The 114,088-nt window shown below is 74.4% G+C and carries 102 protein-coding genes, 5 pseudogenes and 2 riboswitches (1 of these 109 cut by a window edge); of the genes and pseudogenes, 71 read left to right on the top strand and 36 right to left on the bottom strand.

Annotated features, from left to right (window positions below; genetic code table 11):
* The 5 genes in view from ACQP1S_RS17620 to ACQP1S_RS17600 are tightly spaced (each overlapping or abutting the next) and all read left to right on the top strand, a layout consistent with a single transcriptional unit that may run on beyond the window.
* On the top strand, positions 1-234 hold the 3' portion of the coding sequence (locus ACQP1S_RS17620; protein ID WP_432896520.1) for a carbohydrate ABC transporter permease. It extends 648 nt beyond the left edge of the window; the window shows 234 of its 882 coding nt (coding positions 649-882); its start codon lies off the left edge, out of view; the stop codon is at positions 232-234.
* Positions 231-863, top strand: coding sequence for a hypothetical protein (locus ACQP1S_RS17615; protein ID WP_432896518.1), 633 nt, complete (start codon positions 231-233; stop codon positions 861-863). Before ACQP1S_RS17620 ends, ACQP1S_RS17615 begins: the two co-directional genes overlap by 4 nt.
* On the top strand, positions 860-1,837 hold the full coding sequence (locus ACQP1S_RS17610; RefSeq protein ID WP_432896515.1) for a PmoA family protein: 978 nt from the start codon (positions 860-862) through the stop codon (positions 1,835-1,837). Before ACQP1S_RS17615 ends, ACQP1S_RS17610 begins: the two co-directional genes overlap by 4 nt.
* Positions 1,834-2,886 (top strand): sugar kinase, encoded by a 1,053-nt coding sequence (locus ACQP1S_RS17605; protein WP_432896512.1) that lies wholly within the window; start codon positions 1,834-1,836, stop codon positions 2,884-2,886. The genes ACQP1S_RS17610 and ACQP1S_RS17605 overlap by 4 nt, the downstream gene beginning before the upstream one ends.
* Positions 2,883-3,491, top strand: a complete 609-nt coding sequence (locus ACQP1S_RS17600) for a bifunctional 4-hydroxy-2-oxoglutarate aldolase/2-dehydro-3-deoxy-phosphogluconate aldolase (RefSeq protein WP_091251136.1) — start codon at positions 2,883-2,885, stop codon at positions 3,489-3,491. Before ACQP1S_RS17605 ends, ACQP1S_RS17600 begins: the two co-directional genes overlap by 4 nt.
* Before the next feature lie 112 nt (positions 3,492-3,603).
* On the opposite strand, the gene ACQP1S_RS17595 is transcribed toward ACQP1S_RS17600, so the two are convergent.
* Complete coding sequence (locus tag ACQP1S_RS17595) at positions 3,604-4,620, bottom strand: LacI family DNA-binding transcriptional regulator (protein WP_432908112.1); 1,017 nt, start codon at positions 4,618-4,620, stop codon at positions 3,604-3,606.
* Between the two features lie 154 nt (positions 4,621-4,774).
* On the opposite strand from ACQP1S_RS17595, the gene ACQP1S_RS17590 reads away from it, so the two are divergent.
* The 3 genes from ACQP1S_RS17590 (at position 4,775) to ACQP1S_RS17580 (ending at position 7,976) form a co-directional block, all read left to right on the top strand.
* A complete protein-coding gene (locus ACQP1S_RS17590) occupies positions 4,775-5,926 on the top strand; it encodes a Gfo/Idh/MocA family protein (RefSeq protein WP_357775344.1) in 1,152 nt (383 codons plus the stop codon).
* Positions 5,923-7,074: a dihydrodipicolinate synthase family protein gene (locus ACQP1S_RS17585; protein ID WP_432896507.1), complete on the top strand. Its 1,152-nt coding sequence runs from the start codon at positions 5,923-5,925 to the stop codon at positions 7,072-7,074. Before ACQP1S_RS17590 ends, ACQP1S_RS17585 begins: the two co-directional genes overlap by 4 nt.
* Before the next feature lie 104 nt (positions 7,075-7,178).
* A complete protein-coding gene (locus ACQP1S_RS17580; protein ID WP_363668546.1) occupies positions 7,179-7,976 on the top strand; it encodes a sugar phosphate isomerase/epimerase family protein in 798 nt (265 codons plus the stop codon).
* A gap of 646 nt (positions 7,977-8,622) precedes the next feature.
* Here the strand turns inward: ACQP1S_RS17580 and ACQP1S_RS17575 are convergent.
* The 16 genes from ACQP1S_RS17575 to ACQP1S_RS17500 form a co-directional block, all read right to left on the bottom strand.
* Complete coding sequence (locus tag ACQP1S_RS17575) at positions 8,623-9,372, bottom strand: hypothetical protein (protein WP_432896504.1); 750 nt, start codon at positions 9,370-9,372, stop codon at positions 8,623-8,625.
* 206 nt (positions 9,373-9,578) lie between these two features.
* Positions 9,579-10,034 carry a hypothetical protein gene (locus ACQP1S_RS17570; protein ID WP_432896501.1) on the bottom strand — a complete coding sequence of 152 codons (456 nt, stop codon included), beginning with the start codon at positions 10,032-10,034 and terminating at the stop codon, positions 9,579-9,581.
* Positions 10,031-10,960, bottom strand: a complete 930-nt coding sequence (locus tag ACQP1S_RS17565; RefSeq protein WP_432896498.1) for a hypothetical protein — start codon at positions 10,958-10,960, stop codon at positions 10,031-10,033. The genes ACQP1S_RS17570 and ACQP1S_RS17565 overlap by 4 nt, the downstream gene beginning before the upstream one ends.
* Complete coding sequence (locus ACQP1S_RS17560; protein WP_432896495.1) at positions 10,957-11,562, bottom strand: phage tail protein; 606 nt, start codon at positions 11,560-11,562, stop codon at positions 10,957-10,959. Before ACQP1S_RS17560 ends, ACQP1S_RS17565 begins: the two co-directional genes overlap by 4 nt.
* A complete protein-coding gene (locus ACQP1S_RS17555; protein ID WP_432896492.1) occupies positions 11,543-14,332 on the bottom strand; it encodes a putative baseplate assembly protein in 2,790 nt (929 codons plus the stop codon). The genes ACQP1S_RS17560 and ACQP1S_RS17555 overlap by 20 nt, the downstream gene beginning before the upstream one ends.
* Complete coding sequence (locus tag ACQP1S_RS17550) at positions 14,329-14,835, bottom strand: GPW/gp25 family protein (RefSeq protein ID WP_432896489.1); 507 nt, start codon at positions 14,833-14,835, stop codon at positions 14,329-14,331. Before ACQP1S_RS17550 ends, ACQP1S_RS17555 begins: the two co-directional genes overlap by 4 nt.
* Entirely contained in the window at positions 14,832-15,170 is a 339-nt protein-coding gene (locus ACQP1S_RS17545) for a hypothetical protein (protein WP_357775326.1), read from the bottom strand. The genes ACQP1S_RS17550 and ACQP1S_RS17545 overlap by 4 nt, the downstream gene beginning before the upstream one ends.
* Positions 15,170-16,756, bottom strand: coding sequence for a phage baseplate assembly protein V (locus ACQP1S_RS17540; protein WP_432896486.1), 1,587 nt, complete (start codon positions 16,754-16,756; stop codon positions 15,170-15,172). The genes ACQP1S_RS17545 and ACQP1S_RS17540 overlap by 1 nt, the downstream gene beginning before the upstream one ends.
* Complete coding sequence (locus ACQP1S_RS17535; RefSeq protein ID WP_432896483.1) at positions 16,753-17,628, bottom strand: hypothetical protein; 876 nt, start codon at positions 17,626-17,628, stop codon at positions 16,753-16,755. Before ACQP1S_RS17535 ends, ACQP1S_RS17540 begins: the two co-directional genes overlap by 4 nt.
* Complete coding sequence (locus ACQP1S_RS17530) at positions 17,628-18,200, bottom strand: hypothetical protein (protein ID WP_432896480.1); 573 nt, start codon at positions 18,198-18,200, stop codon at positions 17,628-17,630. Before ACQP1S_RS17530 ends, ACQP1S_RS17535 begins: the two co-directional genes overlap by 1 nt.
* A gap of 1,189 nt (positions 18,201-19,389) precedes the next feature.
* Positions 19,390-19,872 (bottom strand): phage tail protein, encoded by a 483-nt coding sequence (locus ACQP1S_RS17525; RefSeq protein WP_357775315.1) that lies wholly within the window; start codon positions 19,870-19,872, stop codon positions 19,390-19,392.
* 1 nt (position 19,873) lies between these two features.
* Entirely contained in the window at positions 19,874-21,127 is a 1,254-nt protein-coding gene (locus tag ACQP1S_RS17520; protein ID WP_432896476.1) for a phage tail sheath family protein, read from the bottom strand.
* Positions 21,128-21,155: 28 nt separating this feature from the next.
* Positions 21,156-21,848 (bottom strand): carboxypeptidase-like regulatory domain-containing protein, encoded by a 693-nt coding sequence (locus ACQP1S_RS17515; RefSeq protein WP_432896473.1) that lies wholly within the window; start codon positions 21,846-21,848, stop codon positions 21,156-21,158.
* Entirely contained in the window at positions 21,845-22,453 is a 609-nt protein-coding gene (locus ACQP1S_RS17510; protein ID WP_432896470.1) for a glycine zipper family protein, read from the bottom strand. Before ACQP1S_RS17510 ends, ACQP1S_RS17515 begins: the two co-directional genes overlap by 4 nt.
* 13 nt (positions 22,454-22,466) lie before the next feature.
* Positions 22,467-22,811, bottom strand: coding sequence for a hypothetical protein (locus tag ACQP1S_RS17505; RefSeq protein ID WP_432896467.1), 345 nt, complete (start codon positions 22,809-22,811; stop codon positions 22,467-22,469).
* A gap of 116 nt (positions 22,812-22,927) precedes the next feature.
* Complete coding sequence (locus ACQP1S_RS17500) at positions 22,928-23,734, bottom strand: LppM family (lipo)protein (RefSeq protein ID WP_432896464.1); 807 nt, start codon at positions 23,732-23,734, stop codon at positions 22,928-22,930.
* Between the two features lie 533 nt (positions 23,735-24,267).
* Between ACQP1S_RS17500 and ACQP1S_RS17495 the strand changes: the two genes are divergently transcribed.
* The 17 genes and pseudogenes from ACQP1S_RS17495 to ACQP1S_RS17415 all read left to right on the top strand — a co-directional run.
* Positions 24,268-25,494, top strand: a complete 1,227-nt coding sequence (locus ACQP1S_RS17495; RefSeq protein ID WP_432896461.1) for an MFS transporter — start codon at positions 24,268-24,270, stop codon at positions 25,492-25,494.
* A 73-nt stretch (positions 25,495-25,567) separates the two neighbouring features.
* A complete protein-coding gene (locus ACQP1S_RS17490) occupies positions 25,568-26,467 on the top strand; it encodes an aldo/keto reductase (RefSeq protein ID WP_432896458.1) in 900 nt (299 codons plus the stop codon).
* 91 nt (positions 26,468-26,558) lie between these two features.
* Positions 26,559-26,894, top strand: a complete 336-nt coding sequence (locus tag ACQP1S_RS17485; RefSeq protein WP_432896455.1) for a hypothetical protein — start codon at positions 26,559-26,561, stop codon at positions 26,892-26,894.
* Positions 26,895-26,999: 105 nt separating this feature from the next.
* A riboswitch (cobalamin riboswitch) is annotated at positions 27,000-27,176 on the top strand.
* A 23-nt stretch (positions 27,177-27,199) separates the two neighbouring features.
* Positions 27,200-27,328 carry a hypothetical protein gene (locus ACQP1S_RS17480; protein WP_432896452.1) on the top strand — a complete coding sequence of 43 codons (129 nt, stop codon included), beginning with the start codon at positions 27,200-27,202 and terminating at the stop codon, positions 27,326-27,328.
* Between the two features lie 130 nt (positions 27,329-27,458).
* A complete protein-coding gene (gene cobN, locus ACQP1S_RS17475) occupies positions 27,459-31,154 on the top strand; it encodes a cobaltochelatase subunit CobN (protein WP_432896449.1) in 3,696 nt (1,231 codons plus the stop codon).
* Between the two features lie 114 nt (positions 31,155-31,268).
* Positions 31,269-33,577: pseudogene (locus ACQP1S_RS17470) on the top strand (VWA domain-containing protein).
* Positions 33,577-34,188, top strand: a complete 612-nt coding sequence (gene cobO / locus ACQP1S_RS17465; protein ID WP_091251151.1) for a cob(I)yrinic acid a,c-diamide adenosyltransferase — start codon at positions 33,577-33,579, stop codon at positions 34,186-34,188. Before ACQP1S_RS17470 ends, cobO begins: the two are co-directional and overlap by 1 nt.
* A gap of 128 nt (positions 34,189-34,316) precedes the next feature.
* Positions 34,317-35,654 carry a cobyrinate a,c-diamide synthase gene (locus tag ACQP1S_RS17460; protein ID WP_432908109.1) on the top strand — a complete coding sequence of 446 codons (1,338 nt, stop codon included), beginning with the start codon at positions 34,317-34,319 and terminating at the stop codon, positions 35,652-35,654.
* A 98-nt stretch (positions 35,655-35,752) separates the two neighbouring features.
* Entirely contained in the window at positions 35,753-36,490 is a 738-nt protein-coding gene (gene cobI / locus ACQP1S_RS17455; RefSeq protein WP_091251363.1) for a precorrin-2 C(20)-methyltransferase, read from the top strand.
* Entirely contained in the window at positions 36,487-37,317 is an 831-nt protein-coding gene (gene cobM / locus ACQP1S_RS17450; protein ID WP_091251153.1) for a precorrin-4 C(11)-methyltransferase, read from the top strand. The genes cobI and cobM overlap by 4 nt, the downstream gene beginning before the upstream one ends.
* On the top strand, positions 37,314-38,465 hold the full coding sequence (locus ACQP1S_RS17445; protein WP_432896444.1) for a cobalt-precorrin-5B (C(1))-methyltransferase: 1,152 nt from the start codon (positions 37,314-37,316) through the stop codon (positions 38,463-38,465). The genes cobM and ACQP1S_RS17445 overlap by 4 nt, the downstream gene beginning before the upstream one ends.
* Positions 38,462-39,697 (top strand): precorrin-6y C5,15-methyltransferase (decarboxylating) subunit CbiE, encoded by a 1,236-nt coding sequence (cbiE, locus tag ACQP1S_RS17440; RefSeq protein WP_432896441.1) that lies wholly within the window; start codon positions 38,462-38,464, stop codon positions 39,695-39,697. Before ACQP1S_RS17445 ends, cbiE begins: the two co-directional genes overlap by 4 nt.
* Positions 39,691-39,906, top strand: coding sequence for a hypothetical protein (locus ACQP1S_RS17435; protein WP_432896438.1), 216 nt, complete (start codon positions 39,691-39,693; stop codon positions 39,904-39,906). The genes cbiE and ACQP1S_RS17435 overlap by 7 nt, the downstream gene beginning before the upstream one ends.
* Entirely contained in the window at positions 39,903-41,696 is a 1,794-nt protein-coding gene (gene cobJ, locus ACQP1S_RS17430) for a precorrin-3B C(17)-methyltransferase (protein WP_432896435.1), read from the top strand. Before ACQP1S_RS17435 ends, cobJ begins: the two co-directional genes overlap by 4 nt.
* A 35-nt stretch (positions 41,697-41,731) precedes the next feature.
* Complete coding sequence (locus ACQP1S_RS17425; RefSeq protein ID WP_432908107.1) at positions 41,732-41,959, top strand: DUF362 domain-containing protein; 228 nt, start codon at positions 41,732-41,734, stop codon at positions 41,957-41,959.
* A 46-nt stretch (positions 41,960-42,005) separates the two neighbouring features.
* Positions 42,006-42,599, top strand: coding sequence for a precorrin-8X methylmutase (locus ACQP1S_RS17420; RefSeq protein WP_432896432.1), 594 nt, complete (start codon positions 42,006-42,008; stop codon positions 42,597-42,599).
* Positions 42,596-43,477: pseudogene (locus ACQP1S_RS17415) on the top strand (sirohydrochlorin chelatase); the annotation flags it as partial. The gene ACQP1S_RS17420 and the pseudogene ACQP1S_RS17415, both read left to right, overlap by 4 nt.
* 143 nt (positions 43,478-43,620) lie before the next feature.
* Here ACQP1S_RS17415 and crcB read toward each other — a convergent pair.
* Positions 43,621-43,983 carry a fluoride efflux transporter CrcB gene (crcB, locus tag ACQP1S_RS17410; protein WP_432896429.1) on the bottom strand — a complete coding sequence of 121 codons (363 nt, stop codon included), beginning with the start codon at positions 43,981-43,983 and terminating at the stop codon, positions 43,621-43,623.
* 143 nt (positions 43,984-44,126) lie between these two features.
* Positions 44,127-44,609 (bottom strand): annotated as a pseudogene (locus ACQP1S_RS17405) (FluC/FEX family fluoride channel); the annotation flags it as partial.
* Between the two features lie 423 nt (positions 44,610-45,032).
* Between ACQP1S_RS17405 and paaI the strand changes: the two are divergent.
* The 6 genes and pseudogenes from paaI (at position 45,033) to ACQP1S_RS17375 (ending at position 51,285) form a co-directional block, all read left to right on the top strand.
* The gene (paaI, locus tag ACQP1S_RS17400; protein WP_432908104.1) at positions 45,033-45,434 is read left to right on the top strand and encodes a hydroxyphenylacetyl-CoA thioesterase PaaI; all 402 of its coding nucleotides are present in this window, start codon (positions 45,033-45,035) and stop codon (positions 45,432-45,434) included.
* A 235-nt stretch (positions 45,435-45,669) separates the two neighbouring features.
* On the top strand, positions 45,670-47,205 hold the full coding sequence (locus ACQP1S_RS17395; RefSeq protein WP_432896426.1) for an ABC transporter substrate-binding protein: 1,536 nt from the start codon (positions 45,670-45,672) through the stop codon (positions 47,203-47,205).
* 9 nt (positions 47,206-47,214) lie between these two features.
* Positions 47,215-48,159 carry an ABC transporter permease gene (locus tag ACQP1S_RS17390; RefSeq protein WP_432896423.1) on the top strand — a complete coding sequence of 315 codons (945 nt, stop codon included), beginning with the start codon at positions 47,215-47,217 and terminating at the stop codon, positions 48,157-48,159.
* Entirely contained in the window at positions 48,156-49,169 is a 1,014-nt protein-coding gene (locus tag ACQP1S_RS17385; RefSeq protein ID WP_432896420.1) for an ABC transporter permease, read from the top strand. Before ACQP1S_RS17390 ends, ACQP1S_RS17385 begins: the two co-directional genes overlap by 4 nt.
* A pseudogene (locus ACQP1S_RS17380) lies at positions 49,166-50,188 on the top strand (ABC transporter ATP-binding protein); the annotation flags it as partial. The gene ACQP1S_RS17385 and the pseudogene ACQP1S_RS17380, both read left to right, overlap by 4 nt.
* A gap of 77 nt (positions 50,189-50,265) precedes the next feature.
* Positions 50,266-51,285 carry an ABC transporter ATP-binding protein gene (locus tag ACQP1S_RS17375; protein ID WP_432896417.1) on the top strand — a complete coding sequence of 340 codons (1,020 nt, stop codon included), beginning with the start codon at positions 50,266-50,268 and terminating at the stop codon, positions 51,283-51,285.
* 99 nt (positions 51,286-51,384) lie between these two features.
* Here ACQP1S_RS17375 and ACQP1S_RS17370 read toward each other — a convergent pair whose 3' ends face one another.
* The gene (locus ACQP1S_RS17370) at positions 51,385-53,796 is read right to left on the bottom strand and encodes an AAA family ATPase (RefSeq protein ID WP_432896414.1); all 2,412 of its coding nucleotides are present in this window, start codon (positions 53,794-53,796) and stop codon (positions 51,385-51,387) included.
* A 185-nt stretch (positions 53,797-53,981) separates the two neighbouring features.
* Between ACQP1S_RS17370 and ACQP1S_RS17365 the strand changes: the two genes are divergently transcribed.
* The 5 genes from ACQP1S_RS17365 (at position 53,982) to ACQP1S_RS17345 (ending at position 61,692) form a co-directional block, all read left to right on the top strand.
* Positions 53,982-56,960, top strand: coding sequence for a helix-turn-helix transcriptional regulator (locus tag ACQP1S_RS17365; RefSeq protein WP_432896411.1), 2,979 nt, complete (start codon positions 53,982-53,984; stop codon positions 56,958-56,960).
* 116 nt (positions 56,961-57,076) lie between these two features.
* The gene (locus ACQP1S_RS17360) at positions 57,077-57,847 is read left to right on the top strand and encodes a DUF5995 family protein (protein ID WP_091251217.1); all 771 of its coding nucleotides are present in this window, start codon (positions 57,077-57,079) and stop codon (positions 57,845-57,847) included.
* Positions 57,848-57,921: 74 nt separating this feature from the next.
* The gene (locus ACQP1S_RS17355) at positions 57,922-58,671 is read left to right on the top strand and encodes a phosphotransferase (RefSeq protein ID WP_432896407.1); all 750 of its coding nucleotides are present in this window, start codon (positions 57,922-57,924) and stop codon (positions 58,669-58,671) included.
* A gap of 256 nt (positions 58,672-58,927) precedes the next feature.
* Positions 58,928-59,338 carry a hypothetical protein gene (locus ACQP1S_RS17350; RefSeq protein WP_432896404.1) on the top strand — a complete coding sequence of 137 codons (411 nt, stop codon included), beginning with the start codon at positions 58,928-58,930 and terminating at the stop codon, positions 59,336-59,338.
* A gap of 245 nt (positions 59,339-59,583) precedes the next feature.
* Positions 59,584-61,692 (top strand): amino acid transporter, encoded by a 2,109-nt coding sequence (locus tag ACQP1S_RS17345; protein ID WP_432896401.1) that lies wholly within the window; start codon positions 59,584-59,586, stop codon positions 61,690-61,692.
* Between the two features lie 321 nt (positions 61,693-62,013).
* Here the strand turns inward: ACQP1S_RS17345 and ACQP1S_RS17340 are convergent, their stop codons facing one another.
* The 4 genes from ACQP1S_RS17340 to ACQP1S_RS17325 all read right to left on the bottom strand — a co-directional run bounded on the left by ACQP1S_RS17340 (position 62,014) and on the right by ACQP1S_RS17325 (position 65,326).
* Positions 62,014-62,220, bottom strand: a complete 207-nt coding sequence (locus ACQP1S_RS17340; protein WP_357901155.1) for a hypothetical protein — start codon at positions 62,218-62,220, stop codon at positions 62,014-62,016.
* A 345-nt stretch (positions 62,221-62,565) separates the two neighbouring features.
* Positions 62,566-63,831 (bottom strand): helix-hairpin-helix domain-containing protein, encoded by a 1,266-nt coding sequence (locus ACQP1S_RS17335; protein ID WP_432896398.1) that lies wholly within the window; start codon positions 63,829-63,831, stop codon positions 62,566-62,568.
* A 266-nt stretch (positions 63,832-64,097) separates the two neighbouring features.
* Positions 64,098-64,445 (bottom strand): TcmI family type II polyketide cyclase, encoded by a 348-nt coding sequence (locus ACQP1S_RS17330; protein WP_091251221.1) that lies wholly within the window; start codon positions 64,443-64,445, stop codon positions 64,098-64,100.
* The gene (locus ACQP1S_RS17325; RefSeq protein ID WP_091251222.1) at positions 64,442-65,326 is read right to left on the bottom strand and encodes an AfsR/SARP family transcriptional regulator; all 885 of its coding nucleotides are present in this window, start codon (positions 65,324-65,326) and stop codon (positions 64,442-64,444) included. Before ACQP1S_RS17325 ends, ACQP1S_RS17330 begins: the two co-directional genes overlap by 4 nt.
* A gap of 372 nt (positions 65,327-65,698) precedes the next feature.
* Here ACQP1S_RS17325 and ACQP1S_RS17320 point away from each other — a divergent pair, with 372 nt between their 5' ends.
* From ACQP1S_RS17320 to ACQP1S_RS17240, 17 genes are all read left to right on the top strand, one after another.
* Positions 65,699-66,406, top strand: a complete 708-nt coding sequence (locus tag ACQP1S_RS17320) for an SRPBCC family protein (RefSeq protein ID WP_091251223.1) — start codon at positions 65,699-65,701, stop codon at positions 66,404-66,406.
* Entirely contained in the window at positions 66,399-66,803 is a 405-nt protein-coding gene (locus ACQP1S_RS17315) for a cupin domain-containing protein (protein WP_091251224.1), read from the top strand. Before ACQP1S_RS17320 ends, ACQP1S_RS17315 begins: the two co-directional genes overlap by 8 nt.
* Positions 66,800-68,068 carry a beta-ketoacyl-[acyl-carrier-protein] synthase family protein gene (locus ACQP1S_RS17310; RefSeq protein ID WP_432896392.1) on the top strand — a complete coding sequence of 423 codons (1,269 nt, stop codon included), beginning with the start codon at positions 66,800-66,802 and terminating at the stop codon, positions 68,066-68,068. Before ACQP1S_RS17315 ends, ACQP1S_RS17310 begins: the two co-directional genes overlap by 4 nt.
* Entirely contained in the window at positions 68,065-69,354 is a 1,290-nt protein-coding gene (locus tag ACQP1S_RS17305; protein ID WP_432896389.1) for a beta-ketoacyl synthase N-terminal-like domain-containing protein, read from the top strand. Before ACQP1S_RS17310 ends, ACQP1S_RS17305 begins: the two co-directional genes overlap by 4 nt.
* A gap of 987 nt (positions 69,355-70,341) precedes the next feature.
* A complete protein-coding gene (locus tag ACQP1S_RS17300) occupies positions 70,342-71,733 on the top strand; it encodes a class I adenylate-forming enzyme family protein (RefSeq protein WP_432908102.1) in 1,392 nt (463 codons plus the stop codon).
* A 161-nt stretch (positions 71,734-71,894) separates the two neighbouring features.
* A complete protein-coding gene (locus tag ACQP1S_RS17295) occupies positions 71,895-72,161 on the top strand; it encodes an acyl carrier protein (protein ID WP_145919799.1) in 267 nt (88 codons plus the stop codon).
* Complete coding sequence (locus tag ACQP1S_RS17290; protein ID WP_432896385.1) at positions 72,161-72,406, top strand: acyl carrier protein; 246 nt, start codon at positions 72,161-72,163, stop codon at positions 72,404-72,406. Before ACQP1S_RS17295 ends, ACQP1S_RS17290 begins: the two co-directional genes overlap by 1 nt.
* The gene (locus ACQP1S_RS17285; RefSeq protein WP_432896382.1) at positions 72,399-73,595 is read left to right on the top strand and encodes a beta-ketoacyl-[acyl-carrier-protein] synthase family protein; all 1,197 of its coding nucleotides are present in this window, start codon (positions 72,399-72,401) and stop codon (positions 73,593-73,595) included. Before ACQP1S_RS17290 ends, ACQP1S_RS17285 begins: the two co-directional genes overlap by 8 nt.
* 64 nt (positions 73,596-73,659) lie before the next feature.
* The gene (locus ACQP1S_RS17280) at positions 73,660-74,145 is read left to right on the top strand and encodes a beta-ketoacyl synthase chain length factor (RefSeq protein ID WP_432896379.1); all 486 of its coding nucleotides are present in this window, start codon (positions 73,660-73,662) and stop codon (positions 74,143-74,145) included.
* Positions 74,142-75,758, top strand: a complete 1,617-nt coding sequence (locus ACQP1S_RS17275; protein ID WP_432896376.1) for a class I adenylate-forming enzyme family protein — start codon at positions 74,142-74,144, stop codon at positions 75,756-75,758. Before ACQP1S_RS17280 ends, ACQP1S_RS17275 begins: the two co-directional genes overlap by 4 nt.
* Positions 75,755-77,014, top strand: a complete 1,260-nt coding sequence (locus ACQP1S_RS17270; protein ID WP_432896374.1) for a beta-ketoacyl-[acyl-carrier-protein] synthase family protein — start codon at positions 75,755-75,757, stop codon at positions 77,012-77,014. Before ACQP1S_RS17275 ends, ACQP1S_RS17270 begins: the two co-directional genes overlap by 4 nt.
* Before the next feature lie 71 nt (positions 77,015-77,085).
* Complete coding sequence (hppD, locus tag ACQP1S_RS17265) at positions 77,086-78,195, top strand: 4-hydroxyphenylpyruvate dioxygenase (protein WP_091251231.1); 1,110 nt, start codon at positions 77,086-77,088, stop codon at positions 78,193-78,195.
* Positions 78,192-79,115, top strand: coding sequence for a phytanoyl-CoA dioxygenase family protein (locus tag ACQP1S_RS17260; RefSeq protein WP_091251232.1), 924 nt, complete (start codon positions 78,192-78,194; stop codon positions 79,113-79,115). Before hppD ends, ACQP1S_RS17260 begins: the two co-directional genes overlap by 4 nt.
* 2 nt (positions 79,116-79,117) lie before the next feature.
* Complete coding sequence (locus tag ACQP1S_RS17255) at positions 79,118-79,915, top strand: DUF3050 domain-containing protein (protein WP_432896369.1); 798 nt, start codon at positions 79,118-79,120, stop codon at positions 79,913-79,915.
* The gene (locus tag ACQP1S_RS17250; protein ID WP_432896366.1) at positions 79,912-80,880 is read left to right on the top strand and encodes a thiamine pyrophosphate-dependent dehydrogenase E1 component subunit alpha; all 969 of its coding nucleotides are present in this window, start codon (positions 79,912-79,914) and stop codon (positions 80,878-80,880) included. The genes ACQP1S_RS17255 and ACQP1S_RS17250 overlap by 4 nt, the downstream gene beginning before the upstream one ends.
* Positions 80,880-81,854, top strand: coding sequence for an alpha-ketoacid dehydrogenase subunit beta (locus ACQP1S_RS17245; RefSeq protein ID WP_432896363.1), 975 nt, complete (start codon positions 80,880-80,882; stop codon positions 81,852-81,854). Before ACQP1S_RS17250 ends, ACQP1S_RS17245 begins: the two co-directional genes overlap by 1 nt.
* A complete protein-coding gene (locus ACQP1S_RS17240) occupies positions 81,851-83,209 on the top strand; it encodes a hypothetical protein (RefSeq protein WP_432896360.1) in 1,359 nt (452 codons plus the stop codon). Before ACQP1S_RS17245 ends, ACQP1S_RS17240 begins: the two co-directional genes overlap by 4 nt.
* 150 nt (positions 83,210-83,359) lie before the next feature.
* On the opposite strand, the gene ACQP1S_RS17235 is transcribed toward ACQP1S_RS17240, so the two are convergent.
* The 3 genes from ACQP1S_RS17235 to ACQP1S_RS17225 form a co-directional block, all read right to left on the bottom strand.
* Positions 83,360-84,043, bottom strand: a complete 684-nt coding sequence (locus ACQP1S_RS17235) for an SGNH/GDSL hydrolase family protein (RefSeq protein WP_432896357.1) — start codon at positions 84,041-84,043, stop codon at positions 83,360-83,362.
* 147 nt (positions 84,044-84,190) lie between these two features.
* Positions 84,191-85,498, bottom strand: a complete 1,308-nt coding sequence (locus ACQP1S_RS17230; RefSeq protein WP_432896354.1) for an MFS transporter — start codon at positions 85,496-85,498, stop codon at positions 84,191-84,193.
* A complete protein-coding gene (locus ACQP1S_RS17225) occupies positions 85,495-87,081 on the bottom strand; it encodes a class I adenylate-forming enzyme family protein (RefSeq protein ID WP_432896351.1) in 1,587 nt (528 codons plus the stop codon). Before ACQP1S_RS17225 ends, ACQP1S_RS17230 begins: the two co-directional genes overlap by 4 nt.
* 357 nt (positions 87,082-87,438) lie before the next feature.
* Between ACQP1S_RS17225 and ACQP1S_RS17220 the strand changes: the two genes are divergently transcribed.
* The 6 genes from ACQP1S_RS17220 (at position 87,439) to ACQP1S_RS17195 (ending at position 94,069) form a co-directional block, all read left to right on the top strand.
* Positions 87,439-88,725, top strand: a complete 1,287-nt coding sequence (locus tag ACQP1S_RS17220; RefSeq protein WP_176739131.1) for an SGNH/GDSL hydrolase family protein — start codon at positions 87,439-87,441, stop codon at positions 88,723-88,725.
* Positions 88,726-88,789: 64 nt separating this feature from the next.
* Complete coding sequence (locus ACQP1S_RS17215) at positions 88,790-90,007, top strand: cytochrome P450 (RefSeq protein WP_432896348.1); 1,218 nt, start codon at positions 88,790-88,792, stop codon at positions 90,005-90,007.
* 10 nt (positions 90,008-90,017) lie between these two features.
* On the top strand, positions 90,018-91,097 hold the full coding sequence (locus tag ACQP1S_RS17210) for an alpha/beta hydrolase (protein ID WP_432896345.1): 1,080 nt from the start codon (positions 90,018-90,020) through the stop codon (positions 91,095-91,097).
* A 131-nt stretch (positions 91,098-91,228) separates the two neighbouring features.
* Positions 91,229-92,296 (top strand): alpha-hydroxy acid oxidase, encoded by a 1,068-nt coding sequence (locus ACQP1S_RS17205; protein WP_432908099.1) that lies wholly within the window; start codon positions 91,229-91,231, stop codon positions 92,294-92,296.
* A 4-nt stretch (positions 92,297-92,300) separates the two neighbouring features.
* Positions 92,301-93,620, top strand: coding sequence for a PLP-dependent aminotransferase family protein (locus tag ACQP1S_RS17200; RefSeq protein ID WP_432896342.1), 1,320 nt, complete (start codon positions 92,301-92,303; stop codon positions 93,618-93,620).
* 197 nt (positions 93,621-93,817) lie between these two features.
* A complete protein-coding gene (locus ACQP1S_RS17195) occupies positions 93,818-94,069 on the top strand; it encodes a hypothetical protein (RefSeq protein ID WP_091251241.1) in 252 nt (83 codons plus the stop codon).
* Between the two features lie 303 nt (positions 94,070-94,372).
* On the opposite strand, the gene ACQP1S_RS17190 is transcribed toward ACQP1S_RS17195, so the two are convergent.
* The gene (locus ACQP1S_RS17190) at positions 94,373-95,809 is read right to left on the bottom strand and encodes a glycine hydroxymethyltransferase (protein WP_363668316.1); all 1,437 of its coding nucleotides are present in this window, start codon (positions 95,807-95,809) and stop codon (positions 94,373-94,375) included.
* 18 nt (positions 95,810-95,827) lie between these two features.
* A riboswitch (ZMP/ZTP riboswitch) is annotated at positions 95,828-95,917 on the bottom strand.
* Between the two features lie 145 nt (positions 95,918-96,062).
* Between ACQP1S_RS17190 and ACQP1S_RS17185 the strand changes: the two genes are divergently transcribed.
* Together ACQP1S_RS17185 and ACQP1S_RS17180 are read left to right on the top strand one after the other, a co-directional pair.
* Entirely contained in the window at positions 96,063-96,869 is an 807-nt protein-coding gene (locus ACQP1S_RS17185; RefSeq protein WP_432896337.1) for an SDR family NAD(P)-dependent oxidoreductase, read from the top strand.
* 61 nt (positions 96,870-96,930) lie between these two features.
* Complete coding sequence (locus ACQP1S_RS17180; protein ID WP_432896334.1) at positions 96,931-97,800, top strand: metallophosphoesterase family protein; 870 nt, start codon at positions 96,931-96,933, stop codon at positions 97,798-97,800.
* 9 nt (positions 97,801-97,809) lie between these two features.
* On the opposite strand, the gene ACQP1S_RS17175 is transcribed toward ACQP1S_RS17180, so the two are convergent.
* From ACQP1S_RS17175 to ACQP1S_RS17160, 4 genes are all read right to left on the bottom strand, one after another.
* Positions 97,810-97,956, bottom strand: coding sequence for a hypothetical protein (locus tag ACQP1S_RS17175; RefSeq protein ID WP_432896331.1), 147 nt, complete (start codon positions 97,954-97,956; stop codon positions 97,810-97,812).
* A 312-nt stretch (positions 97,957-98,268) separates the two neighbouring features.
* Positions 98,269-98,769 carry a hemerythrin domain-containing protein gene (locus ACQP1S_RS17170; protein WP_432896328.1) on the bottom strand — a complete coding sequence of 167 codons (501 nt, stop codon included), beginning with the start codon at positions 98,767-98,769 and terminating at the stop codon, positions 98,269-98,271.
* Between the two features lie 90 nt (positions 98,770-98,859).
* A complete protein-coding gene (locus tag ACQP1S_RS17165; RefSeq protein ID WP_363668324.1) occupies positions 98,860-99,729 on the bottom strand; it encodes an NAD(P)H-hydrate dehydratase in 870 nt (289 codons plus the stop codon).
* Positions 99,713-100,444, bottom strand: coding sequence for a histidine phosphatase family protein (locus tag ACQP1S_RS17160; RefSeq protein WP_432896325.1), 732 nt, complete (start codon positions 100,442-100,444; stop codon positions 99,713-99,715). Before ACQP1S_RS17160 ends, ACQP1S_RS17165 begins: the two co-directional genes overlap by 17 nt.
* Positions 100,445-100,771: 327 nt before the next feature.
* Between ACQP1S_RS17160 and ACQP1S_RS17155 the strand changes: the two genes are divergently transcribed.
* A complete protein-coding gene (locus ACQP1S_RS17155) occupies positions 100,772-101,338 on the top strand; it encodes a hypothetical protein (RefSeq protein WP_432896322.1) in 567 nt (188 codons plus the stop codon).
* Between the two features lie 126 nt (positions 101,339-101,464).
* Here ACQP1S_RS17155 and ACQP1S_RS17150 read toward each other — a convergent pair whose 3' ends face one another.
* Complete coding sequence (locus ACQP1S_RS17150) at positions 101,465-102,085, bottom strand: L-threonylcarbamoyladenylate synthase (protein WP_363668330.1); 621 nt, start codon at positions 102,083-102,085, stop codon at positions 101,465-101,467.
* A gap of 114 nt (positions 102,086-102,199) precedes the next feature.
* On the opposite strand from ACQP1S_RS17150, the gene ACQP1S_RS17145 reads away from it, so the two are divergent.
* On the top strand, positions 102,200-102,433 hold the full coding sequence (locus ACQP1S_RS17145) for a GntR family transcriptional regulator (protein WP_432896318.1): 234 nt from the start codon (positions 102,200-102,202) through the stop codon (positions 102,431-102,433).
* A 69-nt stretch (positions 102,434-102,502) separates the two neighbouring features.
* Complete coding sequence (locus ACQP1S_RS17140) at positions 102,503-103,474, top strand: DNA polymerase domain-containing protein (protein WP_432896315.1); 972 nt, start codon at positions 102,503-102,505, stop codon at positions 103,472-103,474.
* A 204-nt stretch (positions 103,475-103,678) separates the two neighbouring features.
* Here the strand turns inward: ACQP1S_RS17140 and ACQP1S_RS17135 are convergent, their stop codons facing one another.
* Positions 103,679-104,185: an Lrp/AsnC family transcriptional regulator gene (locus ACQP1S_RS17135; protein ID WP_363668338.1), complete on the bottom strand. Its 507-nt coding sequence runs from the start codon at positions 104,183-104,185 to the stop codon at positions 103,679-103,681.
* 72 nt (positions 104,186-104,257) lie between these two features.
* On the opposite strand from ACQP1S_RS17135, the gene pdhA reads away from it, so the two are divergent.
* From pdhA to ACQP1S_RS17105, 6 genes and pseudogenes are all read left to right on the top strand, one after another.
* Positions 104,258-105,457 carry a pyruvate dehydrogenase (acetyl-transferring) E1 component subunit alpha gene (gene pdhA / locus ACQP1S_RS17130; protein WP_432908096.1) on the top strand — a complete coding sequence of 400 codons (1,200 nt, stop codon included), beginning with the start codon at positions 104,258-104,260 and terminating at the stop codon, positions 105,455-105,457.
* On the top strand, positions 105,457-106,473 hold the full coding sequence (locus tag ACQP1S_RS17125) for an alpha-ketoacid dehydrogenase subunit beta (RefSeq protein ID WP_432896311.1): 1,017 nt from the start codon (positions 105,457-105,459) through the stop codon (positions 106,471-106,473). Before pdhA ends, ACQP1S_RS17125 begins: the two co-directional genes overlap by 1 nt.
* Positions 106,470-107,997: pseudogene (locus ACQP1S_RS17120) on the top strand (dihydrolipoamide acetyltransferase family protein). Before ACQP1S_RS17125 ends, ACQP1S_RS17120 begins: the two are co-directional and overlap by 4 nt.
* A gap of 174 nt (positions 107,998-108,171) precedes the next feature.
* On the top strand, positions 108,172-109,851 hold the full coding sequence (locus ACQP1S_RS17115; protein WP_432896308.1) for a right-handed parallel beta-helix repeat-containing protein: 1,680 nt from the start codon (positions 108,172-108,174) through the stop codon (positions 109,849-109,851).
* A gap of 176 nt (positions 109,852-110,027) precedes the next feature.
* Positions 110,028-111,296 (top strand): Ig-like domain-containing protein, encoded by a 1,269-nt coding sequence (locus ACQP1S_RS17110; protein WP_432896305.1) that lies wholly within the window; start codon positions 110,028-110,030, stop codon positions 111,294-111,296.
* A 170-nt stretch (positions 111,297-111,466) separates the two neighbouring features.
* The gene (locus ACQP1S_RS17105; protein ID WP_091251263.1) at positions 111,467-111,835 is read left to right on the top strand and encodes an STAS domain-containing protein; all 369 of its coding nucleotides are present in this window, start codon (positions 111,467-111,469) and stop codon (positions 111,833-111,835) included.
* Positions 111,836-111,945: 110 nt separating this feature from the next.
* On the opposite strand, the gene ACQP1S_RS17100 is transcribed toward ACQP1S_RS17105, so the two are convergent.
* Both ACQP1S_RS17100 and ACQP1S_RS17095 read right to left on the bottom strand, forming a co-directional pair.
* On the bottom strand, positions 111,946-112,329 hold the full coding sequence (locus tag ACQP1S_RS17100) for an FKBP-type peptidyl-prolyl cis-trans isomerase (protein ID WP_091251265.1): 384 nt from the start codon (positions 112,327-112,329) through the stop codon (positions 111,946-111,948).
* 170 nt (positions 112,330-112,499) lie between these two features.
* The gene (locus ACQP1S_RS17095) at positions 112,500-113,066 is read right to left on the bottom strand and encodes a hypothetical protein (RefSeq protein ID WP_432896302.1); all 567 of its coding nucleotides are present in this window, start codon (positions 113,064-113,066) and stop codon (positions 112,500-112,502) included.
* A gap of 222 nt (positions 113,067-113,288) precedes the next feature.
* On the opposite strand from ACQP1S_RS17095, the gene ACQP1S_RS17090 reads away from it, so the two are divergent.
* Positions 113,289-113,987, top strand: a complete 699-nt coding sequence (locus ACQP1S_RS17090) for a CBS domain-containing protein (protein ID WP_432896299.1) — start codon at positions 113,289-113,291, stop codon at positions 113,985-113,987.
* Positions 113,988-114,088 lie beyond the last annotated feature (101 nt).

The following is a 114,088-nucleotide window of genomic DNA, read 5'->3' as shown; positions in this document are numbered from 1 at the left end:
TTCTCGTTCATCTGGACCTGGAACGACTTCTTCCGGCAACTGGTCTTCCTGTCCAGCCTGGACGACTACACCGTGCCGGTGGCACTGACCCTGTTCATCGACTCCACCAGCCAGAGCGCGGTCGGCCCGATGTTCGCCATGTCGGTGCTGTCGCTGCTGCCGGTCTTCCTGTTCTTCCTGGCCTTCCAGCGGATGCTCGTCGAGGGCATCAACACCAGCGGGTTGAAGGGATGACCGCCGTCCCGCTGGCCCAGGAGGACGCCGAGCCGGCCCGTCGGGACTGGCGGGACACCCTGCGTGACGCCACCGACCTGGCGCTGCTCGGGTTCGCGCTGAGCCTGGCCGCGCTGCCGGTGCTCACCCTCGCGCCGGCCCTGGCCACCGCCAGCGCCGCCGTGCACGACCGGCTGACCCTCGGCGGTTGGCCGGACCTGCGCACCACGCTCGCCCGGTTCGGCCGGGCGGTGCCGGCCGGCCTGGCGGCCAGTGCCGTCGGGGTGGCCGTCGCCGTCGCGCTCGGCGTCGACCTGGTCGCGCTGGCCACCGGCCGGGTGCCCGGCGGCGGGATCGCGTTGGCCGGCACCGCCGTGGTCACCGCCGCCCTGGCCGGGTACGCCGGGCTGACCGTGGTGGCGATCGGTCGTACCGGCGGGCGGGGCTGGCGGGGCGCGGCCCGGGTCGCCGCCCGGACCGGCCTGGCCCGGCCGGGGACCTGGGCGGCGGCCGGCGGGGTCTGCGCGGTGGCCGCTCTGTTGGGGATACTGGTCACCCCGGTGGCGGTGCCGATCCTGGCCGGCTACGCGTTGGCCGCCCTGCACGCCGTCGCCGCCCGCAGGCCTTCCACCCGGACGGAGGCACCGTGACCGGTCACCCCCACCCTGCTCCCACGCGGTTCGACCCGCAGCCGCACCACCCCGGCCCGGACCCGGTCGGGGCGGTCACCCACCCGGGTCCGGCCGACCCGGGTGCGTCCGACGCGGGCGGGCCGGACGACGACGATCCGGCGCTGCACATCGGTGACGTCGAGGTGGCCCGGTACGTGGTGCGGCCCGACCTGGCCCCCCGCCACGGTCCCCGGCCCTACCTGCACCCGGTGCGGACGCTGGCCGGCACCCCGGTCACCGACGCGCTGCCCGCCGACCACGTGTGGCACCTCGGGGCGTCGCTGGCCGTGCAGGACGTCGACGGCACCAACCTGTGGGGCGGCCGGACGTACGTCCGGGACACCGGCTACACCTGGCGCGACGACCACGGCGTGATCGCCCACACCCAGTGGCGGGAACGGGCCCCGGACCGGCTGGCGCACGCGTTGCAGTGGCGCGACCGCGACGGCGGTGTGCTGCTCACCGAGCACCGCCGGCTCGCCGCGACCCCGGTGGCCCCCGACGCCTGGGCCCTCGACATCGACTACACCCTCACCGCCCCCACGGACCGGGACGTCCACCTGGGCAGCCCGGCCACCAACGGGCGACCCGACGGGGCCGGCTACGGCGGCTTCTTCTGGCGGGCGGTCGCCGACGGCGAGCCGGTCACGTTCACCGCCGACACCGACGGGGAGAAGGCGGCCAACGGCAGCGCCGCCCGCTGGGTCGCGCTGACCGGCGTCGCGCCGGGCGGTGGGGCGTACACCCTGGTCTTCACCGGGCTCGGGCTGGGCGACCGGTGGTTCGTGCGGACGGCGATGTATCCGGGCGTCTGTGTGGCCTTCGCCTTCGACCGGCCGGCCGTGGTGCCCGCCGGTGGTCGACGGACCGGCCGGCACCGGGTGCTGGTCGCCGACGGGGTACGCGACCGGGCCGGCGTGGCCGCCCTGCTCGCCGCCGCGGAGCCGGCGTGACCGCCGACGGACCGACCGCCGTGGCGGGGCGCCCCGAGCCGTCGGCCGGACCTGAGGTGGTCACCGTCGGCGAGTCGATGGTGGTGCTCAGCCCGGACCCCACGGGCCCGCTGGCGCGGGCCGACCGGCTGGGCGTCTCGGTCGGCGGCGCGGAGTCCAACGTGGCGTCCGCGCTCGCCGCGCTCGGCCACCGGACCGCCTGGGTGAGCCGGGTCGGCGACGATCCGTTCGGCCGGCGGGTGCTACGACACGTCGCCGACACCGGGGTGGACACCGGCCTGGTCGCCGTCGACCCGACCGCGCCGACCGGCGTCTACCTCAAGGACCCGACGCCCGACGGCACCGCCGTGCACTACTACCGGTCCGGGTCGGCGGCCTCCCGCCTGCACCCCGGGGTGCTGGACGACCCGGCGCTGGCCGGGGCCCGGCTGCTGCACCTGTCCGGGATCACCGCCGCCCTCTCGCCGTCCTGCGCGGCCCTGGTGCGCCGGGCGGTCACCGACCGGCCGCTGCCCGCCGCCCGGGTCACCTTCGACGTCAACCACCGGGCCCGGCTCTGGCCGGCCGGGACTGCCGCGCCGGTGCTGCGCGGGCTCGCCGACGCCGCCGACGTGGTCCTCGTCGGGTTGGACGAGGCACACACGCTGTGGGGCGTCACCGACCCGGACGCCGTGCGGGACCTGTTGCCCGGCCCGGACCTGGTGGTGGTCAAGGACGCCGACGTCGGCGTCACCGCGCTGCCCCGCACCGGCCCGGCCGTCTTCGTCCCCGCGCTGCGGGTGCCGGTGCACGAGCCGGTCGGCGCCGGCGACGCCTTCGCCGCCGGCTGCCTGTCCGGGCTGCTGCGCGGCCTCGACCTGCACCACTGCCTGCGGCTCGGGCACCTCTGCGCGGTCCCCGCCCTGACCGTGGCCGGCGACACCGCTCCGCCACCGGGGCGGGCGCTGGCCGATCGGCTCCTCGCCCTGCCGGCACGGGACTGGGCGAGCCTGGACCTGGTCGACGCCGGCCTGCTCCCCACCCCCGCCACCGGAAGGAACGGTCGATGACCGCGCACGACTTCGCACCCCTGTTCGGCACCGCACGGGTGATGGTGATCCTGCGCGACCTGCCCCCGATGGAGACCGTGCGGCTCGCCCAACGGGCCTGGGATCTGGGCATCGACGTGGTCGAGGTGCCGATCCGCACCCCCGACGCCACGCTCGCCCTGCGGGCGGCGGTGGAGGCCGGCAAGGACCGGGGCCGACGGGTCGGTGCCGGCACGGTGCGCACCCCCGCCCAGGTCCGGCAGGCCGCCAGCGCCGGGGCGGCGTTCACCGTCGCCCCCGGGTTGGACCTGGCGGTGGCCGACGCGGCGGTCAGCTACGGCATCCCGCACCTGCCCGGGGTGGCCACCCCCACCGAGGCGCAGCTCGCGCTCGACCACGGGCTGATCTGGCTCAAGGCGTTCCCGGCGGTCAGCCTCGGCCCACAGTGGTTCAAGGCGGTCGCCGGCCCACTGCCGGAGCTGCGGTTCGTGGCGACCGGGGGGATCGACGCGGGCAACGCCGCCGACTTCCTCGCCGCCGGGGTGCGGGTGGTGGCGGTGGGTTCGGCGCTGTCCGACCCCCGGCAGATCGACCGGCTCGCCGAGCTGGCGACGACCCCGGCCTGAGCCGGTGCCGACCCCGCCCGCCGGGCTGCCGGGCCGGCCGGTGTCGACCGCCGGCCTGCCGCGCGGGCGTGCGGCGGCCAGGGCACCGATCCGGCGGACCGGTGCGGGCGGGTCAGTCCGGGGCGGGGCCGAGACTGTCCCGGACGACCAGGGTGGCCGGCAGCACCTCGACCCGGGACCGGTCGGCGGCCGGGCCCAGGGCCAGGGTCATCGCCCGTGCGCCCAGCTCCACCAGCGGCAGCCGGACGGTGGTCAGCGCGGGGGTGACGTCGGCGGCGACCGGCATGTCGTCGAAGCCCACCACCGAGACCTGCCCGGGGACCGGGATGTCGCGGGCGCGCAGCAGGGTCAGCGCGCCGACGGCCATCGAGTCGTTCAGCGCCACCAGGGCGGTCAGCCCGGGGACGGCGTCGAGCAGCTCACCGGCGGCGCGGGCGCCGCCGTCGCGGTCGAAGTCGGCGTAGCGGATCCGCTCCTCGGACAGCGGGTGGCCGCCCTCGGCGAGCGCGGCACGCAGCCCGTCGAGCCGGTCGGTGATCGTGGTCAGCACCTGCGGCCCGGCGACCACCCCGATCCGGCGGTGTCCCTGGCGCAGCAGTTCCGCGCCGAGCAGTCGGCCGCCGTCGGCGTTCGCCGGCATCACCGCGTCGCCCGGGTGCTCGTGCCGGCCGACCACCGCCACCCGGCCGCCGGTCGCCTCGTAGGCGGCCAGCTTCTCGGCGAGCCGGGCGGTGAAGGTGACGTCGTGGTAGCCGGAGCCGGCCAGCACGATCGCGGCGACCTGCTGGGCCCGCAGCATCTCCACGTACTCCAGCTCGCGTTCCGGGTCGCGGTAGCTGTTGCAGATGATGACCAGCCGGCCGTGGTCGGTGGCGACCCGTTGCAGTCCCCGGGTCAGCTCGGCGAAGTACGGGTCGGAGACGTCGTGCACCACCACGCCGACCACGCTGCGCTGCGGCCGGGCCAGCAACTGGGCGTGCGCGTTCGGCACGTAGCGCAGGTCGGCGACGGCCCGCAGCACCCGTTCGCGCAGGTTGTCGGCGACGGGCTTGCTGCTGCCGTTGATCACCCGGGAGGCGGTGGCGGGGGAGACCCCGGCGCGGCGGGCGACATCGGCCAGCGTCGCCATGGGCACCCCCGAAAGTGTCCGGCCCCGATCCGGGCCGCGCGGTAGCGGACAGGTTACCGCAACGGCCGGGGCGGGCCCTTGCCCGTGGTCGGGCCGCCGCCTAGGCTGCTAGGAAAGCGCTTACCTATGTGATGTGCAAAGGGGAAGGACGACCATGACCCGAAGGTCGATCGGCATCATCGTCAACGGCGTCACCGGTCGGATGGGCTACCGCCAGCACCTCGTCCGCTCCCTGCTCGCGATTCGTGAGCAGGGCGGGCTGCCGCTGGGTGACGGCACCCGGATCTGGCCCGAGCCGATCCTGGTCGGCCGGGACGAGACCCGGCTGCGGGCGGTCGCGGAACGGCACGGCCTCACCGACTGGACCACCGACCTGGCCGCCGCCCTGGCCCGCGACGACGCGGAGATCTACTTCGACGCCCAGGTGACCCAGCAACGGGAGAAGGCGATCCGCCAGGCTATCGAGGCCGGCAAGCACATCTACACCGAGAAGCCGCTCGCCGAGTCCAGTGCCGCCGCGCTGGAGCTGGTCCGGGCCGCCGACGCCGCGGGCATCCGCACCGGCGTCGTACAGGACAAACTCTTCCTCCCCGGGCTGCGCAAGCTCCGCCGGCTCATCGATGGCGGCTTCTTCGGACGCATCCTGTCCGTCCGCGGCGAGTTCGGCTACTGGGTGTTCGAGGGCGACTGGCAGCCCGCCCAGCGACCCTCCTGGAACTACCGCACCGAGGACGGCGGCGGCATCGTGATGGACATGTTCCCGCACTGGCAGTACGTGCTGGAGGAGCTGTTCGCCCCGGTCCGCGCGGTCACCTGCCTCGCCGCCACCCACATCCCCGAGCGCGTCGACGAGGCCGGCCGCCCCTACCCCGCCACCGCCGACGACGCCGCGTACGGGATCTTCGAACTCGACGGCGGGATCGTCGCCGCGCTCAACTCGTCCTGGGCCACCCGGGTGCACCGCGACGAACTGGTCGAGTTCCACGTCGACGGCACCGAGGGCAGCGCCGTCGCCGGGCTGCGCCGGTGCCGGGTCCAACACCGGGCGGTCACCCCCAAGCCGGTCTGGAATCCGGACCTGCCCGCCACCGAGGACTTCCGGGCCCAGTGGACCGAGGTGCCCGACAACGAGGAGTTCGACAACGGGTTCAAGGTGCAGTGGGAGGCGTTCCTGCGGCACGTCGTCACCGGATCCCCGTTCGCCTGGGACTTCCTGGCCGGCGCGCGCGGCGTGCAACTGGCCGAGCTGGGGCTGCGCTCCGCGCGGGAGGGCCGCCGCGTCGAGGTGCCGGAGCTGTCCCGGTGACCGGCACCGTCCGGCTGCCCGACGGCAGCACCCACCGGCTGCGCGGCAGCGCCGGTCACGACCGTCCCACCGGTCCGTCCACCAGCCGGGTGGCGTACGCCGCCGCGCACGTCGTCGCCGACCCGGGCGCGGAGAACGTCCCGGGCGCCCCGGCCGCCGTCGACTGGGAACGTACGCTCGCCTTCCGCCACCACCTCTGGTCGTACGGGCTGGGGGTGGCCGAGGCGATGGACACCGCCCAGCGCGGCGCGGGCCTGGACCACCCGGCCACCCGGGAGCTGATCCGGCGCAGCGCCGCCGAGGCCCGCGCGGTCGGCGGCCGGATCGTGGCCGGGGTCGCCACCGACCAGCTGCCACCCGGCCCGGCCACGGTGCCCCAGGTGACCCGGGCATACGCCGAACAGCTCGCCGACGTCAGCGCCGCCGGGGCCCGCCCGGTGCTGATGTGCAGCCGCCACCTGGCCGCCGTCGCCACCGGCCCCGACGACTACCTTCGGGTGTACGCCGAGCTGCTCGCCGCCGCCGACCAGCCGGTGGTGCTGCACTGGCTCGGCGACATGTTCGACCCGGCGCTCGCCGGTTACTGGGGCTCGGCCGACCTGGACGAGGCCACCGAGACGGTGCTGGACCTGGTCAAGGAGCACCAGGGGAAGATCGACGGGATCAAGGTGTCCCTGCTCGACGCCGGTCGGGAGGTGGCGCTGCGTCGCCGCCTGCCCGCCGGGGTACGCCTCTACACCGGCGACGACTTCCACTACCCGGAGCTGATCCGGGGTGACGCGCAGGGCCACTCCGACGCGCTGCTCGGCGTCTTCGCCGCCATCGCGCCGGCAGCCGCCACCGCGCTCGCCGCGCTCGACGCCGGTGACCTGGACCGGTACGACGCGGCGTTCGCCCCGACCCTGCCGCTGGCCCGGCACCTGTTCGCCGCGCCGACCTGGTTCTACAAGACCGGCATCGTGTTCCTGGCCTGGTTGGCCGGGCACCAGGAGCACTTCACCATGCTGGCCGGGCAGCAGTCCGGCCGGTCCCCGGCCCACCTGGCCCGGCTGCTCGTCCTCGCCGACGCCGCCGGGCTGCTGCCCGACGCGGAGCTGGCCGCCGCGCGGGCGCGGGCGTACTTCACCGTGGCCGGGGTGACCCAGTGACCGGGATGACGCCCGGCGATGGCGCGGTGGCCGGCGATGGCGCGGTGGTTGGCCGTGGCACGGTGGCTGGCGGTGATGCGGTGCTTGGTGGTGCGGTGGCCGGGTTGGCACGGTTCTCGTTCAACCAGGCCACCGCCCAGCACTGGCCGCTGGCTGCGGCGGTCGCCGGCTGCGCGGCGGCCGGAGTGCCCGGCATCGGCCTGTGGCGGGAACCCGTCCAGGAGTTCGGGGTCGAGCGGGCGGCCCGGCTGGTCCGTGCCGCCGGGCTGACCGTCACCTCGCTCTGCCGGGGCGGGTTCTTCACCGCCCCGGACTGGTGGGACGAGAACCGGCGGGCCATCGAGGAGGCGGCCACCCTCGGCACCCGGGAACTGGTGCTGGTGTCCGGTGGGCTGCCGCCCGGCAGCCGGGACGTCGACGGAGCCCGCCGGCAGGTCGCCGACGCCGTCGCCGCCCTCGCCGACGAGGCGGCAGCGGCCGGGGTACGGCTGGCCATCGAGCCGCTGCACCCGATGTTCAGCGCCGACCGGTGTGTGATCGCCACCCTCGGCCAGGCGCTCGACATCGCCGAGAGGTTCGATCCGGCGGTGGTCGGGGTGGTGGTCGACACCTACCACGTGTGGTGGGACGACACGGTGTACGCGCAGATCGCCCGGGCCGGGGACCGGATCGCCGCGTTCCAGGCGGCGGACTGGGTGACCCCGCTGCCGGAGGGCGTGCTGCTCGGTCGGGCGCTGCCCGGGGAGGGCTGTGTGGAGTTGCGCCGGCTGCGCGAGGCGGTCGACGCCGCCGGATACGCCGGGCCGGTCGAGGTCGAGGTGTTCCAGACCGCACTTTGGTCCCGGCCCGGCCCCGACATCCTCGCCGCCACCATCGATGCCTACCTGGCCCACGTGTCCTGACCGGATCGACGGGCCCGGTGGGCTGCGGGCTGCCACGACGGCGGGCGATGCTGGCCGTCGGGTCCGTCGGGTCCGTCGGGTCCGTCGGGTCCTTAGGGTCCGTCGGGTCCTTAGGGTCCGTCGGTTCTTCGGGTTCTTCGGTCGGTCGGCTGCCGGACCGTGCGATCCGTCGAGTCCATTGGGTCCGTCGGCTGGCAGGGCCCGTCGGGGTCGTTGGGGTTGTCGGGGTCGTCGGCCATGGGGTCTTTCTGGGCCGTCGGGTCTGCCTGGGACGCGGGGTCCGTGAGCTTCGTCCGCGCCGGGGAGTCAATTTCACACTGAGTAGTGGAGAACAGGCGGTTTCCTGAGGGAGCGGTATGCCTCTGTGGCATGAATATGACGGAGAGGCATACCGCTCCGTGGCCTGTCATGCCTCTCCTGTCTCACCACCGCCGGCCACCTCACCCCACTGACCCGCCCACGCGCCAAGCGACCACCGTCGGACCACCGACCGTTGGATCACCGACCGTTGGATCACCGACCGTCGGACCACCGAACGTTGGACCACCACCGGACCGATCACCGATGGACCGGCCGACGGCCGATCACTGCCGGACCGACCGACGGCCGATGACCGACCAGACCTGCCGGCCAGACGGCCGGGGGGTCATCGGACGGTGGCAGTGACGCGGACGGCCTTGACGATGGCGGGGATGGAGCCGATCAGCAGCACCAGGCCCCAGACGATGGCCACGATCGCGAACACCAGAGCGCCGACGTCGTCGAGGATGCTGACCAGGATCACCGGCACCAGCCGGTGTAGGAACTCCAGCACGACCGTGCAGACCAGGGTGGTCAGGACCAGCAGGACCAGCCCCTTGTTCTGCAGGAAGCGGGGCTGGGCGAGCAGTAGCAGCACACCCCAGACCAGCTTCAACAGCAGCACCAGCGCGAGCAGCAGGCTGGCCTTGCCGACCGGAAAGAACCCCCACAGCGCCAGGTAGGCCAGGGTGCCGAAGGGTACGGCCAGGAAGAGCGACACCATCACCGTCAACTCGACGAAGGCGATCACCAGCAGCACCAGCGAGGCCAGGATCAGCAGGATCGAGAAGATCAGCGTGGCCACCCCCTGCACCCGGCCCTGCACCCGGTCGGAGAGCAGCAGACTGAGGCTGAACAGCCCGGTGGTCCACAGCGCCACCACGTCGATCAGTGCCAGGTAGCCGGTGCCCCGCCCGGAGGGCTCGCTGATCCGGCCCACGTCGCCGACATCCACGCCCAGGTCCTGGGCGCTGGTCAGCAGCGCCCCGCCCGCCTCGCCGCCGCCGGTGAGCAGCGACGACCCCAGTTCCAGCCCCACCACCAGCGCTACCGCCAGCAGCGCCAACAGCAGGAACGGCTTGCGCAACTCACCCACACCCGGCCTCCCTCCGCTTCGATGCCGCCCCCGCCCCACCTATCCCGGCCGGACCCATCCGGCCCGATCCACCCCACCCCTGCCCCATCCCGGTCCGCCCTGCCCCATTCCGCCCCGCCGCGGCCTGGCCTGCCCCGGCGCGGCGCGGATCGGCCCGCCCCGGCCCGCCCCGGCCCGATCCGCGCCGTGCGCCGACGGGTGCTGGGTCACGAGGTGGCGATGATGACCGTGCACGAGACACCTCCCGGGCAGCCCAGGCCGACCTCGGTGGCCCGGTCGACAGCGATCTTCACGACGGCCTCGCCCCCGTCGGCGGGGGTGACGTCGTCACGTACGGTCAGGTTGGCGTCACCCGGGGCGGGGGCGGCGACTGTGAAGGCCGCCGTGCTGCGCAGGACCAGGGTGCGCAGCGCGCCCGGGTCGGCCACCCGCAGCACGCAACCGCCGACGAAGGTCAGCACGTCACCGGTACGGTCGCAGTCGGCGCGGACCGTCGCGGGATCCAACGCGGTGCTGCCGCTGCCGAGGCGACCCAGCCAGCCCAGCGCCCCGGCGTCGGCCGGGTCACCCCGGTCGGCGCGGCCCACCCCGATCGCGATGACGAAGCCGGCCACCAGCAGCACGGTCACCGCCACCAGCAGCAGTTTCTGTCGACCGCTCACGGCGTGCCCGGTGCGGGCAGTTCGGTGAACCGGATCCGGTCCACCCCGGCGAAGTAGCGTTCGGTGCCCTGGGTCCTGCCGACGGCGATCAGGGTGAGGGTGTGCGGGCCCCGGGCGAGCCGGACCGTGCCGACGTCTTCGAGGTCCCGCAGCGCCGGCTGCTTGGCGAAGCCGAAGAAGGTGCCGCCCAGCTGCACCCCGTCGACCTGCCAGATGGTGTTGGCGTAGTCGGAGGAGACGGTCCGGGAGGCGGCGAACGACCAGGTGGCGTCGGCCGGCAGGGTGACGGTGAGACGCACCCGGTCACCCACCGCCAGCCCTTGGAAGAAGAGTTGCGCACCACCGGACCAGGCGACCCCGCAGCAGTCGGGCTGCGTCACCACCTTCACCGCGGCACCCGCCGGTGACTCCAGCTTCGCCCCGGCGAGCAGGATCTCCGCCTCCACCGCGACCACCAACGGTGCGCGCGGCGGTGGGGCGTCGTCCGGGCGGGTGAGCAGGTAACCGACCACCCCGCCGACCAGCACCACCAACGCCACCGCCGCCGCGATCCACGGCCACGGCGTCCGCTTCGGCGGGGCGACCGCCCTGACCTCGTACGTCACCCGGCCGCTGGACCGGGAACTCTCCTCCGGCGCGGTGTTCGCCGAGTACGCGAAGCCGGTCATGTCGTACCGCCGGGGTGCGGTGCCGGCCGGCACCGTCAGGCGGACCAGGAACAACACCGAGTTCTGCCCCGGCACCACCCGTTGCGGCTCGGCCACCGTGAACCAGGCCCGTTGGCTGCCGTCGCCCGGTGCGACGTCGAAGACCACGGTGTCCGGCGCGACGCCGGGATTGGAGACGGTGAAGGTCAGCTCACCCCGGTTGGCCGGGTCGAGGGTGAACTGTTCGGCGGCGGCGACGACGGCCCATTCGGTGGTCATGACGGCTCCTCAGGCGACGGTTCGGGCGAGGGGAGGGAACCCGGGGTGGGAACGTGGGCGCGGCCGATCGCCGGTTCGTACGGCACCGGGGGTGGGGGGTCGGCGAGGACGACCTCGGCGGTCACCGCGGCCGGCTTCTCCGCCTCGACGATCCGGGTGACCACGGTCAGCAGCCCGGCCGCCTCCGGTGGCACCCGGACCACCAGGTGGAACGGCCGGTCGACCGGTTCGTCGAGGACGAAACCGGTGACCCCGGTCGCCAGCTCCAACGCGGTCCGCATCCCGTACGGGGTGCCCCGCCAGCGGGCCAGCATCGCACCGTGCGCGACCAGGTCGCGCAGCCGCCCCACCGGCAATGCCGGCGGGGCGTCCGGCCGGGGTGGACCGAGCACGTGGTCCATCGCCACCCAGCGGGTCAGGTAACCGGCGAACCCGTCCGGCGTGCGGTACGGGGCGAACAGCGCGTCCACCTCGGCGAGCAGCGCCTCGTCCGGGGCGTGCAGCGCCTCCATCACGTCCAGCAGGGCGGCCAGCACACTGCCCGGTCCGGCGGCCCGCTGGTAGGCGGCCGGCAGCAGCCGCTCAATCGCCGCTCGGCGCATCGTGGCCCACCACTTCGATGTCGTGCTCGCCGGAGCAGAGCAGCCAGGTGTCGGGGACGGTCACCACGTCGGCGGTGGCCTGGTTCGCGCTGGCCGTCCAGTCGGCGGCGTCGGCGCTGCGGTACACCCCGCGCTCGCCTCCGGCGAGGATCAGCCGTTCGGTGCCGCCCGGCCCGGCGATGCTGCCGGCGATCGCTTCCACCGGCACGAACCGGGTCCGGTCCCGCAGCGGCAGACCACAGTTGACCATCACCGGTTGCCACTGCGCCTGCGCGGCCAGGGTGTCCAGCCGGACCACCCCGCCGCTCTGCGTGGCGGCCACCGCCAGGGTGCCGACGAAGGTGAGGTCCCGGCAGGTGCCGCCGACCCAACCGGCCTGCACCTGCTGCCACTTCACGTCGGATTCGAACAGCCGGGTGCGGTGGCAGCCCTGACCCGGCTTCTTCGGGTCCGGCTCACCCGCGCCGGCCCACAGCAGGGTGGCCGGGCCGTCGTACTGCACGGCGAGGACCCGGTTGTCCACATTGGCCAGCCCGACGTGGGTGAAGCTGCCGGGGCGGCCACCGGCGGTGGACAGGTAGACCCCGAAACTGGCCTGGGCGGCGACCGCCACCCCCGGCGCGCCCCGCTCGGAGACGAAGGACCGGACGGCGTAGAAACCCCGGTCGGCGTCGGCCGGGTCGACCAGGATCTGCAACGGCACCGCCCCGGGCAGCAGCGAAACCTCGTACAGGCCGGTGTCGGTGGCCAGCAGCAGCGCGCCCGCGCCGTCCCGGTCGATCCAGGCCAGGTCGGTGAGCCGCGAGTCCAGACCGGTCAGCGGGGACCAGGTCTCGCCGAGATCGGTGCTCAGGTGCACCCGGGAGCCGCCCGCCGCCCGGGTGGTCACCACCGCCACCGCGCCGGGTCGGGCCACCACGCCGGGGCGTACCGGGGCCGGGGCGGGGGCGACCCGGACGACCGTCTCGTCGTCGTCGAACCGCCCGGCCGGCTCCCAGCCCACCCCGGCGTTGGACGAGCGGAACAGCACCGGGCCCCGGCCGGCGTACCAGGTGCGGGCCTGGTACTGGTCGACGGCGAGGGCGCGGACCTGCGCGTCGGGGGCCTCGTCCACCACGAACCGGACCGACTCGACGTACCGCACGCCCGGTTCGGCGTGCTCCAACATCCGGTACACGTTGGAGGCGCGCAGTGGTTCGCCGAACGCCCAACCGGTCGGGTTCAGCCCGGTGGGCAGCGGGCTGAGCGTCCGGTGCAGCCGGTCGTGGATGCGCCGACGGACCGCCTCGACGTCCTCCTCCCGGCGGACCACCACCCGGGCCCGGATCGACACCGCCTTGTAGCGGGCCCAGCCGGCCCGGCAACTGGTGCCCAACGCCCGCCGCCGGTCCAGGTCCGCCTCCACCCGACGGCGGGACTCCTCCACCTCGTGCGCGCGCAGCACCGACACCGGCAGCCGGCCACCCGGTCGGGCCTCGTCCGGCACGTACGGCACCAGCACCACCTCGACCTCGCCGGGGCGGGCGAAGCTGTACACCGCCGACCGGGTGAACGCCCGGGCCCGGGACACCCCGCCGGAGCCGGCGGCGAGGATCTCGAAGTCCCGGGCGGTGACCGCGCGTTGCTGGGCGAAGAACTCGTACGGGCCCCGGACCAGCGCGGAGTCGAGCGTCTCCAGGTCCCGCCCGCCGCTGGCCGGTTCCGGGTTCTCCGCGCGTACCCCCGGCAGGGGGTCCCGCAGGTTGGTCAGGGTGCCGGCGGCGACGTTGCCGGCCCGGCCGCCGCCGGCCCGGTACCAGAGCCGGATCCGGGCGCCGGCCGGCGGCACCGCCGCGACCGTCACCGGCCCGTCGGCCGACCCGCCGCCGATCCTGCCGCCACCCGGGCCGGCGGCGGGGCTGCCGGAGGCCGCAGCCGGACTGCCGGCGGGCGGGGCCGGACTGCCGGCGGGCGGGGCCGGACTGCCGGCGGGCGGGGCCGGGTCGCCGGCGGGCGGGGCCGGGCTGCCGAAGGTCGGGGCCGGGTCGCCGGCGGGCGGGTCGGCGGGGGCCGGGCGCAGGTCCAGCGCCGGGGCGAAGGTGACCACGCCGGAGCACCGGTCCACCAGGTAGACCCTGGCCTGCGGACCGACCCCGGCGAAGCTGTCCACCGGCCGCCACACCTCGTAGGTGGTGCCCTCGTGCTCCCGGGCCACCGCGCCCAACTCCACCGTGCCGGCCACCGCCTCCACCCCGAGCAGCAGGTCCCACGCCTCGGCGGTCCGCGCCATCGGCGCCCGGGCGGCCCGCAGCACCTGCCCCGGCTGGCCGGTGCCGACGCCGAGCAGTTCCGCGACGACGAGGTCGCAGTGGTGGGTGCGCACGGTCACCTCGGCGGCCCCCTCCGGCAGCAGCGCCGGCTCGGTGGTGATGAAGACGACCGGCTTCGGGTCCGCGCCCCGGGCCGCCGCGATCCGGGTGCCCGCCGGGATCCGCACCGCCGCCCGGTCGGTGCCGGTACGCACGAGGCGGACATCCGCCCAGGCCGCCGTCGGGACGTGCCGGGTCACCCCGAGCAGGTTCAGGAACTGCACGTACGCCTTCTCCGGCAACCGGTTCAGCCGGAAGATCATCACCTCGGTGAGGTGCGCGAACGCCTCCACCAGTGCGATGCCCGGATCGTGCGCGGACAGGTCGGTCCAGCCGGGGCAGGACCGCCGGATCCGCTCCCTGGCCTCGGTGACCAGATCGAGGAAGGTGCGGTCGTCGAGGTGCGGCACGGGCAGCGTCATGACGGGTTCCCCTCGGCGGCGTGGCGGTCGGTGCCGGACGCCGGACGCCGGGCGGCCCGGTCCCCGGCGGCGGTCGGGCCACCGGCCGGGTCGGTGTCGTCGGGGAGCAGGTCGACGGAGAAGACCAGCTGGCCGGGGGAGAGGCTGGCCCGGACCCGGTAGTCCAGCCGGATCACCAGTCGCCACGGGTCGTCCGGATCGGGGCCGGCATCCACGTCGATCACCTCGATCCGGGGCTCCCACCGGCGGATCGCCTGCCGGACGTAGTGGATGGCCAGCCCGGCAGTGGTGTCGTCGTTGGGGGCGAAGACCAACCGGTGCAGCCGGGAGCCGTACCCGGGGCGCATCAGCCGCTCGCCCGGCGTGGTGGACAGCAGCAGGTACAACGCCTGGCGTACCGTCTCGTCGCCGTCGGTCACGGCGAGCCCGCCGGTCGCGGTCAACGCCAGGCCACCGGTGCGGCCGGCGTCGAAGCCGGCCCCGACGAACCGCAATGCCCTCATCGGTCGGCCTCCACCAGACGCTGCCGGGGATCGTGGACCGTGTGGTGGACCAGGCCCGGCGGGGTGCCGTCGGTGAAGCCGTCCAGGTGCGACAGCACGATCCGGTGCCCGTCCACCCGCAGCCAGTCGCTGTAGCCGACCCGCACCGCGAGGGTCTTCGCGCAGGGTTTGATCGTCGGCCCGTAGTTGGGGCAGGCCACGATGTCACGCCCCTCGGGGTCGGCGTCGACGAGCACCGGGACGCCGGCGACGGTCAGCCAGTGCTGCGACGCCCGGTTGGTGACCCGGCCGTCGTGGTCGCAGGCGATCAGCGAGTTCAGGTGGATCCAACGCATCAGCCACCTCCGGAGTGGGCGCGGGCCAGCGCGCCGGCCTGTTGCCGGGCGGTCGCCGCGTCCTCGGTCGTGTCGGCGTGCAGGAAGTCGACGCTGCGGGCCCGCACCACCATCGCCCGGCCCGGCGCGGAGAGCACCAGGTCGGTCGCGGCGTGCAGGGTGGTCAGCTCGGGGGTCAGCTCCAGGAAGCTGCCGGCGTCGGTGGCCAGCCGCACCGTCCGCGCGGCGTCGTCGACCACGATGGTCTGACCGCTGCTGGTCCGCACCGACCAGCGGCTCGCGCGCCCCTCGGCGACCCCCGTGTCGTACGGCGCGACGAGGCCGAAGAGTGAGCCCAGCACGACTCCGGAGACCGGTTCGCCGCCGGGCAACGCCAGCAGCACGGTGTCGTCCGGGTCGGGCAGCGCCACGATGCCCTTGTCCCGTCCCGCCCCCGGACAGAGCACCGCCAGCCAGCCGGCGTCCAGATCCCCGTAGCCGGGCAGCCGCACCCGTACCCGACCGCGCTGGTCCGGGTCGTCGACGGAGGTGACGACGCCGAGGGTGACCACCGCCCCGCCGGCCGGTACGCGCGTCGGGGAGGGCGGCGGGGCGGTGGAGAACCGGGTGAGGTGGCCGCTGCCGTCGACGGTGTGCACCACCTCGGTGAGCACGTACGCCCCGGACAGCTCCTCGGCCACCCCGGTCAGCGTGATCCGCCGGCCGGGTCGCAACGCCGGGTCCCCCTCGGCCACCCCCTCGGCGGTGACCAGCGCGGCGACCCGGGAGTCCAGCCCGGCCTGGGCGAGCGCGGCCAACTCGTCGTCGCTGCGGCCCGGCTGGTCCACCAGGGTCCGTACGCCGTCCGCACCGACCGCCGCCGGGTCGGGGCGCAGCGGCACCCGGCGGCCGGTCCGCGCGGTGTCGACCTGCTGACCGAGCGGCTCGGCCCGCTGCGGGTGCCAGCCCAGGGCGGCGCTGCCTCCGGCGGCCCGGTCCAGGTTGGTGGCCAACCGCACCGAGTGCAGCGTCCGGCCCAGCGCCAACGGCAGCGGCTCACCGTGCCCGTCCAGGGTGACCAGGCGCACCCGGTCGCCGTCGGCGGCGAGGTGCAGGCCGGCCCGGCCGGCCACCTCCAACAGCAGGTCCAGGTCGCTGTGCCGGTGTTGGAGCAGCCGTTCCAGGCGTGGCCCGTCGGCGTCGGCATCGACGTCGAGCCCCACCTCGGCACACAGCTCGCGGGCCAGGTCGGCGGCGGTGACCGCCTCGAAGACCCGCAGCTGCTGCCGCTTGCGCAGCCGGTGCAGCAGGTCGTAGCCGCGCAACCGGAACAGGGCGGCGCCGTCGGCGGCGTACTCCACCTCGACGCAGGTGACCTCGCCGGTGAACAGCCGTTCCTCGGCGAGCCGGACGTCCAGGGTGGCACCGGTCGGCACCACCGGGCCGGTGCCGGGACCCCGCGCGGCCGGGCCGGGGTCGGCGGCGTACACCACCTCGCACTGGGTGGGCTGGTCGAGACGGGCGGCCACCCGTACCGACCGGATGCGGCGGGCCGGTGTCCCGTCCAGCGGCACCCCGTCGAGGAACACCGACGGCCGGGTGCTCACCGGGCACCCCTATCGACGCCGGCCGGACCCGGGCCGGCGAACAGGTCCCCGCCGGTCCACGGCCCCGTGCCGGTCAGCAGGCCCGTGCCGGTCAGCATGCCCAGGGCGGCCACCGAGCCGGTGACGGCGGTGGAGTTGGTGACGGCGGTGGGGTCGGTTCCGGTCGGCGGGGGCACCGCGAGGGCGGTGCCGGCCGGCACGGTGAACGGGTCGGTGATCCGGTTGTGTTCGGCGAGCAGCCGCCAGCGCAGCGGCGAGCCGAGCGCGTCGTGGGCGAGCAGGTCGAAGCGGACGCCGGAGTAGCCGGGCGCGGCCGAGCCGTCCCCGGTGGCCACCACCGCCTGCCCCACCCCGATGCCGGGGGTCGACGCGGCGGCCAGCTCCTCGGCGAAGCCCTGCTGCGCCTCGTCGGCCGACTCGGCCACCCGCAGCAGCTTCAACCGCAGCCAGGAACGGCGCGGTGAGCCCGTCCGGGTGAACACGTCGAACCGCTCGGCGACGGCCACCACCACCCCGGGCACGTTCCACGTCTTGCCCCAGACCAGCCGGACCAGCGGTGGACGCTGCCAGCCGTGCGCCACGGCGGAGTTCTCGGCCAGCATCCACAGTGGCCGGGTGAGCGTCCGGACGTCCTCGGGCGGGGTCGGGCCCTCCACCAGGTCGGTGTCGAAGAGCAGGTCCAGCACGAGTTCGGTGCGTCCGCCGCCGGTGAAGACCAGCGGGTCGTCGGCCAGCCCGACGCCGGTGAGCTGCCCGTCGGCGCTGCCCCGGGGGCGTACCCCGGCGACCCGGGTGACCTGCACGGTCTGCGGGTTGAGCAGGCAGTCGATCCGGATACCGGACTCGTCGACCAGGAACGCCACCCGTTCCATCAGACCCCCCGCTGTTCGGCGTCGAGCCGGCCGTGCCGGGCGTCGTCCCACCCGGTCACCCTCGGTGCCCGCCACCCGCTGTCGTCGGGCAGCGCCGGCCACGGATCGGCCACCGCCCCCGCCGGTCCGCCCGCCCCGCCCGCCATCGCCGTCCCGCCCCGCAGCCAGGTGTCCCGCGTGCCGGCCGGGTGGACCGTGCCGGTCGTGGCGGTGGGCTCACCGGGCAGCGCCGGCCACGGGTCACCGGGCGGGTTCGGCTCGTCGGCCGGCCACCGGGTCGCGGCACCCCGCCGGACGACGGAGGCGTGCCGGGACGGCGGGCCGTGGTCGATGACGTCGACGTCCTGGTCGGTCGGTCGTGCCCCACCGCCGCGCCACCCGTCGTCCGCACCAGGGGCAGCCGGGCCGGTCGGCTCCCCGCCGAACATCCGTCCGGGCGGGCTGCCGCAGAGGTGGGCCGGTGCGTCGGGCGTGATCCGGAGAACCGGACGGGTCGGATCGGCTCGCTGCCGGGTCGCCGGACCGGCCGTGTGGTCGCCCGCCGGATAGGGGCCGGCGGCAGGATCCCCCACCGGAACGGTGGGGTCGAGTCCGCCGAGCCGTGCGCTGGTTGCGGTGGCCGCATACCCGTCGGCCCGGGCGCCGCTCCCGGTGGCCGCATTCCCGTCGGGGCCGCCGGGCGTCCATCGGCCCGTGTCGCCGTCCACCGGGCTGCCCGGGTCCGCCGGCCGTCCCGGTCGACCGGTGGGTGGCCCGGGGCGGTCCGACCACCCTGGCCGGCCACCACCTGTCCCCGGTGCTGTGGCGGTACCCGGCCAGGACGCTGCGCCGGGGTCGACCCCGCGGATCGCGTCGGGGCCTGTCCCCGGGGGGTCCGTCGACCGGGTCGTGTCGGGGTATGCCTGCGGTGTGCCGGCGGGTGGCGGCGCGAAGTCGTCACCGGCCGGGACTGCCGGCAGGTCCGCTCCGGCCGGACGCCCGACGGGCCCCGAACCCGGGTGCTGCCCGGACCGCGCCGATCCGGGGGGCTGCCCGGACCCTTCCCACCCCGGCGGACCGGACGATCCCGGCACGCCGGGTCCGGTCGACTGGTGCGCGTCGGACCCCGCCGCTCCGCGCAGCCTGGACCAGAGCGCTCTCGCGCGGCCGGGCCGGGCCGTTGCCGCTGGCACGTCCCGGTGCGGAGCCGTCGGGCCCGGCCAGTGCGCCGGGTAACGGGGAGTGCGCAGAACCGACCGGTCACCGGCCGACCGGTCACCCGCAGTCCAGTCGAGGGCCGCCGGGTCGGTGGTTCCGGTCGGGTCACCCGGCCTGGTGGTTCCGGTCGGATCGGCCGACCGGGGCGGATGGCCGGGGTGCCGGTGGGTCGACGGGGTGCCGGGTCGGGGCGAATGCGCCGGGTGCCCGGCCGACGCCGGGGCGAACCGGCCGGGTACCCCCGGGAGGTCTGCCTGCCCGGGGTCGGCGGTCGGCGGCGGACCCGGCGGGACGTCGTCGGCCGGCCCGACCAGGTCGTGCAGCAGGCCGGGGGCGTGCGCGGCGACCACCCGGAGCCAGTGCTCCGGCGGCTGCCCCGGCCGGCGCGGTGCGGATGCCGCCGGGTCAGCCGGCTCGGGCCGCCGTGCGGGCGGGGCGAGCGTCGGGCCGGCGAACGGCGTGGTCGGTGCCGCGAACCGGCCGGCCTGGTCCGCGACCGGCGCGGTCGGGCCGGCGGCGGGGTCCACCGCCTCGGCGGCGGCCCGCAGTCGGGCGGCCAGCCAGTTACGCGGTCGTGGGCGCTGTGGCACCGCCGGCCTCCAGCTCCAGCCCCTCGTACGCGAGGGTCAGCGCCACGATGGCGATCTCCTGGGACAGGGTGTGCAGGTGTGCTCCGCGCCACCGCATCGGCCACGCGTTGATCAGGTTCCAGCGCAGCACCTCGGCGGTGCCGGCGGCGTCCAGCAGCACCACCGACACGTTGCGGCGGCTCACCGTTCCGGTCGCCGCGCTGTGCACCCAGTCCCACAGCTCGCGGGACGGGGTCAGTCCGAAGTGCAGGGTCACCGGCGCGTAGTCGACCTGCCCCGGGACGGACCGGATCCGGTCGTTGCCGGCCTCCCGGTACGCCAGCCGGCCGATCGTCAGGTCCAGGCCACTGACCTCGGTGAAGTGCCCGTTCGTGACGCCGTTGATGAGCAGCTTGAAGTTGTACGCCCGGTACGGGTCGACCGGGGCGCCCGGCTGTGGCGTGGCCGTGGTCGGCATCTCAGCCTCCGATCGTCTCGGTCTCGGTGCCGCCGGCCCACTGGCTCAGCTTGAACACCACGAACTCCGCCGGCTTGACCACGGCGATGCCGATGTGCGCGACCACCATTCCGGCGTCGCGGACGTCGGCCGGGTTGGTCTCCTCGTCGCACTTGACGAAGAACGCCTCCTCGGGGGTACGCCCCAGCAGCGCCCCGTCGCGCCACACCCGGGTCAGGAAGGCGCCGACGTCGCGGCGGATCGACCGCCACAGGGAGTAGTCATTGGGCTCGAACACCATCCACCGGGTGCCGTTGGCGATGGCCTGCTCGATGGAGATGGACAGCCGCCGCACGTTGAGGTAGCGCCACTCGCTGGCCTCGGCGGCCAGGGTGCGGGCCCCCCAGACCCGGATGCCCTCGCCGGCGAAGTACCGGATGACGTTGACCCCCTTGGGGTTGAGCACGTCGTGTTCGGAGCGGGTGACCAGGTACTCCAGGTCGACGGCACCGCGTACCGGCTCGTTGGCGGGGGCCTTGTGGACGCCGCGCAACCCGTCGGTGCGGGCCCAGATGCCCGCCATGTGCCCGCTCGGCGGGGTGAGCACCAGCTCGCCGGTGAGCGGGTCACGCACCCGCAGCCAGGGGAAGTAGAACGCGCCGTAGTCCGACTGCCGGGCCCGGTGGGCGGTGCCGGCCGGCTCGTCGCCCGACGCCGCCGCCGGATCGCCGGGCTTGCCGTCGGTGGGTTTGCCGTCGCCGGGCTTGCCGGTGGTGGGGCGGGGGGCGGGGGTGGCCACCCGGGTCAGCGTCGAGATGTCCTCGACGCCGGGCGGCGGGTCGCAGATCGCCACCATGGTGCGCAGCCGCTCGGCCATGCTCAGCAGCGCGTCGTGCGACACCGGGTCGTGGAAGCCGGGCGCGGCGAGGATGGCCACCTCGTCGATCGCCTCCACCAGTTGCAGCCCGGTGCGGCGTTGCCCGGTGCCGGTGAGCTGACCGCCCGCACCGACGTTGACCACCCAGCAGCGGCTGCCGCCGTTGTCGAGGAAGCCGAAGACCGCCCGGGCCAGCGGGGTGCTCTCCAGGTCGTCGCCGTCGGCGTACAGGCGCAGGAACTCCGACCAGCTGTTGACCGCGAGCGCCCGGTCGACGTGGGCGGTCCGGTCCGGCGCGACCCCGACGAACGCGGCGGTGGCCATGCCGACCGGCCCGATCGGCCGGGCGCCGCTGGGCACCTCCTCGACATAGATGCCGGGGGAGAAGTATTGGGGCATCGGTCCTCCTGTACGCGGCCGGTCCGGGTCAGCGGGCCGGGGGTTCGCAGACGATGACGAGGTCCGCGTCGGCCGGGTCGACCTCGGCGGTGAGGGTGCGGCCCCGGCCGACCAGGCGCAGCCGGACCGGCTGCCCGGGGTGCTCCGGGTCGTGCGGGACCCCGGCGATCCGGAACCGGCCGCCCGCGTCGGTATGGGTGGCGTACGGGGTGCCGACCAGTTCCACCCGCAGCGCCGCCAGCGGCTGCTGCTGCGGACCGACCACCCGGCCGACCAGGTCCCGCAGGGCCAGCCGGTGCAGCCGCAGCGGGTGCAGCACCGGGGGTGCGACCGGCGACGCGGGCGTCACCTGGGCCGGCACGTCGACCAGCAGCGCCGGGCGTGGGGTGGCCCCCAGGGTCACCCACAGCGCCGGGTCGCCGGCCTCCAGCACCAGTTCCGGTTCGCCCGCCTCGGCGGCGGCGGCCAGGACCCGGTCCAACCCGGCCAGCGCCGTCGGACCGGCGGCGCTGACCAGGTAGCGGATCGTGAACCGGTACGGCTCCCGGGTGCCGGTGCCCCGGGTCTGCCGGGCCGGCCGCAGGGCCAGCGGCCACAGGGTCAGCCCGGTGTCGCCGTCGGTGGGCGGGCCGACCGGGACGTCCTCGCCGGCCGCCCCGGCCAGCCAGGCCGCCAGCGCGGCGGTGGCCGTCTCGATCGGTCCCCGCCCGTCGTCGGTCATCGCGGCGGCGTCCCCTGGACCCGGTACGCGATGGCCTCGTTCCACACGTGCGGGTAGACGCCGATCTCGAAGTACCGGGTGAACCGGTTGATCGGGGCGTTGGCGTGGTCGTGCCAGAGCAGCCACACCGGGGCGATGGTGAACAGGAGGTAGTTTCCGACGACCAGCGGCAGGTAGAGCGGTCCGAGCAGCCGGGCCTGGAAGATGTGCACGTCCTCGTGCCGTTGGATGCCGGGGCCGGACCCGGCGCAGACCGTGCCGATGGTGGTGGCGTAGCGCGGGGAGACCCCCTCGACCAGGTTGACCCGGCAGCTGTGCTGCGAGGTGGGCCGGTCCAGCGAGTGGCCGAAGACCAGGTGCAGGGCGAGGTAGAGCGCCCCGACGGCGGTGTTCGGCAGGCTCCAGGTGTGGTCGACGACGAAGAGCAGCACGCCCCGGGCGTCCGGGCCGTACACCCGGGCGGCGGTGACCGACCAGCCGAACGGGACGCCGACCAGCAGGCCGACGACCGCGCCGACCAGCAGGCCGACCGGCCCGCCGGCGATGACCCCGAGCGCCGCCCCGCCCAGCACGTGTACGGCGGCGCTGATGATTCCGAAGATCATGACGCGTCTCCGCTCAGACCCAGGAGCGGACGAAGCGGGGCTCGCGCCCCTGGGCGAGTCGGCCGGCCGACGCCTGGGTCGGCTGCCGGTTGGCGGGCGGCAGTTGGTTGACGCCCAGCGCGGCGGAGAAGATGACCAGGCCGTTGAAGAACGCGATGAGCCACTTCTCGCCGCCTGCTTCGGTGGCGAACGCCGCGGTGGCGTACGACAGGGTCAGCGCCACGCCCAGGGCGATCCACTTGCGGGCCTTGTCGCTGTTCGGGCCGAGTAGTCCGCCGACGACGTTGGCGGTGAGCAGGGTGGCGGCGCTGGCGCCGGCCACGCTGCCGAGGGCGGTCCAGGTGAAGAGATCGTTCACGGCGATCTCCCTTCGAATGGTGCGGGGAGGGCAGGTGCGACTGGTGAGGTGCGACGGCCGGCGGGGCGGGGAACCGCCGGGTCGGGCCGCCCGGGTGCCGTGGTGGTGCGCCGGGGTCAGACCGGCCCCGGACGATCGGTCGGCGAGGGTGCGCCGGTGGTGCCGGTCGGGCCCGGCGGGGTGGACGTGGTGGCGGCGGTGCGGCCCCGGCGGCGCAGCAGCACGGTGACGACCCCGCCGGCCAGCAGCAGGACCAGGACCGTGCCGCCGACCAGCAGCCAGGGGAAGGAACCCGGGTCGTCGTCGCCGGTGGTGGCGGCCGGGGTGGCCGACGGGGTCGGCCGGGGCGGGGCCTCGGCGATCGCCCGCAGCTCGGCCGGCTTGGGCTGGTTGGCCACGACCTTCCAGCTGACCGAGCGCCCGCTGACCGTGCCGTTGGTGTCGATCACCCGGCCGGGAAAGGTCACGGAGATCTCGAACGACATCAACTGCATGAACGCCTGTTGGTTCTGGGGATTCTGCTCGGCCACTTTCCCGCCGTATTTATTGGGGTCGAGTGGCAGGCTGAACCGGTAGAGATCACCGTCGCGGACAAGATTCACACTCGCGCTGGTGAAATCCTTCAACGGGGTACGCCGATAGGTGATCTGCGCGCCGTAGTAACGCCCGTCCTCGTAGACGGTCTCCTCGCCGGCGGGCAGGCTGGGGATGTTCTCCCGCAGCTCGGCGTAGGCCACCGCGATGTTCTTGTTCCGGCTGGTGAGCACGGACTTCTCCGCGGTCAGCAGGAGCTGCCCGTCGATGGTGTCGTCGGCGTTGACGGTGAGGCCGAGGTGGAGCTGCATGCAGCCGGCGAGCAGCGTCACCAGGGCGAGGCATGCCGCGAGCCGTACTGCCCTGCCGCGCCCGGGTCCGGTTCTCATGGGCACATTGTGTGTGATCCACTTCACAGTCGGCAGTCATTGATCGGTCACCTGGCTGTCCCCGATCTTACCGTTCCGCTCAGCTATTCGGACAGTACGGAAATGGTGGGCGACGGATATTCTGGACGGTTGTCCGCCCATTGTCGACATTGCTCGGACCGGTTTTCGCACGCCGCCGGATCTGCGTTGAATCTTGCCGGCGAACGGGCCGCCTTCCTCCGCCGCCTGGCGACCCCAGCCGGCTGAACCCGCCGCCCCCTGCCGCTTCGGCCCGTACCCCGCTTGGTGATCAAGAGGGGTGCGTCATCCGCCGAGGGTTTTCTGACGCAAACCTCTTGATCACCGGGGAAATCCGGCTGCCGGGGCGTTGGCGCGCGGTGACAGGTCGGCGGCGGGCCAGCCGTCGTCGGAGCGGCGAGCTGCCGGTAAGGGGCACATCGCGCTTGTGGCCGTGACGAAACCGGTGTGAGATCTCCGGTGAGGACGTCGTGCCCGCACGGGGACGGGCCACCCCCGGAAGGGACCACACCGCCGTGAACGCCGCCACCGAGACCCGTACCGTCGCGCCCCGGGCGGTGCGGGCCGCCCGTACCGGTGTCGCGGTGGTCTTCGCCCTCAACGGTCTCGCCGTGGCCACCTGGTTCTCCCGGGTCCCGGCGGTACGCGAGGCGCTCGGTCTCAGCGCCGGCCGGCTCGGCCTGCTGCTGCTGGCCATGTCCGGCGGCGCGGTGCTGGCGCTGACCAGCGCCGGCCTGGTGACCCAGCGGCTCGGCCCGGCCCGCACCGTCGTCGTCTCCACGATGCTGGTGGCGGTCGGGCTGGCCGGGGTGGGCGTCGCCGCCGGCCCGATCGGTTCGCTGCCCGGGGTGGCGGCCGGCCTGTTCGCCCTCGGCTACGGCTCCGGCACCTGCGACGTGGCGATGAACGTCGAGGGCGCGGCGGTGGAGAAACGGCTGGGCCGCACCATCCTGCCCCGGTTCCACGCCGCCTGGAGCCTCGGGTCGGTGGCCGGCGCGGGACTCGGCGCCGGCGCGGCCCGGTTCGGCGTGCCGATCACCGCCCACCTGACGGTGCTGGCGGCGCTGGTGCTCGGCGGCACCGTGCTCGGGGCGCGTCACTTCCTGCCCGCCCCGGCCGCCGACGGGGCCGCGTCCACCCGCCGCGGCGGCCTGCTCGCGGCCTGGCGCGAGCCGCGCACCCTGCTCATCGGCGCGTTGGTGCTGGTGATGGCGTTCACCGAGGGCAGCGCGAACGACTGGTTGGCGGTCGCCTTCGTCGACGGCTACGGGGTCAGCGAGGCCGCCGGCGCGGCCGTGTTCGGGGTCTTCGTCGTCGGCATGACCATCGGCCGGACCGCCGGCACCGTGGCCATCGACCGCTGGGGTCGGGTGCCGGTGCTGATCGGCACGATCCTGCTGGCCGCCGCCGGCTCGCTGCTGGCCGTGCTGGCCGGCTCCGGACCGCTCGCCGTCGTCGGGGTGGTCCTCTGGGGGCTCGGCGCGTCACTCGGTTTTCCGGTCGGGATGAGCGCCGCCGCCGACGACGAGGACCGGGCACCCGCCCGGGTCAGCGTCGTCGCGGTGATCGGCTACACGTCGTTCCTGGCCAGCCCGCCGCTGCTCGGCCTGCTCGGCGACCACGTGGGCACCCTGCAGGCGCTGCTGGTGGTGCCGGTGCTGCTGATCCCGACGCTGGCCCTGGTGCCGGCCACCCGCCCGCCGGCCGGCCCGACGCCCACCGCCCCGATACAAGAAAGTTAGCAGTCGCCGGCCGTCGTCGGTATCGGGTGCGCGGCCGATCACCCGGGCCGCCGCTACTGGCTACGGTCGCCGAATGCCAATCGAGATCACCGCTGCGGCGGCGGGCCGCTGGACCCTGGGCGACCGCCCCGTGCACCGGATGGGGTTCGGCTCGATGCGGATCACCGCCCACCCCGACCGGGACCGGGCGTTGCGCGTCCTGCGCCGGGCCGTCGAGCTGGGGGTCGACCACATCGACACCGCCGCCTTCTACGTCTCGCCGGGCGGCACCCTGAAGGTCGGCACCGGCCCCGCCCGGTACGCCACCGAGCTGATCCGCGCCGCGCTCGCCCCGTACCCGGAGCACCTGGTCATCGCCACCAAGGTCGGGTTCCGGTCCGACCCGGCCACCGGCACACACGAGGAGGCCGGCCCGGCGCAGCTGCGCGCCCAGGTGGAGGAGAACCTGCGCCGGCTCGGCCGCGACCACCTCGACCTGGTCAACCTGCGGATCGTCAAGCGCCCGACGCCGGACTCCGTGGCGGAACGCTTCGGTGCGCTGGCCGAGTTGCGCGACGCCGGCCTGATCCGGCACCTGGGCCTGTCCAACGTCCGCCTCGACCACCTCGACGAGGCACAGACCATCGCCCCGGTGGCCTGCGTGCAGAACAACTACGCCCTGGACAACCGCGGTGACCAGGACGCCCTGATCCGTGAGTGCGGTGCCCGGGGCATCGCCTACGTGCCGTTCTTCGCCCTGGCCGGCGGGAACCGGGAGGGCGGGGCGCGCACCGACCACAGCGCGGCGGTCCGCGCCGTCGCCCGTGCCCACGACGCCACCGGCGCGCAGGTGCGGCTCGCGTGGACCCTGCACCAGGGCCCGCACGTGCTGGCCATCCCCGGCACCGGGGACCCGGCCCACCTCGCCGAGAACGTCGCCGCCGCCGCGCTGCGGCTCACCCCCGACGAACTGGCCGCCCTCGACCAGCAGTGAGCGGGGCGTTCAGCGGGCTGTCACGGGGTTCGCAGCGCCCTACCAGGTGGCGGTGCTGCACTGGGGAGGCACGCGAGGAGAGGAGCGGACGATGGGCTGGTTCAGCCGGCGGCCCCGGGCCGTCGAGGGCATCCCGACCACGCTCGACCGGGAGGCCACCCGGGAGGACCTGACCGCGTTGGAGGACTTCGTGGCGGCCCACCGTGGGGTGGAGTTCTATCTCGAACCGGAGACCACCGCCACCGACACCACCGTCGTGGCGATCGCCCACGACGGGGAGTGGATCCGTCGCCGCACCGGCTCACCGCGGACGGCGGCGAAGCTGGCCCGCCGGCACGCGGTGCCCCTCTACGAGGCGGCGAAGACCGGCTACCCGGAGCGGATGCGGGTCTGGAACCGGGCCCACCCGGAACGTCGCCTGCGCTGAACGCCGGCCCCCGCAGACCCCGGTCGCACCGGGTCCGCGGGGGCGGGGTCGATGGACGCCGTCCGGGCCCGGTGCCTGCCGTTGACCTCGGGGTGAGGAGTGTGGCAGCATTCGCGGCCTGACGGCAGTGAAGGAAGTCGGTGCGATTCCGACGCGGTCCCGCCACTGTCACCGGGGAGTGATCCCCCCTCGTGAGTCACGGCCGTGTGTGTGCGGTTGGAAGACCGGGGGTGAGCGTCGATCCGGAAGCCAGGATACTTCGGCCGTCGGAGAACCCCAGGGCGTGGACACCCGAGGAGGACCCGATGACGCACCGCGTCCCCACCGGCCCGACGACGGCCGGTGATCTCCGCATCGCGGCCGAACCCGTGCCGCTGCGCGTACGTGTCGCCGCCGGCCTGTGCCGGGTCGGCTGGCCCGCCACCCACCACTGACGACCGGTTCCGGGTGCCCCGCCCCGCGGCGCGGGTGAGCCGGTACCTCCGTCACCGCTGACCGGCGTCCATCCCACCCCGTCCGACCCGGCACCGTGGTCGAGTCGGGTGTCACTCTCCGGAGCCGCACGTGCGCATCCTGCTGCTGTCCACCGCCGACACCGATCTGCTCGCCGCCCGCGCCAGCGCCGCCGACTACCGGCTCGCCAACCCCACCCGGGTCGACGTGGACGCCGTACCGGCCCTGCTCGACGGCGTCGATCTGGCTGTCGTACGGCTGCTCGGTGGTCGGCAGGCGTGGCCGGACGGCCTCGCGGCGGTGCTCGGCTCCGGCGTGCCCACGATCGTGCTCGGCGGCGAGGCGGTGCCCGACGCGGAGCTGATGGCGATCTCCACGGTGGCCTCCGGGGTGGTCACCGAGGCGCTGTCCTACCTGGTCGAGGGGGGTGCGGACAACCTGGCCCAGCTGGCCCGCTTCCTGTCCGACACGGTCCTGCTCACCGGCGAGGGCTTCGACCCGCCCACCCCCACCCCGCCGTACGGCGTCCTCGACCGCCAGCGGGCGGCCGGACCGGCCGGGCCGCAGGTGGACGGCGACGGACGTCCGACGGTGGGGATCGTGTTCTACCGGGCGCACGCGCTGGCCGGCAACACCGAATTCGTGCAGATCCTGGCCGACGCGGTCGACGCGGCCGGCGGGAACCCGCTGCCCATCTTCTGCGGCTCGCTGCGCGGGCTCAGCCCCGGCGACGGGCCGCTGGAACTCTTCGCCCGCTGCGACGCCCTCGTCGTCACCGTCCTCGCCGCCGGTGGGACGGTCGCCGCCGACGCCTCCGGCGGAGGCGACGAGGACGCCTGGGACGTCGGCGCGCTCGCCGCCCTGGACGTCCCGGTGATCCAGGCGCTCTGCCTCACCAGCACCCGCGAGCAGTGGGCCGGGAGCGACGCCGGGATCTCCCCGCTGGACGCGGCGATGCAGGTGGCCATCCCCGAGTTCGACGGCCGGATCGTCACCGTGCCGTTCTCGTTCAAACAGATCGACGCCGACGGGCTGTCGGTCTACGCCGCCGACGCCGAGCGGGCCGCCCGGGTCGCCGGGATCGCCGTTCGGCAGGCCCGGCTGCGACACCTGCCCGCCGCCGACAAGCGGCTGGCGATCGTGCTCAGCTCCTACCCGACGAAGCACTCCCGGGTCGGCAACGCCGTCGGCCTGGACACCCCCGCCTCGGCGGTACGGCTGCTCGCCGCCCTCGCCGCCGCCGGATACCACCTCGGCGACGCGCCACCGCCCACCGACGGGGACGCGCTGATCCACGCGTTGATCGCCGCCGGGGGTCACGACGTCGAGTGGCTCACCCCGGAACAGTTGTCCGCCGCCGAGGCCCGGGTGCCGGGGGAGACCTACCGGCGCTGGTTCGACCAGGTGCCGGTCGACCTGCGGGACCGGATGCGGGAACACTGGGGTGAGCCACCCGGCCAGCTCTACACCGACGACGGCGACATCGTCCTGGCCGGGCTGCGGTTCGGCAACGTCACCCTGCTGATCCAGCCGCCGCGGGGCTTCGGCGAGAACCCGATCGCCATCTACCACGACCCCGACCTGCCGCCCAGCCACCACTACCTGGCCGCCTACCGGTGGCTGGCCGCGCCGGTCGCCGACGGCGGCTTCGGCGCGGACGCGGTGGTGCACCTCGGCAAGCACGGCACCCTGGAGTGGCTGCCCGGCAAGGGCCTCGGCCTGGCCGCCGACTGCGCCCCCGATGCCGTCCTCGGTGACCTGCCGCTGGTCTACCCGTTCATCGTCAACGACCCCGGCGAGGGCACCCAGGCCAAGCGGCGGGCGCACGCCGTGGTGGTCGACCACCTGGTGCCACCGATGGCCCGCGCCGAGACCTACGGCGACCTGGCGAAGCTCGAACAGCTCCTGGACGAGTACGCCACCGTGCAGGCCCTCGACCCGGCGAAGGTGCCAGTGGTCCGGGGGCAGATCTGGGAGCTGGTGCGCGCCGCCGAACTGCACCACGACCTGCACACCGAGGCGATGCCCGCCGCCGACGACTTCGACGACTTCGTGCTGCACCTCGACGGGTACCTGTGCGAGGTCAAGGACGTGCAGATCCGCGACGGGCTGCACATCCTGGCCGAGGTGCCCACCGGCGAGCCCCGGGTGAACCTGGTCCTCGCCGTGCTGCGCGCCCCCCAGGTGTGGGGCGGCGCCCACGTCCTGCCCGGCCTGCGCCAGGCCCTCGCCGCCGGTTACGGCCTGGACGAGCAGGCGCTGCTCGCCGAGCCCGGGGCGCGGGTGGTGGTGCCGGCGACGCTGACCGACATCGTCGACGGGCCGGCGGTCACCGCCGCCGACGCCGTGGACCTGATCGAGGGGCTGGCCCGGCGGCTCGTCCTCGGCATGGAGACCCTCGGCTGGGACCCCGCCCGGGTCGACGAGGTGGTCGCGGAGGTGACCGGCCGGGCCGGCCCCGACGTCGCGGCGGTGCTGCGCTTCGCCGCCCGGGAGGTGGTGCCCCGGCTGGACCGCACCACCGACGAGATCACCCACACCCTCGGCGCGCTCGACGGCCGGTTCGTGCCGCCCGGACCGTCCGGCTCGCCCACCCGGGGCCTGGTCAACGTGCTCCCCACCGGCCGCAACTTCTACTCCGTCGACCCGAAGGCGATCCCCAGCCGCAACGCCTGGGACGTCGGGGTGGCGCTGGCCGACTCGCTGCTCGCCCGCTACCTCGCCGACACCGGGGAGTACCCCCGCTCGGTCGGGTTGACCGTCTGGGGCACCAGCGCCATGCGTACCCAGGGTGACGACATCGCCGAGGTGCTGGCCCTGCTCGGCTGCCGGCCGGTGTGGGACGACCGGTCGCGGCGGGTCACCGGCGTCGAGGTGGTGCCGCCGGCGGAGCTGGGCCGGCCCCGGGTCGACGTCACGGTCCGCATCTCCGGCTTCTTCCGGGACGCGTTCCCGCACGTCGTCGCCCTCCTCGACGACGCGGTACGGCTGGTCGCCGCCCTCGACGAGCCGGCCGAGGACAACTACCTGCGGGCCCACGTCGCCGCCGACGTCGCCACGCACGGCGACGAGCGGCGGGCCACCGCCCGGATCTTCGGCTCCAAACCCGGGGCGTACGGGGCGGGGCTGCTGCCGCTGATCGACGCCCGCAACTGGCGCACCGACGCCGACCTGGCCGAGGTGTACGCCGTCTGGGGTGGTTACGCCTACGGCCGGGGGCTGGACGGGCGGGAGGCGCGGGTCGACATGGAACGCTCCTTCGCCCGGATCGCGGTGGCGGCGAAGAACCAGGACACCCGGGAGCACGACATCGTCGACTCCGACGACTACTTCCAGTACCACGGCGGGATGGTGGCGATGGTCCGGCACCTCACCGGGGCCGCCCCGGCCGCCTACGTGGGCGACTCGGCGATGCCGCACGACGTGCGTACCCGCACCCTCGGCGAGGAGACCCGTCGGGTGTTCCGGGCCCGGGTGGTGAACCCGAGGTGGATCGCCGCGATGCGCCGGCACGGCTACAAGGGGGCGTTCGAGCTGGCCGCCACCGTGGACTACCTGTTCGGCTACGACGCCACCGCCGGTGTCGTCGACGACTGGATGTACGAGCAGCTGGCCGAGGCGTACCTGTTCGACGGGGAAACCCGGGAGTTCCTGGAGCGGTCCAACCCGTGGGCGCTGCGCGGCATCACCGAACGGCTGCTGGAGGCCGCCGACCGGGGACTGTGGGCCGCGCCGGAGCCCGCCACCCTGGACCGGCTCCGCGAGACGTACCTGGCCACCGAGGGCGACCTGGAGGATCGACAGTGAGTGCGAGGAGTGAGCCGGTCTTGCGAGCCCCGCAGTCGCGATCAGAGGGGGCGCTGTGAGTGCGAGGAGTGAGCCGGGTTTGCGAGCCCCGCAGTCGCGAACCGAGGGGGCGCTGTGAGCGCGAGGAGTGAGCCGGGTTTGCGAGCCCCGCAGTCGCGAACGAAGGCAGCCCAGTGAGCGGCTATCCCTTCTCGGCCGTGCTCGGGATGGACGACATGCGGTTGGCGCTGCTGCTCAACGCGGTCAGCCCGGCGATCGGCGGGGTGCTCGTCCGGGGCGAGAAGGGCACCGCCAAGTCCACCGCCGTGCGGGCCCTGGCCGCCCTGCTCCCGCCGGTGGACCGGGTCGCCGGGTGCCGGTTCGGCTGCGACCCGGCCGCCCCCGACCCGACCTGCCCGGACGGCCCGCATCCGGGCGGCGTGGAGCACGCCGGGGCGGTCGAGCGCCGTCCGGCCCGGCTGGTGGAGTTGCCGGTCGGGGCCGCCGAGGACCGGGTGGTCGGCTCGTTGGACCTGGAGAAGGCGCTCGCCGAGGGGGTCCGCGCCTTCGAGCCCGGCCTGCTCGCCGCCGCCCACCGGGGGGTGCTCTATGTCGACGAGGTGAACCTGCTGCACGACCACCTGGTCGACCTGCTTTTGGACGCCGCCGCGATGGGTCGCTGCCACGTCGAGCGGGAGGGCGTCTCGGTCAGCCACGCCGCCCGGTTCCTGCTGGTCGGCACGATGAACCCGGAGGAGGGGGAGTTGCGCCCGCAGTTGCTCGACCGGTTCGGGCTCACCGTCGAGGTGGCCGCCAGCCGCGACCCGGCCGTCCGGGTGGAGGTGGTGCGTCGCCGGCTCGCCGCCGACGCCGACCCGGCCGGGTTCGCCGCCCGCTGGGCCGCCGCCGACGCCGAGGTTGCCGCCCGGGTGGTGGCCGCCCGGGACCGGCTCGACCGGGTGCTGCTGCCCGACGCCGCGCTGCGGCAGATCGCCGAGGTCTGTGCCGCGTTCGACGTCGACGGGATGCGCGCCGACATCGTCACGGCCCGTACCGCCGTCGCGCACGCCGCCTGGCAGGGCCGGGACCGGGTCACCGCCGACGACGTCCGGGTCGCCGCCCGGCTGGCCCTGCCGCACCGCCGCCGCCGCGACCCGTTCGACACCCCGGGGCTGGACGAGAAGCGCCTCGACGAGGCGTTGCAGCGGGCCCGCGACGAGCACCCCGACGACGACCCGCCGGACACCGGCCCGGGTGACCCCTCCGGGGGGCCGGACGGTTCCGGCCCCGGTGGGCCGGGCGGCCCGTCGGCGGGCGGCCCGGGCGACGGTGGGGCGGGTCCGCAGGACCCCGACGCCGCAGGCGGGCCGCAGGGCGACACCGGGTCGCCGGACCGTGACGACCACGGTGCCGCCCGGACCGGTCCGACCTCCCCGCACTCGGCGGACGGCCGTTGGCCGGACCGTGCCGACAACGGCGGGCCGGACGGCGACGACCGCGCCGACGGTCGGTCGGGACGCCCCGACGACGGGTCGGCCGACCGCGCCGAGGCCCGTCCCGGGCGACCCGGCCAGGGCGGCACCCCGGACCCGGGCGACCCGGGGACCGGTACGTCGTCGGTGGCCGTACCTCAGCGGGGGTTGACGGCCCGGTTGTTCACCGCCCCGGGGGTGGGCGACGGGGTGCCCGGTCGGCGGTCGCGGGCCCGGACCGGGCGGGGCCGGACCACCGGCGCGCGGGTGCCCGCGGGCCGGCCGGCCGCAGTGCACCTGCCGGCCACCCTGCGCGCCGCCGCCCCGCACCAGGCAGGCCGGGGCCGGTGCGGCGGTCGGTTGCTGCTGCGCCCCGGCGATCTGCGGGAGGCGGTCCGGGAGGGCCGTGAGGGCAACCTGGTGCTGTTCGTGGTCGACGCCAGCGGATCGATGGGCGCGCGGCAGCGGATGTCGGCGGTGAAGGGGGCGGTGCTGGCCCTGCTCACCGACGCCTACCAGCGCCGGGACACGGTGGCGGTGGTCGCCTTCCGGGGCGCGGGCGCGCAGGTGGTGCTGCCGGCCACCTCGTCGGTGCTGGCCGCGTCGGCGCGGCTGACCGAGCTGCCCACCGGCGGGCGTACCCCGTTGGCGGAGGGGTTGCTGGCCGCCGTCGACCTGCTGCGGGTGCAGCGGCTGCGGGACCCACGACGGCGTCCGCTGGTGCTGGTCGTCACCGACGGCCGGGCCACCGCCGGCACCCGGCCGCTGGAGCGGTCGGCGCGCGCGGCGGCCGTCCTCGCCGCCACCGGTGCGCCGTGCGTGGTCGTCGACTGCGAGGCCGGCCCGGTCCGGCTGCACCTGGCCCGCCGGCTGGCCGACCAGCTCGGCGCGGCCCACCACCACCTCGACACGGTGGCCGCCGACCCGCTGGCCGGCCTCGCCACCGTCGGAGCGAATCGGAGCGTGCGCTGATGCCGCAGGGAAAGCCGGAGCACGTGCCCGCCGACGGGCTGACCACCCGGCAGCGGCGGCACCGCCCGCTGACCATCGTGCACACCGGGCAGATGAAGGGGAAGTCCACCGCCGCGTTCGGCCTGGCGCTGCGGGCCTGGACCGCCGGGCTGCCGATCGGGGTGTTCCAGTTCGTCAAGAGCGCCAAGTGGCGGGTGGGCGAGGAGAACGCCTTCCGCGCCCTGGGCCAGGTGCACGCCGACACCGGGCAGGGTGCCCCGGTCGCCTGGCACAAGATGGGCGAGGGCTGGTCCTGGCTCCAGCGCGGCGGCGACGCCGACCACGCCGCCGACGCCCTGGAGGGGTGGCGGCAGATCCAGCGCGACCTGGCCGCGGAGCGCTACGGTCTGTACGTCCTGGACGAGTTCACCTATCCCATGAAATGGGGTTGGGTGGACGTCGACGAGGTGGTCGACACCCTCACCCACCGGCCCGGCTTCCAGCACGTGGTGATCACCGGCCGGGACGCCGACCCGCGCCTGGTCGAGGCGGCCGACCTGGTCGCCGAGCTGACCAAGGTCAAGCACCCGATGGACGCCGGCCAGAAGGGCCAGAAGGGCATCGAGTGGTGACCGGACCGACCCGCCGCACCGACCAGCGTCGCCCGCACGGCAACGCGCCGGCCGGCCACCCGCACGGCACCGCGCCGGGCGGGCCGGAGCCGTCGGCCGGGCGCGCCGCGTCGGCCGGAGCCTGGGCGCTGCCCCGGCTGGTGGTCGCCGCCCCGGCCAGCGGACACGGCAAGACCACCGTGACCACCGGCCTGCTCGCCGCCCTGCGCCGGCGGGGCCTGCGGGTCAGCCCGCACAAGGTCGGCCCCGACTACATCGACCCCGGCTACCACGCGCTCGCCGCTGGCCGGCCCGGCCGCAACCTCGACCCGTGGCTGGTCGGGGAGGAGTTGATCGCCCCGCTGCTGCGGCACGGCGCGAGCGTCCCCACCCCCGCCGACGTCGCGGTGGTCGAGGGGGTGATGGGGCTGCACGACGGCGCGGTCGGCCGGGCCGGATACGCCTCCACCGCCCACGTCGCCACGCTGATCGATGCGCCGGTGCTGCTGGTCCTGGACACCACCGCGCAGGGCCGCTCGGCCGCCGCGCTGGTGCTCGGCATGCGCGCCTTCGACCCGGCCGTGCGGATCGGTGGGGTGATCCTCAACCGGGTCGGCTCACCCCGGCACGAGACCCTGCTCCGCGACGCGCTCGCCGAGGTGGGCGTACCGGTGCTGGGGGCGGTCACCCGGGCCGTCGAGGTGGCCGCGCCGGCCCGGCACCTGGGGCTGGTGCCGGTCGCCGAACGGGCACCGGAGTCGCTGGCCGTCGTCGAGGCGCTCGCCGGGCTGGTCGAGTCCACCGTCGACCTCGACGCGGTGCTCGCCCTGGCCCGCAGCGCGCCACCGTTGACCGTGGACGCCTGGAACCCGGCGACGGCCGTCGGCGGCCCGGCCGGCGGGGACCGTCCCGTCGTCGCGGTCGCCGCCGGAGCCGCCTTCACCTTCTCGTACGCCGAGACCACCGAACTGCTCACCGCCGCCGGGGCGACCGTGGCCCCGTTCGACCCGCTGCGGGACCCGGCCCTGCCCGCCGGCACCCGGGCGGTGGTCATCGGCGGCGGCTTCCCCGAGGTGCACGTGGAGGCGTTGAGCGCCAACACCGGGCTCCGCGCCGAGCTGGCCGGCTTCGCCGGGCCGGTGGTCGCCGAGTGCGCCGGGCTGCTCTATCTCGGCCGCTCGCTGGACGGGGTGCCGATGTGCGGTCGGCTCGACCACCACGCCCGGATGACCGGCCGGCTCACCCTCGGCTACCGCGACGCGGTCGCCGCCACCGACTCCCCGGTCCACCCCGCCGGTGAGCCGGTACGCGGCCACGAGTTCCACCGCACCGTCACCGACCCCGGGCACGGCGACCGACCCGCCTGGCGCTGGGACGACACCGCCCACGGTTTCGTCACCGGGCAGGTGCACGCCTCCTACCTGCACACCCACTGGGCGGGTCGACCGCAGGCCGCCCGTCGCCTGGTCGAGGCGGCGAGCCGGTGACCGCCGCCGGGACGGGTCGCCCGCCGACGACCGGGGCCGGCCGTCCGCGTGCCGTCGGAGCCGACGCGGATCGGGCCGCGCCGACGGACCCCGCCACGCTGACCGGGGTGGGGGTCGGGCCGGGGGACCCGGAACTGCTCACCCTCAAGGCGGTCCGGGTGCTGGCCGAGGCCGACCTGGTGGTCGTACCGGTGCTGGACCGGCTGGCGGCGGACCCGGCGACGCCCCCCGGCCGGGCCGAGACGACGGTCCGCGCCCACGTGCCGGCGGACCGGTTGCGCCGGTTGCCGTTCGCCCTCGACGACCGGGGCGGGGTGACCGCCCGGCGGGAAGCCGCCTGGGACGCCGCCGCCCGTGCCGTGGTCGACGCGATCGACGCCGGTGCCCGGTCGATCGCCTTCGCCACCATCGGCGACCCGAACGTCTACTCCACCTTCGCCTACCTGGCCCACGGCGTCCGCGCGCTGCGCCCGGCGGTGCGGGTGCGGACGGTGCCCGGCGTCACCGCCATGCAGGAGTTGGCCGCGCGCAGCGGCGTCCCGCTCTGCCAGGGGCGGGAGCCGCTGACCCTGCTGCCGGCCACCGCCGGCCCGGCGCTGGTCGCCGACGCCCTCGCCGGGCCCGGCACCGTCGTGGTCTACAAGGGCTGGCGTCGGCACCGGGAACTCGTCGACGAACTGCGCCGGCACGACCGGCTCGACGACGCGGTGCTCGGCCGGGGCCTCGGCCTGCCCGACGAGTCGATCGGGCCGGTCGGACCCGCCGACGACGACCTGCCGTACCTGTCGACGCTGCTGGTCCCGGCGCGCCGGGACGGGCGGGGAGGAAAACTGTGACGTCCACCGGCAAGGTGTGGTTCGTGGGGGCCGGGCCCGGCGCGGCCGACCTGCTCACCCTGCGCGCCGCCCGGGTGATCGCCGACGCCGACGTGGTGATCTGGGCGGCCAGCCTGGTGCACGCCGACGTGCTGGCCCACGCCCGCCCCGACGCCGAGATCGTCGACTCGTCGCAGCTGCCCATCGAGGGGGTGCTGCCGCTCTATCGACGGGCCGCCGCCGAGCGGCTCACCGTGGCCCGGATCCACTCCGGCGACCCGGCGCTCTGGGGCGCCGTGCAGGAGCAGCTCGACCTGTGCCGGGCCCTCGACCTGGCCGTGGAGATCGTCCCCGGGGTCTCCTCGTTCACCGCCGTCGCCGCGATCGTCGGCCGGGAACTGACCATCCCCGAGGTGGCCCAGTCGGTGATCCTCACCCGGCTGGAGGGCGGCAAGACGCCGATGCCGGCGGGGGAGCGGGTCCGCGACTTCGCCCGGCACGGCACCACCATGGCGCTGTTCCTCTCCGCCGCCCGCGCCGGGCAGGCGCAGACGGAGCTGCTCGCCGGGGGCTACCCGGTCGACACCCCGGTCGTGGTGGCCTACCAGGCGACCTGGCCGGACGAGCTGGTGGTGCGGTGCGCGCTCGGCGACCTGGCGGCCACCGTCAAGGAACACCGGCTGTGGAAGCACACCCTGTTCCTGGTCGGGCCGGCGCTCGCCGCCAGCGGCACCCGTTCGCACCTCTACCACCCCGGGCACTTCCACACCTTCCGCCGGGCCGAGCCGACCGCCCGCGCCGAGCTGCGCCGGTCCCGCGCCACCACAGCGGAGGACGCGACACCGTGACGTACGCCGAGCCGCCGTTGCGCGAGCCGGACCTGCCGCGTACCGCGAAGGTCCGGCCGGTGGCGCTGCGGACCGGCTGGACCACCGGCGCGTGCGCGACGGCGGCGGCGAAGGCGGCGGTGACCGCGCTGGTCACCGGCGTGCCCCAGCGGGAGGTGGAGATCGGGCTGCCCGCCGGGCGGCGGGTGGCCTTCCCGGTCGCCCGGTGCGAGCTGACGCCGTCGCCCGATCCGCAGGCGGAGGCGGTGGTGGTCAAGGACGCCGGGGACGACCCGGACGTCACCCACGGCGCGCACCTCACCGCCACCGTCGGCTGGCGGCCCCGGCCCGGCCTGGACCTCGCCGGCGGTTCGGGCGTCGGCACCGTCACCCGACCCGGGCTCGGCCTCACCGTCGGCGGGCCGGCCATCAACGACACCCCCCGGCGGATGATCGGGCAGGCCGTGGCCGAGGTGGTCGACCTGACCGAGGTGGGCGTCCGGGTGGTGATCAGCGTGCCGGGCGGTGAGGTGATGGCCCGCAAGACCACCAACCGGCGGCTCGGCATCGTCGGCGGCATCTCGATCCTCGGCACCACCGGCATCGTCCGGCCGTTCTCCACCGCCTCCTGGCGGGCCAGCGTGGTGCAGGCGGTGCACGTGATGGCCGCCCAGGGGGAGCGGACCGTGGTGCTGTGCACCGGCGGGCGGACCGAGCGGGCCGCCCGCGCGCTGCTGCCGGAGCTGCCCGAGGTGTGTTTCGTCGAGGTCGGCGACTTCACCGGCGCGGCCGTCACCGCCGCCGTGGGCGACGCGATGACCGGGGTGGTCTTCGTCGGGATGGCCGGCAAACTGGCGAAACTCGCCGCCGGGATCCTGATGACCCACTACACCCGCTCGAAGGTGGACCTGTCCCTGCTCGGCACGGTCACCGCCGAGGCCGGCGGCGACGCCGACCTGGTGGCGGCGGTGGTGGCGGCCAACACCGGCCGGCACGCGTACGAGCTGTGGGAGGCCGCCGGGCTGCTGCGTCCCGCCGGTGACGTGCTCTGCGACCGGGTCCGGCAGGTGCTGCGCCGCTTCGCCGGGCCGGCGCTCACCGTCGACGTGGCGATGGTCGACTTCACCGGCGACCACCTGGTCGCCTCCTCCGGCCGGTGGCCGGCATGACGCGGTCGGTGCCGGGGTCCGGATCGGAGCCGGTGGCCGGCGGGTCCGGATCGGTGCCGCCGGTGCTGCGGCCGGAGCCGGTCGTGGTGGTGGGGATGGACGCGGTCGGCCGGCCGTTGTCCCCGTCGGCGGTGGCCGCCCTGGCCGGGGCCCGGCTGGTCGTCGGGGCGGCCCGGCACCTGGCCGCCGTGCCGGTGCCGTCCGGCGTCGACACCGTCGTGCTCGGCCCGCTCGCCCCCGCGCTGGACCGGCTCGCCGCCGCCCACGCCGCCGGGCAGCCAGCTGTCGTGCTGGCCAGCGGCGACCCCGGGTTCTTCGGTGTGGTACGCCGGCTGCGCGCCGCCGGCCTGCCGGTGCGGGTGCTGCCGGCGGTGTCCAGCGTGGCCGCCGCGTTCGCCCGCGCCGGGCTCGACTGGGACGGTGCCGTGGTGGTCACCGCCCACGGTCGGGAGCTGGGTCCCGCGCTCAACGCCTGCCGGGCGCTACCCGCCGTGGCCGTGCTCACCGCGCCGGGCGCCGGGGCCGCCGAGATCGGTGCCGGGCTGACCGGCTGGGCCCGGTGTCTGGTGGTCGCCGAACACCTCGGCACGCCCGCCGAGCGGGTCACCTGGACCACCCCGGAGCAGGCCGTCACCCGCGCCTGGGCCGACCCGCACGTCCTGCTCAGCCTGGCCGCGCCCGCCGGTGCCGCCGACGGTGACCCCGGGGCGCAGCCCGCTGTGCCTACCGGTGCCGCTGACCGGGACGGGGCGGTCGGACCGGGTGACGCCGGCCGGTCGGGTGACGCCGGCCCGGTGGGCGATGGCGGTCTGGCCGGCGATGGTGCTCCGGCCGGCGATGGCGGTCCGGCCGGGGTCGGGCCGGTGCGGGCGGACAACCAGCCGGCCGCCGCGCCCGTCGGCGGCTGGGCGCTGCCCGAGTCCGCGTACCGGCACCGGGACTCGATGATCACGAAGGCCGAGGTACGGGCCCTGGCCGTCGCCCGGCTACGCCCCCGGCTCGGGCGACTGGTCTGGGACGTCGGGGCGGGCAGCGGATCGGTCGGCATCGAGTGCGCGCTGCTCGGCGCGGCGGTGATCGCCGTGGAGCGGGACCCGGCGGCGCCGGTCGCCGAGAACGCCGCCCGGCACGGCGTCGCCGTCCGGGTGGTGACCGGCGACGCGCCAGCCGTGCTGGGCGGGCTGCCCGACCCGGACGCCGTCTTCGTCGGCGGCGGGGGACCGACGTGCTGACCGCCGTCGCCGACCGCCGCCCCGCCCGGGTGGTGGTCGCCCTCGCCGCCCTGGACCGGGTCGCCCCGGCGGTGCACCTGCTGCGCGCCGCCGGCTACGCGGTGACGGGCAGCCAGCTCACCGCCGCCCGCCTCGCCGATCTGCCCGGCGGATCCATCCGACTCGCGGCCACCAACCCGGTGGTCGTCCTCACCGGGGAGCGCCCGTGACCGCCACCGCACCACACCGGCACCGGGCCGGGACCGGCACCGGCCCGCCCCGGGTCGGACTCGTCGCGGCCACCGCCGCCGGCCGCCGGCACGCCCGCACCCTGGCCGCCGCCTGGCCGCACGCCCGGCTGGTCGAGGCCGACGGGGTCGCCGACGCGCTGCGGATGGCCTGGGCGGGGTACGACGCGGTGGTGGCGTTCCTGGCCACCGGGGCGGTGGTGCGGATCCTGGCGCCGCTGCTCGGTGACAAGCGGACCGACCCGGCGGTGGTGGTGGTCGACGAGGCCGCCCGGCACGCCGTCGCCCTGCTCGGCGGCCACGCCGGGGGCGCGAACACGCTCGCCGCCGAGGTGGCCGTGCTGCTCGACGCCCGGCCGGTGGTCACCACGGCCACCGACGCGGTCGACCTGCCGGGCCTGGACACCCTCGGCTGGCCGGTCGAGGGGGCGGTGGCCGCGGTGTCCCGGGCGATCCTCGACGGCGAACCGGTCCAACTGGTCGCCGACGCGGTGTGGCCGCTGCCGGCCCTGCCGCCCAACGTCCATCTCGTTGCACCGGCCGCCGCACCGTCTCCCGCCGCGCCACACCCGCCCGTCCGACCGGGGCCGGCCGCCGATCCGGCGGGCGGGTACCGGGTGCTGGTCACCGACCGGGTGGTGCCGGTCGACGACCGCACCGCCGTGTTGCGACCGCCGTCCCTGGTCGCCGGGGTGGGGTCCAGCCGGGGGGTGGCCGCCGCCGAGGTCGACGCGCTGCTGTGTCGGGTGCTCGCCGACGCCGGGTTGAGCCCGGCCAGCCTGCGCTGCCTGGCCAGCGTCGACGTGAAAGCCGACGAGGAGGGCATCCGGGCCACCGCCGACGCGCGCGGCGTACCCCTGCGGACCTGGCCGGCGGCGGACCTGGCGACGGTCGACGTGCCGCACCCCAGCGAGGTGGTCCGGGCCGCCGTCGGCACGCCCAGCGTCGCGGAGGCGGCGGCGTTGCGCGACGGCGGCACCCTGCTGGCGCCGAAGACCGCCTCGGCGATGGCCACCGTCGCGGTCGCCCGGCAGGCCCCGCGCGGCCGGCTGGCGATCGTCGGCCTGGGCCCGGGCGCGGCCGACCTGCGCACCCCGCGCGCCGCCGCCGAGCTGCGCCGGGCCGCCGTGGTCGTCGGCCTCGACCAGTACGTCGACCAGGTCCGCCACCTGCTCCGGCCGGGTACCCGGGTGCTCGCCAGCGGGCTCGGCGCGGAGGAGGAACGGGCCCGCAGCGCCGTCGCCGAGGCCACCGCCGGGCACGCCGTCGCGCTGATCGGCTCCGGCGACGCCGGGGTGTACGCGATGGCCAGCCCCGCCCTGGAGTACGCCGACGAGCGGATCGACGTGGTCGGTGTGCCCGGGGTGACCGCCGCGTTGGCCGCGTCCGCGCTGCTCGGCGCGCCGATCGGACACGACCACGTCTATCTGAGCCTGTCCGACCTGCACACCCCGTGGGCGGTGATCGAGCGGCGGGTCGCCGCCGCCGCCGAGGCGGACCTGGTCGCGCTGCTCTACAACCCGCGCAGCCGGGCCCGGGACTGGCAGCTCGGCGCGGTGCTGGCGACGTTCGCCGCGCACCGCCCGCCGCAGACCCCCGTCGGGGTGGTGCGCAACGCCAGCCGGCCCGACGAACAGGTCCACCTGGCCACCCTCGCCACCTTCGACCCGACCGTGGTCGACATGTACGGCCTGGTGGTGGTGGGCAGCTCGCAGACCCGGCTGGTCGGCGGCCGGATGGTCACCCCCCGGGGCTACCGGTGGCGCGGGTGATCCCCGCCCGGCCGGTGCCCGACCCGCTCGCGGTGCTGCCACCGGCTGACCCGTCGGCGGGGGTCCCGGCCTTCCCGCCGGTGGTGATCGACGCCTGCCAGGGCTGCGGGGCCTGCCTGCTCACCTGTCCCACCCACGCGATCCGCCCGGTGCCCGGCGGCCTGACCGTCCGGGCCGACCGCTGCACCGGCTGCCTGGAGTGTGTGGAGATCTGCCCGGTGGACGCGATCCGGACCGTCACCGACCGACGAGGAGCACCATGACCAGCATCCGCCTGGCCCGCTACCGGCCCGCCTCGGGAGGGGGGCGGTGAGCCGGGTCGTCCACCCGATCGAACAGGAATCGTACCGGATCCTGCGGGACCGGGTCGACCTGCGGCAGCTGCCCCCGCTGACCCGGGCGGTCGTCGAGCGGGTGGTGCACGCCAGCGCCGACCTCGACTACGTCACCGACCTGGTCTGCGACGAGGCGGCGCTGGCCGGCGGGCTGGCCGCGCTGCGGGCCGGGGCGTCGATCGTCACCGACGTGGCGATGGTGGCCGCCGGGATCACCCGCGCGGGGCGGGAGATCGTCTGCCCGGTCGCCGAACCGGCCACCGCCGTCCTGGCCGGGGAGACCGGGCTGACCCGGTCGGCGGCGGCCGTGCGGATCGCCCTGGACCGGGTCGGCCCGGGGGCGGTCTGGGTAGTCGGCTGCGCGCCGACCGCGTTGTTCGAGCTGATCGCCGTCGACGCCGCCCCGGCGCTGGTGGTCGGGCTGCCGGTCGGTTTCGTCGGGGCCGCCGAGTCCAAGGCGGCGCTGCGGGCCAGTGGCCTGCCCGCCGTGTCCAACACCGGCGAGAAGGGTGGCTCGGCGGTCGCCGCCGCCGCCCTCAACGCCCTGCTCTACCAGGAGGAAACATGACCGCACTGGTCATCGTCGGGCACGGTACGCGCAGCGCGGCCGGGGTCGCGCAGTTCGCCGCGCTCGTCGACCGGGTCCGGGACCGGGCCGGCACCGCCGTCGGCGACGTCGAGGGCGGTTTCATCGAGCTGTCCCGGCCGCCGCTGACCGACGCGGTGAGCGCCCTGGTCGGGCGGGGGCACCGGGCACTGGTCGCGTTGCCGCTGGTGCTCACCGGCGCCGGTCACGGCAAGGGCGACATCCCGGCGGCGATGGCGCGTGAGCAGGACCGCCACGCCGGCCTGACCTACCGTTACGGTCGGCCGCTCGGTCCGCACCCGCTGCTGCACACCGTCCTGGAGCAGCGGATCGACACGGCGCTGGCCGGGGCGGACCGGGCCGGCACCTGGGTGGCGCTGATCGGGCGCGGCGCCACCGACCCGGACGCCAACGCCGAGGTGGCGAAGGTGGCCCGGCTGCTCTGGGAGGGGCGCGGCTACGCCGGGGTCGAACCGGGGTTCATCTCGCTGGCCGAGCCCTCCGTGCCGGCGGTGCTCGACCGGTTGCGCCGGCTCGGTGCCCGCCGGATCGTGGTCGCGCCGTACTTCCTGTTCGCCGGGGTGCTGCCGGACCGGATCGTGGCCCAGTCGCAGGCGTACGCGGCCGGGCACCCCGACCTCGACATCCGGGTCGCCGACCTGATCGGTGACTGCGACGCCCTGGCCGACCTGGTCCTGGAGCGGCATTCCGAGGCGTTGCGCGGGGACATCCGGATGAACTGCGACACCTGCGCATACCGGGTGCTGATGCCCGGCTTCGCCGACAAGGTGGGTCGCCCGCAGACCCCCCACGACCACCCCGACGACCCGGTCGACGGTCACGGCCACCACCATCACCACGAGGGCGGTCACCACCATCACGAGGGCGGTCACCACCACGACAGCGGTCACCACCACGACAGCGGTCACCACCAGGACGGCGGCCGGCATGCGGTGCGGGACGTGACCCCGGTGCGTTGAGGCCCGGTTCGCCGGTTGGCCGGTCAGCCGGTCAGCGTCCGGGCCAGGGCGAAGCCGAGCGTCGCCGCGCCCAGCCCGGCGACCACGCTGACCAGGGCGTTGGCCAGCGCGTACCGCCGGTCACCGGCGCGGGCCAGCCGTACGGTCTCGTAGCCGAAGGTGGACCAGGTGGTCAGCGCGCCACAGAAGCCGGTGCCGACCAGCGCGGTCACCGCCGGTCCGGCGGGCACCCCGACCACCGCGCCGAGCAGCAGCGAACCGGCGACGTTGACGGTCAGCGTCCCCCACGGGAACCGGGAGTGGTGGCGGGCCTGCACGGCGCGGTCGGTGAGGTAGCGCAGCGGCGCACCCAGCGCCGCGCCGAGCGCGATCAGCAGCACGGTCACCGGGGGCCCTCCCGGTCCATCCGGCCCGTCCCCGGCGACTGGTCGTCTCGGCTCGTGCCTGGCGACTGGTCGTCTCGGCTCGTGCCTGGCGGCTGGTCGTCTCGGCCCGCCTTCGGCGACCGGCGGCGCCGACCAGAGCCTGGCGGTCGTCCGCCCCGGCCGGCCCCCCGGTCCAGCAGCCGGGTGGCCAGGGCATCGCCGGCGACGACCGCCAGCAGTCCGCCGACCAGGGTGGTGGCCAGGTAGCCCCCCGCGATCCCGGCCGCCCCGGCGGCCAGTGCCCGGTGCACGTCGACGACGTACGCGGAGAAGGTGGTGAAACCGCCGAGCACGCCGACCCCGAGGAACGGCCGGACCAGCGGGCCCACCCGACGCCGGCCGAGCACCGCCATCAGCGCCCCGATCAGCAGGCAACCGGTGACGTTCACGGCAAAGGTGGACCAGGGGAAGCCGGTCGGGGTGTGCGGCAGGGCGGCCTGGACCCCGGCCCGGGCGAGGGCCCCGAGCACCCCACCGGCGGCGATCGCGCCCAGCACGGTGGCCGGGTGCGCGGTCAGCTCGCTCCGGTCGGTCGGGACGCGCAGGTCGACGTCGGGATCGACGCGACGCGGTGCCCCCTGGGTCATCGGGACCTCCCCACCAGTATGCGGACCACTGGCAGGGACCGTTGGCGCCTCCGGCGCGGTTCTCCCGGTCGGGCCGGGACGGCGGGCCCCACCGCCGACACGTCCGTGAGCATAGCCCGACCGGCCGCCCCCCACCGCGAAAGGAGGCGGCACCGGCGGCCGACCCGGGCCGGTGTGTCCGGGCGGTGCGGCAGGTCGGATGCCCGCCACGGCCCGGACCGGGTGGATACCGCCCCGGCCGCGTACGGTCGGCAGCGGCGGCCGGCACGGGTCCCGGTCGTCGCGCCGTGACCATCAGGAGGAACCGTGCCGGACCGCAGCCCGCCCCCCAGCGCGCCCGACCCTGCCGAGGAAACCGGCGGCGGCCGGGTCGAGCGGGTGCCGCGCGGCGGAGCCGGGACCGGTCGGACGGCCGCCCACGACATGTTCGACGCCGACGTGGCCTCCCGGGGCCTCGGCATCGAGCTGGTCTCGGCCGGGGGCGGCGCGGCGGTGGCCCGGATGCGGGTGACCGCCGGGATGCTCAACGGCCACCGGATCGGTCACGGTGGTGTCGTCTTCCTGCTCGCCGACACCGCCTTCGCGCTGGCCTGCAACACCCACGGCCCGGCCACCGTCGCGGCCGGCGGTGAGATCAGCTTTCTCCGTCCGGTGCGCGAGGACGACCTGTTGACCGCGTACGCCACCGAACGTGTCCGGTACGGCCGCAGTGGCATCTACGACGTCACCGTCACCCGCGGGGACGAGGTGGTCGCCGAGTTCCGGGGACGCAGTCGCACCCTCGACCGGTCCTCCGGCGACCGACCGGCACCGCGGGAGGTTTGACCGTCGCGCGGTGGGAAACAGGGTGTACGCGCCCGTCCGCCGTACACGCTCCACACGCGACGGCGCGCGGCGGTCGGCGGTTGGCGCGCGCCGATCAGCTCCGCCGGTGACCCCGTGAGGTGCGGGGGTCGTCCGGGGACAGTCGGGGAATTGCGGTGGTTTCATTGACATCGCCCCGGTTGGCGGAGAAGACTCGCCCTTTGATCTGCCAGGCGACGGAGGGTGACCGAGTCCCATGACCAGACCGAGGATCGTCGCAGTGGCGCTCGCCGTCGCCCTGACCGGGCTGGCCGGATGCAGCGCCGGAGACAGCGTCGACGTCGACGGTGACGCCACCGCCGGCGGATCGGCCGGGGGCACGCTCACCGCCGCGATCGGCGGCGAACCGGACCAGCTCGACCCGCACAGGACGTCGGCCTACTACAGCTTCGAGGTGCTGGAGAACGTCTACGACACCCTCGTCGAGCCGGACGCCGACCTCAAGATGGGGCCCGCGCTGGCCACCAGGTGGACCACCAGCAGCGACCAGCTCACCTGGACGTTCACCCTCCGCGAGGGCGTGACGTTCTCCGACGGTTCCCCGCTGACCTCGGAGGACGTCGTCTACTCGTACCAGCGGATCATCAGGGAGAAGCTGAACGCGGCGTACAAGTTCGCCACCGTCAAGTCGGTCACCGCGCCCGACCCGGCCACGGTGGTGGTCACGCTGACCGCGCCCACGCCCAACCTGCTGGCCAACCTCGGCGGCTTCAAGGGCGTCGCGATCGTCGAGAAGTCCAACGTGGAGTCCGGCGCGATCAAGACCAGGCCGGTGGGCAGCGGCCCTTTCACGGTGGCCTCCTACACCTCCGGCGACACCATCAAGCTGACCCGCAACGACGCCTACTGGGGGCAGAAGCCCAAGCTCGACGGGGTCACCTTCACCTTCGTCAAGGACCCGACGGTGGCGTTGCAGAATCTGCGCGGCGGTGAGGTGCAGTGGACCGACAACCTGCCCCCGCAGCAGGTGCCGGCGTTGAAGGAGGCCGGCGAGGTGGCCGTCACCACCACCCCCTCGACCGACTACTGGTACCTCGCCCTCAACGAGGGGCGCGCGCCGTACGACGACGTGAACGTCCGCCGGGCCGTCGCGTTCGCCCTGGACCGGGAGGCGATCACCAAGGCCGCCAAGTTCGGGCAGGCCACCGCCAACCAGACCGCCATCCCCCAGGGCAGCTCCTGGTACTACGACTACTCGCCCTACCGGCACGACCCGGACCAGGCCCGGCAGTTGCTCGGCCAGGCCGGCGTCAGGGGCCTCACCCTGGACCTCATGGTGACCAGTGAGTACCCGGAGACGGTCAGCGCCGCCCAGGTGATCGCCGCCCAGCTCAAGGAGGTCGGGATCACCGTGAAGATCCGTACCCTGGACTTCGCCCAGTGGCTCGACGAGCAGGGCAAGGGAAACTTCGGCGGGTTCCTGCTCGGCTGGCTGGGCAACATCGACCCGGACGAGTTCTACTACGCCCAGCACCGCACCGGCGGCACGTTCAACTTCCACAAGTACAGCAACCCCACCGTCGACACCCTGCTCGACCAGGCCCGCACCCAGACCGACGAGGGCGTACGCAAGCAGACCTACGAGCGGGCGGCGAAGCAGATCGTCGACGACGCCAGCTACATCTACCTCTACAACCCGGACGTGGTGCAGGGCTGGTCCAAGAAGGTCACCGGCTACCAGGTGCGCACCGACCGGGCGATCCGGTTCCGCGACGTCGCCCTGGCTCGCTGAGGCGGCGGCGTGGGACGCTTCGTCCTGCGGCGGCTGCTCCAGTCGGCCGTCGTCCTGCTCGGGGTGACCCTGGTGGTCTTCCTGCTGCTGCAACTGGTCCCCGGCGACCCGGTCCGGGTCGCCCTCGGCACCCGCTTCGACCAGCAGACCTACGACGCGCTGCGAGAACGCTCCGGGCTGGACCGGCCGCTGGTGGTGCAGTACCTCAGCTATGTCGGCCACGCCCTCACCGGCGACCTGGGGGTCAGCTTCCGCAGCGGCCAGCCGGTCACCTCGATCGTGCTGGAACGACTCCCCGCCACGCTGTCCCTGGCGGTGACCGCCGTGCTGTTCGCGCTGCTGGTCGCCTTCCCGCTCGGCGTGCTCTCCGCGGTGCGCAGCGGCTCGTTCGTCGACCACGCCGCCCGGGTGTTCAGCCAGTTCGGGGTCTCCGTCCCGGACTTCTGGATGGGCATCATGGGCATCCTGCTCTTCGCCGGGGTGCTCGGCTGGCTGCCACCGTCGGGCTACGTGGCGCTCACCGACGACCCGGCGGGCTGGGCGTCCCACGTGGCCCTGCCCGCCGCCGCCGTCGGCCTGGTCACCGCCTCCATCCTCACCCGGTTCATCCGCTCCTCGGTGCTCGAGGTGCTCGCCGAGGACTACGTGCGCACCGCCGAGGCCAAGGGGCTGCGCCGCCGGGTGGTGATCGTCCGGCACGTGCTGCGCAACGCGCTGATCCCGGTGGTCACCGTGGTGGCGGTGCAGTTGGCCAGCCTGGTCGGTGGGGTGATCGTGATCGAGGTGCTCTTCGCCTGGCCCGGCGTCGGCCGGCTCACCTACGACGCCGTCCAGGCCCGGGACTATCCGGTGCTCCAGGGCGCGGTGCTCTTCGTGGCCACCCTCTTCCTGTTGATGAACCTGCTGGTGGACGTCCTCTACGCCCGCCTCGACCCGAGGATCACGCTGCGATGAGCGCGGCCGGGGACCGGGCGTCGACGGACGCCGGCACGCCGGGCGGCGCGGCCGACCCGTCCACCGCGCCGCACCCGCCGACGCGCGCCGACCTGACGTCGCCGCGTCCGGTGGACGACCACCCGCCGACGCGGGCCGCCGAGGCGGGCACCCTGCGGCGTACGCTGACCGCGCTGCGGCACGACCCGCCCGCCGTCGCCGGCACGGTGGTGCTGCTGGCCCTGCTGGTCGTCGGGCTGGCCGGGCAGTGGCTCGCGCCGGCCGGGATCAACGACGTGGACGTCGACCAGATGCTCCGTCCGCCCAGTGGCGCACACCCGTTCGGCACCGACGAGTTGGGCCGTGACGTGCTCAGCCGGGTGCTGGTGGCGGCCCGGGTGTCGTTGCAGGTGGGCCTGGTCAGCGTCGGCATCGCCCTGGCCGTCGGGGTGACCGTCGGCCTGCTCGCCGGCTGGTACGGCGGCTGGGCGGACAACCTCCTGATGCGCGGCATGGACGTGCTGTTCGCGTTTCCGGTGCTGCTGCTCGCCGTGGCGATCGTCGCGGTGCTCGGCCCGGGGCTGGTCACCGCGATGGTCGCCATCGGCGTGGTCTACACCCCGATCTTCGCCCGGGTGACCCGGGCCAGCGTGCTCGCCGTCCGGGAGCAGGTCTTCGTCCGGGCGGCCGTCTCCATCGGCACCTCCGACCTGCGCATCCTGCGCCGGCACGTGCTGCCGAACATCGCCGCCCCGCTGATCGTCCAGACCTCGCTGTCGCTGGCCTTCGCGATCCTGTCCGAAGCGGCGCTGTCCTTCCTCGGGCTCGGCGTCCAGCCACCCGCGCCGGCCTGGGGCCGGATGCTCTACGACGGGCGCGGGTTCATCACCGACGCCTGGTGGCTGGGGTTCTTCCCCGGCGCGGCGATCTTTGTGACCGTACTCGCCTTCAACCTGGTCGGTGACGCGCTGCGGGACGTGCTCGACCCGCGTCAGCTCACCGTCAGCGAGGCCCGCAGGAGCACCCGATGAGCGCGCCCGTCGTACCGTCGCCCCGGGCCGCCGGGGAACCGCCCGGTGGCGAGCCGGTGCTGGCCATCGACGACCTGACGGTCACCCTCGGCACCCGCAACGGTCCCGCCCGGGCGGTCGCCGGCGTCGACTGGTCGGTGGCCCCCGGTCGGACCCTCGCCCTGGTCGGCGAGTCCGGCAGCGGCAAGAGCATGACCGTGCTCGCCGCCACCGGCCTGGCGCCACGCTCCGCCACGGTCACCGGCCGGGTCCGGCTGCTCGGCCGGGAGTTGACCACGATGTCCGAGACGGACCGTCGCCGGTGGCGCGGCCGACACGTCGGTTTCGTCTTCCAGGACCCGATGACCACCCTCAACCCGGTGCTGACCGTCGGCCGCCAGGTCACCGAGGCGTGCGAGGAACACCTCGGGATGAGCCGGCGGCAGGCCCGGTCCCGCGCCGTCGAGTTGCTCGACCTGGTCGGCATCCCGGCACCCGAACGTCGGGTGGACGCGCACCCGCACCAGTTCTCCGGCGGGATGCGCCAACGGGTCGTCATCGCGATGGCGCTGGCCTGCGAACCGGAGTTGCTCATCGCCGACGAACCGACCACCGCGTTGGACGTCACCACCCAGGCGCAGATCGTCGAACTCGTCGCCGACCTGCGCCGCCGGCTCGGCACCGCCGTCGTCTGGATCACCCACGACCTCGGGGTGGTGGCCGGGATCGCCGACACCGTCGCGGTGATGTACGGGGGGCGGATCGTCGAGCAGGGGCCGGTCGACGCGGTGTTCGCCGCGCCGGGGCACCCGTACACCCGGGCCCTGCTGGCCGCCCGGCCCCGGCCCGGCGCGGCGGGGGAGGAGCTGGCCGCGATCCCCGGCGCGCCTCCCAGCCCGCTCGACCTGCCGGCCGGTTGCGCGTTCTGGCCCCGCTGCCCGGTGCGGGGCGACGCCCGCTGCGCACACGAACTGCCACCGCTGGTCCCGATCGCCCCCGGGCACCGGGTCCGCACCTTCTATCCCACCCCCGCCGACGGCGGCGCCACCGTCGACCCCACCACCGGCGACGGCGGCGCCACCGCCGAGGACCGCCATCAGCTCCGCCCGGAGGATCGATGAGCACCGCAGCCGTCGCCGAACTCGACGATCTCACGGTCTGGTTTCCCGGCCCCGGTGGCCCGCCGGTGCGCGCGGTGGACGGGGTGTCGCTGACCGTGCGGGCCGGCGAGACCCTCGGCCTGGTGGGGGAGTCCGGCAGCGGCAAGTCGACCACCGGCCTGGCGCTGCTGCGGCTGGTCGACCCGACCACCGGGCGGATCAGGGTCGGTGGCGAGGACGTCACCGGTTGGTCGCGTCGCCAGCTGCGCGGGCTGCGCCGCCGGGTGGCGATGGTGTTCCAGGACCCACAGGCGTCGCTGGACCCGCGCCGGACCGTCGGCGCCAGCATCGCCGAACCGCTGGTCGTGCACCGGCTGGCGGGTTCCGCCGACGCCCGCCGACGCCGGGTCGCCGAGCTGCTCGACCTGGTCGGGCTGCGACCGGAGACGGCCGGTCGGCACCCGCACGAACTCTCCGGCGGCCAGCGCCAACGGGTCGGGATCGCCCGCGCGCTGGCCGGTGAACCCGACCTGATCGTCCTCGACGAACCGATCGCGTCGCTCGACCTGAGCGTCCAGGCGCAGATCATGAACCTGCTGCGCCGGCTGCAACGGGACCTCGGGTTGACCTACCTGTTCATCGCGCACGACCTGGCCGCGGTGGAACACCTCAGTGACCGGATCGCGGTGATGTACCTGGGGCGGATCGTCGAGACGGGCACCCCGACGCAGCTCTGGCGGGAGCCGGCCCACCCGTACACGGCGGCGTTGCTGTCGGCGATCCCGGTGGCCGACCCCCGGGTAGAGCGCAACCGCCGACGGATCATCCTCAGCGGTGAGCTGCCCAGCCCGACCGACCCGCCGAGCGGCTGCCGGTTCCGGACCCGCTGCCCGCAGGCCCGTCCGGAGTGCGCTGAGACCGATCCGCCCGCGGTCGAGGTGGCCCCCGGTCACCGTGCCGCGTGCCTCTACGCCGGGGAGGCGGTCCGCGCCATGCGGGCCGATCCGCCCGCGCCGGTCACCGGGGGACCCCGCTGACCCCCCGGCGGGCGGACGCCGGCCTGCGGAACGGGGACCGGCAGGGCGGGCGCACCCGGTGCGCGTGACGTGGTGGGACGACGACCAGCGGGCGGCGGGTCAGGCGGCCCGCGCCGGTAACGGTACGGCGGGACGTGGCACCCCCTCCCCACGTCGTCGCCGGCCACCGGCCATCGGCCCGTGACCGGTCGGTACACCGGCCCGGCGGGCGGGAAGCGGCACGACGACGCCGCCCGGGCGCGGCAACCCGGGGTCGACGGGCCGGGGACGGTGTCCGCCGGGCACCCCCGCCCGCCGGTCGCCCGGTATCGACCCGGCGCGGGTTCCCCCGGCGGCTGCGCCCGGAACCGGACCGGTCGGCTGGAGACCTGTCGGGCCCGCTGCGGGCGGGATGCCCCCACGTTCTGCGGAAACGACGAACCCCGGGCGGGGACCGTCGGCCCCGGCGAGGGCGAACACCGGACATGGACCGTCGGTGGCGGAGACCGCGAACGTCGGGCGGGGACCGCCGGCCCCGGTCGCGGAACAATGTGGATCTTGGTGGCGGGCGGCCCCCCTGAGGGCCATTTGCCACCAAGATCTCCGGCCGTTCGGCGAGCTGGCCGTGACCGGGCCCGGCCGAGGGCTGATGCGTGGTCGGATGGTCGTGGTCGACCGATCGGTCCCGGTGCGGTGGGTGGACGCGGCCCGCCGGGTGAACTCGGCCCGCCGGGTGAATTCGGCGCGCTGGGTGAATTCGGCGCGCAGCGTCCGTGGCAGCCGGTCGTACGCGCAACGGCGCAGGGCGGGATCGACGATGACGTGGCCGCCCCGGGAACCGGACCGGACCAGTCCGGCGTCGATGAGCCGGCGCAGCGCCTGCGCCGCCCGGCCCGCCGCCCAGCCGAGCAGCACGTCGACGGTCGACGCGGCGAACTCGACGTCGAGCGTCGCGGCGGCCATCAGGACCGCCCGGTGCGGGCCGTCGCACCGGTCCAGCAGGGCGGCGACGCGACGGCGGAGCGGCTCGGGCAGTGGCGGCTCGACCGGCCGGCCGGTGAGCGGGCCCGGCGTGACCCGCGCCCCGGTGTCGGCCACACCGCCCACCGCGCTCGGGCCGGTCGGGCGCACCGACGCGTGGACGTAGGCGGCGGCGTAACCGGGACGGCCGGTGACCAGCGGCGCCAGCCGGGTGGCGGACGCGACCGACTGGCCGGCGCGGGTGAGTAGCCGGCGCAGCAACCGGCCGGTGTGGAGGGTGCTCAACGGGGTCAACTCCACCCGGTGGTACCGGTCCGTCGGTGTGGGGTGCGGGTCCGCCCGATCCGGCCGGTGGGTGGCCAGCACCGCCAGCGGTAACCCCCGGGCGGTCGCGGCGGCGAACAGCGAGTGCAGGAAGTGACCCAGTTCGGGGGCCGCCCGGTCCAGGTCGTCCACGCCGACCACCACCGGTCGACGGGCGGCCAGGGCGAGCAGCACCCGGCGTACCGCCGCCGCCCCGGCGACCGCCGACCGGTCCGGCGCGTCCAGCAGCGCGGCGAGCGCGGCCACCGTCGCCGCGACCTGACCCGGCGGGACCAGGCCGTCGACCAGTGCGGCCAGCCGGGCCCGGACGGTGTCCGTCCCCTCGGTGGCGGACAGCCCCAGCAGGTCCCGCAGCAACTCCGCGACCGGCCCGAACACCCGCTCCGGGTACGGCGGGCAGTGCACCACCGCCCAGCGCACCGGCGTGCCGTCGACCTCCGGTAGCCGGTGACGCAGCTCGGTCAGCAGACGGCTGCGGCCGATGCCGTCCGGGCCGACCAGGGCCACCCACCGTGGACGGTGTTCCCGGGCCACCCGGGTGAGCTGTTCCACGGCGGTCGCGACCTCAGAGCGGCGGCCGATCAGCGGGCCGTGGTGTCGGGCCGGGCGCGGGTGTGTCGGGCCGGTGACCCGCCAGACGTCGACCGGCCGCGCCTTGCCGGTGAGGGCGGCCGGGGCGAGGGCGTGCTGGTCGATCAGGCCGGCGGTGGCCCGGTGGGTGGCCGCGCAGACGACCACGCCACCCGGCGGGGCGTACTCCTGGATGCGGGCGGCGGTGGTGAGGACCGCGCCGGAGGCCATCCCGTGGCCGCCGTCGCGGACGGCGGCCAGGTCGACCACCGCCTCGCCGGTGGCGACACCGACCCGGACCCGCAGCGTCACCCCGCCGGGCAACTTCCGCCGGTCCAGCGCACCCTGGATCTCCAGGGCGGCCCGCGCCGCCCGGTAGCCGTCCAGCCCGTCGGAGGTACGCGCCCCGAACAACGCCATCACCGCGTCGCCGACGTACTTCTCCACCGTGCCCTGCCAGCGGCGCAGCACACCGGCGACGGTGTCGAAGTAGGCGAACTGCACCGCCCGGACGTCCTCCGGGTCGAGCCGTTCGGTCAACGCGGTCGAGCCGACGATGTCGGCGAAGAGCACGGTCAGCGTGCGTCGTTCCTGCGGGACCGGCCAGGGCGTCGTGGTGACGTCTTCCCGACCGGTACCGACCGTGGACAGTGGCATCCCACCCACCCTTCCTCCGCAGTGGTCTGATGACTTCGGAGACTGTCACCACCGGTCTGACGGGGGATCTGCCGAACGACGTATGTCGGCGGGCGAGGTCCTTTAGTCGCAAACTCGACGCGAGAGGTACCAGAGACGGATCTAGCCCGTAGAACGGTGCGGGGACCTGTGACTAGGCTGCGGACATGGCCAGCGATGTGGACAGCGCGCCGCTCGTCGGCCGTGCCGACCAGCTGGCGGCGCTGCGCGCCGCGCTCCACGACGACATCGGCCCCGGGCAGACCGCCGCCGTCTTCGTCACCGGTGAGAGCGGGGTGGGTAAGACCCGGCTGCTGACCGAGGCGGCGGCGCGGTTGCGGGACGCGGGAGCGGTGGTGCTCACCGGTTCCTGCCTGGACATCGGCGACGCCTCCCCGCTGCACCCGGTGCTCCAGGCGCTGCGCCGTTTCGACGCCGACCTCGCCGCCGGCCAGGCCCGCACCTCCTCGGCGGTACGCGGACTGCTGCGGACCTTCGCCGAGGAGAGCGGCGGCGCGGACAGCGCCGGGGCGCTGCTGGAACGGGTCTCCGCAGGGCTGAGCCTGATCGCCGAGGGGCGTCCGCTGGTGCTCGTCCTCGACGACCTCCAGTGGGTGGACCGGACCACCCGGCAGCTGCTGCTCTATCTGCTCGCCGGCCTGGGAGGGCTGCAACTGTCGGTGCTGGCGGCGGTCCGGGCCGAGTCGTTGCAGGGGGCCCATCCGCTGCGCCGGGTGCTCACCGAGCTGCGCCGGCTACGGTCGGTGCGGGTGCTCGACCTGGCCCCGCTCGACCGGGCCGACACCGACCGGTTGGCGGGCGAGATCGTCGGCACACCCCTGGCCCCGGAAGCCGCCGACCAGGTCTGGCAGCGCAGCGGCGGCAACCCGTTCGTGGTCGAGGAGTTGGCCCGTGACCTGCGCGACGGCCACGACGGGCTGTCCGACACGCTGCGGGAGATCTTCCTGTCCCGGGTGGACGTGCTGCCCCGACAGGCGCACGCGGCGGTGCACGCGGTGGCCGCCGGTGTCGAGCCGGTCGAGCACTGGCTGCTGGCCGAGGTGCTCGGGCTGCCCGAGCCGGAGCTGATCGGGGCACTCCGGGAGGCGGTCGCCCACCGGCTGCTCGTCGGCGCGGACGACGGCTACCGGCTGCGGCACCGGCTGGTCGCCGAGGTGCTCGCCCACGAACTGCTCCCGGCGGAGCGCGCCGGCCTGCACCGCCGCTACGCCGAGGCGCTGACCCAGGCCCCGGCGGAGCTGCACCAGGCCCGGCTGGCGCATCACTGGCGGCTGGCCGGCGAGCCCGGACGGGCGCTGCCGGCGGCGATGGCCGCGGCCCGGGAGGCGCAACGGCTGCACGGTTTCGCCGAGGCGCACCGGCACTGGTCGGCGGCGTTGCAACTGGCGGCGACCCCGACCAGCGGTCGGTCGGGCGCACCGCCCGAGGTGGACCGGGCGGTGCTGCTCGAGCAGGCGGCCGAGACGGCCCACCAGAGCGGCGAGCACGCCCGTGCGCTGTCCCTGCTGGCCGAGTTGACCGGGGGTGAACCGCTCGCTCCGTCCTGCGGCTTGCGCATCCGACGGGCCCGCTACCTGGCCGCCGCCGGCCGGTCCGCTCCCGCCGAGGCGGAGTACCGGGGGGTGCTGGAGTCCGTCGACTGCACGGCCCGGGACCGGGCCGCCGCAGCCGCCCGATTGGCCGAGCTGCTGCTGCACCTGGGCCGGTACGCCGACGCCGGGCAGCGTGCCCGGGAGGCCCTCGAACTGGCCGCGACGGTCGACGGCAGCACCACCGAGGTGGTGCTGGCCAGCTCCGCGCTGGGCTTCAGCGAGGCGTTCCTGGAGGACCCGGACGCGGGTCTGGCCGTGGTCCGCCGGGCCCTGGAGACCGCCGAACGTTCCGGCGGCCCGGAGGACGTGGCCTGCGCGTACCTGCATCTGGCGGAGTTGCTGACCGGACCGCTGAACATCCTGGAGGAGGGGGTGGTGGTGGCCCGCCGGGGTGCCGAGCGGGTCGCCGAGCTGGGCCTGGGCCGCACCTACGAGACGCGGCTGCTGGCCATCGCCACCAACGGGCTGTTCCGGGTCGGCCAGTGGGCGGAGGCGGAGAAGGTGGTCGCGGCGGCGCTGCGGCACCGCCCCTCCGGGGCCGACGCGGTGGAGCTGCTGCTGGCCCGCTGCCGGCTCTCCGTCGGCTACGGCGACGTCGAGGCGTCCGACCGGGACCTGGAGGCGGTGGCGACCATGCTCGCCGGTGGTGGTGCGCCCCGGCACGTGCTGCCGATGCTGATCCTGCGGGCCGGCCTGGCGATGTGGCAGGGCCGGCACGACGTGGCCCGGCAGGCGGTGCAGCGTGGGCTGACCGAGAGCCGCTCCGACGACGTGGTGCTGCTGGGCGCGCTGGCCTGGCACGGGCTACGGGCGGAGGCGGAGGCGCATGCCAGCCGTACCGTGGCGGTGGACCCCACGGCGGTCCGCCGGCTGCGCGACGCGGTCGACCGGGTGGCCGCCAAGAGCGTGACGGCGGCCGGCCCGGTCCGGCTCAACGCCGACGGGTTCCTGGCGCTGTGCACGGCCGAGCTGACCCGGCTCGACGGCCGGGGCGACCCGGACGCCTGGGCCCGCTCGGCGGCCGAGTGGGACAAGCGGCACCACCCCTATCCGGCGGCCTATTCGCGGCTGCGGCAGGCCGAGGCGTTGCTGGCCCGACGCAGTCGCAGCAGCACCGCCAGCAAGCTGCTGCGCCAGGCCCACGAGATGGCGTTGAGCCTGGGGGCGGTGCCGCTGACCAGCGAGATCAGGACGCTGGCCGGCCGGGCCCGGGTGGAGTTGACCGAGCGTGCCCAGCCCACCGGCCGCCGTCCGGGTCGTACCCGGTCGACCGGGGTGGGCCGTCAGTCCGCCGGGGCCGCTCCGGCCACCGCCACCGTCGAGCCGGTCGCCGACGAGCTGATCACGCTGACCGCGCGGGAACGCGAGGTGCTCACCGCGGTGGCCGAGGGGCTGACCAACAGGGAGATCGGCCAGCGGCTGTTCATCAGCGAACGGACCATCGGCGTACACGTGTCGCACATCTTCGACAAGCTCCAGGTGCGGACCCGGGTGCAGGCCAGCGCCATTCACCTGCGTAACCGGGGCGAGTGAGCGTACGTACGGCGCGGTCGAATACGTCGTTCTACTGATCCCGTGCGCGGTCGACGCTGACAGGCTGTCCCTCGGAAACGACGGCGCGGCGCTGCCCCGACCACTGTGGAGGAGACATGACGGAACCGGTCTGGGGCCCCGTCCACGCGGACATCGTCGATCTGCTCGCCGATCATCCGGAGGACGTGCCGGCGGTGGTCGACCACCTCACCAAACTCCAGGATCTGCTGGTCCGGCTGCCGCCGTTGGAGCGCAGCTGCCCGCTGGCCGACTTCAACCGGCTCTACCTGACCATCACCAGCCGGGTGTTGGAGGGGCTCTACGACGACTACTTCGCCGACCCGGTGTTCCTGTCCCGGCTGGACGTGGAGTTCGCCGCCCGCTACTTCGACGCGATGCGGTTGTGGACCGAGTCGAGCCCGACCACGCCGCGCGCCTGGTCCTGCCTGTTCAAGCGGATGAAGGGCCCGGACGCCCGGCCGTTGCCGTCGGCGGCGGCGGGGGTGAACGCGCACATCAACTTCGACCTGCCGTTCGCCCTGGTGACCACGTTCGACCACCTGGAGTCCGAGCCGGTGGACGGCACCGAGCAGCACCGCGACTACCTCAAGATCAACGACATCTTCGCCGACAAGATCCCGTCGCTGCGGCGGGGCTACCTGGAGCGGTGGCAACTGCTCCTGGACATGCTCAACGGCGACATCGACGACTGGTACCAGGGCGAACTGGTCGAGTACACCCGGGACGTGGCCTGGCGCAACGCGCAGAAGATCTGGCGCTGCCGGCACGACCCGCAGGCCCGCGACGGCGAGCGCACCCGGCTGGACGACAACGCCGCGGCGCTCGGCCGGCTGCTGCTCTCACCGCTGGGGGCGTTCCTGCAGTAGCAGCCGGGACGGGGGGTCCCCGCGCGCCGGGAAACCGGCGCGCGGGGACGCGTCCGTTCGGCCAGGATGGCGGGGTGAGCCCCGACGAACAGCCACTGCCCGGCAACGTCACCACCGGTGTGGTCCGGGTCGGCGACACCGTCCGCCGGCCGGTCGGCCCGTGGACCGACGCCGTCGACGCGCTGCTGACCCACCTGCACGCGGTCGGCTTCGACGGTGCGCCCCGGCCGCTGGGCCGCGACGACCAGGGCCGCCAGGTGCTGGAGTACGTGCCGGGGGAGTGCGGCCACCCCTCGGGTCTGTACCCGACGGCGGAACTGGCCTCGATCGGCCGGCTGCTGGCCGACCTGCACCGCGCCGTCGCGGACTTCGTGCCCCCGGCGGCGGCCCGCTGGCAGGTGCCGATCCGACCCGACGGCACGGATCTGCTCTGCCACCACGACGCGGCGCCGTGGAACCTGGTCCGCGCGCCACGCGGCTGGGTGCTGATCGACTGGGACGGCGCCGGCCCCGGCACCCGCCGCTGGGAGTTGGCGTACGCCGCCCAGGCGATGGCCGGGATGCGCCCCGACCGGCCGGTCGGGGAGTCGGCCCACCGGCTGCGCACCCTCGTCGACGGGTACGACCTACCGGCGGCGGAGCGTCCCGCGCTCGCCGCGACCCTCGGCCCCCGGGCCCGGTCGATGTACGACCTGCTGTGCGCCGGGGCCCGGGACGGCGTGCAACCCTGGGCCAGGATCCACGCCGAGGACGGCCCCTACTGGCGGTCCGTCGCCGACCATCTGACCGCACACGTCGACGACTGGACCCGTGCCCTGACCTGACCCGGCGGGCCGGCCCGCTCGGCTGTCGGGCGGTGGGCTCGGGCCGGCCCGGTCGGGTGGCGGGCGGTGGGCTCGGGCCGGCCCGGTCGGGTGGCGGGCGGTGGGCTCGGGCCGGCCCGGTCGGGTGGCGGGCGGTGCGCTCGGCGCAGTCCGGTCCGGGGTGGCGGGCGGTGCACTCGGGCCGGCCGGGCTTCGGCGGTCCGCTCGGCGCAGTCCGGTCGGGTGTCGGGCGGCGCGCTCGGGGTACCCGTCGGTCATGCCCGTACAACGGTTCGCGTTCCGGTTCGACCCGACCTTCCGGGTCCCGTTGGCGCTGCTCGGCATCCGCCCGCAGACCTGCGTCGTGCTGCTCGACGACGAGGAACTGGTGATCCGGTTCGGCCGCTGGGGGCTGCGTACCGCGCGGGCGAACGTGGTCGGGGCCCAGCAGGGTGGGCCGTACCGCTGGTGGCGGGCGGTCGGGCCGCACCTGTCCCTGGCCGATCGGGGGGTGACCTTCGGCACCGGCACCACGGCCGGGGTGTGTCTGCGGTTCGGTACGCCGGTGCCGGGGCTGGCCCCCGGCCGGTGGCTGCGCCATCCGGCGGCCACCGTGACGGTGACCGACCCGGCGGCCCTGCTGGCGGCCCTGTACCCGGCGCCGGCCGGCCACACCCGTCCCGCCTGACGACCCCCCGCCGCCGGACCCGTCGTCCCACCTGCACTGCGCCGTCCTGCCCGCGCCGCCCACCCCGACGTCGTTCCGCCTTCGCCGTCCGCCGGGGTCGGTCCCGCCCGGGGTCGGTCCCTCCGGGGTCGGTCCCAGGCGGGTCGGTCCCGCCCGGGCTGCTCCGTCCGGCTTCCCCTGTTCCGGCCGGTGGGGCCGGGTTCAGCGCCTACCGTCGGGACAGGGGCTACGAGGGCGGTCGGGGGATGGCGGACGGGCGGGACGGGGGTCGGGAACGGCGGACCCGGGAACGACGGGGGAGCACGCCGCCGCCGGGGCACGGGCGGGCGCTGCGGGAGGCCCGGGACGCCGGACAGGGTGAGCGCACCCGGCCGGGGCCGGTGGGGTTGCCGGAGTGCGTGGAGAGCCACGCCCGGCCGGCGCGGCCCGGGGGTGCGCTGCGCCGATGGCTCTTCGCATACCGGGTGCAGCCGGTCGGGCCGGAGGCCGAGGAGGGCAGCCAGCGGCGGCACCCCTGGTGGCAGGTGATGTGCCTGACCGGCGTCGACTACTTTTCGACGCTGTCCTACCTGCCGGGCATCGCGGCATTGGCCGCCGGGGCGCTCTCCCCGCTGGCCACCCTGCTGATCGTGGCGCTCACCCTGCTCGGGATGCTGCCGATGTACCGGCGGGTGGCCCGGGAGAGCCCGCACGGACAGGGTTCGGTGGCGATGCTGGAGCGGCTGCTGCCGTTCTGGCGGGGCAAACTCTTCGTGCTGGTGCTGCTCGGTTTCGTCGCCACCTCGTGGATCATCACGATCACGCTCTCCGCCGCCGACGCGACGGTGCACCTGCTGGAGAACCCCTACCTGCCGTCGTCGGCACCGCACAGCGCCGGGGTCGCCGTGCTGGTGACGGTGGCGCTGCTGCTCGTCCTCGGCGGGGTCTTCCTGCTCGGGTTCAGCGAGGCGGTGCTGGTGGCCGTACCGCTGGTCGTGGTCTTTCTCGGTCTCAACGCGGTGGTCGTGGCCGCCGGTCTGGCCGAGATCGCCGCGGACCCGGGCACGGTGCGGGAGTGGACGGCTGCCCTGACCGCCGGGGGCGCCGGCGTCGGCGACCTGCTCGGTCCGGCGGTGCTGGCCTTCCCGCTGCTGGTCCTGGGCCTGTCCGGTTTCGAGACCGGGGTGAGCATGATGCCGCTGGTACGCGGGGCGGGCGCGGACCGCGAGCAGCGGCTGGCCGCCCGGATCCGCAACACCCGTCGGCTGCTCACCGCCGCCGCGCTGATTATGTCGGTGTACCTGCTGGCCACCGCGTTCGTCACCACCCTGCTGATCCCGCCGCAGGAGTTCCAACCGGGCGGCGCGGCGAACGGCCGGGCCCTGGCCTGGCTGGCCCATGCCCACCTCGGTGAGGGGTTCGGCACGGTCTACGACATCAGCAGCGTGCTGATCCTCTGGTTCGCCGGTGCGTCGGCGATGGCCGGCCTGATCAACATCGTGCCGCGCTACCTGCCGTCGTACGGGATGGCGCCGGAGTGGGGTCGGGCGGTCCGGCCGGTGGTGCTGGTCTACACCCTGATCAGCATCGTCATCACCGTCGCCTTCCGGGCCGACGTCAACGCCCAGGCCGGGGCGTACGCCACCGGCATCCTGGCGATGATGGTCTCCGGGGCGTTGGCGGTGACCATCGCGACCCTCCGGGCCCGGCACCGGTTCGCCGCGCTCGGCTTCGCCGTGCTGACCGCGGTGCTGCTCTATGCGCTGATCGAGAACGTCATCGAGAAGCCGGACGGGATCGCCATCTCCGGGCTGTTCATCGCCGGCATTGTCACGGTCTCGCTGGTCTCCCGGATCACCCGCACCACCGAACTGCGGGCCGAGCGGATCGAGTTCGACGAGCCGGCCCGGCGGTTCGTCGCCGAATCACTGGCCCATGACGGTCGGCTGCACCTGATCGCCAACAAGCGGGACGGCGGCGCGCTCAAGGAGTACCGGGTCAAGGAGCGGGCCCAGCGGGGCATGAACCCGGTGCCGGGCGCCTCCGACGTGCTCTTCCTGGAGATCGACGTGGTGGATCCGTCGGAGTTCAGCCAGGTGCTGTGGGTGCACGGGGTCGAGGTGGGCGGATTCCGGGTGCTGCGGGCCAGCAGCCCGGCGGTGCCGAACGCGATCGCCGCCATCCTGCTGGCCCTGCGCGACGGCACCGGGGTGCGGCCACACGCCCACTTCGAGTGGTCCGAGGGCAACCCCATCGCCCACCTGCTCCGCTATCTGATCCTCGGCCGGGGCGACACCCCACCGGTGGTCCGCGAGATCATCCGCAAGAGCGAACCCGACCCCTCCCGCCGCCCCGGCATCCACGTAGGCGGCTGACCCCTCCCTCCCCTCCCTCCCCCCGTTCCCGGTGATCAAGAGCTTTGCGTCAGGTGATCAAGAGGTTTACGTCAGAAAACCCCTCGGGGGTGACGTAAACCTCTTGATCACCGACCAGGGGCGACCAGGGGCGACCAGGGGCGACCAGGGGGCGGGGCCCTCTGGGGGAGGTGGGTGCGGCGGAGGGGGAGCGGGGTGGTCTCCTAGGATGGTTTAGGGGTGGTGTGGGGGGTCACGGGGGTTGGGGTGGGTGGGGTGATCTGGAGCGGACATGAGGTGGCCCGCGCCCCGAGGGGTGGGCGCGGGCCGGGGTGAGGCGGTTTACTTCGACGGCTCGGGGAGCTTGCAGTCGATCTTCGGGTTGGCGCCGATGTAGTTGAGCGGCCCGGCCACGATGGTCACCAGGATGGTGCCGGCCTCGGCACAGTTGGTGTCATCGTTTCCGTAATACCCGCGCTGACCGGCGGCGACGGCGCCGATGACCAGCCAGATGACGACGATGACTCCGAGGATCGACGTACCGCGCATGGGGGTGCCTCCCGGCTTGTGGTGTATTCGAGGTGACGCCCATGTACCCAGGGGCCGGGACCGGGTAAACGGTATTCCGGAACGGTCAGTGCGCCGATGCCGGATTCTCCGGTGGTCCACCCCGACGCGCCGGCGGCCGGTGACCCCCACCGAACCGCCCCTGAGGGCGACCCGGCACCTGGGACGCCCCGTTCGGCCGGGCACTGTGGAAGGCCACCGAGGCTCCTCGCGGTGCCGGGCCGGGTGCGATTGCGTAACCGCAGGCGTGGGGTTCCGGCCGAGAATGCGAAAGGGCCGGTGGGTGCGCGTGGCGCGCGCCCACCGGCCCTGACCGGGGTCAGCTGATCAGTCCTGGGTGTCGCCGCCGGTCGGCGTGGGCAGCACCCGCTCGGCCTCGGCACCCGCGCCGGCCAGCACCTTCGCCTGCTGCGGCCAGGTGGCCAGGCTCGCGGTGGCGCGCAGCCCGGCGGCCCGGATCGTCTCCCGCAGGCCCGACTCGTCCAACGCGGCGAGCTGCCGGTAGGTCTGAATGCCGGCGGCCTGGAGGGCGGCGGCCATCTTCGGGCCGACACCCTGGATGCGGCGGAAGTCGTCCGCCGGCCCGTCCTGGGCGGGGGAGGCGTCCGAAAGCGGGGCGGCCGCCGGGACCGCAGCGTCTGCGGCGGGGATGGTGTCCTCGACGGAGGTGCGCTGCGCCGGGACCACCGGCGCGACAGCGACGGGAGCGGTGTCCACCTCGTCCGCGACCGGCAGGTCCGGGTCCGGCAGGGTCTCCGGCGTCGTCGACTCCAGGTCCGGCACGGTGGAGACCTGCGTGGTCGACTCAGCGGTGACCGGCTCGGCGGCAGGCTCAGCGGTGACCGGCTCGGCGGTGACCGGCTCGACGGCAGCAGGCTCGCTGGTGACCGGCTCGGTGTCGGGCTCGGCGGCGACCGGCTCGCTGGTGGCCGGCTCGGCGGGCTGCGTGGTCTCGGCGCTCGGAGCCGCGAGCGGGTCGGTCCCGGTCTCCGTGCCGCTCGCGGCCGGACCGGCGTCGGTGGCGACGGGCTCCGGGTCGACCGTGGTCGGTTCCGGCAGCCCGGTCTCCGTACCCGGGATGTCAGGGGTGTCCTCGACGGTCGCCCGCGGCGCGGGGACGGGCGCGGTGCTCTCGCCGGCGTCGGTGCTCGCGGGCGTCTCGTCCGAGCCGGTACGACCGGTCAGGTCGGCGGTGGTCGGCTCGTCGTCGCTGCCGGTCAGCGGGGTGGGCAGCTCGGCGGCGAGCGTGGTGGGCGTGCCGTCGACGGCGGTGGCGTGCGCCGCGGCGGAGCTGTCGTCGGCGGTCGAGGCGGCAGTCGGGGTGGTGTGGTCGGCGTCCGGCGCGGCGTGCGGGGTGGGTTCGTCCACGACGGCGGCGGGGGCCGGGGAGTTGTCGACCGTGGCCACCGGGCGCGGGGCGTCGATCGTGGCGGCGGCGGCCTTCTCCTGGGCGGAGAGCCCGACGACCGGGTCACCCTCCACGATGGGTGCCCCGGTGGTCGGCTTCTGCCGTCCCCACAGCGCCCAGCCTCCAGCCAGGCCCACCAGCAGGGCCAGGATCACGATCAGCCATTGCCCGAAAGTCGACGGCACGGCTACCTCCCTATTGCGTATGTCGTTGAAGTCGCGAGAAAACGCGAAGACCCGCCGCAGCCTTGCATACGCGAATGTCGGACGACAGGGAGGATCGCCCCTCGTTGCGCAGGTGAAATGCCCGGCGTCGGGCGGTGGCGGCACCGCAACGGGTTGTCATCGTCGCCGTACTCTCGGGTGGTGGTGGCCACTCCCCGTGGTGGCGCTCGGCGCCGCGCTTTCAGGCCCGGCGCCGCGCTTCCAGGCTCAGCGCAGGGCCTCCGGGCTCAGCGCAGGGCCTCCGGGCTGGGCGCGTCGGAGACGTCCCAGCTGTAGAAACAGCCGGCCGGCGCGTCCCTGGGGGAGCGCCAGGTCGGCAGGTACGCCGAGGTGTGTGCCGACAGCCGCTCGTTGGTCCGCTGATAGAGCGGGTGGTTGTGCGCGGTGACCAGGGTGTCGAGATCCACCTCGGTGGTCTCCATCAGATGTACGCACAGGTCGTGCAGGCGGTACAGGGAGCGGTGACGTAGCCCGGTGAGACCGGGCAGTTCGGTGGCATCGGATTCGGCGAAGATCTGGGCGACCCGCCCCTCCGCGCCGGGAATGATTCTGCTGACGATCACCAGGCGGCTCATCGGACCCCTCTCGCCGGTGGTGCGCCCCGATCGGTCCAGGGCTCTCGGTGGGTCCACCCTGGCGCAGGAGCTGTCACCTGCTCGTCACGCCGCTCGTGCGGATCGTGACGGCGGGCTGCCGGGGTGCGGCGGGTGGCCTGCCGGATCGGGGCGAGGGTCTCGTCGACCAGGGCACACATCGCGGGTGAGGGCTCCAGCCGCAGTTCCCGCATGAGCAGGTCCCGGTAGACGTAGAAGGCGTGCACCGCCTCGAACGCGTTGCCCTCGGCGAGGTGGATGCGTACCACCAGGCGGTGCGGGGTCTCCCGGAGGGGCTCGGCGGCCATCGCCGCCAGGGCGGCCTGCAACGCCTCGCCGTGCCGGCCCGCGTCGAGGTGGTCGACGGCGAGCTGTTCCAGCATGTGCAGGCGGAGCTGGCGGAGCCGTTCCCGGTCCAGCAGCACCCAGTCGTCGTACCAGCCGGGGAGCAGGTCACGGCTGCCGGCGGTGAGCGCTACGGCGGTGGCGCGCGGGTCACCCCCGTCGCGGACCCGGGCCGCGGTGGCGACGAGGTCGTCCACGTCGAGGCGGACCGTCGGGTCGAGGCGGACGGTGTCACCGCTGGACAGCAGCGGGCAGTAGGGGTCCTGGCGCAGCCGCCACAGCGCGGTGCGCAGCGACGACAACGCCCGCTCCTCGGGCACCTCCGGCCAGAGCAGGCCGGCCAGGTTGCTGCGGGTGGCGCCGGGACGCAGCCCGATCACGGCGAGCACCCGTTGCAGCCCCCGGGGCACCACCACGGGGTTGTCGCCGTGCAGCAGTCGGAAACCGCCGAGCAGGTGCAGGCGCACCGGCGGGCCGTCCGGAACGTCACTGGTCGGCGTGCTGGCATGACCGGTCACGGGCGCACCCCCTGCACGCAAACCTGGGTCCAGATCGTCCGGTGTCCCGACGCGGTCGGCCGTGACGCGGTGGCCGGGTCGCTCCGCTGTGGTGCCGGACCCGCCGTTCCCGCCGGACCGGCCGGCACGAACACTACCAATGCGATTACTCTCAGTCAACGAGGCTGTAGGTATCGTGACTGGACGATATTGCCTCTGAACTGCGAACTGCCATCACGATGGACAGCCGGCACATAGCTGATACACAGTCAGCGTCAACGCAACGTCACCACCATGAGGGGTATGGCGGGCCGCCGGGTGACGTCCGGGAGACGGGCCCGGCCGGAAGGTGACGGCTACCGGGGTGAGTCGCCCGGTGGAGGAGGACCCGAGATGACCGTCACCCATGGCACGCCGCTCACCAGTGAGATCACCGAGATCCTGGTGACCCGGTGCGGCCTCGACGCCGACGCCGCCGCCCGCGCGCCCGCCGCCAGTCTGGAAGAGCTGGGCATGGACTCGCTGGCCCTGCTGGAACTGTCCGCCGTGGTGGCCGACCGCTGGCGGGTCCACATCCCCGAGCAGGCCGGGCAGCTCAGCATCGGCGGTGTCGCCGACCTGGTGGCCGCCGCCGGGCCGGCCGGGCACACCGAGAACAGCATCGTCATCGCCGCCCCGCTGCCGCTGGTCTGGGAGATCACCAACGACGTGGCGCGCTGGACCGACCTGTTCACCGAGTACGCCGTGGTGGAGATCTTGCACCGCGACGGGGACACGGTGCGGTTCCGGCTCACCATGCGCCCCGACGAGAACGGCGTGGCGTGGAGCTGGGTCAGCGAACGCACGGCCGACCCGGCGACGTGGCAGGTGCGGGCCCGCCGGGTGGAGACCGGTCCGTTCGAGTACATGCGGATCCACTGGCACTACGACACCGAACCGGAGGGCACCCGGATGACCTGGGTGCAGGACTTCGCGATGAAGCCGACCGCCCCGGTGGACGACGCGGCGATGACCGCGCGGATCAACACCAACAGCCGGGTGCAACTGGCCGTGATCAAGGAGCGGATCGAGCGGGCGTACGCGGGAGGCGGCGATGAGTGACGTCACCACCGGACTGGTCGCCGCCCGGGACGTAACGGCCGACCGGCGGCGCGGCGGGGAACTGCGGGTGCTGCTCGGCCCGCGTACCGTCGGCAGCACCTCGGGGTTCATGGGGGTGGTGACGGTGGCCCCCGGCGACCGGGTGGCCGAGCACTACCACCCGTACAGCGAGGAGTTCCTCTATCTCGTCCGGGGCGCGATCACCGTCGACCTGGACGACGTGCCGGTGCCGTTGGCCGCCGGGGAGGCGCTGTTCGTGCCCCGCAACGTCCGGCACCGGTTGCGCAACACCGGCGACACCGCCGCCGAGGTGGTCTTCCACCTCGGCCCGCTCGCCCCCCGCCCGGAACTCGGCCATGTCGACACCGAGCTGGTCGAACAGCGGGGCCCGTCGTGACCGGCCGCCGCGCGGTGGTGACCGGGATCGGGGTGGTCGCCCCGGGTGGCGTCACCCGGGACCGGTTCTGGAAGACCCTCACGGAGGGGCGCACGGCCACCCGGCGGATCAGCTTCTTCGACCCGTCGCCGTACCGGTCGCAGATCGCCGCCGAGTGCGACTTCGACCCGGACGCCGCCGGGCTCACCCCCGCCGAGCGGCAACGCTCCGACCGGTACGTGCAGTTCGCGCTGGCCTGTGCCGCCGAGGCGCTGGCCGACAGCGGGCTCGACCTGACCGACGCCGACCGGGACGTCACCGGGGTGGTGCTGGGCACCGCCGTCGGCGGCACCACCGCCCTGGAAAAAGAGTACGTCCGGGTCAGCGACTCGGGTCGACACTGGCTGGTCGACCACGCTCTCGGCGGGCCGTACCTCTATCAGGCGCTGGTGCCGAGCAGCCTCGCCGCCGACGTGGCCTGCCGGCACGGACTGCGCGGCCCGGCGCAGGTGGTCTCCACCGGCTGCACCTCCGGCATCGACGCCATCGGGTACGCCCACCAACTCGTCGTCGACGGGGAGGCGGACATCGTGCTGGCCGGCGCCGCCGACTCGCCGATCTCCCCGGTCACCGTCGCCTCGTTCGACGCGATCCGGGCCACCAGCCCGGACAACGACGACCCGGCGCACGCCAGCCGGCCCTTCGACGCCCACCGGCAGGGCTTCGTGCTCGCCGAGGGGGCGGCGGTGCTGGTGCTGGAGGAGTGGGAGCACGCCCGGCGGCGCGGCGCGCACGTCTACTGCGAGGTCGCCGGTTACGGCAGCCGCAGCAACGGCTTCCACATGACCGGGCTGCGACCCGACGGCGTGGAGATGGGGTTGGCCATCGCGGCGGCGTTGCGGCAGGCCCGGCTCGACCCGTCGGAGGTCTCCTACGTCAGCGCGCACGGGTCCGGGACCCGGCAGAACGACCGGCACGAGACGGCGGCGTTCAAGCGGGCGCTCGGCCCGACGGCGTACCGGGTGCCGGTCAGCTCGATCAAGTCGATGGTCGGGCACTCGCTGGGCGCGATCGGCGCCATCGAGATGGCCGCCTGCGCCCTGGCCATCGAGTACGGGGTGGTGCCGCCGACGGCCAACTGGACCACCCGGGACCCGGAGTGCGACCTGGACTACGTGCCGAACGTGGCCCGGGAGACCCCGGTGGACGTGGCGTTGTCGGTGGGCAGCGGGTTCGGTGGCTTCCAGTCGGCGATGCTCTTCCGCCGACTGGCGGTGACGCCGTGACGGCCTCGGAGGCGCTGACCGCCGACCCGGACGGGGATCGGGTACGGGCGGTGGTGACCGGGATCGGGGTGGTCGCGCCCAGCGGCATCGGCGTCGATGCGCACTGGCGGACGGTGACCGGGGGCATCCGGCGGACCGGCCCCATCACGCTGTTCGATCCGACCGGCTACCCCACCCGGGTCGGCGGCGAGGTCCCCGGCTTCCACCCGGCCGCGTACGTCGACACCCGACAACTCGTGCAGACCGACCGGTGGACCCAGCTCGGCTTCGCCGCGACCGCGTTGGCGCTCGCCGACGCCGGGCTCCCCGACCGTGCCCCCGACCCGTACGCCTGGGCGGTCATCCTGGCCAGTTCGTCCGGGGGGAACCTGTTCGGGCAGCGGGAGCTGCAACGGCTCTGGGGCGGGCCGAGCCGCACCGTCGGGGCGTACCAGTCGATCGCCTGGTTCTATGCGGCGAGCGTCGGGCAGCTCTCCATCCACCACCAGTTCAAGGGGCCGTCGGGGGTGCTGGCCGCCGAGGCCGCCGGAGGGCTGGACAGCCTGGCGCACGCGGTGCGGACCATCCGGCGGGGCACGTCGGTGGTGATCGCCGGGGCGACCGAGTGCCCGCTGAGCCCGTACGCGCTGGCCTGCCAGCTCCGCTCCGGGCTGCTCAGCGACATCGACGAGCCGGCGGCGGCGTACCGGCCGTTCGACCGGGCGGCCGGCGGATACGTGCCTGCCGAGGGGGGCGCGGTCTTCGTGGTGGAGGAGCGGGAGCATGCCCTGGCCCGGGGTGCCCGGATCTACGGGGAGGTGACCGGCTGGGCGGCCACCCACGACGCCGTGCACACCGGCCCGGGCACCGCCGGCGACCCGGCGACGTACGCCCGGGCGATGCGGCTGGCGCTGGAGCGCTCGGGGAACACCGCCGACGAGGTGGACATGGTCGTCCCCGACGCGCTCGGGGTGCCCCGCTACGACCGCAGTGAGGCGACGGCGCTGCGGGCGGTCTTCGGCGACCGGCCGCCGCCGGTGAGCACCCACAAGTCGTTGACCGGCCGGGCCCACCAGGGCGGGTCGGCGTTGGACGCGGCGACCGCCCTGCTCGCCCTCCACCACGACACGCTGCCCGCCTCGGCCGGGCCGACCGACCCGGCTCCCGGCTGCGAGCTGGACTTCCTGCGTGCCCCCCGGCAACCCCGCCACCGGGTGGCGCTGGTCTGTGCGCGCGGCTTCGACGGGTTCAACAGCGCGGTGGTCCTGCGCGGGGCGCCCCCGGCACCCCGGAGCGCCCCGGACTGACCATCCACCCACCCCGTCCGATCCCCCCTTCCCCATCCGGCTTCTGCCCGGTGCGATGGTGCCTGGCGCACTCCTTGCCCGACCCCTCGTGCCTGCTGCCTTCCCGCCCGACCCTTTCTTGCCCGATCCCCCTTTTCGCGTACCCTCCTTGCCTGGCGCTTCCCGGTCCTTCGCCGTCCTGTCCTGCCTCGGGTAGCCCGCCTCGGCCCCGGCCGACTGCTCGTGTGCCTTGGCCGGGTCGCAGGTCGTCGCTGGCGTGGCTGGGCCACCCGATCGGATCGTGCCGGCCTGGCGTCCCGGGGATCGGCCGGGCTGCCGGTGGCCGGCATGTCGCAGGGTCGGTGTGTGTTCGGCGGGAGGTGTATGCCGAGCTGGCATCTTCATGCCAGCTCGGCATATCCGTCTGGGGACATCGGGTGGGTGGTGCCGCCGACCATCCGAGGCCGGGCGAGCCGGGGCCGGGCCAGCCGCGTTGCCGCGCTGATGCGCGCGGGGCCGACCTCGACCCCGCCGCGTTGCCGCGCGCGGCCGACGTCGAACCGACAGCACTGGCACGACAGGGGTCACTGAGCGTGCGCGCGCGACCCCGCTGGGGTGGGTGCCCGGGCCGATGGCCCATGCCGGGGCCGGACGCGTCGGCCCACGGGGCGGCACCGGCCGGGCGATGCGTCGCCGGGGGTGTCCCCGGTGGTCGGTGGGGGGTGCCGACCAGGGGCGGGACGCCTCCGACCCGCCCGACGGTCGGTCGGTTCCACACGGGAGCGCCGGGCACGGCAGAGCCGCCGGTGGTGTCGCGGGCCGGCGTACGCGCCCGATCCTGCCCGGCCGATCGAGCGGCGGCAATCCGGCCGGCCGCCTTTTATGATCTAGCCATTCGCATCTAGTAATGGTCTTCCGGGCTGTCGTAGGGTGCCGTGAGCACGCCAAGAGACATCATCTTTGGGCGCTTTTGCCCGATCTTATGCTGGACGGTGGCCGGCGGTGACCATGTATCGCCAAACGAAAGATCCTACGGCGCAAGACCCCGGTTGGGTGGACGACGTGTTGTTCGCCGGCCGTCCGACCGATGTTTGTCTCCGGCTACCCGAGCCGGTGGACCGGGCCACCCTGCACCGCCTGGTCACCGAGGCGCAGGCCCGGTTGGTGGCCGCCGGACTACGCCCCGGCGGGGCTGCCGCGCTGCGTCTGCCCCCCTCACTGTCCTATGTGGTCAACCTGCTGGCGACCTGGCGCAGCGGGGGCCAGGCCGTGCTGCTCGACCACCGGCTCACCGACCACGAGGTCGACCGGGCGCTGCGTCGGCTCACCCCGCAGGTGGTCGTGGCCCCGGTCCGCACCGGCGGCGGCGCGCTGAAGGTCTTCGTCGACGTCACCGAGAGCGTCACCGGCTACGCGGACCGTCCGGCGGTCAGCGGCCACGCGGTGATCCAGCTCAGCTCCGGCTCCACCGGACCGTCCAAGGTGATCGGACGTACCGCCGCCGACCTGGTCGCCGAGGTGGAGCGTTACACCCGGATCGACGGGGTGGCGCTGCCCGGCGAGCGGATCATCCTGTTGCCGTCCATGGTGCACGTGCTCGGCCTCGTCGGTGGGCTGCTCTATGGTCTGCACGCCCGGGTCGAGCTGATCCCGCCGGAGCGGCTCGGTGGCGACGCCGTGCTGGCCGCCATCGCCGCCCAGGACACCCCGGCCACCGTGCTCGGCGTGCCCTTCCACATCGGTCTGCTCGCCTCCACCCGCCCCGACCGGCCGCTGCCGCAGTTCACCCGGATGACCACCGGCGGGGAGCTGGTCCCACCGGCCGTCGTGCAGGCGTTCACCGACCGGCACGGCGTACCCCTGGGCAACATGTACGGGATGACCGAGGTCGGTGTCATCGGCACCGACCTGCACGGCAGCCACCGGCCGGCCATCGCGCCCGCCCCCGGCATCGAGGTCCGCGAGTCCGACGGTGAACTGCTGATCAGCTGCCCCGCCTCGCCGTACGTCGGGCTCAGCGACCCCGACCGCTGGGCCGACGGCTGGCTGCGTACCCGCGACGCCGGCACCGTCGACCCGGTCACCGGCCTGGTCACCGTCCGGGGCCGGCTCGACTCGCAGGTCTCCGTGGGGGGCCTGAAGGTCGACCTGACCGAGGTCGAGGCCACCCTCACCGGGCTGCCCGGGGTGGCCGCCGCCGTGGTCACCTACGACGACGGGATCACCGCCTACGTGCAGCCCGACGGGCCACTGTCCGAGGATGCGCTGGACAGGCTGCTCGCCGAACGGCTGGCCGGCTACAAGCGTCCCCGCACCCTGCACCTGGTGGCGCAACTGCCACGTACCACCACCGGCAAACTGGTCCGCTCGCTGGACGTGCTGCGAACGGCGGCCCCGTGACCGGTCCGCTCCACCCCGCCCACCGGCCGGTCCCCGAGGGCCGCCGCCGGGGCGTCACCACCGCGTCACCACCGGCCGACCGTCGGCGGTACGCCCGAACCATCCCCGCACGGTGCCCCGACCGGACGCCGGCAACTCGCCCATCGAGAGAGGTTACCGTCATGCGAGACGAGGTCCGTACCTTCGTCATCGACCAGCTCCAGGACATGAACTACGACGTCGACGGGATCGACGACGACACCACCCTCGGCCCCTCCGGGGTGGACCTGGAGTCCCTCGCCCTGTCCGACCTGTCCGTCCGGGTGGAGGACCGGTACGGGCTGCGGTTCGCCGACGACGAGTCGGAGAAGCTGGCCCTGATGACGGTGGGGGAGTTCACCACCATGGTCGCCGACCGGGTCGCCGGGGCGACCACCGACAACCGCTGATGTCCGGTCAGCCCGGCCTGGGGCGAGCTGACCTGGTGAGCATGCTCGCCGAACTGACCGGCAAACCCGTCGAGCAGGTCCCGCACCGGGTCGGCTCGATGGAGCTGGCCTGGCTGGTGCACCTCGTCGAACAGCGCTACGGCACCCAGATGGACCTCACCGACGACCAGCTCGCCGGCATCCGTACCGTCGACGACGCGCTGACCGTGTTCCACACCTGCCTGCCCGCCTCCGCTGATGGTTGAGCGGGCACCCGTCACGATCTCCGGCACGTACGCGGTCAGCGCCTTCGGCAGGGGCGTGGACGCCCTGCTGGCCGGGGTCCTGTCCGGCGTACCGGCGTTCCGGCCGGTCCGTCGCTTCGCCACCACCGGTCGCCGGGTGACCGTCGCGGCCACCCGGTCCGACGTGGCGACCCTGCCGCAGGAGCTTGCCGACGCCTGCGACGCGGCCTGCGACGCGGCCGGGCTCGACCCGGCGCAGCGGGCCGGGTCGGCGCTGTTCCTGGCCACCCACGGCGGCCCGGCCACCCTGCCCGGCCCGTACGTCGACGACCTGCCGGTCGCGGACACCGACGACCCGTGGTGGGCCGACGGCGAGCAGTCCGACGGCGGTCCGGCCTGGCCGGAGCTGCCGACGCTGGCCGGCCGGCTGGCTCGGCGGTGCGGGCTCGGCGGCCCGACCCGGGTCTACACCACCGCCTGCGTCTCGGCGAGCAGCGCGGTGGCCGACGCCGCCGCGATGATCCGCCGGGGGGACACCGAGCGGGTCGTGGTGGTCGCCGGCTACCTGGTGGAGCCGGACCAGTTCGCGCTCTTCGACGCCGGCCGGGCACTCGCCGCCGACGGGGCGGTCCGCCCGTTCAGCGCCGGGCGGCAGGGGTTGCTGCTCGGCGACGGGGTGGCCGCGGTGGTGCTGGAGTCCACCGCCGCGCTGCGCGCCCGGGGTGGCAGCCCGGTGGCGACGCTGGTCGGATGGGGGCGGGCCGGCGACGCCCACCACCCCTGCCAGCCCGACCCGCAGGGCGGGGGACTGGCCCGGGCGGTCGGCGCGGCGCTGCACCGCGCCGGGTTGCCCGCCGGGGCGGTCGGCTACGTCAACGCGAACGCCACCGGCACCGGCTTCAGTGACGCCTCCGAGGCGGCGGCGCTGCGGCTGGCCCTGGGTGAGCGGGCCGGCCAGGTGCCGGTCAGCTCCACCAAGGCGCTGCACGGGCACGCCCTGGAGGCGTCCGGCCTGCTCGAACTGGTGGTCACCGTGGCGGCGCTGGGGCACGGGAAGCTACCGGTCAACGCCGGCTGGCTCGGCCCGGACCCGGCCTGCCCGCTGGACGTGGTCACCGCCGCGCCCCGCCCGGTGACCAGCCGGTACGCGCTCAGCCTCAACGCCGCCTTCGGCGGCGCGAACACCGCACTGCTGGTGGGTGCGCCGTGACCGGCACGCGCGGCCCGGGGCACGGGATCGTCCCGGGCCGTCCGGCCGGCCACGGCGCACCCGGGTGCTGGCGCAGGCGCGCTGGCCGGAGCCGGGCGACGGGCCACCACCGCCGCTGCCCGGGTTCGTGCACTCGGCGTTCGCGCCGCTGGTCGCGGCGGCGGCCGGGCGCTGCCTGGAACGTCGTCCGAGCCCGGCTCCGGCCGGGGCACGGTGCGCGGTGGTGCTGGTCAGTGCCGCCGGGGACCGGCCCAGTGCCACGCACGTCCGGTCGACCGTCGCCGCCGGGGGGCGGGTCGGTCCACTGTTCTTCTTCCAGTCGGTGCCCAACAGCGTGGCCGGGCAGGTCGCCGCCCGTTGGGGACTGACCGGTCCGGTGGTGTGCCTGAGCCCGACCGGCGACCCACGGGCCGACGCCATCGCCGAGGGGGAACTGCTGCTGTACGACGGCGACGCCGACGAGGCGTTGCTGGTCCTGATCGAAGAGGCACCCGACGCGACGCCCACCGGTGCGGTCGCGGTGCTGCTGGGGGGAGGAGACAGTCAATGAGGACGAAGGGACTGCGGGGTGCGCTCGCCGCCGATCCGCAACTCGGTGCCGGGAACGTGCTGGCCCGGGTGCTGGCCCACGGCGCGGACCCGCAGGGGCCGGGCCTGACCTTCGACACCCCGGTCGACGGGCACCCCGCCGGGCAGCCGCTCACCCTGGGCCAGCTCGACGAGCGGGTCGCCGCGCGGGCGGCCTGGCTGCACGACCGGGGGGTGCGGCCCCGCGACCCGGTCGCCGTCTGGGCCACCGCCGCCGCCGACATGGTGCTGAGTTTCCTGGCGTTGACCCGACTCGGCGCGATCCCGGCGTTGATGAACGGCAAGCTGCGCCCGGAGATCGCCGCCGAGTACATCCGCCGGCTGCGCGGTGCCGGGGTGCTCGCCGATGCCGCGCACACCGAACTGCTGGCCGGGCACGACCTGGGCGCACCCCTGCTGGGCACCCCGCAGGAGGCCGGCAGCGGCGATCCGGCGCAGGCTCCCGTCGACTACCGGCACCACCCCGACGACCCGATCGTCATCACCCACACCTCCGGCACCACCGGGGTGCCGAAAGCGGTGCTGCACTCGCACGCCAGCCTCTTCGCCGCCACCCGGCACCTGCTGTCCATGCCGCAGGCGCAGGGCACCCGGCGGATCCTCAACGCGCTGCCCGCCCCGCACACCGCGACGGTGCTCATGGTCAACCAGGCGTTGGGCAACCAGGCGGAGATGTTCCTGCTGTCCGAGCAGGGGGGCGAGCGGGTCCTCGACGCCATCCAGCAGTGGCGGCCCGACGGGGTCTTCGGCTTCTCGATGACCTGGGCCGAGCTGGCCCGTTTCGACCTGAGCGGGTACGACCTGGACTCGGTGCGGCTGTGGTTCAACACCGGGGACTGCTCGCACGAGCCCCACGTACGCCGGCTCGTCGCGGTCGGCTCGCGGGACGTGTTCACCCGGCAGGGCGTCACGCGGGTCCCCGGTTCGGTCTTCATCGACGGCCTGGGCTCCAGCGAGATGGGGCACTCGATGTTCCACATCACGCACACCGTCGACACCGACCGGTACGGCCGCTGCGTGGGCCGCCCCTACCGGTTCGCCAGGGTGGCCGTCCTCGACGCCGAGGGCAACGAGCTGCCCCCCGGTCAGGTCGGCTTCCTCGGCATCGACTCGCCGTCGCTGTTCCGGGGCTACTGGAACGACTCGGTCACCAGCTACCGGTTCCGGCTGCGCGGCTGGTACCTCACCGGCGACCTGGTCCACGCCGACGCCGACGGCCGCTACTACCACCTGGACCGGGCGGTCGACTCGGTGACGCTGCCCGACGGGCGGCGGTACTTCACCGCCCTGTCCGAGGAGCGGATCCTCGCCGCCTGCCCCGACGTCACCGACTGCACGGTGCTGATCGTCGCCGACGGCGACACGGTCACCACCGACGTGCTGCTGGAGTTGGCCGCCGGGGCCGACCCGGCCGCCGACCGGACCGCGACGATCCGGGCCGCGCTCGGGGCGGACGTGGGGGAGACCCTGCGCCGGGTGGTGCCGGTGAGCGCCGACGACATCCCGGTCACCGTCACCGGCAAGGTCCGCAAGGTGGCGCTGCGCGAACGCTACCTCGCGGAGTCGTCGTCATGACCGTCGTGATCACCGGGATGGGCCTGTTCAGCCCCGTCGGGCGGGGGGTGGAGGCGACCTTCGCCGCGTTGACCGGTGGGAGGTCCGGGCTGGCCCGACCGCCCGAGGGTCACCCCGCCCGGGAGTCGCTGGAGGTCGCCGGGGTGCTCCCGCCGATCGACCCGCGCACCGTCGCCACCGGCCCGGAAACCAGGGTGCTCGACCGGGTCGTGCTGTTCGCCCTGCTCACCGCCGCCGACGCGCTCGTCGACGCGGGCATCGAGGTGGGCCGGGACGTCGACCCGGGGCGGATCGGCGTCATCGTCGGCGGGGTCGGCGGGATGTCCACCCTGGAGCAGCAGGTGATCGCCCGGACCGAGCGGGGCCGGGCGGCGGTCAGCCCGTACCTGCTGACCGGCATCCTGCCCAACATGGCCTCGGCGCGGATCGCCATCGCCCACGGCATCCGGGGCTACAGCTCGGCGGTCGGCACGGCCTGCGCCTCCGGCGCCCAGGCGGTCGCCGACGCGGCCCGGCTGATCCGGGCCGGCGAGGCCGACGTGGTGCTCTGCGGGGCCAGCGAGGCCCCGCTCTTCCCGACCTTCGCCGACACCTTCGGCAACGCCCGTGCGCTGGCCCGGGGCTGGGCCGACCCGACCGAGGCGAGCCGCCCGTTCGACCGGCGACGCAACGGGTTCGTGCTCGCCGAGGGGGCAGCCCTGCTGGTGCTGGAACGCGCCGGGCACGCCGCCGCCCGGGGCGCCCGGACGTACGCGGAGGTGGCCGGTTACGGCAGCACCACCGACGCCCACCACCCGACCATGCCCCGGCCCGACGGCGAGGGGGCGGCCGACTGCATGCGTCAGGCCCTGGCCCGGGCGGACGTCCCGCCGGCCGAGGTCGGCTACGTCAACGCCCACGGCACCGGCACCAAACTCGGTGACATCGCCGAGACCACCGCACTGGCGAAGGTGTTCGGCATCGGCGGGGTGCCGGTCAGCTCCACCAAGGCGCTCACCGGGCACCTGCTCGGGGCGTCCGGGGTGGTGGAGGCGGCGGCCTGCGCGTTGGCGCTGCGCGCCGGTCTGCTGCCGCCGACGTACCACCTGGACGATCCGGACCCGGACTGCCCGGCGGATCACATCCGGGACGAGCCCCGGGTGGCCCGGGCCGACCACGCGCTCACCAACTCCTTCGGATTCGGCGGGCAGAACGTGAGTCTGCTGCTGCGGCGGACCAGCGGGGATGGCGCCCGCGCCGCCGAGCCGGGGAGGTGATCTGCGCTCCGACCCGGGCGGCGTACGCCCGGACGGCAGGCACGGGGGGGGGACATGGGGAAGGGCTGGAGATGGACATCCGTGGAATAGACCACATCGAACTGTACGTGGGAGACGCCCGACAGGCGGCCTTCTACTTCGGTACCGCCGTCGGCTTCACACTGCGTGGGCAGGGCGGCCCGGAGACCGGGCTGGTCGGGCAGCGCTCCCTGCTGCTGGGCCAGGCCGACGTCCGGATGGTGCTGACCTCCGGGCTCACCGCCGACCATCCGGCCTCGACGTACGTGTCCCGGCACGGTGACGGGATCGCGGTGGTGGCGGTGGAGGTCGGCGACGCCGCCGGGGCGTACGCGGAGCTGGTGGACCGGGGTGCGACACCGGTGACCCCACCGCGCACCTGGACCGGCGCGGACGCCGAGGTGGTGACCGCCGAGGTGGGCGGCTTCGGTGACGTGCTGCACCGGCTGGTGGAGCGGCGCGGCGACCGGGACGACTTCCTGCCCGGCGCGATCGAGGCGGCCCCGGCCGGCGGGGTCGACCCGCAACTGCTCGCCGAGATCGACCACCTGGCGGTCTGCGTGCCGCCCGGTCAGCTCGACGACACCGTCGCGCTCTACGAGCGGGTGTTCGGCTTCGCACAGATCTTCGAGGAGCACATCGAGGTCGCCGGTCAGGCGATGAACTCCAAGGTGGTGCAGGACGCCTCCGGGCGGGTCACCCTGGTGCTGCTGGAGCCGGACGCCGGTCGGCGGCCCGGTCAGATCGACGCGTTCCTCACCGAACACCACGGCGCCGGGGTGCAGCACCTGGGGTTGCGCACCGACGACATCGTCGGCGCGGTCGGCGCGCTCGGTGCGCGCGGGGTGCGGTTCGCCGGCACCCCGGCCGCCTACTACGACGACCTGGAGCAGCGGGTCGGCAAGGTGGACGCGCCGCTGGACCGGCTGCGGGACCTGAGCATCCTGGTCGACGCCGACCACGGCGGGCAGCTGTTGCAGATCTTCACCGAGTCGATGCACGTCCGCCGCACCCTGTTCCTCGAGCTGATCGAGCGGCGGGGGGCGCGCACCTTCGGCAGCGGCAACATCCGGGCGCTCTACGAGGCCAAGGAACGGGAGCTGGCTGCGGCGGGGGCGGCCCCCGCCGTCGCGGTCGGCACGGCACAAGGAGCAGGGGCATGACCACGACACATCCGGCGCTGACCGCCGAGGAGGAGGCCCTGCTCCCGTCCGCCGAGGACGTGCGGCACTACGCCGAGCACGGCTGGTACCTGACGAAGAAACTGCTCACCGACGACGAGGTGGACGCCCTGACCGCGGCCACCGACCGCTACTACGACGGCGAGCGGGACCGCACCCTGCCGGTGCACCCGCCGAAGCTCGCCTACTGGGACCCGTCGAAGGGGCCGGTGCAGCGGCACAACGACTACGTCCACGTCGAGCACGACGGGATCGCCGCGATCCTGCGCAAGCCGCTGATCGGCGCGGTCGCCGCCCGGCTGGCCCAGGCCGACGAGATCCGGATCTTCCAGTCCACGCTGATCTACAAGCCGCCGATCTCCGGTGAGCCGTCGAACATCGTGCCCTGGCACTTCGACAAGCACTACTGGTCGTCCTCGTCGTCGGAGAAGATGCTCACCGCGTTCATCCCGCTCCACGACTGCGGGGAGGAGATGGGCACCATCACCATGGTCGACGGCTCGCACCGGTGGTCGGAGACCGGCGCGGACGACACCGTGGTCCGGCACTTCGCCGAGCGGGACCGCAGCCAGCTGGAGGAGATGCTGGCCGAGAACGCGGCGCACAACGGCGCGCAGATCCGCAAGATCCCGATGGTGATCCCCAAGGGACACCTGAGCTTCCACCACTGCCGCACCTACCACGGCAGCGGCGCCAACGTCAGCGGACGCCCGCGTCGGGCCATCTCGCTGCACCTGCAGGACGGCGACAACGCCCACCGGGAGTTCCCGCTCTCCGACGGCACCCTCGCCGCGTACAACCACGACGTGCTGGTCCGCCGTACCCCCGAGGGTCGGCCGGACTACGCGGACCCCGACTACTGCCCGGTCATCTGGCGCGATCGCGCCCAGCAGGGAGGCTGAACATGTCACGGTACGACTGGGGTAAGACACACCCGGGCATCGAGCGGCTGGAGCAGGCGGTGACCGACCGCCGGGACGTGGTGGTCAAGCACCCGCTCTACGCCAATCTGGACACCCACGAGTCGCTGGTCACCTTCATGGAGCACCACGTCTTCGCGGTCTGGGACTTCATGTCCCTGCTGAAGTCGTTGCAGCGGCAGCTCACCTGCGTGACCGTGCCGTGGATCCCCACCGGCCCGACCGGCAGTCGCCGCCTGATCAACGACATCGTCATGGTGGAGGAGAGCGACGAGCTGGGCGAGGGCTTCATCAGCCACTTCGAGCTGTACGTGCGGGGCATGGGCGAGGCCGGCGCGGACACCACCGCCGTCAACCGGCTGGTCGACCTGCTGCGGGCCGGCACGTCGGTCACCGACGCGCTGGTCGAGGCCGGGGTGCCGGAGCCGTCGCGGGCCTTCGCCGCCACCACCTGGAAGATCATCGAGTCGACCCCGGTGCACTGCCAGGCCGCCGCGTTCGCGTTCGGCCGGGAGGACCTGATCCCCGACATGTTCACCCAGGTCGTCGCGGTCAACGAGCGCAGCAACCGGCTGCACACGTTCGTCGACTACCTGGAGCGGCACATCGAGGTCGACGGCGAGCAGCACACCCCGATGGCGATGCAGATGCTCGCCGACCTGTGCGGCGACGACGACGTCAAGTGGCAGGAGTGCGCCGACACGGTCAACCTGGCGTTGACCGCCCGCGCGCAGCTCTGGGACGACATCCTCGTCGCCGTCAAGGAGGGGCGCGACCGGTGATCGACGCCGTCCCGGCCCGGCTCTACCGCACGGTACGGCTGATCCGTCGGTTCGAGGAGCGGGCCATCGCCCTGGTCCGCTCCGGGCACATCGTCGGCGGCATCCACCCCTATCTCGGTCAGGAGGGCATCGCCGCCGGCGTGTGCGCCGCACTGGGCGAGGGGGACCTGGTCACCGGCACCCACCGTGGGCACGGGCACGTGCTCGCCAAGGGTGCCGACCCGGCCCGGATGATGGCCGAACTGTGCGGCCGGGAAACCGGACTGAACCGGGGCCGGGGCGGCTCGATGCACGCGGCGGACCTGTCCATCGGGGTACTCGGCGCCAACGCCATCGTCGGGGCGTCCCCGGCCATCCTCACCGGTGCGGTGTGGGCCCACCGGCGGCGCGGGAACCCCGTGCTGGGGGCGAGCTTCTTCGGTGACGGCGCGGTCAACGAGGGGATGCTGCTGGAGGCGTTCAACCTGGCCGCGCTCTGGCGGGTGCCGGTGCTGCTGGTCTGCGAGAACAACGGCTACGCCACCACCATGCCGGTGGCCGGCGCGGTCGCCGGCACCATCACCGGCCGGGCCGAGGCGTTCGGCATCCCGGCCGTCGTCGTCGACGGGCAGGACCCGGAGGCGGTCCGGCAGGTCACCGCCGCCGCCGTCGCGCGGATGCGCGACGGCGGCGGGCCGGAGCTGGTCGAGGCCCGCACCTACCGGTTCGACGCCCACCACACCTTCGAGCATGCGGTACGCCTGGACTACCGCACGCCGCAGGAGGTGGCCGACGGCCGGTCCCGGGACCCGGTGGACATCCAGGGGGCCCGGCTGTCCCCGGCCGACCGGGAGGCGGTCGACGCCGAGGTGGAAGCCACCCTCGACGCGGCCGTCGCGTTCGCCCTGGCCGGCCCGGAACCGGACCCGGCCGGTGCGCTGGACCACCTGTACGCCAGTGGGCTGACCGCCCGGGGAGGCTCCTGATGCCACGGTTGTCCTACCGCAAGGCGCTGACCCGGGCGCTGACCGACGAGATGACCCGGGACGAGGCGGTGTTCCTGCTCGGCGAGGACATCCGGGTGGGCGCGTCCAACGTCACCCCGGGCCTGCTGAAGCGGTTCGGGCCGGACCGGGTGCGGGACACCCCGCTGTCGGAGCAGGCGTTCACCAGCTTCGCCACCGGGGCCGCGCTGGCCGGGTTGCGGCCGGTGGTGGAGTTCCAGATCCCGTCGCTGCTGTTCCTGGTCTTCGAGCAGATCGTCAACCACGCGCACAAGTTCCCGATGATGACCGGCGGGCAGTGCGCGGTGCCGGTCACCTACCTGGTGCCCGGCTCCGGTTCCCGGACGGGCTGGGCGGGGCAGCACTCCGACCACCCGTACTCGCTCTTCGCCCACGTCGGGATCGTCACCGTGGTGCCGGCCACCCCGGCCGACGCGTACGGGCTGCTGGTGTCGGCGATCCGGCACGACGACCCGGTGGTGGTCTTCGCCCCGGCCGCCGCGCTGGACGTCCGCGACGACGTCGACTTCGCCACCCTCGCCCCGGTGCCGCTGGGGCGGGGGGTGGTCCGCCGGGCCGGTGACGACGTCACCGTGGTCGCCGTCGGGCACCTGGTGCACGACGCGCTGGCCGTCGCCGAGGAGTTGGCCGACCAGGTGTCGGTGGAGGTGTTCGACCCGCGCACGCTCTACCCGTTCGACCTCGACGGGCTGCTCGACTCGGTGTCCCGCACCGGCCGGCTCGTGGTGATCGACGACTCCAACCGGTCCTGCGGCATCGCCGCCGAGATCATCACTTCGGTGCTGGAGCGGGTGCCGCTGACCGCGCCGCCGCGCCGGGTCACCCGGCCGGACGGCGTGGTGCTGCCCTTCGCGCCGGTGCTCGACCGGGCCGTGCAGCCGGGCCGCGAGCAACTCACCGCCGCCATCCAACTGACCATGAAGGACAGACAATGATCGATCCGAACTACCGCTGGCCCGAGGCGGGTCAGGCGTGGCGCGAGCTGCCGGAGCCGACCCGTACGGCGATGGTGGCCAGCGGGGCCGCCGCCTGGCGGGAGATCTTCCACGGCTGCGCGACGTACAACAAGCAGTGGCGGTTGGCCCGGCCCCCGGTCATGCCGGCGGACGCGTTCCGCGAGTTGAACGAGGTCTGCGACCGGCTCGCCCAGCTCATCCTGGAGGCCTGCCAGCGGCGGGCCCGCACCGCCGGGGAGCTGCGCCGGCTGCTCGGGGTGCCCGAGGGTGCGACGATGCTGCTCGACGAGTCCGAGGAGCTGTCCGAGGCGCTGCTCGCCGCCTACCGGCCCGACGTGCTGATCTCCGGTGGGGTGCCGAGGATCGTCGAGTACAACATCGACAGCAGCCTGGGCGGCGGCTTCGACGCCGACACGGTGGTCCGCCGCTACGCGCGGCTCTACCAGGAGCAGGGCATCCTGGACGGGCTGCCGGTGCGGCCGGCCCCGTCCCTGCTGGACCAGAGGTTCGTGGCGATCCGGGACGGTCTGTCCCTGGCCGACGGGGCCCGGGTGGCGCTGCTGCTCGACTTCGACGCCGACTACCCCGGCCTGGAGAGCCCGGACGACTTCATCCAGATCCTCTCGCCGCTGATCGACCAGGCCCGCCGGTTCGGCATCGACCTGGTGATCGCCCCGGTCGCCAGGGCCACCCTGGACGCCGACCGGCGGCTGGTGGTCGGCGGCGCACCGGTGGACGCGCTGTTCCGGCTCTTCGTGCCCAACCGGGTCACCCCGAGCGCCGGGCTGGCGGCGGTGGCCGGGGCGCTCGACGCGGGCACCCTGCCGATGTTCGTCAGCACCGCCGCCTGGCTGCTCGGCAACAAGATCAACTTTGCCTGGCTCTACGAGGACCTGGGCCTGCTCTCCGCCGACGACCAGGCCCTGATCCACCGGTACGTGCCGCACACCGTGGCGTTCACCGCCGCCGAGCTGGACCGGGCGCTGGCCGACCGGGAGAACCTGGTCGTCAAGCCGGCCGACGGCTCGGCCGGCCACGGGGTGCTCATCGGCCGGGAGTTGAGCCCGGGCGAGTGGGCCGACGGGCTGCGTGCCGCCCTCGACCGGGGCGGCGACATCCTCCAGCGTTACATGCCCGCCGACCGGTTCGCGATGGACTTCGTCCAGATCGAGACCGGCGAGACGGTCACCGCCGAGGTGCCGTACAGCATCGCCCCGTACCTGTTCGGGCGCACCGGCTCCGGCGCCCTGGCCCGGGTCGGCTTCCCCGGCTGCGACGAGGTCCTCAACCTGGCCCGAGGTGTCCTCCTCACCGGCATCCTCCTCACCGACTGACCCCGACCCCTCCCACCCTCTGCCTCTGCCCCTGCCCCGGTGATCAAGAGGTTTGCGTCACCTGTTCACGGCCCCGGATGACGCAACCCTCTTGACCCACTCCGCCAGGCCGGCGGGGTGGGTGGACTGGGGCGCAGGGGTGGGGTGGGGTCAGGGGTGGTTGCCGAGGTGGGCGCCGAGGCGGCGGATGGTTTCCGCCGCGGCGATGGCGTCGCTGCGGGCGCTGCCGTGCCGGCCGTCGCTGCTGTACATCGACGGGTCGGTGCCGGCCGGATGGTCGGTCAGGTGCACGTGCAGCGCGCCCAACCGGTCGGCGAGCCGGCCGGTACGGGAGGAGAGCAGCCGCATCCGGGCACCGAGCCCGGGACGCAGCGCCGCCGGCACCGCCGGGCTGTGCGAGACGTCGAACATGCCCACCGTGAGCACGTCGGCCCCGGCGTCGCGCAGCGCACCGACGATCGCGGTCAGCTCGGTGTCGACCGCGTCCGGGTCGAACGCCGTCCGGAAGGCGTCGTTGCCGCCGCACACCACCAGCGCCAGATCGGGGGAGAAGGCCAGCGCCCGGTCCAACTGGCCCGCCCGGACCTGTTGCGCCCGCAGCCCGCGCCGACCCAGGTTGAGGTACGCCAACCCGGGCCGTACCGCCGACAACTCGGCCGCGACCCGGTCCGCCCACTGCACGTCCGGGTAGCCCTCGACCGGCTCGCACATGCCCTCCGCGACGCTGTCGCCGACCACCACGAACCGGTGCCACGGATGGTCGCGCAGCAGTGCGGCACTCTCCCCCTCACGCAGGCAGTACGGATCGCTGGCCTCGGTCAACATCGATGACATGGCCGGCAATGTAACCGACCGGGCCCGTGCCGTCGATCACACCGACCGGGCGGATCGCCTGATGGTCGCCCTGGTGCGCCGACCCGCCCGGGGTGTCGGCCCGCCGGCACGCCGACCCGTGCGGGGGCCGCCTTTCCGGCCCGGGGGTCAGCCCCCGGCGGTGGGCGGCGCGGACCTGGTCCGGCCCATCCGCAGCGGCCCCGCGACCAGCGGCGCCACGGTCAGCACCGCGCACACCACCGCCATCACCAGCAGCGCCGGCCGCAGCCCGAGGACCGCCACCGACCAGCCGCCGAGCAGCGCCCCCACGGGCAGCCCGACGAACGCCAACGACCCGGAGATCCCCAGCACCCGGGTCTGCAACTCCTCCGGCACCCGTTCATAGAGGGCCGCGCCGAGCAGCGGGTTGACCGCCGCGATCCCGATCCCGGACAGGAACGTCACCACCAGCACCACCACCAGATGGTCGGTCAGCGCCAGCACCAGCAGCCGGGGCGCACCACTGAGTGCCGCCCCGACGGCGAACACCATGGTCCGGGGCAGTCGCGGGCCGAGCATCGTGAAGACCAGGTTGCCGAGCAGCGCGCCACCACCGAACACCCCCAGCACCAGGCCGAAGCCGGCCGGGTCGCCGAACTCGTCGCGGACCCACAACGGCACCCAGACGGCCGTGTTGGCGGCGGCGAACATGTTCAACGCGGAGATCACCACCAGCATGGTCAGCAACACCCGGTCGGTGCGCAGATAGCCGAAGCCGGTGCGCAGCGCCTGGAAGTAGCCCTCCCGGGGCGCGGCCGGCGCGTCGCGGGCGGGTGGGCGCACCAGCACCCCCACCAGCAGCGCGCAGAGCGCGAACGTGGCCGCGTCGATCCAGATCGCCCGGGTCACCCCCACCCAGTCGATGAGCAGGCCGCCGATCACCGTCCCGAACAGCGCCATCCCCCGCGCCAGGCCGTCGTAGGCGGAGGTGAGCCGGATCAGCTCCACCCCGGCGCGCTGCGCCGCCGGCCGGAACATCACGTGCTTGACCCGGTCGCCGATGCCGCGCAGCCCGCCGGCCACCGCGACGAGGGCGACCAGCGCCCCGAAGCCGAGCCACGGGGCCAGCGCCACCACCGCGATCACCGCCGCGCTCGCCGCGTCCACCGTGATGGAGGTACGCCGGACCCCGAACCGGTCCGCCCAAGGCGTCGCCAACGAGCTGGACAGCATGTACGGCAGGAACTCGGCCGCCGCGACGATGCCCATCTTGGCCGGGCTGCCGGTGGTGGTGAGCACCAGCCAGGGGATGGCGATCACCGAGATGCGGCTGCCCAGGTTGGAGATCAGGTCGGCGGCGACCAGGGTGACCAGCTCCCGCCGGGCGGCCCGCCGCTCGGGGCCCGGCGGCGCGACCGGCGACCCGCCGTCGGTGCTGGTGGTCGTGCGGGGGCCGGTGTCGGCGTCGGCGGTCATGACGGGCTGCCGACCGGGTCGGCGGGGGTGCCGGCGGCGTACCGGTCGCGCAGCGCCCGCTTGTCCACCTTCGCCGACCGGTTCAGCGGCAGCGCGTCGACGAACTCCACCGCACCCGGCGCCCAGGTGTCGCTCAGCTCGGTGGTGACCAGCCCGATCAGCTCCGCCCCGGTCACCGTGGCCCCCGGCGTCCGCACCACGTACGCGTGCGGCAGCTCCCCGGCGACCGGGTCGGGCACCCCGATCACCGCCGCCGCCCGCACCTGCGGATGTGCGGCGAGGACGTCCTCGATCGGCCGGGAGTAGATCGGCCAGCTGCGCTGCCGGGTGAGGATACGGTCCTGCAACCGGTCGACCAGATAGAGGAAGCCGTCGGCGTCGAGGTGGCCGATGTCGCGGGTGCGCACCCAGCCGTCGACAAGCGTCTCGGCGGTCAGTTCGGGCTGACCGTGGTAGCCGTGGAAACTGAGTTTGGTCCGCACCCAGACCTCGCCGTCCGCGCCGGCCGGCAGCACCCGCCCGTCGGCGTCGCGGATCTCCACCGTCACGTCGCCGTACGGCCGGCCGCAGGAGCCCAGCCGCTCCGGGTGCGCCGGGTCCTCGGTCAGGCCGGGCTGGGCGCAGATCACCACCGCCTCGCTGAGGCCGTAGACGATGCGCAGGCACGGGCCGAACCGGGCGATGGCCTGGCGCAACCGGGCGGGCGCGGCCGGTCCCGCGCCCACGTTGAACATGAACATCGCGGAGAAGTCGGCACCGGGCAGGGCCGGATGGTCGAGCACCTCGTAGAGCATCGGCGGGGTGACGAAGGTGGAGGTGAGCCGCTCGGCGTCCACGGTGGCGATGAACGCGGCCGGGTCCCACTGCTGACGCAGGAAGAGCACCCCGCCGGTGAACAGGTTGAACAGGGTGGTGATCTGCCCACTGGCCAGCCACATCGGGGAGTGCGACAGGTGCCGCAGCAGCGGGAACCCGGCGGCGCGGAATTCCGCCGCCAGCGCCAGCACCTGCCGGTAGAAGCTCTCCCGGTGGTGCACCAGCTTGGGGGTGCCGGTGGTGCCGCTGGTCTGCAGGAACGACTCGCGCACCGGCACCTCGGCCGGCAGGCCGGCCCGTGGGGTGTCGGCGGTGGGCTCCGCGCCGGCCGGCGGGGCGTCGGCGGTGAGTTCGACGCCCAGCCGCAGCACCGGCACCCCCGGCAGCGAGGCGGCGATCTGGTCGCCCAGCCCGTCGGGAGCGTACGCGTGGTGCACGAACACGTCGGGGCGGGCCAACCGGGCGAACTCGTCGATCTCCCGCCGGGAGGTCACCGGGGCGATCCACATCGTCCGGCAGCCGATCAGGTGCAGGGCGAGCTGGAGCAGCGGGCCCTCCACGGCGTTGCCGAGCATCACCAGCACCGCCGCGCCGGGGCGTACCCCGTGGCGGGTGAGGGCGTGGGCCAGCCCGCGTACCTCGGCGGCGACCTGCGGGTAGGTCAGCCGGCGTCCGTCGCCGACCAGCGCCTCCCGGTCGCCGAACCCGGCGAACAGCTCCAGCGCGTCGTGCACGTAGGTGGTGGGTCGGTCGGCCCCGTCGGTCATCGCACAGCCCCCAGGTCGATGCGGCGGGTCGTCGGCGGCCCGGTGGGACCCGCCGTGGCGACCGGCCGGGTTGGCGTCCGAGCAGTTCAGAGCCCGGCCCGCGACGGGGGTGCGCGCCATGGGCGACCGCACCGCCGCCGCTAGCGAGCCTAGGCCGACGGCGTCGCCGGGGGACAGAGCCGAACGGCGAACGACCAGCCACCATGGACACTTGATCATGTCTATCGGGTTGATTGACGCCTGTCAGACGTCGCGGCTAGGTTTCTGGACCATCGTCCGGGCGGTGCCGTCAATGGGTGCCGGCCCTGGGCGGCCCAACCTGGAGGTTCAATGTCGACTCCGAAGAGATGGCAGGTCATAGCGTCCGCGGCCGTGTTGCTGGTCGTGAGCGCCCCGGCGGTGGTGGCCAGCGCCGGTCCGTCCGACTCCGACGGCGGCGAGGCAGCCGCCCGTCCGCAGTGGGCGGGTACGTGGGCCGCGGCCCTCACCCGTGGCAACACCGCCGGGCTGACCAACACCGGCCTGAACAACCAGAGCATCCGGATGACCGTGCGCACCACCGTGGGTGGGGAGCGGCTGCGGGTCCGGCTGAGCAACCTCTACGGTGAGCAGGCGGTGCAGGTCGGGCACGCCACCGTCGCCCGCCCCGACAAGGCCACCATCACCGACCGGTCGGACATCGTCCCCGGCACCCTGCGGGAGCTGAAGTTCGGCGGCTCCACCTCGGCGACCATGAACAAGGGCGCCGAACTGCTCAGCGACCCGCTGACCTATCAGGTGGCCGAGCAGGAGGACCTGGTCGTCACCCTGCACTTCCCGGTGCTCACCGGGCCGGTCACCTTCCACGGCCAGTCCAAGGTCACCACCTTCATCGGGGCCAACGACCTGACCACCGCCGCCGACGGCGCGGGCTTCACCATCCGTCCGGACTGCTGCTGGATGTTCCTGTCCGGCATCGACGTGCTGCGCCCGAAGAGCCCCGGTGCGGTGGTGGTGCTCAGCGACTCGATCGGGGACGCCAACGGCAGCACCGTCAACGCCAACAAGCGCTGGCCGGAGTTGCTGGCCGGGCGACTGGTCGCCGCGCGTCCCGAGGTGCGTACCCCGGGGGTGCTCAACCTGAGCCTGGCCGGCAACCGGCTCAACCACGAGGGCACCGAGCCCGGCGCGGGCGGTTTCCCCGGCTACTACGAGCTGGGCCCGAACGCGCTGGCCCGGCTCAACGAGGACGTCTTCCCGCAGACCGGGGTGAAGACCCTGGTGACCCACCTCGGCATCAACGACATCTGGATGTCCGACGACTCCGCCGACCGGATCATCGCCTCGCTGCGGCAGATCAACAAGCAGGCCAAGGCCCGTGGCCTGCGTAGCCTCGCGGTCACCCTCACCCCGTACGAGGGGCACGGCAACCCGGGGGTGTGGACCCCGGAGAAGGACACCACCCGGCAGGCGGTGAACACCTGGCTGCGGGGCCCGGGAGCGGCCGAGTTCGACGGGCTGCTCGACTTCGACGCGGTGCTGCGCGACCCGGCCCAGCCGAGCCGGCTGCTGCCCGCGTACGACGCGGGTGACCACATCCACCCGAACGACGCCGGCAACCAGGCGTTGGCGGACGCCGTACCACTTCGACTGCTCGGTCTGTGACACCGGTGGGGCGGCGGGGGTGACCCGCCGTCCCACCGGCCATTCCTGGGGAGGAAGCACCATCGTGGACGTCGACCAGATCCTGTCCGGTCTCTACAGCGAGGCCGGCCGGCAGGACCCCTATCCGTGGTACGCGGCCCTGCACGAGCACGGTCCGATCAGCGCCATCCCGAACCGCCCGGAGCACAGCACGGTCAGCGCGGTGGCCGTCGGCTACGACCTGGTCGACCAGGTGTTGCGCGACCCGGAGTGGTACAAGCAGGCCCCACCGGGCTGGCAGGACCAGGAGATCCTGCGGACCTTCCAGTCGTCGATGATGTTCGTCAACCCACCGGACCACGGTCGGATGCGCGGCGTGTTCGCCCGGACGTTCACCCCGCGCCGGCTCGGCGCGCTGGAACCGGTGATCGTCCGGGTGGTCGACACCCTGCTGGACAGGATGGCCGACGCCGGTGCCGACGGCGGCGAGGTCGACTTCGTCGCGGACTTCGCCTACCCGGTGCCGGCCCTGGTGATGGCCGAGTTCATCGGCCTGCCCGAGAGCGAGCTGGCCTGGTACCGGCAGCGGGTCGAGTGGATCGACGAGTTTCTCGACGTCGCCGGCAAGACCCCGCAGCGGCTGGCGTTGGCCAACCAGGCCGCCGAGGAGCTGCGGGCGTGGTACCGGGACCTGATCGCGCACCGCCGGAACCACCCCGGCGAGGACCTGATCTCCGGGCTGGTCGAGGCGCTGGACTCCGGCGACGTCGACCTGACGGAGGAGGAGCTGATCAGCAATCTGATCGTGCTGTTCAACGCCAGCTTCGTCACCACCGTCTACATGTTCAGCAACGGCCTGCCGGCGCTGCTGGCCCACCCGGACACCGTGGCCGCGCTGCCGGGCGACGAGACCCTGGCGCAGGGCTGCGTCGACGAGGTGCTGCGGCTGGAGAGCCCGGTGCACTTCCTGGCCCGCGCCGCGCCCCGGGACACCGTGTTGGGCGGCGTACCGGTCGCCCGGGACGAGAACGTGCTGCTGATCATCGCGGGCGCCAACCGGGACCCGCACCGCTTTCCCGAGCCGGAGCGGTTCGACCCGCGCCGGGACGGCCCACCGTCGTTGGCCTTCGGCGTCGGCCCGCACTTCTGCCTCGGCTCGGCGGTGTCCCGGCTGGAGGGTCGCATCGGCCTGCCCCGACTCTTCGCCCGGTTCCCCCGGCTCGCGGTCAGCCAGCCGGCCGACTACAGCGGGAGCCTGTTCCTGCGCGGCATCGACAAGCTCTTCGTCAACACCGGCGGATAGGAGCCAGCCCATGTCCCTCGATCCCCAGGTGGTGGCGTACCGGGCCGCGCGGGCCGCCGCCGGCATCCCACCGCTGTACACCCAGACCCTCGCCGAGGCCCGCGCCGCCGACCTGGCCGCGATCCGGGCCGGCGGCGGCGACGTCGAGCCGGTCCACGAGGTACGCGACACGACCGTGCCCGGCCCCGCCGGAGACCTGCGGGTACGGGTGCACCGGCCGGCCGGGGACGGGCCGCTGCCCACCCTGGTCTACTTCTTCGGCGGCGGTTGGACGCTGGGCAGCGTGGAGACCGCCGACGGGATCTGCCGCCGGTTGGCCAACGCCACCCCCTGCCAGGTGGTGACGGTCGGCTACCGGCTGGCCCCGGAGCACCCGTTCCCGGCCGCCGTGCTCGACTGCCACGCCGCGGCCCGGTGGCTGGCCGAGCACGCCGTCGACCTCGGGGTGGACCCCGACCGGCTGGTGGTCGGCGGGGACAGCGCCGGTGGCAACCTGGCGGCGGCGGTGACCCTGCTGGCCCGCGCCGAGGGTGGCCCCCCGCTGGCCGGGCAACTGCTGGTCTACCCGAACACCGACCAGCGGGCCGACCGCCCGCGCCCCGGCCGGGACGCCTACCCGGCAACGGACGCGGGCCTGGTAACGGACGCGGGCCCGGCAGCCGACGCCGCGCCTCGTACCGACACCGGCCGGGTCGCCGACGAGCAGGACCCGCTGCTGTTCAACCGGCACTCCGTCGACTGGTACCGCGGTCACTACCTGGCCGATCCGGCGGACGCGGCCGATCCGCTGGCGTCGCCGTTGCTGGCCGACGACCTGTCCGGCCTGCCGCCGGCCCTGGTGGTCACCGCCGAGCACGACCCGCTGTGCGACGAGGGGGAGCGGTACGCCCAGCGGCTGCGCGAGGCCGGGGTGCCGGTGCGGGCCAGCCGCTATCCCGGCATGATCCACGGGTTCTTCGCCATGCCCGGGGTCTTCGACGCCGGCCGTCGGGCCCAGGACGAGGCCGCCGCCTTCCTCCGGGAGGTCTTCGGGCTACCCGCCCCGGCGGCGGACGCCCCGGTCGCCGCCCCGGTCGGTGACGGGCGGTGACGGAGTCCCCCCGGACCGTCGAGTCGACCGCTGCCGGGTCGACCGCTGCCGGGTCGGCCAGCGTCGGGTCGTCCGCTGCCGGGTCGCCTGCTGTCGGGTCGACCGGGGAGGCGGACCGACCGCCGGTCAGCCTGGCGGACTTCGCCGACCTGGCCCGGGCGACGCTCCCGCCCGGGATCTGGGACTTCGTCGACGGAGGCAGCGGCGTCGAGACCACCCTGACCGCCAACCGGGCCGCCCTGGACCGGGTCGCCGTGCTGCCCCGGGTGCTCACCGGGGTGGAGCGGCCCCGCACCGACGCGGTGCTGCTCGGCCGGGAACAGGCCCTGCCGGTGGCGGTCGCGCCGATGGCGTACCAACGGTTGCTGCACCCGGACGGCGAACCGGCGCTCGCGGCGGCGGCCGGCGCGGCCGGGGTGCCCTACGTGCTCAGCACGTTGAGCAGCACCCCGATCGACGAGGTCATCGCCGCCACCGACGGGCCGGTCTGGTTCCAGCTCTACTGGCTGCGCGACCGGGGGCTGGTCGCCGACCTGCTCGACCGGGCGCACACCGCCGGCTGCGCCGCGCTGATGGTCACCGTCGACGTGCCGGTGCTCGGGCGGCGGCTGCGTGACGTGCGCGGCGGCTTCGCGTTACCCCCGGAGGTGACCGCCGCCAACCTGCCCGCCGGCCGGGACGACCTGGCGCACGCCGGCACGCCCGGGGTGTCCGCCATCGCCGCGCACACGGAAGCCGTCTTCGCCCCCGCGCTGACCTGGGCGGACCTGGCCTGGCTGCGGGAGCGCACCCGACTGCCGCTGCTGGTCAAGGGCATCCTCGATCCGCGCGACGCGGTCCGCGCCGCCGACGTCGGGGTGGACGCCGTGGTGGTGTCCAACCACGGCGGCCGGCAGTTCGACGGGGCGCCGGCCACCGCCACCATGCTGCCCGAGGTGGTCGCGGCCGTCGGCGACCGGGTCGAGGTGCTGCTGGACAGCGGGGTACGGTCGGGCACCGACGTGCTGCGCGCGCTCGCCCTCGGCGCGACCGGGGTGCTGCTCGGCCGCCCGATGCTCTGGGCGCTCGCGGCCGGTGGGCGGTCGGGCGCGCGGGCCGCCCTCGACCTGCTCGCCGTGGAGTTGCGCGACGCGTTGACCCTGACCGGCTGCGCCGACCCGGCGCAGGCCCGGCGGCTGCGTACCCTGACCGGAGGCTGACCCGTTGGAGCATCTGGTGGACCTGGACCTGGCGACCCTGCACCCGGCGGTCGACGACCCGGCGCTGAACTCGATGAATTTCCTCAACGAGGTCTCCCAGCACTGGCCCGACGCGGTGTCGCTGGCCGCCGGCCGGCCCTACGAGGAGTTCTTCGACGACGACGCGCCGGGCCGCTGGCTGGACCGGTTCCGCCGGCACCTCGCCGACGACCTCGGGCAGGACCCCGAACAGGTCCGGCGCACCCTGTTCCAGTACGGCCGGACCAAGGGGATCATCCACCACCTGATCGCCCGCAACCTCGCCGTCGACGAGGACGTCCACGTCGACCCGGAGGCGGTGGTGGTGACCGTCGGCTGCCAGGAGGCGATGCTGCTGGTGCTGCGGGCGTTGCGGGCCGGCCCGGCCGACGTGCTGCTCGCCGTCGCCCCGACGTACGTGGGGCTGACCGGCGCGGCCCGGCTGGTCGACCTGCCGGTCCGGCCGGTCGCCGCCGGTCCGGCCGGGATCGACCTGGCCGACCTGCAGGCCCAGGTGCGTCGGGCGCGGGACGAGGGGTTGCGGCCCCGGGCCTGCTACGTGATGCCCGACTTCGCCAACCCCTCCGGCACCAGCATCGGGGTGGCCGACCGGCGGCGGCTGCTCGACCTGGCCGCCGAGGAGGACCTGCTGCTGATCGAGGACAACCCGTACGGCCTCTTCCCGGCCGGGGACGCCGACCGGGTGCCGACGCTGAAGGCGCTGGACACCCGGCGTCGGGTGGTCTATCTCGGCTCGTTCGCCAAGACGGTGCTCCCCGGCGCGCGGATCGGCTACCTGGTGGCCGACCAGCGGGTCGGTGGTGCCGACGGGGCGGTGGGGCTGTTCGCCGACCAGCTCGCCAAGATCAAGAGTATGGTCTCGGTGAACACCTCTCCGCTGGCCCAGGCCGTGATCGGCGGGGCGCTGCTGGAGCACGACTGTTCGCTGGTCGCCGCGAACCGGCGGGAGCGGGCCGCGTACACCCGCAACCGCGACCACCTGCTGGCCGGCCTGCGGCGACGTTTTCCGGCCGGCTCGCCGGTGCGCTGGAACGCCCCGGCGGGCGGCTTCTTCGTGGTAGTGACCGTGCCGTTCCCGGTCGACGACGTGCTGTTGCGCCGCTCCGCCGAACGCTACGGCGTGCTCTGGACGCCGATGGCGCACTTCTATGACGACGGCCGCCCGGTCGACGCGCTGCGGCTCTCGGTCAGCGCCGTCACCCCGGAGCAGATCGACCTCGGGCTGGACGGGCTGGCCGCCCTGATCACCGACGAGTTGACCCGCCGGCCCGCCCCCACCCCCTGACGGCCCGCCACCCTGACCGCCCGCCACCCTGACCGCTCGGCTCCCCGCCGGACTGCCGGCCGAGGGAGGCGCCGTCGGGACCGACCCGCTGGGCCGCCTCTGTGGTCGGCCCGCTTCCGACGGGACCGACACCCGGTGTCGCCGAGCCGCCACCTGCTGTGCTGTGCGACGGAAGACCCGGTGGCCATAATGGACGCATGATCGCTTGGGAGTACGCCCTGTTGGTCCGCCGCTACCAGGGGCAGGGACGCCAGTTCCACGTTTCGTTCGTCTGGTACGGCCCGGACGGCTCACGCACCGACGTCACGGCCTACGGCGACACCGCCGTAGCCCATCTCAACCGGGTCGGTCGGGAGGGCTGGGAGTTGGTCTCCGCCGCCGAGGACGTCAACAACGTCCAGGGCAGCACCGAGGTCCACCGCTACCACCTCAAGCGCCCCCTCCCCTGACCGCCCCCGGCCCCCGGTCCGCTCGGCCCCCGGCCCCCCGGCCCCCCGGTCCGCTCGGCCCCCGGTCTCCCGGGTGATCAAGAGGTTTCGGTCACCAGAACCGCCCCTCCTGACCAAAACCTCTTGATCACCCAGCAGCCCGCCCCGCCCCACCCCCCACCCTCCCGCTGTCCCCGGTCCGGTTCGGCGAGGTGGTGAGGGTCGGTGATCAAGAGGTTTTGGTCACTGGTGAAGGTTCTCGTGACCCAAACCTCTTGATCAACACGACGAGGCGGGGCGGGGGAGCGGGAGGGGGGAGGGGGGTCAGGTCAGGGTGATGGTGGGGTAGAGGGGGAAGGTGGCGAGGAGGTCGGTGGCCTGCTTGCTGATCTTGTCGGCGGTCGCCGGGTCGAGGACGTACTTGGCCTTCGACGGGGTGCCGTCGGCGTTGGCTCCCGGCGTGGTCTGGCTGAGCACGGTGTGGATCAGCTCGGCGGTGACGTCCATCTCGGCGGTGCCGAGGCCCCGGGTGGTCAGCGCGGGGGTGCCGATCCGGATGCCCGAGGTGTACCAGGCGCCGTTGCGGTCCTGCGGGACGGCGTTGCGGTTGGTGACGATGCCCGAGTCGAGCAGCGCCTGCTCGGCCTGCCGGCCGGTGAGGCCGTAGCTGGAGACGTCGAGCAGCACCAGGTGGTTGTCGGTGCCGCCGGTGACCAGGGTGGTGCCCCGGCGCAGCAGCCCTTCGGCGAGGGCCTGGGCGTTGTCGACGATCCGCTGGGCGTAGTCGGCGAAGTCGGGCCGACGGGCCTCGGCCAGCGCGACCGCCTTGGCCGCCATCACGTGCGGCAGCGGCCCGCCGAGCACCATCGGGCAGCCCCGGTCGACCTGGTCGGCCAGCTCCGGGCCGCAGAGCACCATGCCGCCGCGCGGGCCGCGCAGTGACTTGTGGGTGGTGGTGGTGACGATGTGCGCGTGCGGCACCGGGTCGAAGTCGCCGGTGAAGACCTTGCCGGCGACCAGGCCGGCGAAGTGCGCCATGTCGACCATGAAGGTGGCCCCGACCGAGTCGGCGATCTCCCGCATGATCCGGAAGTTCACCTTCCGGGGGTACGCCGAGTAGCCGGCGACCAGGATCAGCGGCGTGAACTCCCGGGCGGCCTCGGCGACCCGGTCGTAGTCGATCAGGCCGGTGGCCGGGTCGGTGCCGTAGCTGCGCTGGTCGAACATCTTGCCGGAGATGTTCGGCCGGAAACCGTGGGTGAGGTGGCCGCCGGCGTCCAGCGACATGCCCAGCATCCGCTGGTTGCCCAACTCGCGGCGCAGCGCGAACCAGTCCGCCTCGGTCAGGTCGTTGACCTGGCGTACCTGGGCCTTCTTCAGCGCCGGGGACTCCACCCGGTCGGCCAGGATCGCCCAGAAGGCGACCAGGTTGGCGTCGATGCCGGAGTGCGGCTGCACGTACGCGTGGGACGCCCCGAAAAGCTCCTTGGCGTGCTCGGCGGCGAGCGCCTCGACGGTGTCGACGTTCTGGCAACCGGCGTAGAAGCGACGGCCGACGGTGCCCTCGGCGTACTTGTCGCTGAACCAGTTGCCCATGGTCAGCAGGGTGGCCGGGGAGGCGTAGTTCTCGCTGGCGATCAGCTTCAACGACTCGCGCTGGTCGGCCAGTTCCGCGCCGATCGCGTCGGCCACCCGGGGCTCGACGGCCCGGATCACCTCGAGCGCGCTGCGGAAGGCGGTGGATTCGGCGTTCAGCGACATGCGACCTCCAGGTGACGTGCGGAAGGCCCAGGCGCTCGGCGTGCGTCCTCATGACGGGGCCGCTTCCCGATGGTGCTCCATCCCCACGCGCCAGTCACGGCCCGCCGACGATCCTACCGGGTGCCCGGCGGGGGTCTCCGGGGAGCACCGCCGACCCGGTGCCCGGCGGATGGTTGGCCGGCCCGATCCGGGGCACTGCAGCGGCAGGGGACATCCGGGCAGCGGGGTCCCGCCGACGGAAGGAGACAGGCCGATGAGCGCACCGACCACCGGACGGCCGCTGGCCGTGGTCACCGGCGCCTCCAGCGGCATCGGGTACGAGCTGGCCGGCGAGTTCGTCCGACACGGTTACGACCTGGTGATCGCCGCCGAGGACGCCGGCATCGACGAGGCGGCCGATCACCTGCGCCGCGACGGCCGGGCACAGGTCCAGCCCGTCCGGGTCGACCTGGCCACCTTCGACGGGGTGGCGGCGCTGGCCGAGGCGGTGGACGCGACCGGCCGGCCGGTCGACGCGCTGGCCGTCAATGCCGGACGCGGCGCGGGCGGGGCGTTCGTCGGCGACACCGACCTGCGCGACGAGCTGAACATCATCGACGTCAACGTCACCTCGACCGTGCACCTGGCCAAGCGGATGCTGCCGGCGATGGTCGAGCGGGGCGCGGGTCGGGTGCTGTTCACCTCCTCGATCGCCGCCACCATGCCCGGCCCGTACCAGGCGGTCTACAACGCCTCCAAGTCGTTCGTGCAGTCCTTCGCCGAGGCGCTGCGCAACGAGTTGAAGGAGACCGGGGTGACGGTGACCGCCCTGATGCCGGGCCCGACCGAGACGAAGTTCTTCGATCGTGCCGAGATGGGCGACACCAAGGTCGGCGCGGACGACAAGGACGACCCGGCGACGGTCGCCGTGCAGGGCTTCGCGGCGATGATGAAGGGCGAGGAGAAGGTGGTCGCCGGTTCGCTGAAGAACAAGGTCCAGGCGGCTGCGGCGCGGCTCACGCCGGACCGGCTCAAGGCCGAGCAGCACCGTCGGATGGCCGAGCCCGGTTCCGCCGACTGACGACGTCGGTGGGTGCTCCCGCGCGCACCGCGCCGGTGGACCTTCTGCGTACGATCGGCGGATGCTGGGGGAGGACACCGAGGGCAGTTTGGTCGCGATCAGTGACCTGCACGTCGGGTACGCGGAGAATCGGGCCCTGGTCGAGGCGCTGCGGCCCGCCTCGCCACGGGACTGGCTGATCGTCGCCGGTGACGTGGCGGACACCGTGGCCGACATCGAGTGGGCGCTCGGCCTGCTCGCGGAACGCTTCGACACCGTCATCTGGGCACCCGGCAACCACGAGCTGTGGACCCCGCCGGCCGATCCGGTGACCCTGCGCGGGGTGGACCGCTACGAGCTGCTGGTGCGGCGCTGCCGGGAGTTGGGCGTGGTCACCCCGGAGGACGACTACCGGGTGTGGCGGGGGCCGGGCGGTCCCGCCCTGGTGGCCCCGCTGTTCCTGCTGTACGACTACAGCTGGCGACCGCCGGGGTTCGACACCCGGGAGGCGGCGCTGGCCGAGGCGTACCGGACCGGGATCGTCTGCACCGACGAGTTCCTGCTGCACCCCGACCCGTACCCGAGCCGGCAGGCGTGGTGCGCGGCCCGGCTGGAGGAAACCGCCCGCCGGCTGGCCGACCGTGACCCGGCGCTGCCCACCGTGCTGGTCAACCACTGGCCGTTGGACCGCCACCCGACCGAGGTGCTGCGCTATCCGATCTTCGCGCAGTGGTGCGGGACGGAGGCCACCGCCGACTGGCACCGCCGGTTCGCCGCCGCCGCGGTGGTCTACGGGCACCTGCACATCCCCCGCACCACCTGGAAGGACGAGGTGCGGTTCGAGGAGGTGTCGGTGGGCTACCCCCGGGAGTGGCGGCAGCGCAGCGTGGCCCCCGGGCGGGCACGGCAGATCCTGCCCGCGCCGACGGGCACACCGGCGACCCTCTGGTGAACCAGCGGCTCAGCCGGCGTCGAGGCGGGTGAGTAGCGCGTCGGTCACCGCCCCGAGGCGGCGGGCGGCGGCCGGATCGAGCGTCCCGGCCGACAGGGGCACGGGTCGGCCCCGGTCGCTGGCGGTCAGGGCGTCCGACGGCGTTTGTCGATCCACGCCACGATGGGGTGGATCGACTTCCCGACCGGCCTGGCGAAGACCGACGCCGCCCGGATCACCCCACGGATCGGTGTCGGCAGGGTGGACAGGCCGCCGCTGCGGGTGAGGCCGGGGTGGTAGAGCACGTACCGGCCCGCGCGCCGGAGCGTGCCGCGAAGTCGACCCCGAGCAGGTCGTTCGCCCGGCCGGCCTGCAACTGCGCGTCGACCATGCCGTACCTGCGGGTGACCGCCCCGGCAGAGTCGAGAGGGGCCCGACCGGACGGTCGGGCCCCTCTGACGTACTCCGGTGCGGGTGTCGCCGGTCAGGTCAGGCGGTGATGGCGTGCCGGGCGCTCTTGATCGCCTTCGGGTCGCTGGGCGAGCGGGGCGCGTCCGGGCGCAGCGCGATCATCCGCTCGCCGATCTCCTGGAGCGGGTTGCGGCCGAGCGCCTCCCGCACCTTCGGGAACCACTCCTGCTCCTCCTCCTCGATGTGGTGCTCGACGTTCTCGATCAGCACCGTGGTCTTGGCGACGAAGTGGTCGTCGGAGGCGTCCATCGCGGCCAACTCGGCGCAGAGCACGTCGGCGACGTGGTGCTCCTCGTACGACTCCAGGATGTCGTCCTCCAGGTCCGGGACGAGCTTGCGGACCTCCGGGTACATCACCTCGTTCTCGAGGTAGGTGTGCGTGGTGAGGGCTGCCACGATCTCGTCGACCAGCTTGCGGCGGCGACTGGCCGGCCCCTCCTGCGCCTTCTCGAACTCGCGGAAGAGGCGGCGCATCTCCTTGTGGTCCTCTTTGAGCAGGACGATGGCGTCGGTGGACACCGGCAGACCTCCTTGATCGGCTGACGGGAATCCCGGTACCCCGGGATGAGCTGCGGAAACGGATCGCGGTCGACGAATGTCCGGGGGTCGTCAGACGGTGGCGATGGTGTGCGGGATCTCGTCGAGCAGTTCGCGGGCGAGGAACCCGATCCGGCCGAACCGGGGCACCAGCCGCTGCCCGCTGACCGCGTGCACCCACGCCGCCCAGCAGGCCGCCTGGGCCGGTTCCGCGCCCCGGGAGAGCAGTCCGGCGAGCAGTCCGGCCCGCACGTCGCCGCTGCCGGAGGTGCCCAGCCCGGCGTCGCCGCTCTCCTCCCGCCAGCCCTGGCCGTCGGGGGTGGCGATGTGGCCGTAGAGGGAGACCACCGCCTCGTACCGGCGGGCCAGTTCGCGGGAGTCGGCGTCCAGGTCGTCGCCGGGGTCCCGGCCGAGCAGGTGCCGGGCCTCGGTGAGGTTCGGGGTCAGCACCACCCGCCGGTCCGCGCCGACCAGCAGGTCCGGTTCGTGGCTGAGCGCCCCCAACGCGTACGCGTCGAAGACCAGCGCCGTGCGCGGCCCGGCCGCCGACAGGACCAGGCGCAGCAGCGCGCGGGTCTGGTCGATGTCGTTGAGCCCCGGCCCGACGGTGACCACGTCGGCCTGTTCGACCAGGTCGCCGAGCCGGTCGCCCGGGTCACCGGCGACCGCGCCGTCGTCGGTCTCCGGCAGGCCGACCACCATCGCCTCGGGCACCTGGATGCTCAGCGCGGCGGCGGTGGACTCGGCGGCGGCCAGTTGCAGCACCCCCGCGCCGGCCCGCAGCGCGGCCACCCCGGCCAGCAGCACCGCTCCCGGGGTGAACCGGGAGCCGCCGATCACCAGGACGGTGCCCCGGTTGTCCTTGCCGCCGGTCGGCACCGGCAGGGCCCAGTCGCGCAGCAGTCCGGGGGTGATGACCCGGGTGTCAGACCGGTTCGGCATGGATCTCGTCCTCCGTGGTGGGTGGGGCGCCCTGCGCGTGCAGGTGGGTGACGTCGTTGAAGATGTCCGGGGTGAGCCGGCCGGCGGCGTCCGCCGACCAGCCGGTCACCGAGCAGTTGGCGATCACGTGTTCCCTGGTCAGCCCCATCAGCTCCGCCTCGGACAGCCCTTCCACCAGGTAGCGGAGCAGGAACACCAGGGCGTCGTGCCCGAACAGCAGCACCCGCCGCCCCTGGTGGTCGCGGCGCAGGTCGCCGAGGAGGGTACGCAGCCGCAGCGCCACGTCGGTCCAGGATTCGCCGCCCGGCGGCCGGTAGTAGAACTTGCCGAGCCGGTGCCGCCGGGCCGCCTCGTCGGGGAACCGGCGGGCCACCCCGTGCCCGGTCAACCCGTCGAGGATGCCCAGTTCGCGGTCGCGCAGCCGTTCGTCGACACTCGCCGGGATGCCGGTGTCGGCCAGCGCCAACTCCGCCGTACGCATCGCGCGCAGGTAGGGCGAGACGACCGCCACGTCGGGTCGGCGGTCCGCCGGCAGGCCGGCCAGCCAGCGGGCGGTGGCCCGTGCCTGCTGCTCGCCGGTGTCCGACAGCGGCACGTCGGCGTCCCGGTGGGTCAGGTCGATCAGCTCGGCGCCGTTCGACTCGGCCGCCGAGGCGGCGACGTTCGCCGTGCTCTCACCGTGCCGGACGATCCACAGCGCTGCCAGTTCCGCCATGGCCCCCTGCCTACCCCCGCCCCGACCCGGATAATCGCCCTGCCCGACCGGCGCAGCGCCCTGCCGTCCCGCCCAGCCCCAGCCCCGGCCCCGGCCCCGGCCCCGGCGGGAGGGGTGCTCGCAATTTCGCTGAGATAGCGGTATCGGAGCAGGCGGATAGCGCTGTTTCGGTGACATGGAGTCGATCATGCGGTGGCCTCGACGAAGAAGGCCCAGCCGTACTCCGGGCGGCGTCGTCTCGGAGCGCCCGTCGTGCCCCGCTGGTCGCGGTGCCGTGTTCGTTGGTCCGGGGTCGGCCTGTCACCGGTGGGCCGATACCCTGCCCCCGTGGACGGCGGGGCGGGCGGCGGGGTGGACGGCGGGGCGGGCGGCGAACGGGTGGCGGCATCGCTCACCGGATGGCTGGCCCGGCTGGAGTTCACCGACCTGGGCACCGACGAGGTGACCGCGCGGATCATCGACGCCGTGCTGGCCTGGGCCGCCGAGCAGGGCTGGCGGTCCTACCGTCGGGCGGCGAGCGTGCTGCCGCTGCCCCCGCCGATGACCGACCGGCACTCGGTGCTGGACGTGGCGTGTGCCCGCCGGGACGGCCCGCCCGTGGTGATCGAGGTCGACCACACCGACCGGCGGCGCACCTGGGAGAAGCTCACGGCGGAGGCCGCCGCCGGCCGGGTGGCCCTCTGGGTGCGCTGGGGTCCGGGGCGGTTCGCCGTGCCGCCGGCACCGATCCACCTGGTCACCTGCGAGGTGTCCCGACACGCCGGGCCGGCGGGCGCGGGCCGCCGGCACAGCCGGGCCTCGGGTCCGGCCCGGCCGGCACCCGTCCACTCCGCCCGTGACGTCGACCCGGTCGTCGAGCCGCTGCCGCTGCCACCTGTCGAATCCGGTTCCTGACCCGGCAACGGCGGGGCCCCACGATCCGCCGCATCGGTCGGCGACGGCTGGCGGAGAAGGCGCGGACGACCCGGAGGGTCCGACCACGCAACGGAGCCGGTGGGTCAGCGGCGGGCCGATGCGCGGCTATTCAAAGCGGGTCGGGTCGCCCGCGCCGTAGCGGACGATCTCCGGCTCGTCGGCGGAGAAGTCGACCACGGTGGTGGGCAGCGTGCCGCACTCGCCGGAGTCGATCACCGCGTCGATCGCGTGGTCGAGTCGTTCCTTGATCTCCCAGCCCTGGGTCATCGGTTCGGTCTCGCCGGGCAGCAGCAGGGTACTGGACACCAACGGCTCACCCAGCGCCGCCAGCAGCGCCTGCGCGACCGGATGGTCGGGGATGCGTACCCCGACGGTCTTCTTCCGGGGGTGCAGCAGTCGGCGCGGCACCTCCTTGGTCGCGGGCAGGATGAAGGTGTAGCTGCCCGGGGTGGCCGCCTTCAGCGACCGGAACACCGCATTGTTGATGTGCACGAACTGGCCGAGCTGCGCGAAGTCCCGGCACACCAGGGTGAAGTGGTGCTTGCTGTCCAGGTGCCGGATCTCCCGGATCCGGTCGAGACCGTCCCGGTTGCCCAGTTGGCAGCCGAGCGCGAAGCACGAGTCGGTCGGATAGGCGATCAGGCCGTCGGCGCGCAGCAGGTCGACCACCCGGGCGATCGTCCGTGGCTGTGGGTTCTCCGGGTGTACGTCGAGATAGATCGCCATGGCGGCGAGCCTAGTGGGGCAGCGGCGGCGGTTGCCGGTGAGCCCGGAGCACGTCGCGCGCCCAGGTCAGCATGTGGCACCCGCCGTCGCGGCACTGGAAGCAACGGCGCAGGGATGGCGGCCCGTCCGGTGCCGGTGCCGGTCTACCGCCAGGTGGCGAACATCCTGGCCGGCCGGATCAGCAACGGTGACCTCGCGGCGCATCGACCGATTCCGAGCGAAGCGGCGATCGTGCAGGAGTTCGGGGTGGCCCGGGGGACCGCCCGGCGTGCCGTCGCGGAGCTTCGCGAGCGTGGGCTGGTCTACACCGTGCCGCGCGGCACCTACGTCGGGCAACCCGAGGCGTAGTCCTCACGCGAATCGCTGCGATCCGGTGAGCCGGCTGTGGGTGTCGGGGGTGGCCGTTACCGTGTGAGCGTGGCGACGGCGGCCGAGGAGATCCAGGTGGGGGAGCGGCTGGTGCGCGTCTCCAGTCCCGACAAGCCCTACTTTCCCGAGCGCGGGCTGACCAAGCGGGACGTGGTCGGCTACTTCCTGGCCGTCGGCGACGGCATCCTGCGCGCCCTACGGGACCGGCCGACGATGCTGGAGCGCTGGCCGCGCGGCGTGTTCGAGGGGGCGAAGATCGGCACCCGGCAGGACAACCGGGGTGACGCCTTCTATCAGAAACGGCTCCCGGCCGGCGCTCCCGACTGGGTGCGCACCGCACACCTCACCTTTCCCAGCGGCCGTACCGCCGACGAGGTCGCGCCGGGCGAGCTGGCGGTGGTGATCTGGGCGGCCAACCTCGGCACCCTGCGCTTCCATCCCTGGCCGGTGACGGCGGCCGACGTGGAGCGCCCCGACCAGCTCCGGATCGACCTGGACCCGATGCCGGGCGTCGGCTTCGACCAGGTGGTGCCGGTGGCGCACGAGGTCCGGGCCTTCCTCGCCGAGCTGGGCATGGTCGGCTACCCCAAGACCACCGGCGGGCGCGGCCTGCACGTCTATCTGTCCATCGATCCCCGGTGGAGCTTCGGCGAGTGCCGGCGCGCGGTGCTCGCCCTGGGCCACGAGCTGGGGCGTCGGCTGCCCGACCTGGTCACCACCACCTGGTGGCGCGAGCAGCGCGACCGGCCGGTCTTCATCGACTACAACCAGATGGCCCGCGACCACACGGTGACCTCGGCCTACTCGATCCGGCCCACCCCGGCGGCGCTGGTGTCGGCCCCGCTGGACTGGGCGGAGCTGGACGACGCCCGCCCGGAGGACTTCGACGTGGTGAGCATGCCGGCCCGGTTCGCCGAGCGCGGTGACCCGCACGCCGGCCTCGACGGCGACCGCTACTCGCTGGAGCCGCTGCTGGCGCTGGCCGACCGCGCCGGCCTGGCCGCCCCGCCGGAACGCTGACCGCCCGCTCGGCTGTCCCACCCGAACACGGACCGCCCGCACGCCCGCCCCGCGTCGGAACGCCGACCGCCCGCACGACCGCCCCGTCGGAACGCCGACCGCCCGCACGAGCGCCCCGTCGGAACGTTGACCGACCGCGCGGCCGGCTCGTCGCAGGGCTGGCCGACCGGGTCGGGCCGGCCGTCGCGCCGGCCGGGCCGCCACTCAGGCCCAGGGGCTGCCGGCCCCGTCGAACTCGTCGAAGACCAGCCAGGTCCGGGTGGAGAGCACCCCGGCGATGCCCTGCACCCGGCTGAGCACCACGTCCCGCAGGGTGGCGTTGTCCGGCGCGCGGACCAGGGCCAGCACGTCGTGCTCCCCGCTGAGCAGCGCCACGTGCTCGATGTAGCGCACCCGGGCCAGCTCCGCCGACACCTCCCGCCAGGTGTTCTGCTGGATGGTCAGCGAGATGTACGCCGAGGTGCCCAGCCCGGCCGGCTCCGGTGCCACCCGGGCCCGGAACCCGGTGATCACCCCGTCGCGCAGCAGCCGCTCCACCCGGGCGTACGCGTTGGTGCGCGAGACGTGCACCCGCTCGGCGAGGGTACGCATGGACAGCCGGCCGTCACGGGTCAGCTCGTCGAGGACCCGTCGGTCCACCTCGTCCAGTGGGGTGACCGAACGTCCCGTTCCGCCCGGCGGGCCCGGTTGCGGCGTGGTCTGCTGGCTCATCAGATACTCCTCGGTAGGCCAATCGTCCCGCGTTCACCGGGGATGTTGAGTCAATCATCCATCGGCAGGAGCATAGGGCCACCACACGTCCAGGAGGTCCCCGCCGTGACGACCACACCCCAGGCGGTCCGCAGGGCATCCCCGCGTACCCGTCGACCGGCCACCCCGGTCGCCCCCGACCCCACCGCCGGCCTGCTCCCGCAGGCCGAGCCGGTCCGGTTGCTCGACCCCGACGGCACCCCGCTGCCGCCCCGCGCCGACCTGCCGGCACCGCCGGTCGAGGCGCTGCGCGAGATGTACCGCCGGATGGTCGTCGGCCGCCGCTTCGACGCGCAGGCCACCGCCCTGACCAAGCAGGGCCGGCTCGCCGTCTACCCGTCCTCGCGCGGCCAGGAGGCGTGCCAGGTCGGCGCGGTGCTCGCGCTGCGCGACGACGACTGGGTCTTCCCGACCTACCGGGAGTCGATGGCGCTGACCGCCCGGGGCATCGACCCCGTCGAGGTGCTGACCCTGCTGCGCGGCGACGGGCACTGCGGGTACGACCCGACGGTGGTGCGCACCGCGCCGCAGTGCACCCCGCTGGCGACCCAGTGCGTGCACGCCGCCGGACTGGCCTACGGCGAGTCCTACCAGGGGCGGGACACCGTCGCGCTGGCGTTCATCGGCGACGGTGCCACCAGCGAGGGCGACTTCCACGAGGGGCTCAACTTCGCCGCCGTGTTCAAGGCCCCGGTCGTCTACTTCGTCCAGAACAACAAGTACGCGATCAGCGTGCCGTTGTCCCGGCAGACCGCCGCGCCGAGCCTGGCCTACAAGGGCGTCGGCTACGGGGTGCCCAGCGAACAGGTCGACGGCAACGACCCCGTCGCCGTCCTCGCGGTGCTCACCCGGGCGGTGGCGCACGCCCGCGCCGGGCACGGGCCGTACCTGGTCGAGGCGCACACCTACCGGATGGAGGCGCACACCAACGCCGACGACGCCAGCCGCTACCGGGACCCCGACGAGGTCGAGGCGTGGCGGGACCGCGACCCGGTCGCCCGGCTGGAGGCGTACCTGCGGGGCCGGGGGGAGCTGGACGACGCGGCGGTGGCGCAGGTCGCCGCCGAGGCCGAGGCGTACGCCACCGACCTGCGTACCCGGATGAACGCCCAGCCCGTCGTCGATCCGCTGAGCCTGTTCGACCACGTCTTCGCCGAGCCGACCCCGCAACTGGTCGAGCAGCGGGAGATGGTCCGGGCCGAGCTGGCCGCCGACGCGGAGGGGGACGCCTGATGGCCGCCATGACCATGGCGAAGGCACTCAACGCGGCGCTGGCCGACGCGATGCTCGACGACGAGCGGGTGCTCGTCTTCGGGGAGGACGTGGGACAGCTCGGCGGGGTCTTCCGGATCACCGACGGGTTGCAGGCCCGGTTCGGTGACAAGCGCTGCTTCGACACCCCGCTCGCCGAGGCCGGCATCGTCGGCTTCGCCGTCGGCCTGGCCATGTCCGGGCTGCGGCCGGTGGTCGAGATGCAGTTCGACGCGTTCGCCTACCCGGCGTTCGAGCAGATCGCCTCGCACGTGGCGAAGCTGCGCAACCGCACCCGGGGCGCGCTGAGCGTGCCGATGGTCATCCGGGTGCCGTACGCGGGCGGCATCGGCGGGGTCGAGCACCACTGCGACTCGTCCGAGGCGTACTACGCGCACACCCCCGGGTTGAAGGTGGTCACCCCGGCGACCGTCGAGGACGCGTACTCGCTGCTGCGGGAGGCGATCGCCGACCCGGACCCGGTGGTGTTCCTGGAGCCGAAGAAGCTCTACTTCGCCAGCGCCGACGCGCAGTTGCCGGCCCGTACCGCGCCGTTCGGCCGGGCCGTCGTCCGGCGACCCGGCACCGACGCCACCCTGGTCGCGTACGGCCCGGCGGTGCCGGTCGCGCTGGAGGCCGCCGAGGCCGCCCGGGAGGAGGGCTGGGACCTGGAGGTCGTCGACGTCCGGACGATCGTGCCGTTCGACGACGCCACCGTCACCGCCTCGGTCCGCCGCACCGGCCGGTGCCTGGTGATCACCGAGGCGCAGGGCTTCGCCGGGGTCGGCGCGGAGATCGCCGCCCGGGTGCAGGAGCGCTGCTTCCACGCCCTGCACGCCCCGGTCCTGCGGGTCGCCGGACTGGACATCCCCTACCCGGCGCCGATGCTGGAGCACACCCACCTGCCCGGGGTGGACCGGGTGCTCGACACCGTGGCCCGCCTCCAGTGGGACGACCGGCCCGATCCGCGGTGGCTGGCCCCGGGGAGTGCGGCGTGAGCGCCCGTACCGCCCCGCAGGCTGCCACCGGCACCCAGGTCTTCCTGCTGCCCGACCTGGGCGAGGGGCTGAGCGAGGCCGAGATCGTCGAGTGGAAGGTCGCCGTCGGCGACGTGGTCACCGTGGACCAGAGCGTGGTGGAGGTGGAGACCGCCAAGGCCGTGGTCGACGTGCCCTGCCCGTACGCTGGGCGGGTGGTCGCGCTGCACGGCGCGGCCGGTGAGACGCGCCCGGTCGGCCAACCGCTGATCACGATCGCGCCGCCCGACGGCGGCGACGAGCCCGCCGGGCACGCCACCTACCGCGAGGAGGAGCGGGCCGGCTCCGGCAACGTGCTGATCGGGTACGGCACCGGCCACGGCCCCGCCCGCCGTCGCCGTCGCCCCCGGCTGACCCTGGCCCCGGAGCCGGTCGCCGAGGGCGCTGCCGCACCCTCGCGCAGCGTGCTCCCGGCTCCGCCCCCGTGGGTGGAGGTGTCGCCGGCCCGTCGTCCGAGCCGAGGGTCCCGGCCGGCGCGGGTGTGGGCGCCCCGGCCTGCGCCGGGGTGACCACCGACGGTGCCGTCCCGCCGGTGGGGGCGGCACTGCCCCGACCGGCGGGACGGCACCCCTGGTCATCTCCCCGATCGTGCGTCGGCTCGCCCGCGAGCACGGGGTGGACCTGGGCGCGCTGCGCGGCACCGGCCCCGGCGGCGTGATCCGTCGCTGCGACGTGGAGGCCGCGCTGGTCACCCCGCCGGACCGGCGCACCACCGCCGACGCCGACCGGCCCACCGCCGACGTGGACCGGCTGGCCCCGGTCGCGCACGTCGGGCTCGCCCCGACCGACGCGCAGGACATCGTCATCCCACTCACCGGCATCCGCCGGGTGATCGCCGACAAGCTCTCCCGCAGTCGCCGGGAGATCCCCGAGGTGACCATCTGGGTCGACGCGGACGCCACCGCGCTGCTGGCGACGCGGGCGGCGATCAACGCGGCCACCCCGGACGCCCCGGTCAGCGTGCTGGCCCTGCTGGCCCGGATCTGCCTCAGTGGACTGCGGCGCTTCCCGCAGCTCAACGCGCACGTCGACACCGAGGGGCAGCGCATCGTCCAGTCGGCCGGGGTGCACCTGGGTATCGCCGCGCAGACCGACCGGGGCCTGCTCGTCCCGGTGCTGCGGGACGCCCAGCGGCTGACCACCCGGGAGTTGGCCGCCGCCCTGGCCGAGACCACCGCCGCCGCCCGCGCCGGCACCCTGCCGCCGGCCCGGCTCACCGGCGGCACCTTCACCCTCAACAACTACGGAGTGTTCGGAGTGGACGGTTCCACCCCGATCATCAACCACCCGGAGGCCGCGCTGCTCGGCGTCGGGCGGATCGTGGACAAGCCGTGGGTGGTCGACGGGCAGTTGGCGGTCCGCAAGGTGACCCAGCTCAGCCTCACCTTCGACCACCGGGTCTGCGACGGCGGGGTGGCCGGCGGTTTCCTGCGGCACGTCGCCGACTGCGTCGAACAACCGGCGCTGCTGGTGGCGAACGTCTGAGCGGTACGCCCGGAGCCGGTCACCCTGGGCGGGGTGACCGGCTCCGTCGCGCTGCCCGGTGTTCGTCCGGTTCGTCCGGGCCGGCGGAGGGTTTTCCGTCCGGTGGGCCGGGAAACCGCCGTCGGTCGCGAACCCGCCGCACCGGTCGTGGGCGCGCCGCCGAGAGGAGCCACCGTGCCGTACCAGGGTCTGCCCGTCGCCGTGCGGGACCGCCGTCCCCCCGTCGCCGGTGCCCCGCTGTGGTGCAACGCCCACGACTACGGGTTGACCGGTGACGGGGTGACCAACGACCAGCCGGCGCTGGCCGCCCTGGTGGACCGGCTCGGTGCCGGCTACGCGGCCGACGGGCGGGCCCGGGTGATCTGGTGCCCGCCGGGGATCTACTCCATCCGGGACGCCGGCACGGTGTGGCGCAGCGGGGTGTCGCTGATCGGCGCCGGCCCGGCCGCCACCCGGTTCCTGCTCAGCAACGAGGGCAACCGCAGCGAGCCGACCCCGCTGGCGTTCTGGACGGTGCTCCAGCACGGCGCGGACCGGGACCGGCACATCGCCGACTGCACCTTCGCCGACTTCGAGATCGACGGCTCCGGGGTGGCCATGGCCGAGTACAACTACCTGGCCAAGGGCCTCGGGTTGCAGTACGTGGTACGCGGGGTGTTCCGCAACCTCTACATCCACCACACCGGAGCGAGCGGGCTGGGTTGCGACTTCCTCCAGGACACCCTGGTCGACGGGGTGGTGGTGGTCGGCTGCGGCCGGCTGGACAACGGTGAGCAGATGGGCGGCGCGGGCATCGGCATCGGCATCGGCGGTTGGGGCGACATGGAACGCCTGACCATCGCCAACTGCACCGCCCTCGCCAACGGCACCAACGGCATCTTCCTCGAACTCCAGAAGGACTACTGGACGCCGCCGCGCGGCTACCGGATCATCGGCTGCCACAGCCAGGGCAACCGCTTCGGCATCTCCGACTGGGGTGCCGACGGGCTGATCGTCACCGGTTGCACGATGACCGGCAACCTGGAGGCCGGCTACGACGTGTCCGGCAACGGCACCGCCGGGGTCGCCGGCCGGGGCGGCCTGCTCACCGACTGCGTCATCGACGGCAACGTGGGCGACGGGATCAGCGTGGGCAACACCCCGGGGCCGTACACGGTGCGGGGCAACCGGGTCAGCAGCAACGGCGGCTACGGCTACCACCAGCACGATCTGGGGCGTGGCTACCCGCACCCGGCGCAGGACGTGGTGGTGGAGAGCAACGAGTTCTGGGGCAACGGCCTGGACGCCATCCGGGTGGACCGGCCGATGACCGACGCGATGCTGCTCGACAACCGGATCCGCAACAACGGTCGGCAGTGCGCCGAGGCGTCCAGCGGTGGCGGAGAGTCGGTCCGCTACGCCGAACGGTCCGTGGTCGACCGTTCGGCGACCTGGGCGCAGGACAGCCACCGGGGCAAGGTGCTGCGGGTCGGCCGGCGGGTGGCGGTGGTGGCCGCCAACACCGCCACCGAGCTGCACCTCGCCCCGGTACGTCCGGACGCCTACTCCGGCTGGAGCGGGGACACCCCGCTGCCCGGCACCCCGTACGAGTTGCCGGCCGGACCGCCGACCCGGGCCGGCATCGCGATCCACGCCGCGTTCGACTCGGCGACGGTGCGGGGCAACCGGATCTGGGACAACCACCCCGAGCGCACCCAGACCCACGGGTTCTGGATCACCGCCCGGGGCAGTTGTGTCGCCTGCCGGGTGGAGGACAACGACCTGGCCGGCAACGCCGTGGCGGCCATCCGGCTGGACACCCCACCGGTCGGTGGGCGCTGGAACCGCAACCACGGCGACCAGGACTGGGACTGACGATCCGTGCCGGCCCGGCGCGGACGATCCCGGACATCGGTGCCGCCCGACCCCGTCCGGCACCGGCGGAGTCGATAAGCCCGGCCGTTGCCCACCCGGTTCCCCGAAAGCGTGACCCGGCCCGAGAAACGCCGTACAGAATGTGGCCAAGGGGACCGGAAATGGGGGGACGGAATATGGACGTGAGGCGGCGATTGACGCTTTTGGCGGTGACCATCGCAGCCACACCGTTGGTCCTCGGCGGATGTACCGCCGAGCGGAAGCCGGCGGCCGGGGCGGCACCCGGCGGGACGGCGGCCCCCACGGTGTCGGTGACCCCCGCCGATCGGGCGAAGGACGTACCGGTCAGCGCGGAGGTCGGCACCACCGTCAACAACGGGCGGGTGACCAGCGTGAAGCTCACCGACGACAGGGGGAAGACCGTCGTCGGCGAGCCGAGGGAGGACGGGTCGAGTTGGGTGCCGGCGGCCCCGTTGGGCGGTGGCCGGACCTATACCGCAGAGGTGACCGCGACCGGCGACGCGGGCCGGACGACCGTCGGGCGCACCACGTTCACCACGGCGACGAATACCACCCGGCAGGCGTTGACCAGCGTGCTCTATTTCGCCGGCAACCAGACGTACGGCACCGCGATGCCGGTGACGGTGGCGTTCGAACCGGCAATTCCCAAAGCGGCCAGGGCGGCCGTGCAGCGACGATTGTTCGTGAAGACCGATCCGCCCCAGCCGGGCACCTGGTCGTGGCTGGAGGACGGCAGTCAGGTCTACTACCGCGCGCCCGACTTCTGGCGCAGCGGGACGACGATCAGCGTCCGGTCCGCGCTCGAAGGGCTGCCGATCGGCAAGGAGTACGTGGGTGACGCCGACCGGCGGTCCACCTCGAAGATCGGTCGGCAGGTCGCCCTGGACATCGACAACGCCACCAAGCAGATGTCGGTCTTCCAGGACGGCAAGTTGGTCCGCCGGATCCCGGTCAGTCTCGGCAAGCCGAGCACCCCGAGTTCCAGCGGCAAGATGGTGATCATGGAGAAGCACCAGCAGACCCGCTTCGACACCCGGGGCGAGCCTGACGGCGGCTACGTGGTCGACGTCGAGGACGCCCAGCGCCTCACCTGGGGCGGCGAGTTCATCCACGCCGCGCCGTGGTCGGAGGGGGACCAGGGTTACACCAACGTCTCGCACGGCTGCGCCAACGTGTCGTCCACCGCCGCGGACTGGCTGATGGGTGTCACCCAGGTCGGCGACCTGGTCACCGTGAAGGGCACCGAGGTGCCGCTGCGGCCGGGCAACGGCTGGACGGCCTGGAACACCAGCTGGGCCGAGTTCGCCAGGGGCAGCGCGTTGCCCGTACCGCCGGGGCTGAAGCCGGCGCCCAGCACGAGCCCGCCGCATCCGGGGGCGGTCGCCGGTGGCTCGTCGCCCGCGCCGTCGGCCAGCGGCGGCTGACGACCGGCCGGGGAGCAACGATGCGGGTACGACCGGTGACCGGTCGCACCCGCATCACCCGACTCCACCCTGAGAAGGAGTCGGGGTCGGCTCCGGGGCGACCCTGGGACTACCCGGAAACCCACCTCTGGCAGGGCGGAAACGTCGGGGGTGGGGGCTAGATTCGGGGCATGACGCAGGGAGAGGACCGGTTCCACGTGCGGCTCCGGGTGGCCGACGACGTGGTCGAGGTGCGCGTGGTGGGCGAGATCGACATTGCCACCGTCGGCGAGTTCCGGGTCGCCCTCTGGGCCGCGCCGGCCCGTCCGCTGCTGCGGCTCGACCTCTCCGGCGTCCGGGTGCTCTCCGCCGCCGGGGTGCGGGCGCTGGTCGCCGCCCACCTGCGGGTCCGGGCCCGGGGCGGCGAACTGGTCGTGGTCGATCCCGATCCGGTGGTCGCCCGGGTGCTACGGGCCACCGGCCTGCACCGGATCATCGCGGTCCGACACGGCGACGCCCCGGTCGGGGTCAGGTCCCGCCCGCTGGCGGCCTGCGCCTGACGGGCCAGCGGGGCCGTCGACCTGTCCGCGTCCCGTCCGCCGGTGTTCCTCCCGACCGCGTCGGGTCGGGCGGCGGGGCCGCCGGCCGGTGCCGGCGACCCCGCCGGTGGTCAGCGGACGCCGAGCAGGTCGACGACGAAGACCAGGGTCTCGTTCGGCTTGATGACGCCGCCCGCGCCCCGGCTGCCGTAGCCCAGGTGCGGCGGGATGGTGAGCCGGCGACGGCCGCCGACCTTCATGCCCACCACGCCCTGGTCCCAGCCGGCGATGACCTGACCGCCGCCGAGCGGGAACTCGAAGGCCTCGCCCCGGTTCCAGGAGGCGTCGAACTCGCGCCCGGTGGAGTGGGACACCCCGACGTAGTGCACGTTGGCGACCTGGCCCGGACGGGCCTCGGGACCCTCACCGACGGTGAGGTCCTCGATGACGAGGTCGGCCGGGGCGGCGCCCTCGATCGGGCCGATCTCCGGCTTGCCTGCCTGGGGCGTGTTCATTGCTGATCTCCTCCGTCGTCGCGATCGTCCGGTCGGTGTCGATCCTGCCCGATCGCGACCGACCGATTCCCGGGGGTCCCGGAGCCGGGACCCCCGGGCGGGGTGGACGCGCGGCAGGGGCGCCACCGTCGAGGTGGCGCCCCTGCCGCGCGGTCGGCTGCCGAGGTCGGTTACCTGAGCCAGCCGAACCGGCGCACCAGCGGGAGGGTGGCCCAGACCCGGCCGAGGCCGAGGGTGTTCCCCGCGCCGACCAGGGCGAGACCGGCCAGCACCGCGGCGTAGATCAGGTGGTCGTCCATGAAGGGGTTGTTCTCGGGGGGCAGGACGGCGGTCCACATCAGCACCATGAGCAGGCCACCGGCGGCTGCGGCGAGCCGCATCCCGATGCCGAGCAGCAGGGCCACCCCGATGCCGGCCAGGCCGATCATGAACAGCCAGTCGGCCCAGGCCGCCCCGGCGATGTCCTGGTAGAGCCCCTGGAACGGACCCTTCGCGCCGAAGGCGAGGAAACCCTTGGTCGGGCTGCCACCGTTGATCCAGGCGTTCTTCGTCGCGGTCTCGTGGCCGAGGCCGAAGAGCTTGTCCAGGAAGGCCCAGAGGAAGATCCAGCCGAGGGCGATCCGGGTCCCGGCCCAGACGTACCGGGCGGCGCGCTGCCGGGTGGTCTCGGTTCCGGCCACCGGTGCGATGGTCCTGGCGGTGGTGTTCCGCTCGGTCGTCGCGGTCATGGTCTCCACGTCCCTTCTCTGCCTGGCACCGCACTTCCCGGTGGCAGTTACATTCCACGCCGGTGGCGGCCGTCCCGGCAGGGCCGACGGTCCGTGCCGCGGCAGGACCTAAGTCCCCTGGTTCGGACGTCCGGACGGGACCTTCGGCCCCGGCGGCCCCGGTCCGTCCGCCTCTGCCCCGGCCGGTCGGGCCGGCCCTAACGTCGGCCGGGAGAGCCCGAGGAGGTCGTGATGAGGACGTGGCAGGTGGACGACGTGATGACCCGGGAGGTCGCCACGGTGGGGGAGGGGACCCCCTACCGGGCGATCGTCGACGTGCTGATCCGGCGCGGCATCAGCGCGGTGCCGGTGGTGGACGGGTTCCGTCGCGTGCTGGGGGTGGTGTCCGAGGCGGACCTGCTGCACAAGGTGGAGCACTCCGGGGCGCAGGAGGAGCGGCGGGTCTTCGCCGGGCGACGGCGTCGGGTGTCCCGGGAGAAGGCCGAGGCGCTGCTGGCCGGGGAGTTGATGACCGCGCCGGCCGTCACCACCCATCCGGGAGCGTCGCTGCCGGCGGCGGCCCGGCTGATGGACCGGGAGGCGGTCAAGCGGCTGCCGGTCCTCGACGACCTGGGCCGGCTGGTCGGCATCGTGACCCGCAGCGACCTGCTCCGGGTGCACCTGCGCAGCGACGCCGAGATCCGCCAGGACGTGGTGCAGGAGGTGCTGCGGCGGGTGCTGGCCGTCCGGGACGGCCTGGTCACCGTGCAGGTCCGCGACGGTGCGGTGGTGCTGGACGGCCGGTTGGACCGGCGGACCGCCGCCGAGCTGGCGGTGAAGCTCGCCGGCCAGGTCAGCGGGGTGGTCCAGGTCACCAGCACCCTCGGGTACGACGTGGACGACGCCGGCCTGGTGGAGCGCTCGACGGGCGGGGTCACCCCGGTGGCCTGACCGGCACCCCCGGCCGGCCCGTCCACGCCGACCCGCGTGTCGTCGGCCTGTCCACGCCGGCCTGTCCCACGCCCGGACGGGCCGGCGGCAGGGCCCGACTC

Source organism: Micromonospora matsumotoense (assembly GCF_050951065.1).
Classification (GTDB): Bacteria; Actinomycetota; Actinomycetes; order Mycobacteriales; family Micromonosporaceae; genus Micromonospora; species Micromonospora matsumotoensis.
The sequence above is the reverse complement of the archived record's forward strand: the minus strand, read 5'-3'. Positions and strand labels throughout refer to the sequence as shown.

Bases quoted from the DNA above. Each gene is read 5' to 3' on its own strand.
- ACQP1S_RS17615 (WP_432896518.1), top strand. From the start codon at position 231: ATGACCGCCGTCCCGCTGGCCCAGGAGGACGCCGAGCCGGCCCGTCGG.
- ACQP1S_RS17600 (WP_091251136.1), top strand. From the start codon at position 2,883: ATGACCGCGCACGACTTCGCACCCCTGTTCGGCACCGCACGGGTGATG.
- ACQP1S_RS17595 (WP_432908112.1), bottom strand. From the start codon at position 4,620: ATGGCGACGCTGGCCGATGTCGCCCGCCGCGCCGGGGTCTCCCCCGCC.
- ACQP1S_RS17590 (WP_357775344.1), top strand. From the start codon at position 4,775: ATGACCCGAAGGTCGATCGGCATCATCGTCAACGGCGTCACCGGTCGG.
- ACQP1S_RS17565 (WP_432896498.1), bottom strand. From the start codon at position 10,960: ATGACCACCGAATGGGCCGTCGTCGCCGCCGCCGAACAGTTCACCCTC.
- ACQP1S_RS17560 (WP_432896495.1), bottom strand. From the start codon at position 11,562: ATGCGCCGAGCGGCGATTGAGCGGCTGCTGCCGGCCGCCTACCAGCGG.
- ACQP1S_RS17555 (WP_432896492.1), bottom strand. From the start codon at position 14,332: ATGACGCTGCCCGTGCCGCACCTCGACGACCGCACCTTCCTCGATCTG.
- ACQP1S_RS17550 (WP_432896489.1), bottom strand. From the start codon at position 14,835: ATGAGGGCATTGCGGTTCGTCGGGGCCGGCTTCGACGCCGGCCGCACC.
- ACQP1S_RS17545 (WP_357775326.1), bottom strand. From the start codon at position 15,170: ATGCGTTGGATCCACCTGAACTCGCTGATCGCCTGCGACCACGACGGC.
- ACQP1S_RS17535 (WP_432896483.1), bottom strand. From the start codon at position 17,628: ATGGAACGGGTGGCGTTCCTGGTCGACGAGTCCGGTATCCGGATCGAC.
- ACQP1S_RS17525 (WP_357775315.1), bottom strand. From the start codon at position 19,872: ATGCCGACCACGGCCACGCCACAGCCGGGCGCCCCGGTCGACCCGTAC.
- ACQP1S_RS17520 (WP_432896476.1), bottom strand. From the start codon at position 21,127: ATGCCCCAATACTTCTCCCCCGGCATCTATGTCGAGGAGGTGCCCAGC.
- ACQP1S_RS17515 (WP_432896473.1), bottom strand. From the start codon at position 21,848: ATGACCGACGACGGGCGGGGACCGATCGAGACGGCCACCGCCGCGCTG.
- ACQP1S_RS17510 (WP_432896470.1), bottom strand. From the start codon at position 22,453: ATGATCTTCGGAATCATCAGCGCCGCCGTACACGTGCTGGGCGGGGCG.
- ACQP1S_RS17500 (WP_432896464.1), bottom strand. From the start codon at position 23,734: ATGAGAACCGGACCCGGGCGCGGCAGGGCAGTACGGCTCGCGGCATGC.
- ACQP1S_RS17490 (WP_432896458.1), top strand. From the start codon at position 25,568: ATGCCAATCGAGATCACCGCTGCGGCGGCGGGCCGCTGGACCCTGGGC.
- ACQP1S_RS17485 (WP_432896455.1), top strand. From the start codon at position 26,559: ATGGGCTGGTTCAGCCGGCGGCCCCGGGCCGTCGAGGGCATCCCGACC.
- ACQP1S_RS17480 (WP_432896452.1), top strand. From the start codon at position 27,200: ATGACGCACCGCGTCCCCACCGGCCCGACGACGGCCGGTGATCTCCGC.
- cobO (WP_091251151.1), top strand. From the start codon at position 33,577: ATGCCGCAGGGAAAGCCGGAGCACGTGCCCGCCGACGGGCTGACCACC.
- cbiE (WP_432896441.1), top strand. From the start codon at position 38,462: ATGACGCGGTCGGTGCCGGGGTCCGGATCGGAGCCGGTGGCCGGCGGG.
- paaI (WP_432908104.1), top strand. From the start codon at position 45,033: ATGTTCGACGCCGACGTGGCCTCCCGGGGCCTCGGCATCGAGCTGGTC.
- ACQP1S_RS17395 (WP_432896426.1), top strand. From the start codon at position 45,670: ATGACCAGACCGAGGATCGTCGCAGTGGCGCTCGCCGTCGCCCTGACC.
- ACQP1S_RS17385 (WP_432896420.1), top strand. From the start codon at position 48,156: ATGAGCGCGGCCGGGGACCGGGCGTCGACGGACGCCGGCACGCCGGGC.
- ACQP1S_RS17375 (WP_432896417.1), top strand. From the start codon at position 50,266: ATGAGCACCGCAGCCGTCGCCGAACTCGACGATCTCACGGTCTGGTTT.
- ACQP1S_RS17370 (WP_432896414.1), bottom strand. From the start codon at position 53,796: ATGCCACTGTCCACGGTCGGTACCGGTCGGGAAGACGTCACCACGACG.
- ACQP1S_RS17365 (WP_432896411.1), top strand. From the start codon at position 53,982: ATGGCCAGCGATGTGGACAGCGCGCCGCTCGTCGGCCGTGCCGACCAG.
- ACQP1S_RS17360 (WP_091251217.1), top strand. From the start codon at position 57,077: ATGACGGAACCGGTCTGGGGCCCCGTCCACGCGGACATCGTCGATCTG.
- ACQP1S_RS17350 (WP_432896404.1), top strand. From the start codon at position 58,928: ATGCCCGTACAACGGTTCGCGTTCCGGTTCGACCCGACCTTCCGGGTC.
- ACQP1S_RS17345 (WP_432896401.1), top strand. From the start codon at position 59,584: ATGGCGGACGGGCGGGACGGGGGTCGGGAACGGCGGACCCGGGAACGA.
- ACQP1S_RS17340 (WP_357901155.1), bottom strand. From the start codon at position 62,220: ATGCGCGGTACGTCGATCCTCGGAGTCATCGTCGTCATCTGGCTGGTC.
- ACQP1S_RS17330 (WP_091251221.1), bottom strand. From the start codon at position 64,445: ATGAGCCGCCTGGTGATCGTCAGCAGAATCATTCCCGGCGCGGAGGGG.
- ACQP1S_RS17320 (WP_091251223.1), top strand. From the start codon at position 65,699: ATGACCGTCACCCATGGCACGCCGCTCACCAGTGAGATCACCGAGATC.
- ACQP1S_RS17315 (WP_091251224.1), top strand. From the start codon at position 66,399: ATGAGTGACGTCACCACCGGACTGGTCGCCGCCCGGGACGTAACGGCC.
- ACQP1S_RS17300 (WP_432908102.1), top strand. From the start codon at position 70,342: ATGTATCGCCAAACGAAAGATCCTACGGCGCAAGACCCCGGTTGGGTG.
- ACQP1S_RS17295 (WP_145919799.1), top strand. From the start codon at position 71,895: ATGCGAGACGAGGTCCGTACCTTCGTCATCGACCAGCTCCAGGACATG.
- ACQP1S_RS17290 (WP_432896385.1), top strand. From the start codon at position 72,161: ATGTCCGGTCAGCCCGGCCTGGGGCGAGCTGACCTGGTGAGCATGCTC.
- ACQP1S_RS17285 (WP_432896382.1), top strand. From the start codon at position 72,399: ATGGTTGAGCGGGCACCCGTCACGATCTCCGGCACGTACGCGGTCAGC.
- ACQP1S_RS17275 (WP_432896376.1), top strand. From the start codon at position 74,142: ATGAGGACGAAGGGACTGCGGGGTGCGCTCGCCGCCGATCCGCAACTC.
- ACQP1S_RS17270 (WP_432896374.1), top strand. From the start codon at position 75,755: ATGACCGTCGTGATCACCGGGATGGGCCTGTTCAGCCCCGTCGGGCGG.
- hppD (WP_091251231.1), top strand. From the start codon at position 77,086: ATGGACATCCGTGGAATAGACCACATCGAACTGTACGTGGGAGACGCC.
- ACQP1S_RS17260 (WP_091251232.1), top strand. From the start codon at position 78,192: ATGACCACGACACATCCGGCGCTGACCGCCGAGGAGGAGGCCCTGCTC.
- ACQP1S_RS17255 (WP_432896369.1), top strand. From the start codon at position 79,118: ATGTCACGGTACGACTGGGGTAAGACACACCCGGGCATCGAGCGGCTG.
- ACQP1S_RS17245 (WP_432896363.1), top strand. From the start codon at position 80,880: ATGCCACGGTTGTCCTACCGCAAGGCGCTGACCCGGGCGCTGACCGAC.
- ACQP1S_RS17240 (WP_432896360.1), top strand. From the start codon at position 81,851: ATGATCGATCCGAACTACCGCTGGCCCGAGGCGGGTCAGGCGTGGCGC.
- ACQP1S_RS17235 (WP_432896357.1), bottom strand. From the start codon at position 84,043: ATGTCATCGATGTTGACCGAGGCCAGCGATCCGTACTGCCTGCGTGAG.
- ACQP1S_RS17230 (WP_432896354.1), bottom strand. From the start codon at position 85,498: ATGACCGCCGACGCCGACACCGGCCCCCGCACGACCACCAGCACCGAC.
- ACQP1S_RS17225 (WP_432896351.1), bottom strand. From the start codon at position 87,081: ATGACCGACGGGGCCGACCGACCCACCACCTACGTGCACGACGCGCTG.
- ACQP1S_RS17210 (WP_432896345.1), top strand. From the start codon at position 90,018: ATGTCCCTCGATCCCCAGGTGGTGGCGTACCGGGCCGCGCGGGCCGCC.
- ACQP1S_RS17195 (WP_091251241.1), top strand. From the start codon at position 93,818: ATGATCGCTTGGGAGTACGCCCTGTTGGTCCGCCGCTACCAGGGGCAG.
- ACQP1S_RS17190 (WP_363668316.1), bottom strand. From the start codon at position 95,809: ATGTCGCTGAACGCCGAATCCACCGCCTTCCGCAGCGCGCTCGAGGTG.
- ACQP1S_RS17185 (WP_432896337.1), top strand. From the start codon at position 96,063: ATGAGCGCACCGACCACCGGACGGCCGCTGGCCGTGGTCACCGGCGCC.
- ACQP1S_RS17180 (WP_432896334.1), top strand. From the start codon at position 96,931: ATGCTGGGGGAGGACACCGAGGGCAGTTTGGTCGCGATCAGTGACCTG.
- ACQP1S_RS17165 (WP_363668324.1), bottom strand. From the start codon at position 99,729: ATGCCGAACCGGTCTGACACCCGGGTCATCACCCCCGGACTGCTGCGC.
- ACQP1S_RS17160 (WP_432896325.1), bottom strand. From the start codon at position 100,444: ATGGCGGAACTGGCAGCGCTGTGGATCGTCCGGCACGGTGAGAGCACG.
- ACQP1S_RS17150 (WP_363668330.1), bottom strand. From the start codon at position 102,085: ATGGCGATCTATCTCGACGTACACCCGGAGAACCCACAGCCACGGACG.
- ACQP1S_RS17145 (WP_432896318.1), top strand. From the start codon at position 102,200: ATGGCGGCCCGTCCGGTGCCGGTGCCGGTCTACCGCCAGGTGGCGAAC.
- ACQP1S_RS17135 (WP_363668338.1), bottom strand. From the start codon at position 104,185: ATGAGCCAGCAGACCACGCCGCAACCGGGCCCGCCGGGCGGAACGGGA.
- ACQP1S_RS17125 (WP_432896311.1), top strand. From the start codon at position 105,457: ATGGCCGCCATGACCATGGCGAAGGCACTCAACGCGGCGCTGGCCGAC.
- ACQP1S_RS17110 (WP_432896305.1), top strand. From the start codon at position 110,028: ATGGACGTGAGGCGGCGATTGACGCTTTTGGCGGTGACCATCGCAGCC.
- ACQP1S_RS17105 (WP_091251263.1), top strand. From the start codon at position 111,467: ATGACGCAGGGAGAGGACCGGTTCCACGTGCGGCTCCGGGTGGCCGAC.
- ACQP1S_RS17100 (WP_091251265.1), bottom strand. From the start codon at position 112,329: ATGAACACGCCCCAGGCAGGCAAGCCGGAGATCGGCCCGATCGAGGGC.
- ACQP1S_RS17090 (WP_432896299.1), top strand. From the start codon at position 113,289: ATGAGGACGTGGCAGGTGGACGACGTGATGACCCGGGAGGTCGCCACG.